Below are 102,851 nucleotides of genomic sequence, written 5' to 3'. Positions count from 1 at the left end.
TTGATGAATTCTGCTACCGCTTCAACCGCCGCGCCTGGGCTGACCAGGGCTTCGACAGACTATTATTGGCATGTGCCAATGCTGAAACGGTTACCTATGCTGAGCTAAGGCAATAGCCACATATTGTTATGAGACGTCGCCTCGCCGGGGCGTCGGTCACGATCTGCATTTTCGGCCCTTACGCTGTGTGACAGGCCAAAAAAAGGAGTATCATCATGAAAAGCACCCGGAGGAGTTTCCTCAAGGGCGTCGGTGCGGGAGTTCTCTGCCTCTCATTGGGGCAGCTGGGCTTCGACCTGGGCGAGGCCCAGGCTTACGCCGTTAAACTCAAAATAGAAGGCGCCAAGGAAGTTATCAGCGTCTGTCCGTTCTGCTCGGTATGCTGCCAGGTCATTGCCTATGTGCGTGACGGCAAGCTTGTTTCGACAGAGGGCGACCCTGATTTTCCCGTCAACGAGGGCGCACTCTGCGCCAAGGGCGCGGCACTCTTCAGCATGTACACCAATGATCACCGCCTGAAAAAGCCGCTTTACCGCGCGCCCAACAGCGATCACTGGGTGGAAAAGGACTGGGACTGGACCCTTGCCCAGATTGCACGCCGGGTAAAAGACACCCGCGACAAAGACTTTATTCTCAAGAATGCCAAGGGGCAGACGGTTAACCGTCTTGATTCCATCTTCTGGATGGGAACCTCGCACGCCTCCAACGAGGAATGTGCCGTCATTCACCAAGCGATACGCGGCCTGGGTGTTGTCCATATGGACCACCAGGCACGGGTCTGACACAGCCCCACTGTTGCGGCTCTGGCAGAGTCGTTCGGACGCGGTGCAATGACGAACCACTGGATCGATATCAAGAATAGCGATGCAGTGCTTATTATCGGCAGCAATGCCGCTGAACATCATCCTGTCGCCTTCAAGTGGGTTATGCGGGCCAAGGACAACGGGGCCGTGCTCATGCACGTTGACCCCAAGTTCTCGCGCACGTCTGCCCGGTGCGACTTCCATGTGCCCTTGCGCTCGGGAACGGACATTCCCTTCCTTGGCGGTATGGTCAACTACATTCTGGAAAATAAGCTGTACTTTAAGGATTACGTTGAAAAGTACACCCACGCCGGCTTTATAGTTGGCAAGGACTTTGCTTTCAACGATGGTCTTTTCAGCGGCTATGATCCTGCCACCCGCACCTACGACAAAAAGACGTGGGCGCTGGAAATGGATGCCGACGGCAAGCCTGTAGTCGATCCTACCTTCCAGAACGAACGCTGCGTCATCAACCTGATGCGCCAGCACTATTCCCGCTACACGCTCAAAAATGTTTCTGACATCACGGGCGTTTCGCAGGAGAATCTGCTCAAGGTCTACAAGGCATTCTGCGCCACTGGCGGACCCGACAAGGCCGGTACAATCATGTACGCTCTGGGCTGGACTCAGCACACCGTGGGCGTGCAGAACATCCGCCTTTCCTCGCTGATCCAGCTTTTGCTGGGCAACATTGGCGTGGCTGGCGGCGGCATCAACGCCCTGCGCGGCGAGCCCAATGTGCAGGGCTCCACCGACCATGCCCTGCTGTACAACAACCTGCCCGGCTATCACGGAACCCCCAGGGCTCCGTGGCAGGCGCTGGCCGACTACAACAAGGCCAATACGCCGGTGAGCAAACTGCCCAACAGCGCCAACTGGTGGGGCAACAGGCCCAAGTATATTGCCAGTTTGCTCAAGGGCTGGTTTGGCGACGAAGCCACGCCTGAAAACGACTTCTGCTATGGCCTGCTGGCCAAGCTGGAGCCAAATGAAGACTGTTCGTACATGTTTGCCATGGACAAGGTGTATCAGGGCAAGATGCGCGGTGGTTTCATCTTTGGCGTGAACCCCATGAACAGCTTCCCCAATACCAACAAGATGCGTGCCGCTCTGGACAAGCTGGATTGGCTTGTGTGTTCCGAACTGCATAATTCGGAAACCACAGACAACTGGAAGCGTCCCGGCGTGGACCCCAAGGCCTGCAAAACAGAAGTGTTCTTGCTGCCCTCGGCCCACCGCATTGAAAAAGAAGGTACCATCAGCAACAGCGGCCGCTGGTTGCAGTGGTTTGACCAGGGCGTCAAACCCGGCGGTGAAGCCCGTAACTTTGCCGATATCGTGGTGCCCCTGTTTAACAATATCCGTGAACTCTACAAGGCCGAAGGCGGCGTGTTGCCCGAGCCCATCCTCAAGATGAACTGGCCGGACAAGTATGATGCTTCCGACTGGGCCCGCCGTATCAACGGTTTCTTCTGGGCCGATGCCAAGGTGGGCGACAAGCAGTACAAGCGCGGCCAGCTCGTGCCCGCCTTTGCGGCGCTGAAGGACGACGGCACAACCTCGTCGCTCAACTGGATATACACCGGCAGCTGGACTGAAGAAGACGGCAACAAGTCCAAACGCCGCAACACCAGCCAAACGCCCATGCAGGCCAACATTGGCCTGTTCCCCAACTGGTCGTGGTGCTGGCCGGTAAACCGCCGCATTCTGTACAACCGCGCCTCTGTGGATGTGAACGGCAAGCCCTTCAATCCCAAGCGTGCTGTTATTGAATGGGACGGCTCCAAGTGGGTGGGCGACGTGCCCGACGGCCCCTGGCCGCCCATGGCCAACGAGGGCGGCAAGCTGCCCTTTATCATGGTAAAGGACGGCCATTCGCAGTTCTTTGCCGCTGGCCCCGCCGATGGTCCTTTCCCCGAGCACTACGAGCCTGCGGAAACGCCTCTGGCGAGCCATCCGTTCTCCAAACAGCTGAGCAGCCCGGTGTACAAGTTCCATACCTCTGATATGGACAAGATTGCCGCACCGGCTGACCCCAACTACCCCTATGTGCTGACCACCTACAGCCTCACCGAACACTGGTGCGGCGGCGGTGAAACGCGCAATGTGCCCAACCTGCTTGAAACCGAACCGCAGCTCTATGTAGAAATGAGCCCGGAACTGGCCAAGGAAAAGGGCATCAAGAACGGCGACGGTGTCCTTCTTGAAAGCATTCGCGGCACATGCGAGGCCATCGCCATGGTGACGGTGCGCATTCGTCCCTTTACGGTTATGGGCAGAACAATCCACCTGGTGGGTATGCCCTTTGCCTTTGGCTGGACAACGCCCAAGTGCGGCGACTCCACCAACAGGCTGACCGTTGGGGCCTATGACCCCAACACCACCATTCCTGAATCCAAGGCCTGCTGCGTCAATCTGCGCAAGGCTGATAAGCTGACCGAAATAGGCTAACACGCCGGGCGCACTCCTACGTGGAGTGCGCCCGTCAAGGAGCATTGCTATGCCGAAGACTTTTTTGATCGACACCACACGGTGCACGGCATGCCGGGGCTGCCAGTTGGCCTGTAAGGAATGGCATGACCTGCCTGCCAATGAAACCAAGCAGCGCGGCACACATCAGAATCCGCCGGATCTGAACCCCAACAATCTTAAAATTGTTCGTTTTCGCGAGCGCATGAAACCCGATGGCACGGTTGTGTGGAACTTCTTTCCCGACCAGTGCCGCCATTGCATCACGCCCATCTGCAAGGATGTGGCCGACATGGCAGTGCCAGGGGCCATCATCAAGGACGCCAAAACCGGTATGGTTATCGCCACCGAAAAAAGCGCCCAGCTGAGCCCGCAAGATGCGCAGGCCGTCATTGACGCCTGCCCCTACAACATCCCCCGTCTTGATCCCAAGACCAAGCGTCTGACCAAGTGCGACATGTGCATTGACCGCGTGACCGCAGGCATGCTGCCCATCTGCGTCAAAACATGCCCCACCGGAACCATGGCCTTTGGTGAAAGGGAAGAAATTCTGCCCATGGCCAAAAAGCGGCTTGAAATCGTCAAAAAAACCTTCCCCAAGGCTTTTTTGGCAGATGTTAAGGACGTGAGCGTCATTTACCTGCTGGCAGAAGAAAAAGAACACTACTACGAACACGCGGCCTTCATGTAAGGTTGGCGTGCAAGGCTCCCGCAGTTTTTTAGGCTGCGGGAGCCGGAAAATGCAGAGCGGGGGCTTGGCAAATCTTTCGCTTTGGTTCACCATTTGGGCAAGATCGGCAAGATCGCATACTCTGTGTGCGAAGCATACATTGTTGGTGTGGCCCACGGTTTTTTGCATCACCTGGATAGGGCGTGTTGGGCCTGGGTGCTTGTGCGGCTGCGCGTGCTGACGCGTTAAGCTGCCGGGGTGCTTTGAAACATTTTTCATGGCCGAACAGCTCTGGAGAGCGGCTGGGGCATACCCCTGGCATATGGAGTATTAATGGCTGCTACAAGGCAAACCGTTGCCCAAACTCTTGAAGAAGTAATTGCATGGCGTCCTGTGCTTGCGCCGGTGCTGCGTTCCTTTGAACCGCTGTTTTCCGCACAGGAAGAGCTGGTTGGCGTACTGGCTGAAAACCTCAAGGAGCAGGCAGCGGCGCTGCCGCAAGGCCAGACCGATCGTATGGATCAGGGGGTATCGCTGCTGGCGGGGGCCACGTTTGCTGGTTTTTCTCCGGCGGTGCGTACAAGCGCAGAAAAGCTGCTGCCCCTGCTGAGTCGTATGGACGCTGTTGTTCCGCACAAAGACGCGCTTGCAGACTTTTTCTTGAAATCTGACGATACCGTAGCGCAACACGTTGAAGAACTAGTTGCAGCAGTTGCGTCGGGAAACAAAAAAGCCATTGAGGGCCTGGCCGAAAAAATCGAGGTGGATCCTTTGGTGCTGCATTTTGCGGCAGGGTTTGTGATTTCGCCGGTATTGCACGCGTTGACCTCACTTGTGGCATCGTCTGGCGACGAGGCCCCCTGGGAAGCGGGCGATGTGTGGCGGCAGGGCTATTGCCCCATGTGCGGCGCGCTGCCCACCATGGGCTGGATGGACAAGCCCGCCATTGATGACAAGAATGCCTTTCTTGCTGGCGGTGGCGGCAAAAAGCATCTGCATTGCGGCACATGCGGCGCAGACTGGAAGTTTCGGCGCGGTGCCTGCCCCGCATGCGGCGAGGAAGGCAGTGGAGTGATGGAACTGCTGCGCGAAAGCGGCACTGCTGCCCATGGTGAGCGGCTCGACTGGTGTACCAAGTGTAAATCATATTGCCCGGCAGTGGACTTGCGCGAGCGCGAATTTATACCAAACCTTGATGCCCTTGCCCTTGGCATGATGCATCTGGATATGGTGGCGGCTCGCAGAAAACTCAAGCCGGTCAAACCATCGTTCTGGAACATGTTTTAACCGTTGCAGCATGTGGCCCAAGGCTCTTGGGCCTGGGCAACGGTGGTAGAGCGTTTGTTGGGTATGAGTTTGGGGCCGGTTTTTAATGTATTAAATGTCCCCGGTGTGGATATCTTTAAATATTGCACATGGGTGGCATTTTAAGGTAAAACAACCGGCGTGGTGATTGGTGGTTAGGGTGGTATTGTGCCGCCTATGGCGAGTCGGGGGCCGGGCTCCTGAGCTGTACGAACCCAGTAGGAGGATTTACTGATGAAATATGTGCCCTTGTTGCTGCTTGCGTTGAGCCTGGTGTGGGTTGGCGCGGCGCAGGCGCGTGATATCAAGGAAATGTCGCAGGTCATCAAAAAGCCCATTGAGATTCCCGGTGGCACATCCGCTCGCATGAGCGTCATGTTTCCCCACACGGCTCATAAAGGCATCAACTGCATGCACTGCCACCACGAAGTGAGCGGTGACAACCGCTACGTTGCCTGTACCGAATGCCATGCCACCCCTGGCGCACGTGAACGTGACTCCATGAGCATGTTCATGGCCTTCCATTCCAAGAACGGCGACCGCTCGTGCTACGGCTGTCATTCGCAGAAGGCGCAGGAAAATCCCGCCAAATACGGTGCCAAGTTCAAGGGCTGCCGCCCCTGCCACATGGCTGCCAGTGCCCGCGAAGCCGCCAAGCAGAAGTAAGCTGAATATTTGCACGGGGTTCTGTGCCCCGGTGTTTACAACAAGGCCCCTTAAGGGGCCTTGTTGTTTTGCGTGCCCAAAATTTTTGTGCCGGAGATACACTGAACGGCAGTGCCCGGTGTCAGCGCCGGAAGCCCGATGCACCTTGCCGCACCCGGAGTGGCTGTAACCACTGTCAGTGATCTCTGCATCCCCTGGTTTTGAGTGGTTGCCATGTTATGGAGCTTCAGACGGTGTTGGTCTGTGAGCGGGAAGGGGCCGCAACACTACATCCCGGTATACCGGCAAGCCTTCTGCTGGCCCATTGGTCGCAAAAAAAGGGCGTTTTGCAACGCCCCTTGAATCGTGTCTGTGTGCTGTCTGCGAGTCGTTCAATGCGGGTTTACAGCCCCAGCTGGGAGAGCATGTCGTCGATGGCTCCCTGAGAAACCCCCGCCTTGTCAGGCCCTTTAAGCTCATTGCGTACCTGGTTGAATTCCTTAACGGCCTGACGCGCTTCGTCCTGCAATTCCTGAACATTCTTGGTAGGATCTTTTTCCGCAGCTTCGAGCAGCAGGCCCGATGAAACGTAAAGCTCCACCACCATGGCTTCTATCTGGTTAAGGGCAGAAACAACGCGTTTGATGCGTTGGCCCGTAATGTCCTGAAAGCTCAGGGTCGTCATCAGGGTAGTCAGATCTTTGCCCAGACGAAAATTGTTTGTCTCAAGCTGTATGATGCGCGCGGGGTCCTCCGCCTCATTGCGCAGGGCGCTCAGAATGCCGTCATTCTGTTCCTGAAAATCCAGTTGCCGTTCAACAATTTCCATAATGGACATTGTGGCGGCTTCTGTGTCTTTCAGCACTTCATCAAGCTGGCTTGAAGCCTCAAGAAACAAGGCGTCGGGATTTGGGGGGGGCAGTGGCTGTCCTTTGGAAGCAGCTGAAACGCGCTGAAAAATGTCTTTGAGACCTTGGCGCATTTCAGAGCTGATCTGCTTATAAACGGCGGCTTCGGGCTTTTCTTCGCTCATGCCCGTCCCCTTTGCGCTCGGCGCGGTTGAGTTGGTATGTATAAAACTGCTCTGCCGTGCAAGCACACGGCAGAGCTTGCGAGATTACTTGTTGGTCTTGAGAAACGTCTTGGCGCGCGCCGCTTCGGGCGAGTTGGGGTATTTCTTGATAAGTTCTTCCAGACGGGCCTTGGCGGCAGCTGCCTGATTGAGCTTGCTGAAGCTGATACCCTGTTTGAGGTACGCACCCGGCGCGCTGGAAGAAGTGGGGTACTTCTTGATCACAGCGTCATAGGACAGGGCCGCATCGGCAAACTGGTTGCGCTGGAAGTAGCATTCGGCCAGATAATACTGGGCTTCGGGGGCCTGGCTGTGGTCTTTGTAGTTTTTCAGAAAGTCGGTAAACGAGCGCTGGGCTTCGTCGTACTTTCTGGCATTGTAGGAGTTTACACCGGCATCAAAGAGCGCCAGCGAAATATCTTTTTTGGGGGCCTGAACCGGGGCTTCAGGCTGGGGGCTGGGCTGGCCCCAGGTGCTGGAGCTGGGATTGATGACACCCTGAGGCGGCGTGGAAACCGCACCCTGATCGCCGCCAGCAGACGCCGCCGCGTAGCCCACAGAACCCGCCGCCATGCCGCCCGCAGCAGCCTGACCGTAAGAGGGCTGCCCGTAGTTGGGCTGGCTGAAGGCGGGCGCAGCCTGCGGGGCCGCCTGGGGGGCTGCCTGGGGGGCAAGCTGTGCAAGAGGCGCAGAACCGCCGCCGCTGCTCATGGGATCGCCCAGGTTCAGGTTCAGGGCCATGCTGCGTTCAACCTGCCGCAGGGCTTCATCGTGCGCACGCACGCGGCCCACGAGCGCATGCGCACCGCCGGCATTCTGTATATCGTCAAGCTGTCCCTTGAGCGTGTTTACTTCCTGACGCAAGGTCTGGAGCTGGTTCCACGCATCGGCCTGGGCCGGTTGCATCTGGCGCAGCTGCATGTCCTGCTGCTGCACCTGCTGTTCCAGTGATACGCTGCCGTTGCCGCTGCTGGTGCTGCCACCCATGCAGCCGCCCAGGGGCAGAGCCGCACAGGCCAGAGTCAGAATGTACAAAGTACGGAGTGTGCGCATAGTACCCTCTTTCAATTTTGCACTTTTCCCAGAACTTTTTTTCGTCCGGTGAAAATATAGATGATTCCACCCACAATCGGCAAAAAAACTACCAGCACAAGCCACAGGGCGCGCTGTTGCGGGTTTTCAAACTCGTGTCCCCATATGTGCAGAATGCTCCACAAGGTGGGAATCATGGGGAACATTACCAAAAGCACATGCCACCAATGAAAAATCATGCGGTTCCTCCCTTGTCGGGGGTTGGTTTGCCGCCCTTGCCGCTGGCAGCAGCCTGGGGCTTGCGCCAGAGAATCAGGCAGGCCAGCACCGCACCCACAAATATGGCCGAATCAGCCACATTAAAGGCAGGCCAGTGCCAGTCGCCCCAATAGACATCCAAAAAGTCAACCACGGCGCGAAAGCGCACGCGGTCAACCAGATTGCCGAGCGCGCCGCCCATCACAAGGCCCAGGGCCGTAAACAGCCAGGGGTCTTCATCGGCGCTGCGCACCAGCATAATGATGGCCCACACTGCCACAATGGTGGCAACAAGAAACAGCCAGAACTGCCATTCGATGTCAGATCTGTTCAAAAAGCCGAATGCCGCGCCCCGGTTGCGGATATTGACCAGGTCAAATAGCCCGGCAATAACCGTGATGGGCCGGTGTTCGGGTATGTACTGCATGACGGCCCACTTGCTTGCCTGATCAAGAATCAGGGCAACAATGGCCGCAATGCCGAGTATGCTGTATCGCCTTGGCATTCCTGTTACGCTTCCATTGCCTTGATGACAGCGGCGCAGCGTGGGCAAAGCGTGGGATGCTCCGCATCCGTGCCAAGCTCTGTGCTGTAAATCCAGCAGCGTTCGCACTTTTCTCCGTGGGCCTTTTCCACCCCAATGGCCAGACCGGCTATTTCTTCGTCACGGTAGGCTTGCTGCGGGGCAGCTTCAAGCGGCTGCATGGCAATCTGCGAAACAATGCAGAAGGCGCGCAGATCGGTGTTCAGCCCGTCAATGCGCTGGCGCAGTTCATCGGCCACAAAGAGGGTCACGCGCGTATCGAGCGAGTGGCCGATTACGCCGTCACGGCGCATGGGCTCAATGGCCTTGGTTACCGCACCGCGCACGGCGGTGAGCACAGTCCAGTCGTCACGCTTGCCTTCTTCAAGCAGGAAGGGAGCGGAATCGACCGGTTGCAGGGCAAATACCGTGGGCTCTGTGCCGCGCAGGCCTGCGGGCAGATGGGCGTAGATTTCTTCTGCCGTAAAGGAGAGCACCGGGGCCATGTCACGCAGCAGCATGCCGAGCATGTGCCACATGGCGGTTTGAGCCGAGCGGCGTTCCGCGCTGGCTGCGCCGGATGCGTAGAGGCGGTCTTTGAGAATGTCCAGATACATGGACGAAAGATCCGTCACGCAGTAATTGTGCAGGGTGTGGTAGACCTTGTGGAAGTCAAAATCCATATAGGCCTGCTGCACACGGTCATGCACGCGGGCGGCTGCATCAAGGGCAAAGCGGTCAAGGGGCAGCAGCTCATTGAGCGGCAGCAGATCATTTTTGCCCATGCCCTCAAGGTTGCCCAGAATATAGCGGCAGGTATTGCGAATGCGGCGGTAGGCATCCACCAGTCGGCCAAGAATTTCGTCTGAAATGCGAATGTCTTCGCGGTATTCAACAGACGAAACCCACAGGCGCACGATTTCTGCACCAAACTTTTCGATCAGCTCTTGCGGCGCAATGACATTGCCAATGGATTTGGACATCTTGCGGCCTTCGCCGTCCACCACATAGCCGTGGGTGAGCACAGACTTGTAGGGTGCGCGCTGGCGCGTGCCCTCGCTGACCAGCAGCGAGCTGTGGAACCAGCCACGGTGCTGGTCTGAACCTTCCAGGTACAGGTCGGCGGGGTAGGCCAGCTCAGGGCGCTGTTCAAGCACGGCGGCAAAGCTTGTGCCAGAGTCAAACCACACGTCCAGAATATCGGTTTCGCGCTTCCAGTGGTTGCCTCCGCAGTGGGGGCAGGCAAGGCCCTGAGGCACGATTTCTGAAAGCTCGGCTTCGTACCAGTAGTCGCAGCCCGTGGGGTGCTTGGCAAACTTGTCGCAGATGTCGCGCATCCACTTGGGGTCGTTCCAGGCTTCGCCGCAGTCTTCGCACAGCAGGGCCATGATGGGCACACCCCACTGGCGCTGCCGCGAGATGCACCAGTCGGGCCGGAATTCGATCATGTTGTGGATGCGTTCGCGGCCCCAGGCCGGTATCCAGCGCACCTGTTCGTCAATGGCCTTGAGGGCGCGGCCGCGCAGGTCGTTTTTTTCCATGCTGATAAACCACTGGGTGGTGGCGCGGAAAATGACCGGCTGCTTACAGCGCCAGCAGTGCGGGTAGGAGTGCTTGATCTTGGCCTGGCGCAACAATGCGCCAACTTCTTCAAGCTTTTCGATGACCTTGGGGTTGGCTTCAAAAACATTCAGCCCCGCAAAAAATTCTACCGTGGGCAAAAAGCGGCCCGCGTCGTCCATGGGGGAATAGATTTCGAGGCCGTACTTGAGGCCAACCTCGTAGTCTTCGCGGCCATGGCCGGGGGCGGTGTGTACGCAGCCCGTGCCCGCATCAAGGGTAACGTGCTGGCCCAGAATGATGGGCGACACGCGGTCATAAAAGGGGTGCTGGGCCTTGAGGCCCTCAAGCTGGTCGCCTGTGGCGCGGCCAAGAATCTGCGGGTCGCTCCAGCCAAACTGCTCGGCGCACGAGGCCAGCAGTTCTTCGGCCAGCAGGTACTGGGCATCGCCAGCCTGCACAAGCACGTAGGTAAATTCGGGGTGCAGGCACACCGCCATGTTGTCTGGCAGGGTCCAGGGGGTGGTGGTCCAGATGACCACAAAGGCGTGGGCCGGGTCGGCTGCGGAAAAAACGTTTTTCAGGCCGTCGTCCTTGAGCGGAAAGCGCACAAAGATCGAGGGCGAAGTGTGGTCGTAGTATTCAACCTCGGCTTCGGCCAGCGCAGTGTGGCACGAGCAGCACCAGTAGATGGGCTTTTTGGAGCGCATGACGCCGCCGGTTTCCACAAAATTGGCAAGCTCGCGAGCGGTGGCAGCCTCATAGCTGGGGCGCATGCTCATGTAGGGATCTTCCCAGTTGCCAAGCACACCAAGACGACGAAAGTCCTTGCGCTGCACGTCAATCCACTTGGCGGCGTAGTCGCGGCAGAGCTTGCGCACCACATGGGCGGGCAGGGTCTTCTTTTTTTCTTTCAGTTCCTGCTCGACCTTGTGCTCGATGGGCAGGCCATGGCAGTCCCAGCCGGGAACATAGAGTGCGGCAAAGCCAGCCATGTTGCGCGATTTTACAATAATATCCTTGAGAATCTTGTTGAGCGCCGTACCCATGTGGATATGCCCGTTGGCATAGGGCGGGCCATCGTGCAGCACATAGGTTCCCTTGCTGCCAGAAGCCTCAACCATGGCCTCGTAGCTGTTGATGGTATCCCATTTTTTCAGGGTCTCCGGCTCACGCTGGGCCAGGTTTGCTTTCATGGGAAAGGCGGTCTGAGGCAGGTTCAATGTCTTCTTATAATCGCTCATGCTGGCTCCCGGCGCAGTTCAACTCAAGGACTTGGCAATAATCGCAAGGTGAAAAAATCGATCTAGTGTGGGCAAATAGCGGGGTAAAGTCAAGAACAGCAGGATGCAGTGATCCTGCTGGCGTGGGCTGACGGCGCTCAGAATATACAAAAAATGTTGGCTGGCCCATTGCTAATGGGCAGCTTCACTGTCTTCTGCCATTGCCATATACGGGCGGCCAGCACGGATTTTTTGTTTGCGCGCAGGCCTGCCCGTGACGGTCAGAAGTTTGCCGGTGTTCCCTCAAGGGCCTGAGCTAGCTCGCGCAGCGCCGAAAGACTGTCTTCGGCCTCTTGCGGTGTCATGACATGCAGCGCAAAGCCAGCATGCACGATCACATAGTCACCCACCTTGGGTTCTTCGGCCAGCAACATGACAGAAGCGGTAAGAAAGGTCTGGCTTTCGCCCACGCGCACGCGGGCCATGCCCTCGCCCTGAAGTTCTTCAATTCTGGCTGGTATGGCAAGACACATATTTGGTACCTCTTGGAAGGCAGATAATCATTGAAAGTGCGGCGGCAAGGCCGCAACCGTATCGCAGACAGTCAGCTTACCAGCGCGGCAGTTTTGACGCAAGGGCGCTTTGCCGAACGGCAGCAGTGCCGCCGGGATTATTGATGTGCCATACCCCTGTGCATTGCCTCGGCGTTCTGCATGGAGCGGAAGGCCCCGCTCTGTGGATAGTTCCGCCAGCCGCGCTTTAGTCCCACGGCAATCATGGCGGATAAAGGTCACGCCCGGCCTTAGCCTGTCTTCCTGCGCACGCGAGAGGTATTCCATTATCTGCCGCACAAAGCACTGACAGGCACAAGTTCTGGCCCCAGCGGCGCGTTCACGTCCACCATAAAGCCTCCAGTCATCGGTGGGGAATGGATGTTATTGTTTGGGTTGCAAGCCAGGGGCGGCTGCCGGGGCTACTGGTCGTAGCGCCCGGCGCGTTCCGGCTGGTCTTCTACCTCAAACACCACAAGGTGCAGTGTTCCGCCGTTGGGGTTGGGCCAGTGTATTTCGTCGCCCTCAGCCAAGCCTAGCAGGGCGCTGCCCACAGGGGCCAGTATCGATACTGTATCCTGACTGGAATCGGTTTTTCCGGGGTACACAAGTCTGAGGCGGTGCTCTGCGCCCGATGGCAACACCGCAAACCGCACTGTGGAATTCATGGTTACTACCGAGGGCGGTATCTCTTCCGGTTCCACAATGGTGGCACGGTATATCTCGTCTTCCAGTGCTTTTTGACCGACAAAGCTGTTGGCTGGCAGACCCTCCAGCAGGTTTTCCAGCCGGGCGGCATCGCGGCTGGTAAGGGTGATGGCGGGATATGGCTGCATGGTGTTCTCCTTGGTGCTGCTCGGGCTGTTGCATAAAAAAAGAGGGCGTAACCTGTACGCCCTCTTTTTTTATGTGGTTGTATGGGCGTTATCAGGGTGCAAAAAAGCGGCGAAGTTGTGCGACTTCGCGAGAGATGTTTTTTGCAAATGTAACGCTGAAAAACATTGCATTTTCCTGATATAAAATATTTTTGACGCACAAAAAAGAACAGCTTTCCTTGTTATGGAAAGCTTTGTGGCGTCATTGCCATGTGCATATGCTAAAAATAATATCGCATGTCTTGGAAGTGGGCAAGCATAAAAGTAAAATTTTACTTCTGGTCTAAACGTATCAATTACTGTGATGTTTCGTGAAGAATTTTAAGACAAAAACATATTGCTCGTAAGAATTGGGAAGGCCCCAGGGAAAAAACCTGACAACAGGACTGATCTAGTGTGAGCCATTGCGCTGCATGCAGCGTAATCGCTCACGGCGTGGGAGGCCAACCGTTTGTAATTTGTGGGCTACTGGCCGCAGCGCATAAAAAAGGGCGAAGCCTCGCGGCCTCGCCCTTTGATCTTCTGCTCTTAAGGCCTAGTGCTTGGAGCCCTTGGAGCGGTCTTTTTTGTCAGGGAACAGGACGAAGTTCCAGTACAGCACGTAAACGGGCAGCACTACAAACATCATCACATAAGCCCAGCTCTTGGTGAAGAGAAAATACTGATAAAAAGTATTGAATTCCATGAGATTCTCCTCCTAAGCGCGGCTTAGTGTTCTTCGCCCTTGAAGTCTGGGTGTTCGTACAGCACCGGCATGTTGTAAACGATGAAGCGGTAGACCGTGACGATCATGGTCACCACAAACATGGAGATGCAGATTTCCCAGATGCTGGGGAAGTAGCGCTCAGCCGAAGGCAGCGTGTAGTTGAAGGCGATCATGGAAACGTTGAAACGGTTCAGCACGATGCCCAACACGGTGTTGACGGCGCCAATGCGGCACAGGGTCAGGTTGCGGTCGCGCGCGCCCTTGGCGTAGATCAGGGCGGGCATGAGCACAAAGCCCAGCATTTCCACCATCCACCACGCGCCGTAGCCCGTGAAGAGGTAGGGAATGTTGGCCTGCACAAGCATGTCGATGAGCTTGAGCATGAAGTAGGCAAACAAAATGAACGAGGCCGCACGGGCAAAGCTGAAGGAAACATCGTTCGCTTCGCGCAGATGGGTTTTGTCCATATAGTGGTGTACGCCACGGTGGGCCAGCATGCCTTCAAAGATAACCATGGACGCGCCAGCGGCCATGGAGCTCACGAAGAAGAACATGGGCATGAAGGGCGAGTACCACAGGGGGAACACCTTGCCGGGGGCGATCAGGTAGAGCGAACCCAGCGAGGACTGGTGCAGGGTGGACAGAGTCACACCGAAGATGGTCAGGGGAATGGTACACTTGATCACGATCTTGCGGATCTTGAGCAGCCAGGGGTAGCGGCAGGACAGCCATTCCAGGGGTGCAACCGAGAATTCGATGAGCAGAACCGTAACGTAGGTAGCCACGCACAGGCCCACTTCAAAGAGAACCGAGGTCGTACCGGGGAAGAAGAACATGAAGGGCAGACGCAGCGGATGACCAAGGTCATACAGCAGGGCGACAACCACGAAACCGTAGCCCAAAAAGGCCGTGGTGATGGCCGGGCGCACGGCAGAGTGGAAGTGCTTCATGCCCATGATGTAACAGGCCACGGTGGTGAAGTAGCCGCCTGCTGCAAGGCACACGCCGCACAGAAGGTCAAAGCCGATCCACATGCCCCAGGGCATCACATCGCTGAGGTTGGTTACAGAGCCGATACCCACGGTAAAGCGGATAACGGTGATAATAAAGCCCACCGTCAGAATGATGGCAGTAATGATGTTGCCAGGAGTGGGCGTCAGGAATTCGCTGATGTTAAACAGCTTGTCCCTGGTGGGAATAACTATGCTGTGGTGTGCCATTTACTTATCCTCCCCGTGCCCTTTGCAGCACTCCGCTTCCCGAGCCTTCAAGGCATCGGTCATAGCGCGGCGGGCTGTGTCGGCAGCACCCGGACCCTGGGTTTCCTCGATCTTGCGCACGGCTGCGTCAACAGCTGCTGACAGATCGTCCTTGGTCTCCTTGATGTGTGCGTCTTTTTCCGCCTTGTACATAGCTTCGCGGCGTTTGGTCATGGCGTAGGCGCCACCAAAGAGCACAGGCCAGAAGGCCACAATCATGGGCACAGTACCCAGAGCGCCGTAGGTCAGCTCGCCCATGGGCTGGTCGCCCAGGTGCTTGTCGAGACCAAGCTGCTTGAGTTCGCTGGTGTCGCCGTGAGCGTCGTGGCCCTTGGCGGCCTTGGCGTCCTTGGCAACAGCTGGGGCTTCAATGGCAGGGGCCAGCACCATCCAGGCAGTACCACCGGCGTCTTTTTCGCCGTAAACGTAGTTTACGTACTTGCCGGGGGCTTCGTTCATGCGGGCACGGGCGATCTTGAGCAGGTCGCTGCGGCGGCCAAAGGTCAGGGCGTCCATGGGGCAGGCCTCAACGCAGCCGGGCAGCTTGCCTTCCTTGAGGCGGGGTTCGCAGAAGGTACACTTTTGCACCAACGGATCGAACGCTTCGTCGTACTGGAAGCCAGGCACGTAGAAGGGGCAGGCAACCATGCAGTACCGGCAACCCACGCACTGCGAACCTTCGTAGGTCACGCTGCCGTCGGGCTGCTTCTGGAAGCATTTGGCAAAACAGGCAGAGGCGCAGGCCGGGTCGTTGCAGTGGAAGCACTGCAACTTGCGGAACACGTCTTTGCCGTTGACGTTGTACTTGTTAACTACCGTCCACTCATAGGCCGAGGTGCGGCGGTGGGTGGAGGTAACCGAAAGGTCGGTAAAGGGCTTTTTGGGCTTGGGCAGGTGGTTCACCGCGTTGCAGGCTTCTTCGCAACGGCGGCAGCCGATGCAGCGCGTGGTGTCATGCAGAACGCCGTAGCTGTCTGCATAATAGGGGAAGGTGTGTACCCCGGCATTGGCCACCTTGGCAGTGCCCAATGCCGAAATCACGCCCGCGCTTCCCATAATGGCCAGGAATTTTCTGCGATTCATATGCGTTTCTCCGTGCAGTTAGGCGCCCTAGGGGCGGGCCTTATGACAAGTGGTGCAGTCTGTGTTCTTAGGACGACCCACGTTCATACCCTGGTGGCAACCCATGCACTGCAAGTGATAGGCAGCCTTGAGGTTGGGACGGTTGGGATTCTTGGGGTCGATGTCCTTGGTGTGGCAGCTGCCGCACTTGGGAGGCGTGGCCGAAAGCGGGCTTCTGTGGTGGCAGGTAGCGCACAGAGTTTCGGGCTTGTTGTGGAAAGCCGCAGCCAGCTTGTCTCCCTTGATGCGTTCCATCAGCGAGGCGACGTGACGACGATGCGTGAAGTTGTTCGGCTCGTACTTGTCGGCCAGAGCGTCGATGGTCACCTTGAGGGGACCCTGCATGGCAGAAAGAGGCTGAACAGTCTTCTGCGACTGCACGGTTTCAGCAGCCAGAGCTTCGTTCTGGTCGGCGGGCAGCTTGCCCTTGATGCCGAGCTGCATCTGTTCCGGCGTCATGGAAGACGTAACATTGTGGCAGGTGGCGCACCATGCCTGGTCGCGCTTGGGAGTCACGATGGCGTGGCAGCCCGCGCATTCGCGCCGTTCCTTGGTTTGCTGTTCATGACAGCTCACGCAGCTCACAGGGGTATTACCCTTGGCGCGCTTGGCAATTTTGGTGGCGTGCATGGCGCGGTCAAGCGTCACGAAGTTTCCTTCCGCCTTGCCTTCAGTTGTGTGGCAAGTGCTACAGGCCACAGGGTCGCCGGTGTGGTGACATGTTTCGCAGTTGGCAATCTTTTTCTCATGGATGAGATGATTGAAAACCGAAGGTTTCATGGCCGCGCCCTTGGGATTGGGCTTGGCGCTTACCGGAAACATGACAATGGCCGACGGCGCGCCGCTGTCTGTCGGCTCCAAAGCTGCGGCCGTGGCCGATCCAGCTCCGAGCGCCGTCAGACACGCCGCGCCCGCCAGGGCCAGAGCCGCCAGCAAAAGCAGTGATGTGCCGTTCCTCATGTGCTTGTCCTTTTGCAATCAGACATTACCCCAACGCCCGCCGCATACATTGCAGCGGGTTCCTCCGTACCCCCGATCCCTGCGGGGGCGAACACGCAGATATCGAAACGGTATCCCAGGCTGCAAGACACGTCAAGGAGGGGCCGCCGTTGTAATTGCTTCTTATGCCTTGGAAACAGTGAGCTTGGGATATTTTTCGCTAAAAAAGGAACAGGGCTGATTGTGTGCGCAGTTTGTGGAAAAAACAGGATTTTTGCCCCAAAAAGGTCCTTTTGCCCCTTGCCGGGAATTTGGGGCTAGGGGCAAACCACCTTTGAAACGAGGCTATTTGCAGCGGCAAAAGCCGATAAATGCTTGTGTGTCACTGCGATAGCCGCCTCAAGACCCTCTGCGCCAGAAAAACCGTAAATGACGGTGAGCAAAGGCCGGGGGGCTGCGTTTGCGGGCGTGTTTGCAACAATCATGGCACGTTGCGAATCGCTGCACGGGCAGCCAAAAGGCCCTGCATCGTCGGCAAGCAGGGGCATGCGGTTGAGGTCAAGCGCATCCTTGCCGATGCCCGCATAGCTTTCGCCCTCGCGGCCCAGCCGCAGTACAAGGTTGCCTTGCAGGCAGGCCAGATCATATGTGCCGAGCGAAAATCCCGTTTCAAGAGAAACAAGGTTGTTGGCGTCCACGGCTGTATTGATGTGGTAGAGCTCCTTGCCCTGCCGCAGGCGGCGGTAAAGGGCCTCGGATGAAATGCGCACCCGGCCAGGGTCGCGCCCGAATGCCTTGAAAGCCCGCCGCGAGGGGCCGATCTGGGGCAGGGCTGCCAGCTCGGTGGTCTCCAGAAGCTGCGCCAGCCGGGGTTGGGTGTGGCTGGCAAAATACTGCCAGAGCTGCGGCGCGTGGGGCAGAACAGGGGCAGACCAGAAAACGCAGCCAAGGGCCGTGGCGGGCCAGATGGCAGCAAGATCGGGGTCGATACTGACGGAGGGCAAAAGGCTTTCCACTGGGGCTCCTGCGCGGTCTTCGGGCCGCAGACGGCTTAGGGCTGGCGCACGCTCTGCCAGAAGCGTTGCGCGGCTTCCACAACCGCAAGGGGTTTGTCGGGGGGCAGCCACACGGCCTCTGGCCGTGCGCGAAACCAGGTGAGCTGCCGCTTGGCATAGGCCCGGGTGTTGTGCAGCCATTGCTGGCGGCAATCGTGCAGCGAAAGGCGGCCCTGCAAGTGGGCCAGGGCCTCGGCGCAGCCAATGCCCGACCAGCCGGGAGCGGCGGGGTCGGCATAGAGGCGCATGGCGGCGCGGGCCTCATCCAGTGCGCCGTGCTCAAGCATGAGGTCGAGGCGGCGGGCCAGCCGGGGTTCCAGCCATTCCAGCGTGGCATTGAGTGTGAGCAGCGGGCCCGCGCAGGGCGGGGTGCTCATGGAATTGCTGTGCCACCAGGTAAAGGGCCGCCCCGTGCTCTGGCAGACCTCAAGCGCCCGGATGATGCGCTGGCGGTCATTGGGATGGATTTTTGCGGCATAGGCAGGGTCGCAGGCGCGCAATTCGGCATGCAGGCGGGGCGCGCCCTCGGCCTCGACGCGGGCGGTAAGCTGTGCGGTAAGCTGCTGGTCAACGGGCGGAATCTGGGCCATGCCACGCAGCAGGGCCTGAAAATACAGCCCCGTGCCGCCCACCAGCAGGGGCGTTTTGCCACGCGCCAGAATGTCGCGCACCTGGTTTGTGGCGGCCTCTGCCCAGCGCCCGGCGCTGATCTTGTTTTCTGTGGGCAAAAATCCGTACAGGTGGTGCGGGCAACAGGCGCGTTCTTCGGGCGAGGGCTGGGCCGTGATCAGCGGAAAGTCGGCGTAAACCTGCCGCGAATCGGCGTTGACCACCTCGCCGTCAAGCACTCTGGCCATGGCAAGCGCCGCTGCCGTTTTGCCCGAGCCTGTAGGCCCGGCAAGGCAGATGACCGGCAGCGGCGCAGAAGTCGTTTCAGACATGATCACTTGACGCGGAAGCCGCCAAAAGGCGGTGCAAGGCAGGGCGTACCCTGGCGCACTTCGCCCTTGTGGTACTTGTCCATAAGGGCCGTGCGCACATTTTCGGGCACAAGGCCCTTGATGTCCGCGCCGTGGCTGGCGGCAGCCTTGACGATGGTGGAACTGATGAACAGCCACTGGTAGTCGGTCATCAAAAAAACCGTCTGAATGTGCCGCTGCAACCTGCGGTTCATGAGCGCAAGCTGGAACTCGTATTCAAAGTCCGAGGCGGCGCGCAGACCGCGCAGCAGGGCACAGGCCCCGCGCTGGGCGGCGTATTCCACAGTAAGGCCCGAAAAAGGCTCAACAATGGCGCGGGGTTCGTCTCTCAGCGCCTCGCGGGCCATTTCCACCCGTTCTTCATGGCTGAACAGGGGAAACTTGGGCGTGCTGTCGGCCACGGCCACAACAATTTTGTCAAATACTTCGCAACCACGCCGTATAAGGCTCAAATGCCCGTTGGTCAGTGGATCGAAAGTGCCGGGGTAGAGTGCTATTCTCATGGCAGTGTCCAGATGCATATGCGTGTCTGACCGAACAGGCGTTCGGCCTCTAGTGTCCATTCGGGGGGCAGGGTGAACCGCGCGTCTTTTTCAATTTCTGCCGTCACAAAGGCCCCCGGTGCAAGCCAGCGCCGTGTGGCCAGCAGCCTCAGCGTGGGGTCGGCCAGGTTTTTGCGGTAGGGCGGATCCATAAAAACAAGTGAATACGGTTCCGCCGGGGGCGTTTTGAGCACGCGCAGCACGTCTTCGCTGACGAGGCGGGCTTCGTCCTGCACTTCCAGTGCCGCAATGTTGGCCTTGAGACAGCGCACGGCCTGCGGGGCCATTTCTACCAGCAGGGCGTGCTGCGCCCCCCGGCTGATGGCCTCAAAGGCAAGGCTGCCGGTGCCGGCAAACAGGTCTAGAACCCGTGCGCTGTGCCAGTCGATACCGCGAGCGGTGAGCATGGAAAAAAGCGCCTCGCGCGTTTTGCCCATGGCGGGGCGGTAGCCCTCGCCCTCTGCGGATTTCAGGTTGCGTCCGCCAAGACGCCCGGAAATGATGCGCATAGTTTCCTACATGCGAGAAAGCAGGCGGGTGAGGGCGTAGTCCATTTTTTCCATCGCCTCCTGCAACTCTGTTTGTTCCACCCAGGGGCGGTGTTCAACATCGGCCATCTTGTCCTTGAACATGCCCCACTTGCGTTCCACCTCGCTGGTAAGAAACGACCAGTTGACGCGGGGGTGGGCCTGGGTTTCGTGCTGCACGGTTTCGGTGAGCTGCGGCCCTTCAAGCACCATTTCTTCAAGATAGGTGGCAATGAGGGGACGCTTGCCGTACCTCTGCTCGATAAGCCCGGCCAGGGTGGTTTGGGCTTTTGTTTCGCCGTGGGTCAGCACCACCTGCGCACCGTTGCCCGTAAGGGGTTTGACCCACTCAAGCAGCTGGCTTTGGCCCGCATGGCCGGAAAATCCGTTGATGGTGAAAATGCGGGCGGAAACTTCGATATCTTCGCCAAAAAGAGTGATTTTTTTGGCTTTTTCCACCAGTTTTCGGCCCGGCGTGCCCACGCCCTGATAGCCCACAAAAACAATGCTTGCGCCGGGTTTCCAGATGTTATGGCGCAGATGGTGGCGCACACGGCCAGCGTTGCACATGCCGCTGGCCGAAATGACAATGGCAGGCCCCTTGTAATCGTTGATGGCCTGCGATTCGGCGGCAGAAAGCGTGTAACGCAGATTGGGCAGCGAAAATGGGTCGTCGCCGCCGTTGAGCATCTTGAGCGCCTCGTCGTCAAAAAGCTCTCGGTTGCGCTCAAAAACCTCGGTGGCGCGGATAGCCAGGGGGCTGTCCACAAATACGGGCATGTCTGCGGGCAGCTTGCCCTGCTTGGCAATCATGTGCAGGCAGTAGAGCACCTCTTGTGTGCGCTCCACGGCAAAGGCGGGAATGATGACCTTTTCACCCTTGCCGTAGCTGTAGGCAATGGCCTCGCCCAGTTCGTCCACGCTGAGGTTTTCGTCCTTGTGGTCACGGTCGCCGTAGGTGGATTCCATGAACACATAGTCGGCCTTGGGCGGTGTTTCGGGGCTGCGCACGATAAGCGACTGCGGGCGGCCAATGTCGCCCGAAAAGATCAGGCTGGTGGTCTTGCCGTCTTCGTCCGCCTCAAGGCGCAGCGAGCCGGAACCCAGAATATGCCCCGCGTCAAAGTATGTCACGCGGATGCCGGGGGCGGGCTCGAAAGTTTTGTGGTAATCAACGGTCTGAAAGAGCGCCACGGCTTTTTGTGCGTCTTCTACCGTGTACAGGGCCGTGGGAGGATTTTTGATGCCCCGGCGCTGGTATTTGCGGGCTTCCCACAGGGCTTCCATTTCCTGAATGTGGGCGCTGTCCTGCAACATGAGGTCGAGCAGCTCGCTGGTGGCCTTGGTGCAGAATATGGGGCCGCCAAAGCCCTCTTTGACGATCTTGGGCAGCAGGCCAGAGTGGTCGATGTGGGCGTGCGTAACAAGAATGAAATCAATGGCGGGGGCCTTGTAGAGCTCTGTTTCGCGGTTGCGGGCTTCAATGGCCTTGTTGCCCTGATGCATGCCGCAATCAATGCAGAATCGCTTGCCCGCTGCTTCAACCATATAGCAAGAACCAGTCACGGTTTGCGCCGCGCCCAGAAATTGTACTTTCATCTGATCCTCCGGTGAGGGTTGGCGGCCAGCAGGGCCGCATGCTTCTTGCCCGGCTGTGTTACAGAACGGAAAAGACGCAAGAAGACTTTTTTTCATAGCCGCAAGCGCGGGCCAGCGTCAAGCAAGGGCTCGGCGGCGTGGCCTGCGCATTGCCTTTGCCCGTAGCCCCACATATACTGAAACTTGGGGCCACGCCGCGCGCGTTGCGCAACGGGCCTTCCCCCATACTTCAGGAACAAGGAGCATTCATGCCTGAAATGCAACAGAACATGATTGACGATCTCGCTTCCGTCACAACCGAATCCTGGCGCACCTTCCGCATCATGGCCGAAATGGTTGAAGCGCTCGATTCACTCAACGCGCTCAAGGTCAAGTGCATATCCCTGTTTGGTACTGCCCGGTGCAAACCGGATTCTGTCGAATATAAAGACGCAGAAAAAATTGCGCGCCTGCTGGTAGAAGCCGGTTTTGGCGTTATCAGCGGCGGCGGCCCAGGTATTATGGAGGCCGCCAACAAGGGCGCGTATGGGGCTGGCGGCGTTTCCGTCGGTCTGCACATACAGCTGCCGCACGAGCAGGGGTGCAATAAATATGTAAAAACCCGCTGCAACTTCCGCTATTTTTTCATCCGCAAGTTTATGTTTGTCAAATACGCCATGGCCTATGTGGTCATGCCCGGTGGCATGGGAACTATTGACGAACTTTCCGAGGCCTTTGTGCTGGCGCAGACAGGCCGCACGCGGCCCTTCCCCATCATTCTGTACGACTCCAGCTACTGGAGCGGCCTGCTTGAATGGATGCGTAAAACCATGGCAGCCAGAGGCTTTATAAAAGAAGCCGAAATCGACAAGCTCATTACGGTGTGCGACACGCCCGAAGAAGTGGTCAACCATCTGTGCAAGGTCATAGTTATTTAGCCGCTGGCGCAAATACCGGCAGCGTTGCCGCGCGGGCCTTTTCTCCCGCTGGGCCGCTTACGCCGCCCCCGCCGGGGCATTCCTGGCAGGGGCTCATGCGCATGGCCCTGGAAGAGGCCCGCGCCAGCGGCGCGGCGGGGGAGGTTCCTGTGGGCGCGGTGGTGGTTGGCCCCGATGGCCGCATTCTCGCCTGCTGCGGCAATGCCCCCGTGCGCGGCAACGACCCCACCGCCCATGCCGAGGTGCTGGCCCTGCGCGCGGCGGGTGCGGCCCTTGGCAACTACCGGCTCAACGGGTGCGTGCTTGTGGTTACGCTTGAGCCCTGCGCCATGTGCGCCGCAGCCCTTATCCATGCGCGGGTAGCCGGGCTTGTGTACGGCGCGGCAGATGCCCTGGCCGGCGCGGTAGTTTCGCGCGCAGAATATTTTGATGCCCAGTGTGCCAATCATCGGGTGTGGCACATGGGCGGCGTGCTGGCCGAGCCGTGCGCGGCCCTGCTGCACGATTTTTTTGCCCAAAGGCGGGATTAGCAGGCCCGTTGCGGCAACAGCCCTCCCAACAGTCACATACAGCCACAGGACAGATATGCTTGAACTTACGGTATTTCTGAGCGGCGCGCTGGTTATGGTTCTTGAAATGGTCGGCGCACGGGTGCTTGCCCCGCATGTGGGAACCTCTGCCGTGGTGTGGACAAGCCTTATCGGCGTGGTGCTGGCCTGTCTGGCCGTGGGGGCCTGGGCCGGGGGGCGGCTGGCGGATAAAAATCTTTCACGCCGGGGGCTGGCCTTTGCCCTTGCCGGGGCAGGGCTTGGCAGCGGGCTTACCGCCTTTTGCCACGAGGCCATCGGCCAGTGGGTAACTGCTGCCGTGGGCAACCTGTACGCGGCGGCGGTGCTGGCGGCTATGTGCATATTTGCCGTGCCCGCCTTTTTTTTCGGCATGATCACGCCCTACACCATACGCTTGCGCATCGAGAGCGTTGATTCCTCCGGGGCCACGGTGGGCAGGCTTTACGCTCTTTCTACTGCTGGCAGTATTGTGGGAACATTTCTGGGCGGTTTTATCCTTATTTCGTATTGGGGCAGCACCATCATTTTGTGGGGGGTAGCGGCCTGCATGCTGGGGCTTTCGCTCTGTCACGGCGGGGGCAGGCTGCCGCTGCGGGCAGCGTTGCTGGGCCTGTGCGTGTTTATGGCCGTTCTGGCGGCACAGTATGGGCGCTGGCAGGATGGCCGCGCCCTGAGCCATCTGGTCGAAAGCCCGTACAACAGCATACGCGTGTATGAAGGTGTGGACTGGGCGCAAAACGGCAGGGCCGTGCGGCTGATAGCCACCGATCCGGGATACAGCCAGTCGGGCATGTATCTGGATGCGCCTGATGAGCTGTATTTTCGTTACACCCAGTTTTACGCCCTGGGGCCGCATTTTGTGCCGGAGGCAAACCGGGTGCTCATGCTGGGCGGCGGCGGGTATTCCGTGCCCAAGTGGCTGCTTTCTGAAAAATCACCGCTGTCAAAACCCGCAGAAGCGCGTGTGACCGTTGTGGAGCTGGACCCGGCCATGACAGATACCGCGCGGCGCTGGTTTGGCTTGCGCGATGATGCGCGCCTGAGCGTGCGCCACGAGGATGCCAGGGCTTTTTTGAACCGGCAGCGCGACCAGTATGATCTGGTTTTTGTGGATGTGTTCAACTCCCACTACGCTGTTCCCTTCCAGATGGGCACACGCGAGGCTGCGGCGGCACTGCGCCGGGCCGTGGCCCCCGGCGGTGTCATGCTCATGAATGTGATTTCTGCGGTGGAAGGCCCGGATGGCCGCTTGTTTCAGGGTATTTTCAACGCACTTGAGCAGTCGTTTGCAGAGGTACAGGTTTATTGCGCTGGCGGGGAAACGCCAGACAAGCTGCAAAACCTTATGGTGGCGGCTTTTCCTGAGCGGCGGGGCGCAGCGGGTGTTGGCACTGCCCCGGCCGAGGCGGGCCCCGATGCGGCAGAAGGCGCAGTGAGCCTTTCTGCCATGCTTGCGAGCCGGTATACGGGCAAGCAGCCCTTCACAACCCCGGCCCTCACCGATGATTTTGCTCCCGTAGAGCGCTACACGCTGGTGCTGTTGCGGCAGTAGGGCATGCGGGCAGGGCTCTTGCAGCCCTCGGCGGAAAAGGCTATTTATTGAAAGGAAGCATGCGAGGAGGCCGCATATGGAACAAGGTGTAGTTCTCCCAATGGGTATTGACAGGTCTTTGTTGGGATCTTTGGGACGTAAAATGCTGGGGGGCAGCAGGTTGACCATATCTGAAAACCTCATGGCTCTTTCTGCGTCTGCATCTATTGCCGCCAATTTCTATGGCCCTGGGCCAGACACCATGGTTGTTAAGCCCATGGAGCTGCCAGAAAGCGTCAAGGGAATACTGGTCGAATTTGCAGGCTAGCCCGCATCGCCGTGCTGGATATTGCCCGTTGCTGCTGTAAAAAATGTGTTTTTGGGCCTTGGTTGCGTGCGTCTAATTTCGCCTATCTGGGGGGCTTTTTTGAACGAAACTATCGATGATCTTACAGTACAATTTGAAGAAAACGGCCAGGTCATTGTTAACGAGCTGGACAAAGTTGTGCTGAGTAAGGGCGCATGGACCACGATTCTTTTTCGCTACCAGCAGTGGCAGCCTGAAAAAGACACCTTTGGGCCAGACATGTATGTGATACGCCGTTACAAAAAGGCAGGGGGCGAGTACCGCCAGCAGTCAAAATTCAATATTTCCAGCGCCGATCAGGCCCGCAAGATTGTTGACGCGCTGAGTTCCTGGATCAACTAGATATTTTGGGCCGGGCTGTTGCAGCCTGTGATGTCAGAATATTTTGCCACAAGGCCGGTTGCTTGCAAAAGTGCCGGCTTTTTTTGCGTCTGTGGCCTGCCGCAGTGCTTGGTCGGCAATCGGCGGCAGGGCTGGGCGGGGCCTGGGCAGGGCCGATTAGGGGCATCTGCCATGTGCTGTGCTGGCTGTCATGGAAAAACTCATGCAAACGGCATTTGGGGGCTAGAAAAGTGGGAAGCGCCCTGGTTTGTCAGGGCGCTTCGCGCAGGAGGAGGGAAGGGGGAGCGCCGATGTGGCAGCACCGACGCGTGTGCAGCTGTGGCTGCGTGGGGCAAGGAGCGGCGTATTTTAGCGGCAGGACCGCTACCATTGCTTATGGGAAAACATACAGGTGGAGGCGTTAGTATTGCGTTAGGGTTTATCGGCAATGTGGAGTAGCGGGGCAGGCATCTGCCTGTTTGCGCCCGGTTCTTACTGCAAAAAAGTATTATGGTCGGTTTTGCGCATAATCGGGCAGCCGTATGCGTTCAATGCCAGTGCCGTGTTGCGGGTATTTCATATCCAAGGAATATAGTATTATCAATTTCTCTGCCGCACTGGATTGCAAAACAGCCCTTTTTGCAAAAACCACTGTGGGCCGTGGGGTTAATGCGCCAGGGAGGAGAGCACATTGTGGTTTTTTGCTTGAAATAAATAATATGTGTTGACAATAAAAATGCCCCAAACTATGTTCGGGCAATCACTGATTGGGTATAGTAAATTTTTTTGCAGAGGCTTTACATGGGTAAGGCTCCAATGCGGAAAGTCTACCTCCCGTTATCTCTGGAGTCTTTATGGCTACTTCTATCTACGTCGGCAATCTTCCCTGGTCCGCCACTCAGGAAGGCGTTGAATCCCTGTTCAGCCCCTACGGCGAAGTTCTTTCCGTGAAGCTCGTTTCCGACCGCGAAACCGGCCGCGCCCGTGGCTTTGGCTTTGTGGAAATGGAAGACGGCGATGCCATCAACGCCATTGCCGCTCTTGACGGCAAGGAATTTGAAGGCCGCGCCCTTCGCATCAACAAGGCTGAGCCCAAAAAGCCCGCCCCCCGTCGCTGGTAAGCCGACCAAATTCGTTTGTTCAAAAGGCCGCGAGAAATCGCGGCCTTTTTGCGTGCTGCGTCAGCAACGCGCCGAAAAACAGAAGCAGGCTGCGGCTTAGCCGCGCCGTGGATCGACAGTTTTTAATGTTTTTCATCCAGCGGCCAGGCCAGCAGCGCGAGCAGTGTGATGTACAGCAGGCATTGCCCTAGCATGTTTTCCATAACGTCCTCCTGCGGGCTTTAGGTTCTGCCCACAAAAACACGGTATGAAAAAGCGCATAAAATGGGTGTTAAACTTTGTGGCTGGATATAAAAACTGTATTAAATCTGCCGGGAAGGGCTGCCGGGAAGGGAGAGTCGCTTGACTTTGTTCAACTGATGTTGAATTGTCATTCAATGGAAACGAAAAAGGCTACAAAGATATTTGAGGCTCTCATGTCAGAGGAGCGGCTTGGCATCTTTAAACTGCTGGTCAAGCACGCGCCCGAAGGTCTGGTGGCCGGCGAACTTTCGCGGCTGACGGGCATTCCCAAGAGCAATCTGTCGTTTCATCTCAAGGCCATTGCCAGCAGCGGGCTGGTAAGCATGCAGCGCGAGGGGCGCAATACCCGTTACCGCGCAGGCATACCCCTGATGCTTGAGGTAATCGCCTATCTGACCGCCGAATGCTGCTCTGGCAGCCCGGATTATTGCAGGCAATGCCACACATGCCCAACAAGAGAGAGGCAAGCATGAACAGTCTTTTTTTGTGTACCGGTAATTCGTGCCGTTCCATCATTGCCGAGGCGCTGTTCCGATCCATGGCCCCGGCGGGGGCCTCCGCGCAGAGCGCTGGCAGCAAGCCTGCGGGCCATGTACACCCGCGCGCTTTGGCCGCGCTGGCCGAAGCGGGAATTTCTACCCAGGGGCTTGCGAGCAAATCGTGGGATACTCTGCCGCAAAAGCCCACGGTGGTCATAACCCTGTGCGCCAGTGCTGCGGGCGAGGCCTGCCCTGTGTATTTTGGCAATGTGGTGCGCAGTCACTGGGGCATGCCGGACCCGGCGGGCGTGCAGGGCGACGAGGCAACAATCCGGGCGGCTTTTGCCGAAACGCTGGCCGTGCTGCGCAGGCGCATAACAGCACTTGTGCAGCAGTTGGAGGCCAACCCGGCCATTGATGCAAAGACTTTGCAGGGTATTCTTGACGATATTGCCGTTCAATAAGGAGCGCAAATCATGTGTCAGTCACCATTGCAGCGGCTTTCGTTTCTCGACAGGTTCCTGACCCTGTGGATTTTTCTGGCCATGTTTGCGGGCGTGGGCCTTGGCTGGGCCATGCCGGGCGTGAAACATGTGATCAACTTTTTTCAGGTGGGCACGACCAATATTCCCATTGCCATTGGCCTGATACTCATGATGTATCCGCCGCTGGCAAAGGTGAAGTACGAGCAGCTTGGCCGGGTGTTTCGCAATAAAAAGGTACTGGTGCTTTCGCTGGTGCAAAACTGGGTGATCGGGCCTGTGCTCATGTTTTTGCTGGCCATTGCCTTTCTTTCTGGCAACAACAGCTACATGGTGGGCCTGATACTGATCGGCCTTGCCCGTTGTATCGCCATGGTTATTGTGTGGAACGACCTTGCCGGGGGCGACAGGGAGTATTGCGCGGGGCTGGTGGCCTTTAACGCCATATTTCAGGTGCTGTTTTTTTCCGTTTATGCCTATGCGTTCATTACGGTGCTGCCGGGCTGGCTTGGGCTGTCGGGTGCGGTGGTCGATGTGAGCATGGGGCAGATCGCAGAGAGCGTGTTCATCTATCTTGGCATACCCTTTATCGGGGGCGTTGTTTCCCGTATTTACGGTCTCAAGGTCAAGGGGCTGGACTGGTATGAAAATGTTTTTATTCCCCGTATCAGCTCCTGGACGCTGCGGGCCCTGCTGTTCACCATTGTTGTAATGTTCTCGCTCAAGGGTGAGTACATAGTACAGCTGCCCATGGATGTGGTGAAGGTGGCCATTCCCCTGCTGATATATTTTCTTATCATGTTTCTGTTTTCGTTCTACCTTTCGTGGCGGGCAGGGGCGAACTACGAGCAGTCGGCCACATTGTCGTTTACTGCGGCCTCCAATAATTTTGAGCTGGCCATCGCCGTGGCCATTGCCGTGTTTGGTCTCAATTCGGGCGAGGCCTTTGTGGCTGTTATTGGCCCGTTGGTAGAAGTGCCGGTGCTGATCGCTCTTGTGAATGTGGCCCTGTATATTCGCCGCAAGTATTTTGACGGGCGCGAAGCGGCCTGAAGCGCAGTCAGGGGGAGTAAACTGAAAATTGGCGATGGCAGAGCATTGCGCTTGTTTGCAAATGAAGAGGCCGTCCATTTTGGGCGGCCTTCGTTATGCAGGACAATCAGCTGTGGTCATGGTTTGGTGCTCTTGGGCAGGCTGAAAATAATGGTAATACCCTTGGGGAGAGGCTCTGGCGGCGGAAGCCGTACACCGCTTCTCTGGGTTCGCACGATGGCATTCAGGGCAGAGTTGTCAAAATACCTGTTTCCAGAACTTTTTATGAGCTTGTATGATACAATTTCTCCGTCTGGAGAAATATCAATATCTACTGTGCAAGCCATAGGCTCATCCAGCGGTGATGAAAATGCCCAATACTGGCGTACAGCCTCCCTAAAACGATGAATATAATCTTCCATTGGCGACATTTTTTTTATTTCTGCAATGGAAGCTGATTTTTTGGGTGCAGATATTGCGGGAGGCGTAGAATTGCCTGCGCACGAACACATGAATATTAGAGTTAAATAAATGAGAAATAATAGTTTGTTGCAATTAGATGTGCGCATTTGGATTTTTCCATAAACCAGGCTTGCAAAGGTGTTTGCGGCAAGAGAACACAAATTTTTTTCTTGGAAAATAGCGACCTCTTCTGCTTTTTTCGATTGCCCTCATCAATATCATATCATAGTGGGTTACTCAGTATCGTCCTGACATCCCATGAAAATAATTCTAGCCATGCAGTCCTTGCAGCGCAAGTGTGTGTGCAAATAAAATACCAAGTAAGTAGGTATTAAATGATATGCATCCATTTTTGTTGACATAAGTGGTGCAGTCGGCACGCACCTATGGTAGTAATCAAAAGATACTGTCTTGCTATGTTATCAGCCCGCCATGGCAGTGGCTGCGCGTAGTGGGGAAACCTTTTGATGGCACACTGCTATAGACTGGGGTTAATTGCATGAAAAAATTGCTTATTCTTGGTGCTGGCGCTGGCGGAACCATGATCGCCACGAAGATGAGAAAGCTCTTGAGCGAAAGAGAATGGGAAATAACGATTATTGATCGTGACCCTGTCCACCACTATCAGCCCGGTTGGCTTCTGGTTCCTTTCGGCGTGGATACCCCGCAGGGCTGCGTTCGCCCCAAAAAGGATTTTATCAGCCGTGGTGTCAACTTTGTGCTTGATACGATTACCGCAGTTGATCCTGTGCAGCGCAAGGTTGTGTGCAAAAACAGCACGCACACCTACGACTGGATTGTTGTTGCCTCTGGCGCACGCATCGCGCCCGACGAAGTGCCCGGCCTGCTGGACGACTGGGGCGGTAAAATTCACAATTTCTACACGCACGATGGTGCAGCGGCCCTGTATGGCAAGATGAAGAATTTCAAAAAGGGCAGACTGGTGCTGCACATTTGCGAAACTCCCATCAAGTGCCCGGTTGCGCCTTTGGAATTTGTGTATATGGCCGACTGGTATCTGCAAAAAATGGGCGTGCGCGACAACGTGGAGATTGAACTTGTCACGCCCCTCACCGGCGCATTTACCAAACCCGTGGCCAACAATATTCTTGGTGCGCTTTGCGAGAAAAAGGGCATCAAGGTTACTACAAACTGGACCGTGGACAGCGTTGAAGCCGACCGCGCCGTGATCAGCTCTGTAACGGGCGACGAAATTCCCTATGACCTGCTGGTGTCGATTCCTCCGAACCTTGGGCAGGAATTTCTTATCGAATCAGATGTTTCTGACGTGACCGGTTTTATCGACACAGACAAGGAACTGCTGAAGTCGAAAAAGTTTGAAAACATGTACATTATCGGCGACGCAACGAACGTTCCGGCTTCAAAAGCCGGCTCGGTCGCGCACTTTGAAGCCGACGTGATCGCCCAGAACCTGCTGTCAGACATTGAAGGCACCGACAACTATTACAGGTTTGACGGGCATACAAACTGCTTTATCGTTACGGGTTTTGAAAAGGCCTCACTGATCGACTTCAGCTATGCTGTCGAACCCCTGCCGGGCATGTTCCCGCTGCCTGGTGTCGGCCCCTTCGAACTGCTGGGCGAAAGCCACATCAACTACTGGGGCAAACTCATGTTCAAATGGGTGTACTACAACCTTATGCTCAAGGGTCACGAGCTTCCGTTTGAGCCCAATATGTATCTTGCAGGCAAAGACACCTCCTTGCTGAGAAGCAAGTAGGCCGGAGGCAGCATATGACACCTGAAGATAAAATTCTTGAGCGGCTTGAGGCTATTGAAGACAGGCTCAGCGATCTTCAAGCGAGCAAAGAAAACAGCCGCATGCTCATCGAACAGCTGACGCCCATTGGCAACCATGCCTTTCGTCTTGCCATTGAAGAAATGGAAACGCTCAATGGCCGGGTTACCCTCGACGACATTCTGGACCTGTGCAGAAAAGGCCTGCTGACCGTTCCCAAGATCACATGGCTGCTCGATCAGCTGGAAAACGCCACCGACCTGTGGCAGATACTGCACCCCGCCGTTGCGCCGACGTTTCCGCACATTATTGAAAAAATGGGCGAGTGGGAAAGGGACGGCGTGTTTGCAAAAATGTCTGCTGTCAAAAACGCTGGCGGAACCATGCTGGGCTCCATGAGCCCAGAGGACATTGCAAAAACTGGTGAAGGCCTGGCCTTTTTGATCAGCCAGTTGCAGCGCCTTGCCGACCCCGACCTGCAAGCCAGGATCACAAAATTGATCGGCATGCTGGGCGAGATCGACACTGCCAACGTGAAGCCCACGGGCGTTTTTGGCCTTGTGGGAGCCCTTGGCAGCGCCGAAGGCAAACAGACCCTGGGCCTGCTTGCCGAACTGATCAAGGTGGCTGGAAAGTACGCGGGGCAGAACGCGGGTAACTAACCGCTAGCCTTTCATAAACACGCCAGACATGAGCGTGGGGTTACAAACGCAAAGCCCGCCGAAGTTGTGCAACTTCGGCGGGCTTTGTCTGAGCAATTCTTGGTGGCCCCACAAGCAACTGTCTTGATGTTCATATAAGTGAGACAAAATAGTTTGACGCTCATTTTTTATAATTTTTGATCATCAAACTATTTTGCTTTGCACAGAAGAGCATCAAAAGGCTTGCTTTCCTTCCGCCAAGTTAAGAATTTCGGGGAAACAGTAAGTTGCAGCACGTCTTCCACTGGCGGGGCTAAGAACTTTCAGAATGTTGTTTTCTGCCAGAATATTCAAAATGCGGCGTGCCGTAGTTGACCTTACCCCACTGCGTACACCACTTGTAATTTATTGGTTTCCAAGGAAAATCTTTTTTCTTTGCCCTGAAAGCGATATTTGAGCCACCACCACTTGCGCCCGCTGGAGGCAACTTTAAGGCACAGGCCTCCTCCGTCTAAGAAATTGGCGGTCTTAGAGGTCGGTTTTATGGCGCGGATTGCGGTGTCGGTGAGGGGCATGGGGGCAATACCTCCAGGGCGTCTTGCTGTTGCCCCTAAAGTTGCCCCCAAAATTGAGGCTGTCAACGAACCTAGATGGACCTAAAAGAAGCGTAGTTTGCCACAAAACGCAAAGCCCGCCGAAGTTGTGCAACTTCGGCGGGCTTTGTCTGAGCAATTCTTGGTGGGCCCACCAGGACTTGAACCTGGGACGGGCCGGTTATGAGCCGGAGGCTCTACCAACTGAGCTATAGGCCCCAAGGAGGGGAAATATAGCTGCAAGGCTGGTTTTGGTCAAGTGTGTGTGGTGGGTGGCTTTTGGTGTGCAGTATTGGCACATCGCAGACCCGCCGCTGCTACATGGCGTTGCCCGCTTCCAGCAGGGATATCTGATCGTCCATGGCCTTTTTCAGCGGGGCGGGCAGGCCCATGATGTCCACATTCAAAAAGCCCCGCACAATGGTGGCGGCGGCTTCGTCTTCATCCAGACCGCGCGCCATGAGGTATTCAATTTCCTCTTGCGCGATCTTGCCCACGGCTGCCTCGTGCGAAAGCTCCACGCCGTCCTGGTTGCTGTCGAGCTCCGGAATGGCGTGCATGCGTCCACCGCCGAGAATAAGCCCCTTGCATTCAAGGTGGCCCTTGGCGGGCGCGGCAGAAGCGCCGATAAAGCCCCGGTTGATGACCGTGCCGCCGGTGGTGACCACGCGCGAGATGATTTCGCCGCGCGTTTCGGGGGCAGCAAGATCAATGCGGTTGCCGCAGTCCACATACGAGCCGGTGGGGGCCACGATAACCGAGTTGAAGCGGGCCACGGCTCCTGCACCGGCCAGGGTCATGGTGGGGTACATTTGCAGGTCGCCCACGGGCTTGAGCAGGATGTAGTTGTTCTGAAACTCGCCCCCGGCTTCAACAATACCGGCAGAGCGGGGCCGCACCGTTGTGCTGTCGCCCCAGTTGTGGATCATGGTAAAGGTGAGCTTGCCCCCTTTTTCCACATAATATTCTGTTACGCCCAGATGAGCGGCATCGTTGGCATTGTGGGCGGTGGCGCAGCCGCCGAGAATGTGCAGCTCTGCGCCTTCTTCAACCACCACAATGTTGTGGATGCTCTGGCCCGCGCCATGCCCCTTGATAAACATGCACGACTGCACGGGCTGGGCGATTTTTACGCCCTTGCGCGCCCGCACAAAGTAGCCGCCGTTGCAGTGCTCTTGTGCCATGCGCGTGAATTCGTCCTTTTCGGGATTCAGCAGCTTCCAGAAATACTGGGGCAGGCCGTCGAATTTTTTCAGCGCGGTGCGGATGTCCATGAGGTCGAGGCCCTCGTGGCGCGTTTCGCAGTGTACGCCAGCGTGGTTGAGCTGCATGAACGCGCCGCTCGACGAATTGTCGTTCACGTCGATGCCCGCCAGCACCAGGCGTTCCTGATCCTCGCGGGGCAGGGCGGCAAGGTTTTCGATGGGCGCGGCGTTTTCGCCGCCGTTAAACTGAAAGCGGGAGAGATTTACAGAGCTCATTTAAGGGGCGCCTCCGCAATTTTGCCAAGCATGTCGCCGGTAAGGCAGCGCAGACATTCCTGATAGCCGTGGGTGGCAATGTGGTCGAGAATTTCACGGGGCCGCGCCTCGCAGCACAGTTTGCCCTGATACATGACCTGCCCCCGGTGGGCGTTGACGTATTCAAGAATATGGCCGGTGTGGGTGATGATAAGACCGCTGGTGGAGCGCACCTTTTCGCGCTGCGCCAGCGTGGCGCAACATCGTTCGGGCATGCCGTCGAGCAGAAAACGCACGGTTTTGCCCACAAGTGCCATATTTTCAAGATCCACGCCCGATTCCGGCTCGTCAAAGAGCAGCAGGTCGGGCTTTTGGGCCATGAGTTGCAGCAGTTCGGAGCGCTTGATCTCGCCGCCAGAAAAGCCCGCGTTCACATCGCGATCAAGAAAATGGTCAAAATGTACCTTGCGGGCCATGCCCTTAACATCCAGCTCGCGGCCACGCCCGCACAGTTCCACCAGCTTGCCCGTGGGCAGGCCGTGGATGGTGGGCGGGCGCTGAAACGACATGCCGATGCCAAGACGCGCGCGCTCGTACATGGGCGCGTTGGTGATGTCCGTACCCTTGTAGATGATCTGGCCCTGTGTGACCTCGTACCCCGCAAAGCCCATGAGGGTCATGAGCAGGGTAGTTTTGCCGGAGCCGTTGGGGCCAAAGAGAATGAATGTTTCGCCAGGGCGAACATGCAGGTCAATGCCCTTGAGCACGGGCGTACCCTTGACCGAAACATGCAGATCACGGATATCAAGCATCTTCTTCTCCGGTTTCGCCCAGATACTCCAGCACGTCGTAATGCACATGATCCAGAAGGTGGGTCAGTTTGGAAACGCATTCTTCGCCCACGGCGCTGCCAAGCAGCGTAACAATGAAGGCCGCGCGTTTGGAATTGACCAGCGCCTGATAGCCGGGATCGGCGGAATACGGAATGGCCTGGATGGAGTCGCTGAACTCCTGAAGCTTGGCCTCGTCGAGATATTTGATGGGCTGGGGTTCGTTGTCGAGGTAGGCTATGCCGTCCCGCAGTTCCAGCATGATCGGTTTGCCACGCAGATAAGCGATGCACACTTCCATGGTAATCCCCTTGGTTTTGTGATGCCGCATAGTGGCAAACTTGCCCCAAGCTGTCCAGAGATGCGGTACAATCTGTTGCGTACCTAAAACAGCGCCTTATGGGTAACAATGGGCTGTTGGGCCGCAATTTGCGGATGTTTTGGGGCATTTTTGCCCCTGTGCGGCAGTTGCGCAAAAAATAACAGGTGCGTCTGCCCTGCGCAAAAAAAGGCAGCGGTGATGGTTCCGCTGCCTTGGGGCTTTGTTCTGCCATGGCTTGTGGGGGGTGAATGGCTCAGGCCAGCCCAAACCTCAACCCCGCATAGCCCACCACGCGGTGCGTGTCGCCCGATGCCGTGGCCGAGGTATCGTACATGCACAGCTCTGCCCACGGTTCGCCCAGCGCATGGGCGGCAAACAGTGCCAGCGCCATGGGGGCCGCGCCGCACATGGTAATTTTGTGCCGTTCCACCACGGCAAGCAGGCCCTCCGGGTCGCAGGCCAAAGCCTGCGAAAGGCCCAGGGCGTCCTTGTGCATGGTGGATTCCTGGTTGTCAAAGTGGTTCATGTCAGAGCTTACGATAATGCCCACCCTGTCCCCCAGTTTTTCGCACTGGCGCACGGCGTCTGCCAGGGCCAGCCCGGCCTGGAGCAGGGTTTTGTGGTGCGTGGTTCCCACGCATACGGGCGTTATGCTGCGCGTGGCCCCCTCCTTGCCCTGCTGCGGCGGCAGGCATTGCAAAAAGGGCAGCAGCACTTCAATGGAGTGCTCGTCGAGGTGTGACTGCATGTCGGGCACATAGCCGCCCTTATCGCACAGGGCGGCGGCCATGGCCACATCCACATTCATGCCGCCCAGCGGTGTACGCCACATGCCCTGGGGCCAAACCCCAAGGGGAGCCCCCCTGCCAGTATGGTTGGGGCAGAGGATCACGAGCCTTTCGGGCAGGCTGGCCCCGGCGGAAGTTCCGTTCCAGGGGCTTGCCAGCGTTGCGCCCAGCACCTTGCCGCAGTAGGCATAGCCCGCGTGCGGCAGCATGAGGCCGCACAGCCGGGCAGAAGGATTGTGGCTGGGATCAAGGGGCGCGGTTGCAGAATAGCTTTTGCCAGCCGCAAGAAGTGACCTCACTTCCGCTTGCAGCGCGTCGGGCGCGGCAGGATAAAAGCGCCCGGCAACGACAGGCATACGTTCGGGCATGGGTACTCCCTGCGGGTGTGTCAGTTCAGCCCACCCAGCAAAGCATAATGGGTTTCCATGTACTCCTGAAGCCCCTCACGGCTGCCCTCGCGGCCAATGCCGCTGAATTTCACGCCGCCAAAGGGTGTTTCTGCCGCAGCAAGGCCCGCATCGTTAAAGCCCGCCATGCCGTACTGAAGCTTGTTGAAAAGCCGCCATGTGCGGGGCATGTCGCGCGTACACACGTAGGAGGCAAGGCCAAATTCCGTGCGGTTGGCAAGTTCCACGGCCTGATCTTCGGTAGCAAAGGGCATGATGGCGGCCACGGGGCCAAATATCTCCTCGCGGAAAATGCGCATCTCTGGTGTAAGGCCCAGCAGCAGGGTGGGTTCGTAAAAATTGCCGCCCAGGCTGTGGGGCTTGCCGCCAATCAGCAGTTGCGCGCCCTTGGCCACCGCGTCCTTGACCATGGCATCGGTATGGGCCACGGCATCTGCATTGATGAGCGGGCCCATGTCCGTTTCCGGCTTGAGGCCGTCGCCCACGCGCAGGGCCGTGATGTGGTCGAGCAGATTGGTGGTGAATGCCTCCACCACGCTGTTCTGCACCAGAAAACGGTTGGCGCAGATACAGGTTTGCCCGGCATTGCGGAATTTGCAGCCCATGGCCATGGTTACGGCCTTGTCCATGTCGGCATCGTCAAATACCAGGAAGGGGGCGTTGCCGCCCAGCTCCATGGAAAGGCGCTTGAGCGTTGCGCCGCACTGGGTTGCCAGTTGCAGACCCACGGCAGTGGAGCCGGTAAAGCTCAGCTTGCGCACCAGAGGGTTGGACGTGATTTCGTTGCCAATGCGGCTTGCGCTGCCGGTAACAACGTTGAACACGCCAGCGGGTATGCCCACCCGCATGGCCAGTTCGGCCATGGCCAGTGCGCTGTAGGGCGTGGCGCTGGCGGGCTTGACCACCATGGTGCAGCCTGCTGCAAGGGCGGGGGCCACCTTGCGCGGAATCATGGACATGGGGAAGTTCCACGGCGTAATGGCCGCAGCAACGCCCACGGGGGCATGGCGGGTAATGGCCTGCACCCCGTGCCGGTACACGGGGGTGACGTCGCCGCTGTAGCGGCGGGCTTCCTCCGCAAACCAGGGAAAGTACGAGGCTCCCTGCATGATCTCTGCCCTGGCTTCTGCCAGGGGTTTGCCTTCCTCAAGGGTGAGCAGGCGGGCCAGGTCTTCAATATTGTCGGCAATGGCGCGTTCCCAGGCGTGCAGCAGCGCGCCGCGTTCCATGGGCGTGCGTGCGCTCCAGGTGGCAAAGGCGGCCTGGGCTGCCGCGATGGCCTCGCGGGTTTCGGCCTCGCCGCAGTTGGGCACTGTGCCAAGCAGCTTGCCGTTGGCGGGGTTGACCACCTCGATAACGCCTTTGTCTGCCGCATCGCGCCAGCGCCCGTTGATGAGGCACTGGGTGCGGAACAGATCCTGATCGTGCAGAATACGGTACATAACAACTCCTGGTCATGAACCCCGCAGGGCCTAGAACAGCTGCTGGCCGTCAATCCAGTGGTGCTTGACCCTGCCGCGCAGGGTCTGGCCGAGAAATGGCGTGTTGCAGCTTTTGGAGTAAAGGGTTTCCCGGCTGGGAATCCACGTTTCATCGGGGTCAAAGAGGAAGAAATCTGCCGGGTCGCCGGGGGCAAAACCGTTGCGCGGCAGATTGAATATTTCTGCCGGGCGGTGGCTCCACAGGCGGTGCATGTCAGCCTCGGTAAGCACGCCTTCGGCCACCAGCCCCCAGGTGAGGCTCAGGGCAAGATCCAGCCCGGTAAAGCCGCACATGGCATCGTCGAGCGTGCCTTCCTTTTCGTGGTCGGCGTGGGGGGCGTGGTCTGTGGCGAGAATGTCAATGATGCCGTCCTTGACGGCGCGGCGCAGGGCTTCGCGGTCGGCTGCCGTGCGCAGGGGCGGGCTTACCTTGGCCTGGGTGTTGTAGCCCTCAAGGGCGGTTTCATCCAGCAGCAGATAGTGGGGGCAGGTTTCGGCTGTTACCTTGATGCCGCGCGCCTTGCCCCAGGCAATGCAGTCTACGGTGAGCGCAGCGGAAACGTGGGCGATATGCACGGGAATACCAAGGTATTCGGCCAGCATGATGTCGCGCATGGCCTGATTGGCCTCACCGGCGGCGGGCTGTCCCTTTACGCCAAGCAAACCGCTGGTCACGCCCTCGTGCATGCGCCAGCCCTTTGCCAGGTGCGGGTCTTCGCAGTGGTCGATGAGCACAAGGCCAAGGTCGGCCCCGTATTCCATGATGCGGCGCACAAGCTCGGCATTCTCCAGCGGGCGGCCATCGTTGGATATGGCCACGCAGCCAGCTTCCTTGAGCTCTGCGAGGGGGGCCATTTCTTCGCCCTTGAGGCCCACGGTGGCGGCGGCTATGGGGCACAGGCGCGGCCCTTGCGGGTGGCTCTTGCGGGCGCTCTCAAGCATGGCCCGCGTGATGCTGGCCGTGTCGTTGACGGGCCTGGTGTTGGCCATGCACATGATATTGCCAAAGCCGCCGCGTGCCGCAGCCTCAAGGCCAGAGGCGATGTCTTCCTTGTATTCAAAGCCGGGTTCGCGCAGATGCACGTGGGCATCGGTGCAGCTGGGCATGAGCATAAGGCCCTGCGCGTCAAAAACGGCGCGGCTGTCGTAGCTGTGATGGCCTGCGGGGGTCATGGTGACAATCTTGCCGTGCCGCACAAGCAGGTCAACGGGGGCATCAAGGTGGCGGGTGTTCTTAATCAAAAGGCTCATGCGCGTACTCCGTCATTGCGTGTGGCCAGCAGATAGAGCACGGCCATGCGCGTGGCGACACCGGCGGCCACCTGGTTGAGCACCAGGCTGGCGGGGGCGTCTGCTATTTCATTGGAAATTTCAAGCCCACGGTTCATAGGGCCGGGGTGCAGTACCTTGGCTTCGGGCGCGGCCAGGGCCATCTGGCGTGTGCCAAGGCAGAAACGGCGCGAATATTCGGCCAGGTCGGGCAGCAGGCCCGCCTGCTGGCGCTCAAGCTGCAAGCGCAGGCACATGACACCGTCCACATCGCGCACGGCCTTGTCCAGATCGGTATAAATCTCTACAGGCCAGTGGTCTACCCCGGCGGGCAGCAGGGTGCGCGGCGCGCACAGGCGAATCTTGACCCCAAGCATGGTGAGCAGATGCATGTTTGAGCGGGCCACACGGCTGTGGGCAATGTCGCCCAGAATAAGCAGGGTGCGTCCTTCAAAGCGGTTTTCCCATGCCTGCCGCAGGCTGTAGCAGTCGAGCAGGGCCTGGGTGGGGTGGGCGTGCCAGCCATCGCCGCCGTTGACAATGCCGCAGGGCAGCAGCTCTGCAAGAAAGCGCGCCGCGCCGCTGCTGGGGTGGCGGATGACAATCACATCCGGCCCCATGGCCTGCAAGGTGAGCCCCGTATCCTTGAGGGTCTCGCCCTTGTTGAGGCTTGAGCCGGACTTGGCCAGCGAATAGGTGTCGGCAGAAAGCCGCTTGCCCGCCACGTCAAAGGATGTCTTGGTGCGGGTGCTGTTTTCTACAAAAAACAGCACCACTGTCTTGCCCTTGAGCGTGGGCACCTTCTTGACGGGGCGGCTGTTGATTTCCTGAAAGCTGGCGGCCAGATCCAGCAGGTGCATGGTGTCCTGCGCACTCAGCTGCGTGACATCCAGCAGGTCTTTGTGGGGCCAGTGGTAGCGATTGTCGGTATTCATGACGGTACGTGGTAAAAAGGTAAAAAAAATCCCCGTTGCCATACAACGGGGAAAATTGGAAACACGCCTGCAAATGCAAAAAAAATTAGGAAGGCCGGGGGCGCTATGCTTGCCCTGCCATAGAAAACTGCGCATGCGGGCGTTGTACTTCATAAGTACAAAATGTAGGCGCGCTTTGGCGCTTTGTAAAGCAAAAAGTCGGTTGACGCTTGCAGGGGCATTGTCTAGTTGTAGGGCGAGCTGTGCTGTGTTTTTGTGGCTTTTCACCGCGCGGCCCCAAGCAGAATCAGTGAGGAGAAATACATGCTTTTGTCTCTTGTAGCCTATATTTGTTGCGGCGCTGTGGCCGGTGTGCTTGCCGGGCTTTTGGGAGTTGGCGGCGGTATTGTTCTGGTTCCCATGATGGTGGCCATCTTTCCCACCGTGGGTGTGCCTGCCATCTATGTGCAGCAGATGGCGCTGGGCACGTCGCTTGCAAGCATCATGATAACTTCCATTTCCAGCGCCCGCGCCCACAACGCGCGCGGAGCCGTACACTGGGATATTTTTAAGGCCATCACCCCCGGCATTCTGCTGGGTACGTTTTTTGGCGGGCTTGTGGCCACCCACATGCCCACCATGTTTCTGAAAATTTTCTTCATCTGTTTTATACTTGTGGTGTCTGCGCAGATGCTCTCCAACTACCGGCCCCCGGCCAGCCGCGACCTGCCCGGCAAGATGGGAACCGCAGGCGTGGGCGGCATTATCGGCCTGATTTCGAGTTTTGTGGGTATTGGCGGCGGTACGCTTTCCGTGCCCTTCATGACCTTTTGCAACGTGCCCCTGCACCATGCCGTGGGAACCTCGGCAGCCATTGGTTTTCCCATTGCCGTTGCGGGCACGCTGGGCTTTGTTGTGGGCGGCTGGGGCAGGCCCGATCTGCCCGCCATGTCGCTGGGTTTTGTGAACCTGTGGGCCCTGGTGGGCATTGCCACGGCCAGCTTTATCACGGCGCCCCTAGGAGCAAAGCTTTCGCATTCGCTGCCAGCCGCCAAGCTCAAAAAAGGTTTTGCCTGTTTTTTGATCCTTGTGGCCTTGAAGATGATCTGGGGCCTGTTGTAGCATAGACGCATGAAGCTGCACTCGTACAACAAGGCACTGGCCGAATCGGTGCTATGGAACCTGCTCTGGCTCACGCTGGGGTCGGTGCTCATGGCCATATGCATTCAAAGCGTGGCCGCGCCCCATGGCTTCCTTTCCGGGGGAGTCATGGGCGTGGCCCTGCTTGTGGGATACTGGACAGACACGCTGACGCCGCTGGTGTGGTATTCCGTATTGTGCGTGCCTGTGTACGTGCTGGGCTGGTTTTGCGTGGGCAAGCGCTTTTTGCTCTATACTGCCTACGGAACCCTGTGTACCACGCTGTGCAGTTTTTTTGTTACCTTTACCATTCCCATTGAAAGCGAAGTCTACGCCACCGTGGTGGGCGGGGTGCTGCACGGCGCAGCCTGCGGCATAATGCTGCGCACCATGGGCAGCAGCGGCGGTACGGATGTGGTGGCCGTGCTGCTCAAAGAGCGCTGGAGCGTGCCCATCGGCCAGTTCAACTTTATGTTCAACTGCCTGCTGTTTCTTACGGCGGCCTCGCGCATGCACCTTGATCTGATTGTGGCCTCCATGCTGATGATGTTCATTTCGGCCCACACGCTGGAATATGTGCTGGGCCTGTTCAACCGCCGCAAGCTTGTGATGATCATTTCTGACCACGGCGAGGAAATCAGCGAGGCCATTCTGGTGACAGAGCGCTTTGGCGCAACGCTTGTGCGCGGCAAGGGGGCTTATTCCGGCTCTGACCGCGAGATTTTGCTTACCGTTACCAACAATGTGGCACTCAAGCGGCTGGAAAACCTGGTTTTCAGCATTGATCCGCGTGCCCTGTTTATTGTGGAAAATACCTTCTACGTCTCTGGCGGGCAGTTTACCCGCAGCAGTCGTTGACGGGGAGGCCCCATGAACCCGGAAGATACGGAATCTCCTGCCACGGCACACGCTGTCGGTGATGCGTCAGACAGTCTGCTTGCCATCAGGGCCAAAAGTATCCTGACGCTGGCTGGCGAGGGCCCGGCCCGTGCCGCCCGCCTTTTTGCCCCGCTGAAAAAGATCGACAACGGCGTGCTGCTGGTGCGCGACGGTCTTGTAGAGGACGTGCAGCCCTGGTCGCAGGCACGCCTGCCCGCCGGTGCGCTGGTGCGCGATGTGGGGCCTGTGTGTCTGGCCCCGGCCTGCGTTAACGCACACACCCACCTTGAGCTTGCGCATCTTGAAGAAAAAACGCTGTGGGGGCGGGGCTTTACCGCATGGCTGCAAAGCCTTGTGCCTCTGCTAGGCGCTGCCCCGCAGGCCGAAGCCATTGAAAACGCCTGCGCATCCCTGGCCCTGTTTGGCACGCTGTATGTGGGCAATATCACGGGTTCGTTGCCCGGAGGCACTGCTTTGGCCGATGCCGCCTGCAACGAGGCAGGGCTTACTGCCAGCCATTTTTGCGAATGGTTTGGCCACGGTGCGCCCTTTGCCGATGGCGAGCGCCCCTGGCCCCCCCGGTGCAGGCAGGCGCTGAATGATGATCCCTTTTTGATGGCCCGCTGTGCGCCGGGCGGGCATGCCCTGTATTCCACGGGGCCAGAAATCCTGGCCGCAGCGCGGCAGGATTGCGCCCGCATGGGACGCGTGTTTTCCTTTCATCTTGCTGAATCACCAGAAGAAACGCAGATGCTGACCACCGGCGACGGGCCTTTGCGCGCTTTTTACGACAAGGTGGTATTGCCGCCGGGCTGGACAGCCCCCGGCCTGCGGCCCCTGGCTTATGCCGTCAAGCTGGGGCTGCTTGGCCCCGGCACGCTGGCTGTACACGGTGTGCAGCTGGACGCGCAGGAAGTGGAGGTGCTGGCGGCCAGTGGTGCTGCCCTGTGCCTTTGCCCCCGCTCAAACCGTAATCTGGGCGTGGGCTTTGCCCCCGTGCGCGAAATGATGGAAAGCGGCGCGCTGCTCTGCCTGGGAACAGACGGCCTTACCTCCAACCGCGACCTTGATGTGCGCAAGGAGGCCGTGTGGCTGCGCGAAACCATGGACGTGCCGCCGGAAGCCCTGGTGCGCATGCTGACCGTGAACGGCGCGGCGGCTCTCAATGTGCTGGGCTGCGGCGCGGGGCGCCTTGAAAAAGGCGGGCCTGCGGATTTTTGCGTGCTGCCCGAAACCCTTACCTACTAGGCGGCTGCACCGGGCGGGCCACCTCAGGTCTCTAACTGTTGCCAGCCTTTATGCTGCGCGCATAAAGTCCTTGTCAGGGTAATTTGTTGCTGGCAGTATTCGCCCAGCAGACTGACGCTGATCCGGCTTTTTTTACCGCCAGCCTGCCGGTGATCCGCCTTGGGGATTTTGCGGTTTACCGGATTTTGGAACGCCGACCGCGTGTACAACTGCAAGCGGCCCTGCCGCTTTTTCTTAACCTGCGCCAAGAAGGACAACATGACAGAGGAAGTTTTGGATTGGAAGGAAGCCATCGCCAGGGTGCTCAACAAGCGTGACATGTATGTCAAGCTGCTGGCAAAGTTCATCGAAACAGAGCGCGATACCCCTTCAAAGGTGGCTCAGGCCCTGATGAACGGCAAGGCTGACGAAGCCCGCGACCTGGTACACAGCACCAAGGGAGCCGCCGCCAACCTTGGGGCCAAGGCGCTGGCCGCCGCCGCTCTTGAGCTTGAAATGGCTATCAAGGCCGGTGCCGACACTGGCCGCGCCATGAATCACTTCAGTGCCGCCCACATGGATACGCTTGTGACCATGCACGCATTTATGACGCAGTAGCGCAGGCTTTGCCGAATATTCAAGGCCCCTCACGGTGTGTTCCGCGAGGGGCCTTTTGCATGATTTGGGCAGGCGGGTTATCCCCCTGATGCCTCAAGCACAAAGCGGCGCACGTTGCGCATTTCTTCGCGCAGTGCGGCATAGTCAAAGCGGGTAAATCGTCCCTCGTGGTACAGCACCTCGCCGCCCACCATGGTCATGCGGGTTTCCATGCCCGTGGCCGCGTACACGATGTGCGAAACCTCGTTGTACATGGGCTGCATGTTGGGCTCTGTGAGGTCAAGGGCAATGCAGTCGGCAGCCATGCCGGGGGCCAGAAATCCCAGGCGGGTATCGTGCATGGCGGCAGCACCGCCAAGGGTGGCCATGTCCAGCACCTGACCGGCGGGCAGCAGGGTGGGATCAAGGCCGGTGAGCTTGTGCAGCAGGGCCGCGCGGCCCATTTCAGAAAACATGTTCAGCCTGTTGTTGCTGGCTGCGCCATCCGTACCCAGGCCCACGCGCATGCCGCGCGCCAGCATGGCCGCCACCGGGGCCGCGCCAGAGGCCAGCTTCATGTTGGAGGAGGGGTTGTGGGCCACCACGGCCTTTTGGCGGGCGAGCAGATCAAGCTCGTCCGAGGTCACATCCACCACATGGGCCAGCGTGCAGGGCACATCAAACAGGCCAAGGCTGCGGCAGTATTCCGTGGGCCGCTTGCCCTGGGCCGAAAGGCATATCTGTGTTTCGGAAGGGGTTTCGGCCAGGTGGATGTGCAGGGGCAGGGCCAGCTCTTGCGCAAGATCGCGGCAGGCTGTGAGAATTTCGGGGGTGGTGGTGTAGACGCTGTGCGGGTTTACGGCCACGCGCAGGCGCTCGTGGCTGCGGTATTTTTCTGCCAGGGCGCGGGTGGCGTTGAGGGCTGCATCCGGGCCGGGAAAGGCCGCAGAAGGAAAGGCAAAAACAGCCTCGCCGCCAAGGCAGCGCAGGCCGGCAGTTTCGGCGGCCTCGAACACTGCGGCCTCAAAAAGATACATATCCACGCAGGATGTGGTTCCTGTGCGCAGCATTTCTGCATAGCCCATAAGGCTGCCCAGCCGCACCAGTTCGGGTGTCAGCTTTTGCTCCACAGGAAAAATCCGCTGGTTCAGCCAGTCCATGAGGGGCATGTCGTCGGCCAGCCCGCGCAAAAAGGTCATGGCGGCGTGGGTGTGGGCATTGATCAGGCCCGGCAGAACGAGCTTGTCCTCAAGATGCAGGGTTTCGCTGGCCTGCCATTTTTGCAGCAGCTCGTCTGTGGGGCCTATATCTGCAATCAGGCCTTTGTCGATGGCCAGAGAGGCTTTTTCGATAATGCGTCGCTGTTCGTCCTGGGTGACAATACAGGCGGCGTGGAGCAGTGTGTCGCAGTGGCGCATGCGTTTCTCCGCTGGGTGGTTGCGTGATAATGCGTGTGTTGACGCTGGTTTTTGAATCTAGCTCTCAGCCCGTTGCTTGGCAAGCGGGGCAGCGCCATGGCCGCTGCCAGCGGGCCGGAAGCCGGAAATGCTTGCAAGATAGCGCCGCAGCGTATATAGAAATTGGCTGCATCGCGCGAAAATGAGGCGCGGGCAACGTTTTGCCCGTTGTGAACGCGGGCGTTTTTTTAAAGCTATACCCACACCCTATGGAGGTGCGTTTTGTTTGAATCCTTAGCTTATGCCATGGGCACTCCCCAGGCCGGGGCCGCTCCCGCCAGCGGACAGGAAATGCTGATGCAGTTTCTGCCCCTCATCGTCATGTTCGTTATCTTCTGGTTCCTGCTTATCCGTCCCCAGCAGAAGCGGGCCAAGGCCCACAAGCAGATGCTGGCCGAACTGAAGCGCGGCGACCACGTTATGACTTCCAGCGGCATTATTGGCCGTATTCTGGAAATCGACGACGAACAGGTGCTGCTTGAGAGCGGTGAATCCAAGCTGCGCGTTTCGCGCGGTGCTGTTGGCGGCGTTGTTCCCGTCAAGGGCAGCAAGGACGCCAAGGAAGAAAAGAAGTAGGTCGCCCCTGGCGACATGCGCCTGCCATTGCCGTGGCGGGCGCAGTGCATGGCCCGTGAGCTGAACCGGCTGTTGCCAGATCGGCTCTTGGGCTTTTGCCTCTTGATGTGCCCGGATTTCGGGCCTAAGAAGTTTCCGGCTTTGTCTGTAGCCGTGCTCTGCCCTCTTGGGGGCAGCAGCACGGTTGCGGCAAAGCTTAATCTGTTGTGTGGAAGGTGAACGATGGGTCTGCTCTGGCGCTTGTCCATAGCCATCATGGTTTTTGTGTTGTCCCTTGTTTACGCGCTCCCCAGCGTTCCCTATCTGGGAACAGCCCTCGAGCGCGTCTTGCCGTCGAGCAAAATTAATCTCGGCCTTGACCTCAAGGGCGGCATCCATCTGACGCTCGGTGTTGACGTGGCCAAGGCCGTGAGCAACTCTCTGGCCCTGGTTGGGCAGGATCTGCGCCGCGTTGCCGAGGACGAAAAGATTGTGGTGCTGCGCCCCCGCGTGGTGGGTGGCACTGCACTTGAATTCGTGCTGCCGCGCGCGGAAAACGAACCCCAGCTGCGTGAACTTCTGGCCAGGCAGTTTCCGCAGCTGAGCGTGGGCGAACCCCAGGCAGGTGAAGCCGGACAGCTGCGCTACGTGGCCCGCTTTACCCCGGTAGAAGTCAAGCGCATCGAAGACCTTTCGCTCGATCAGGCCCTGCGTACCATCCGCAACCGCATTGACCAGTTTGGTGTTGCCGAGCCCGATATCCGCAAGCAGTCGGACAACCGTATCCAGATACAGCTGCCGGGTATTTCTGACCCGCGCCGCGCCGTGCAGGTTATCGGCCAGACCGCCCACCTTGAATTTCATCTGGTGCGCGAAGACGTTGACCCCGGCAAGGCCGTGCTGCCCCCCGGTGTGATCGTGCTGCCCATGCTGGAGAAAAACCCCGGCCAGCAGCAGAAAGAAACGCTGATCGCGCTGGAAAAGGACGCCATGCTCACCGGCGAGGACGTTTCTGACGCGCGCCCCGCCTTTGACCAGATGAACCAGTCTTACGTAACCCTGAATTTCAACGCCCGTGGCGCACGCATTTTTGAACGTGTGACCAGCGAAAGCGTGGGCCGCCGTATGGCCATTGTGCTTGACGGCAAGGTGTATTCCGCGCCTTCCATCCGCGAGCGCATCGGCGGTGGCCGGGCCAGCATTTCTGGCAGCTTTACCACTGCCGAGGCCCAGGATCTGGCCATCGTGCTGCGCGCTGGTTCGCTGCCCGCGCCTGTTTCGGTGCTTGAAGAACGCACCGTTGGCCCCTCCCTGGGGCAGGAATCCATTGACAGCGGCGTGCGTGCGGCCATGGTGGGCGCTGTGTGCGTTGTTGTATTTATGGCATTCTACTATGGCATGAGCGGCCTCATTGCCGACGTCATGCTGTGCTTTACCATGCTCATCGTCATGGCGGGCATGGCAGCCTTTGGCGCAACGCTTACCCTGCCGGGTATTGCCGGTATCGTGCTGACCATCGGTATGGCGGTGGACGCCAACGTGCTCATCTACGAACGCATACGCGAAGAAATACGGCTGGGGCTCACCCCTCTGGCTGCGGTGAAGGCGGGCTTTGACCGGGCGGCCATTTCCATTACCGACTCAAACCTGACAACAATCATCGCCACCGTGATTCTGTACCAGTTTGGTACCGGCCCCATCCGAGGGTTTGCAGTGACGCTCTCTCTGGGCATCATTGCCTCCATGTTTACGGCCATCTTTGTTTCGCGGGCCATCTTTGAGGAGTGGGCGCGCCACTGCGGCCCCAAGGGCATCAGCATATAGCGTGCCGGGAGGCAACTATGGGTTTCGCATTTATCAAACACGGTACCAATATTGATTTTATTGGCAAGCGCTACTGGGCTTACGGTATTTCTGTGGCCTTGGTTTTGCTTGGGCTTGCTTCGATGTTGATGGGGCAGGGCCTTAAAATGGGCATCGACTTTGCGGGCGGCGTTATCGCACAGGTTCAGTTTGTGCAGCCGGTGAAGGACGAGGCCCTCAAGAAAAGTCTCGATGTTCCGGCTTTGCCGGGCATCACCACCCAGCGTTTTGGCGATGGCGACCGGGATTATCTGCTGCGTTTTTCGCAGTCAGAAAATGCCAATGCCAGCCAGTTGCGCACTGCGCTAATTGACACCCTGGCCAGTGCCTTTCCTGACAACAAGGCTGAAATTCAGCGTCTTGAGGTTGTGGGCCCCAAGGTTGGCGCAGATTTGACCAACAAGGCGCTTGCGGCACTGTATTATTCGGTATTGCTCATCGCCGTGTACATCTCTGGCCGGTTCGAGCAGCGCTGGATGGCTGGCGCGATCATGGCCGCAGCTCTTTGGGGTGGTATGTACCTTGCCGGGCTTACCGGGCTTGGCATGGGCTGGCTGGTGCTGCTTTCGCTTGGCATTACGCTGGTGGTCTGCTTTCTCCTCAAGCTTAACTTTGCGCTTGGGGCGATTGTTGGCCTGCTGCACGACGTCAGTATCACGCTGGGGCTTTTGTCTCTGATGGGGGTCGAGATAGACCTCAACGTCATGGCGGCCCTGCTGACGCTGGTGGGCTACTCGCTCAACGATACCATCATCGTGTACGACCGGCTGCGTGAAAACCTCAGGGCTGGGGCACAGCACAGCATGGCAAGCCTGATTAACTTTAGTGTCAATCAGACGCTTTCACGTACCATTTTAACCAGCGGTACAACCCTGCTTGCCACGCTTTCACTCTTTGTACTTGGCGGCGGCGTTATTCATGATTTTGCGCTGACCATGCTCATTGGCGTTTTTGTGGGTACGGCATCGTCCATCTATGTGTCGTCTGCCATTTTGCTGGCATTGGGCGATGTTGGCTTCTATACGCATCGCGCTCAGGAAAGTGTAAAGTATGAACGCCCCGGCGAAAACGGCGTGGTGTAATTTGCATCTTGAGACCGCGCATGGCGTGGTCTGAAATATGGAGAGCTCCCCGGAATTTTTTTCGGGGAGCTCTGTTGTTTGGCGGGCAAAACAACCGCCACGTTGCAGGCGGCCGCAATGTAAAAAAGGCATGCCCAGGGCATGCCTTTTTGCTGCATCGACCGATAAGAAAATAAGCAGGAGCAGTCTTATTCCTCGTGAAATTCCTGTTTGATGACCGCCTCGGCCTTGATACGGTCGAGCAGTTCTGCAAAGGTGGCTTTGACATGCTCGCGAATGTCGCCAGCCACAACCAGAAGCAGCAGATCATCCCCAGGTTTGAGCAGCCCTTCTTGTGCCTGCGCAACAATGGCAAAAATGCCGGGCTGTTTTTCCATTTCGCGGCAGATCGCGTCCATTTTTGCCGTGTCGTGCGAAACCCTCACCGAGGTAACCGGGGCATGGTCAGCACGTGACCAGCTGCGTACAACACCGTTGTGTACCAGCATCATGCCCACATTATCGGCGAAGCCGGGACGGGCTTTGAGTTCCTGAAGAGTTTTGTTAACATCCATAAAAACCGCCTTGGTTTTATTGGCTCGATCAACGCCTTTCGTTTCAGGCTACAGCATAGCAGCCTTTGCATAAAGGAATTTTTCATGGCGCATTTATCGCAGTTACTATCACGCCTGCCGAGCAACATTGATGTGCGCATGAGCACCATGGGGCATGTGGTGTGGGTGAGCTGGCACGATAAACTCGCGCCCGCCGTGGGCCAGACGCTGCTGAACTACGGTGGCATGCTGGTGGGTGAGGAAGAAGAGCAATCCATCTGGTTTTTCTTTACCGACGATGTTTTTTTGGCTCTGGCGCGTCTGATGGTGTGGGGCAACTTTAACGAATTGCCTGTTGCCATTGAGCTTTTTCCTGGGCGCTTGCAGTTTGGCCGCAAGCGTGAGGTTAATCTGCTGCTGGACGGCGCATTGCAGGCCCAGCAGATTGTGGTGACAGACAGCCTGGAAATATGGGTTCACCCCAAAAGCCGCGAGGGAAAAAAGGGTCTGCCGGGCATCACCTTTGAGCGCCGTTCTGGGCGACAGGGCATGGCCAGCGTTGAATGGGCTTCCATGACGGTAGATGTGCGCATGCCCTATGCCTCGACCCAGTCGTGGTTTGCGGTGCTGCATCCCCTGGGAAGCCCGCTGGACAAGGCATTTCAGACCGGCTGGACAGCCATGTTCAAGCGGCTCGAAGCCCTGCTGCAAAAACACAAGATCAAATCCATCGTGGACAATACGTTCATGATGATTTCCATTGATAACCTCATGATGTTGCGCACCTTCATGCGCGACTATCTGCACAGCATCGACAAGAACAATAAGGAAAATTCGGGCCACTGGCCCTGCGTGAGTGTTGTTGCCGACCGCAATAACCTGAATTTCAATGCAGATCTGCCCAAAAAGATTGGCTTGCAGTGGGATAATCTCATGCCGGATTTTCCCTACCTGAGCTATCGCAATGCCTATCTGCTGGGCGAGGGCTTTACGGTACGTGATCTGCGTTTTACCGGCGAACAGATGGCCATGGACAGCTGGTGCAACGTGATGCTGGACGAGAACAGTCTCAGCGGGCGTTCGCTCAATCTGCTCATGCCCAGCCGCCTCACCACGCCAACCGCATCTGGCGTTGGCTGCGTGTATTGCGGCATCCACAGCCACGAATCTGCCGATTGTCCCACGCGTCTGGGCGCTACGTCCGGGGCAGACGTGTGGGAAAACCTGGGCAAGCTCGATCTCGACGCCATCAACGAAGGTTTTCGCGCCATCGAACTGGCCCTGACGGAGAAGGGCGCGGGCGGGTACGCTGCGGTGCTGGCTGGCGAGGACGATGCCGCCGTGGTGCTGCGCGCTGTACTTGAGATCAACGCCGCCTGCCAGTTGCGCAATGTTCCCCGGCACTGGCTGTACCGCATGCGCGAGCCCGAACCGGGCGAAATGGAGCCCACCCGCGACGACAGCCCCGCGTGGGATCTGCTGGACAAGCTCATAACCACTGCGCCGTCAGACCTGAGCTCGCTTGAAAAAAAGATCACGCAGGCCATTACGCGCCATCAGCGCGACCCCCGCCTGCATATGGTGTTGGCCTTTACCTACATTGAGCGCAATGATTACGCCCGCGCAGAGGCCTCATTCCGCAACGCAGCCCTACTGACGCCTTCGCCTGCGCTACAGGCCTGGAACGAGTTTTTTCTCGCACGCCTTGCCGAAGAACAGGGCCTGCTGAGTCAGGCTATCGAGCAGTACACCCAGATATGGCGCGTCATGCCCCACTGGCGTGAAGTAAAGTACCGCGAGATTGTCTGTCAGGTTAAGATGGGTTTTTGCGAGCCTATTCTGGACCAGCTGATCAAGCTTATCCGCGAGGAGCCCACGTATTTCAACCGCGTGCTTATTGATCCATCGCTGGAGCGCGGGCGTCTGCTGATACTGTCTGCGCTCTATGACCTGTGGAATGAGGCCAAACAATGCGCCGATGCAGACCGGGCGCGGGTTGTCGAAATCAGCAAGCGCCTCGATGCATGGTTTGCGCCAGAGCACCCAGTGCAACTGCAACTGGGCATGAAGGTGCGCGATCTTGAGGCACAGGCCAGCATCAACAACTACCTTGCCTTTCTCAACATCGTGGAAGTGCGGCCCGGTATTGAAAAGGAAATGGAAGAATGCATCGCCCGCGAGGTAGAAGACCTGCGCAACAGGTACAAGTATTACCTTGATATCTTGCAGGAAATTCGTGACGAAGCCTCCTGGTTTCCCTTTCCCGCCGCGCTGCGCGAGTTCAGCCAGGAATTCAACGAGAGCGCGGGCATCATCAACCGCGCGTTTTCGTGCAACTTTAAGGAAGCAGAATCTTTCAAAAAAGCGCAGGGCGAAACGCCGCACCTTGCCGAGTTGCTGCGCAGTCTACGCAAGCGCTTGCAGTTTTTGCGCATGGTGCGCGATGGTACGCTTTTTGGCCTCACCCTGCTCAAAACTTTTATGTGGATAGAAGCCGTGGGCCTGCTGCTCTGCTTTATCGCCGTACCCATGGTGTATTTTTGGGGCGAGGCGGTGCATCTGGGCTGGCTCAAGGATATTTTGGGATCCGAACCCTGGTCCATCCAAAAGATTCTCATATTGATTGTGACCATGGTGTCGCTGGGCACATCGGCCCTGCGCACCACCCTGGTTTTTGAACGCAAGCGCGAAAAACTGCTTGAAGAAGCGCGGCAACAGCGAGAGCAGGCCCAGCAGACCCGCCTTGACCGTATCCGCAACCAGAGACGTCTGGAGGCAGAGCGGGCAAGGAAGAACCAGCGGGAAGAGGCCGAACAGGCCAACAGAAAATAGGAATATCGGGCAGACCTCTTGCTTAATTTATCAATAATGGTTATTAATAAATCAAGTCAAAAGGAGGAAGCCATGACAAGCCTGAAGGATTTTTCTCTTTACAATATAGACTGGAACCTCTCCCCCGAACACGCAGTCACCATGTATCTGGAATGGGGCAACAATGACTGGCATTCTGAGTATCCGCCGGTGCGCTCCAAGGACGATGTGTCCCACTACTTTGTGGTGGACAGCTGGCAGGAACCGCCGGTCATACGCCTGGTAAGGCGCAACTCTGAACGGGCGGATGATCTGATTACCGTTCCCCTGCCGCAGGGACTGGAAGAAGACTACCGCAAGGTACACGGGGTGTGGCGGGGCATAAGCGAGCCCACGCCAGAGGTAAAGTCCTGGCTCAAGAGAGAGCTTGGGCAGGATTAATCCCCCAGGCAGCCCCGTAAAGCCAGCCCTGCACACAAGGTGCGCAATGTTTAAAGGCCCGCGAAAGCGGGCCTTTTGAGTGCGTAAGTGGTGCGGATGCCGGATTAGCGGGCTCCAAAACCGGGGATACGAAAACGCTCCTCGAGCCAGCGCAGCAAAAAGGTGGCCAGGGTAACCATGGCAAGATAGTACGCCCCAACGGCTATAAAGACCTCGGTGAAGCGAAATGTATCGGAAGCCACCACCTTGCCTTCACCCATCAGCTCCATGCAGGTAACCAGATAGGCCAGCGAGCTGTACTTGATGAGATAGATTATCTCGTTGCCGCAGCCTGGCAGGGCACGGCGTGCCGCCTGTGGTACGATGATCCAGGCCACGGTCTGCCACTGGCTGAAACCTAGGGCCTGAGCCGCGCGCACCTGTCCCTGCCTGATGGAAAGCAGGGCTCCGCGCACATATTCTGACTGATAGGCGGCCGTACACAGGGTAAAGCTGGTAAGTGCCGCACCAAAGGGCGAAAAGAAAATGCCAAGCTTGGGCAGGGCGTAGTAGATCATCATAAGCTGCACGGCCAGGGGCACGCCCCGTATGAGCGAGGTATAGCCGTTGCCGAGGCGGCGCAGCCACAGGGGGCCAAAGGCGCGGGCGCAGCCAAGCAGCACGCCGCCCACAAAGCCAAGGGTTCCTGCGGGCACAATAAGCGCCAGCGAAACCAGCAGCCCCTTGTTGAGCGCTGGCAAAAGCTGGCTGCTGAAAAAGGCCGTATCCAGCACTTAGGCCCCCATCTCCAGCAACCGCTGGCAAAAGTCGCGGGTGCGCGTGTTGGAGCCTTCGGCCAGCAGATCGGCGGGCGAACCCTGTTCGATAAGTTTGCCGTGCTCCATAAAAACAATTTCAGTGGCAAGGGCTCTGGCAAAATCCATCTGGTGTGTGGCCATAACCATGGTCATGCCGCCGCTGGCAAGATCGCGGATAACGGCCAGCACTTCGCCCACCAGTTCGGGATCAAGGGCCGAGGTCGGTTCGTCGAGCAGGATGACCTTGGGATCCATGGCCAGGGCGCGTGCCATGGCCACACGCTGCTTCTGGCCGCCAGAAAGCTGGGCGGGGTACAGTGTGGCACGACGGGCCAGGCCAACGCGGGCCAGTTCTTCCTGGGCACGCTTGCGCGCATCGCTGGCAGACATGCCGCGCACCTTGCGCAGGGCAATGGCCACGTTTTCTTCGGCGGTAAGGTGGTCAAACAGATTGAAATCCTGAAAGATCATGCCCACCTGAGCACGAAAGGCGCACAGGGCTGCCTTGTCTGCCCGGTTGAGCAGCTTGCCTTCGAGGTAGATCTCGCCAGAATCTGGGGGGATAAGGCAGTTGATGCTCTGAAGCAGGGTGCTTTTGCCCGCACCAGAAGGCCCGATGAGAACTTTAAGCTCTCCCCGGTTCACCGTAAGGCTGCAATTGTCCAGAATGGGCTTGCCGCCCAGCATTTTGGAAATGCCTTTAACCTGCAATACCGCTTGTTGGTCAACGCTCATGCTTATCCCATACCCATGCCTTCCATGCCGATTCCAGAGGAATAGCCGGGCACATGGACTTTTTGTTCCAGGCAGCGCAACAGTCTGAGCACCGCCAGCGTCAGCACAAAATACAGCACGCCCGCCGTGGCGTACAGGGCCAGATGCTCGTGGGTTCTGGCCGCCACAAACGAAGTGCGGGCCATTATATCCTGCGTGCCGAGCACAAAGCAGATGGCCGAATCTTTAAGCAGAATGGAAAATTCGTTGGCCCAGCCGGGTATGGAAAGACGCAGTGCCTGCGGCAAAATGATGGTGCAGATGCCGGTGCTTTCGCGCATGCCAAGGGCGCGCGCGGCATTGAGCTGACCGTGGGGCAGGCTTTCTATGGCGCCCCGAAAAATTTGCGACTGGTAGGCCGTGCTGGTGCTGCCAAGAACAATGCAGCAGATAAAAAACGGGTCGAGGGTGATGCCAAGGCTGATAAACAGGCCGTAGCAAAGAAACAGCAGTACCAGAATGGGCACACCCCGGAAAAACCACACATACAACGCCACAAGACGCCGCAGCCAGGGCCCGCCGTAAACCTGGGCCACAGCCATGGGCACGCCCAGCAGCAGCCCCATGGTCAGCGACAGGGTGACGTTACCCACCGTAACCAGACCGCCAGACAGAATGGAGGGCAGGGCGTTGTATACCACAAGCAGTGAATTCATGAATGGTGAGGCCTTTTCCGCGCAAGCGCGAACCGTCCGGTTTCAGGCGGTTCGCGCTTGACGTGTGGGCGCGTGCGCGTCCGTTATTTGCTGAGGTATTTCTTCTGCAGTTCTTTCCAGTAAGGATCGGCAATAAGCTTCTTATAGCCTTCGTTTACCAGCTTTTGCAGTTCTTTGTCTTCTTTGCGCATGGCAACGCCGAACTGGTCGGGTTCGCCATGAGTGCCGGCCTTTTTGACAGCGCGGCCATTTTCAATGGCGTTGTTGGCGGGCAGTTCGTCCATCAGGGCAGCCTGAATGCGGCCGTTCAGCAGGTCTTCCACGGCCAGGGGCGAGGATTCGTAAAAGCGCAGTTCAAAAGGATACTTCTTTTCTTCCTGCTCTTTCTTGATGTCGTTGGCTTCAGATGTGCCGCGCTGCACGCCGAGCTGGATTTTTTTGCTCAGAATGTCGGCGGGGGTCAGCTTGGAGTCGGCAGGCACAACAAACACGCGCGAGACGGTCCAGTAGGGGTTGGAGAACTGCACAACCTTGGCGCGCTCGGCAGTGATGCTCATGCCGGAATCAACCATGTCGATCTGCTTGGCGAGCAGGGCGGGAATGATGCCGTCCCACGCCATGGGCTTGTGAACAACTTCAAATCCCATGGTTTTGGCTATCCAGTTCATGGAATCAACGTCAAAACCGGCGGGCTGCCCGGTCTTTTCGTCAACATAGGCGAAGGGAGGATAGTCGGGATCGATGCCGTTGACATAGGCCTTTTTGGCAAATGCGGGTACGGCAGCCAGCACGGTGGCCAGCAGGGCGCAGACGAAAAGCTTCTTCATGTTCAATTTCCCCCTCGGAAATGACAGGACGGACATGCGGCCATGCAATCGCCCGTTGGCGACTGTTGCGCATCCCTGCACGGCGGGCACTTGTGCCGACACCGCGCGGCCACTGAAAACAAGGTCTTTCTGTAACAGAAGGAAGCTTGTGGCGCAAGGGCGCAGGGCGGCAGGCCCCGCAGAGCGTGGGCAGAGGGCAATCGGGCACGTGCCCCTTTGCCGACCGCACGGGCTTAGCCGGGGCATCAAACCCAGGGTAACGGTGGAATTCTTGTGCTTTGTCAAGAAAGAGCATAACATTATGAAGTTGAAGTTGGAGCATCTTTTACAACGGCGCGGCCTGCCGCGCACAAACGTAGTGTCGGCCCTATCGGCACAGCGCCTCCTCGCATGAAACAATCTCCCTTTTGGGTCAGGGCGCTTTTGGCTTGCGGCCTTTCCCCGCAAAAATCCATGCTGTGTTTCTTTGACCTCATGGCCATTCTTGGAACGGCCATTGCGGTTTTTTTAGTGCGCGCCGCCTTTGGCAATGTGGAGCCTGCCCTGTACCAGTGGGCGCTGCCACTGCTTTTTATGGGGCCGGTCATGGCTGCCGGACTTGGCCTTTATCAGAGCATAAGCCTGCCCCCGCACCGTGAGCTCAAGGCCCTGTTTCAGCTCACCAGCCTCATGTACGGCATTATTCTGGCTGTGCTGTTTCTTTCCAAAACCGGCGATGCGTACTCGCGCATTGTGATTGCGGGCAGTTGGGCTGCCACGGTTTTTGTGCTGCCCATTACGCGCAGTCTGTGCCGCCGTCTTTTTGTGCGTCAGCGCTGGTGGGGCCGCCCCCTGATCATCTTTGACACCGGCAACGCCGGGCGCGATTTTTGGCGCTATCTCAAGCGCAGGCCAGAGCGCGGCTTGCGCCCCATCTCCATGTTTGCCCTGCCTACAACGGTTGAGTCTGTGCGCGAGCTTTTTGCCAAGGCCTCGCAGTCAAACCCCAAGGCCATGGCCATGATTCTGCAAAAGGCAGATCAGGGGCAAAGCCTCGATTATGTTACAGAAGCCAGCAGATTTTTTGAGCGTATCCTTATTGTGCCTTCGTTTAACGACGGCTTTCGCGCCCATTGGCTGACCCCCCGCGACCTTGGTTCTGCCGTGGGGCTGCAAGTGCGGCAAAACCTGCGCGACAAGCGCCGGTTGCGGGTCAAACGCTTTATGGATGTGCTGCTCTGCGCCATGGGCGGTGTTGTTCTGCTGCCTCTGGGCCTGCTGCTGGCACTGGCCATCCGCCTGGACAGCCGTGGCCCCGTTTTTTACCGCCAGCGGCGTATTGGCCGGGGAGGGCGCGAGATTCGGATTTTCAAGTTTCGCACCATGATGGAAAATGCTGACGAAGTGCTCAAAAAGGTGCTTGAGGACAACCCCGAATTGCGGGCAGAGTGGATAAAGGACCACAAGCTCAAGAATGATCCGCGTGTTACCCGCGTGGGGCGTTTTTTGCGCAAGGTGAGTCTGGATGAGCTGCCGCAGCTGCTTAACGTTGTTATCGGCGACATGAGCCTTGTGGGCCCGCGCCCCATTGTGGCGAAAGAAATTGAAAAATATGGCCCGGTTTACGAAGAATACGGCCTGGTTCGGCCAGGCATAACCGGGCTGTGGCAGATTTCTGGCCGCAACAATACCACCTATGCCGAGCGCGTGGCCTTTGACCACTATTATATCAACAACTGGTCTGTCTGGATGGATCTGTGGATTCTGGCCAAGACGATTCCCGTGGTCATAACGGGTTACGGCGCTTACTGACGGGCCAGGCCTGATTGGCGTGGGCCCGATTGCGCCCCCCCAACCCCGGCGGGCTATGCGCCCCTGCGCGGTATGCGCACAAGGGGGAGCCCGCAGCGCGGGTGACGCGGCAATAAAGACACAAAAAGACCTGCTGGTTTGCCTGATGCATTCAGGAAAACCAGCAGGTCTTTTTCGTTTCGCATAGCCCCGCAAGGGGAACTGGCGCAGCTTGTTGGTTGTGGTTAGCGGGCAACAGCGGCGCTGGCCGCCTCCACTTCTTTATAAAACTCCCGCCGAAAGCGCTCTTCGGAAAAATTCTCCGCATGGCTGCGCAATGCGTGCAGATCAAAAGAGGCTTCGCGGTTTTCAAAATCGACAATGGCGGCCTCAACGGCTTCAACGGTCTGCTCGTTAAAGAACAGCCCTGTGACCCCATCGACAACTGTTTCCGTAGCGCCGCCCCTGGCGTATGCCAGAACGGGCACTCCCGTTGCCATGGCCTCCAGAGGCACAATGCCAAAGTCTTCTTCGCCGGGAAAAATCAGGGCCTTGCTGCGGGCAAGCACAGCCTGAGCTTCCTGATCGTTCAGGCGGCCAAGAAAACGGATGGTCGGGCCTGCAATTTTTTTGAGATTTTCCATCTCTTCGCCTTCGCCAATGACAACCAGAGGGCGCGACAGGCGCGTGCAGGCTTCCACAGCCAGATCTACCCTTTTATACCCGGTCAGGCGGCCAAGGCAGATATAGTGCTCGCCCTGTTGCTGAGCGCGCAGATGGTGGGCGGTCAGGTCTACCGGCGGATGCACCACAGCCGCCTCGCGCCGCCAGTGCTTGCGGATACGGCGGGCAACCGTGCGCGAATTGGCCACAAAATGGTCTACCCTGAAAGAGCTGGCCAGATCCCACCGCCGCAGCCCCGGCAGCAGCAGGCGCATGCCACACTGGGTGATGTGGCCGGCATTTTCGAGATATTCTGCCCAGCTGTCCCACAGGTAGCGCATGGGTGAGTGGCAGTAGCATATGTGGGGCGTGGTCGCCCGCGTGATAACGCCCTTGGCGGGGCCGGATTCGCTGGAAATGACCAGGTCATAGCCGGTGAGATCAAGCTGCTCAAGGGCAAGGGGCATCAGGGGCAGATAGCGCGCGTAATGCTTTTTGCTGCCGGGCAGCCGGTTGATAAATGTTGTCTGTATGTTGTGCGAAGTAATGACCTCGGAGAGCCGGGCACGGTCCACCACGTGGGTGAACAGGTCGGCCTGGGGGTACATGCGGCAAAGGGCTTCGAGCACTTTTTCGCCACCAGCCATGGTCACCAGCCAGTAGTGGACTATTGCCACACGCATGCAATGCCCCCTAGCTCTTGGGCCTGTCGCCAATGGCAGCAGTAATCAGGGCTTCGGCGGCCAGCTTGCCGTCCACATAGGCGCGGGCTTCCATCTTGCACAGCTTGAGCTTCATGCGCAGATTGCTGCATTCAAGTTCAAGCCTGTCGCCGGGTACTACCTGCTTGCGAAATTTGACGCCGTCGAGGCCGGTGAACAAAAAGAGCTTGTCGTCAATGCTCTCCATGCCAGAAACAGCCAAAAGGCCGCCAGTCTGCGCCAGAGCTTCAAGAATGAGCACGCCGGGCATTATGGGCGCGCCGGGAAAGTGCCCCTGAAAGAATGGCTCGTTGAAAGTAACGTTTTTATAGGCCCGAATGTGCGAGCCAGGAACGCACTCCACCACCCGGTCTACCAGCAAAAAGGGATAGCGGTGGGGCAGCAGGCGCAAGATGCGCTGTATGTCCATGCTCATGTTCTGGGGGGTAGTATCCTGCATGGGGCCTCCTGAATATTGTGTGCTTTGCCGCTCAAAGCGGCATAAAAAAAGGCCTCTCGGCCCTTCCGGGTTGAGAGGCCTGATAATTTACCGGCAGAGGGCTTTATTTCTTGCCGCCCTTGTCGTTGGCTTTTTCTTTGTAGATCTTGTTCACTTCGGACAGCACGTCCTGGGTCAGATCCATGGACTGGTCGGCGTACAGCACGCCACCGGCGGTCACGTCCACCACAAAGTTAAAGCCCTTGGCGCGGGCAACTTCGTAGGTTGCGCTGAAGACGAGGGTAACCATGTCTTGGCGAAGCTTGACTTCTTCCTGCTCAACCTTGCGCAGAAAGTTGCGGGTCTTCTGATCCAGGTCCTGCTTGGAACGGATGAAGTCCAGCTTTTTTTCTTCGCTGGCCTTGGGGTTCTTGAGAGCTTCGGCCTTTTTCTTCAGGGCTTCGCCCTGCTTTTCAAGCTCGTTGCGTTCGTTGCCGAACTTGTTTTCCATTGTTGTTTTGGCGGCCTGCGCGGGTACGCTCTGTGTCGCCACGGTCTGCATGTCAACAACACCGATCTTGGCTGCGGGCACGGCGCCGCCGTCAGCAGCATAGACTTGTCCGGCAAGCAACAAGCCAACCGCAACAGCCGTCATCAAAACCTTGCGCATGAAAGTTCTCCTTCCCCAATGCTGATTTGTTATGTCGTCCTTGCGGAACTGGGATGACCCGCGCGCCGTAAGAGAAGATGCCTCTGCTGCCTGCAACTATGAACTACATTTTGCAAAACAGCCATAACTATCTGCGGTGTACGAATAAACAGTTATTTGCTATGATACAGCCCAAAAACACGTAGTTGAAATTACTTGCCTCACATAGCACCAGCGCCCTCTTGCGTCAAGGAATTCTGGACTGTCCGCCGCTTGAGAAGCCTGTCCTTGTAAGCAAGAATGCCTTCGGCCAGCCCTTCGGCCAGAGTCATGCGGTACTTGGGCAAAAGCAGTCGGGCTGCTTCATCCTTATTGGTGCAATAGCCGATTTCAACCAGTACGGCAGGCATTTGCGCGCCAAGTAAAACGAGGAAGGGCGCAGACTTGATGCCGTTGTCCTTTGTTTCAAACTGTCGCCGCTTAAAACGGAACTGCGCAAGGCGCTGAATGTCCTGTGCCAGATGGCGTGATTCGTCCACCCGTGCGTTGAGCATGACATCGGCCAGCATCTTTTGCATGTCGCCGAGTTTGTGTTCGCCGTCGGCGTTTTCAAGTGTTGCCAGCCGGGCTGCTTCGGGATTGCTGGCAATGTCGAGGTAATATGTTTCAAAGCCCTGCACAGAGGCGTCGTCGTTGGCATTGACGTGGATGGAAACAAAGAGGTCTGCCCCGGCGGCGTTGGCCATGGCCGTGCGATCGCGCAGGGAAACGGATTTGTCGGCTGTGCGGCTGTAGACCACATCGAGCCCGTTGGCCTCAAGCAAACGTCCAAGTGTCAGGGCCACATCCAGCGATATGGCGCGTTCAAGCACATTATTGTGGTTGGCTCCGGGGTCACGCCCGCCGTGACCGGCGTCGATAAAGACCGTACGCACGGTCAGGCCAAGCTGGCGGGCCATGTCGCGTACCAGGCGCGGTGAAGGGGCCTCGGCTGGCGAGGCATTGCCGGTAACCGCAGGCTGGGCCTGTACTTCTGGCTGCGCCTGTGTTTCGGGCTGGGCCTGGGCAAAACCACCCTTGCCGTTGCTGACAGGCGGCAGCAGTGTTGTGCCGCTGGCAACGCGCAGGATGATGCGGCAGGGGTTTGATTCGGTACGGGTGTCAAAGCGGCGGGCATCCTGAAAATTGAAGTTGAGCAGAGTTTCGCCGCTCTTGCCGTTGCTGACGCTCATGCCCTTGAACAGGCTGCCGCGTATGTTCACACCCTTGCGCACATCTTTTTCAACAGTGGCATTTTCCAGTGCCAGCTGAAGAGAAGCCTGACCGATCCTGTTTTTGGTATTGCCATCAGAGCCGTTAAGTTTGGCGGAGAAGCGCGCGGGCGCGCTCAGTTCGAGCACAATTTCCACACAGTTCTTGCTCAGCGAGCTCCACGAAAGAGCCTGTACCACGGGCTTTGCAGGTATCTGCGCTGCGTTGGCAGCCTTGTCGCCAGTGGCTGTGGCGGCTGCCGCCTGATTGGCTGCCGGAGCGGCTGGCGGGCCTGCAATTCGGCTGCGCATGGCCTGCGCCTCTGCTGTTTTGTCGCCACCAGAATAGAGCGCCATGATGGCATCAAGCAGTTCCAGTGCCTCGCCAGTCTGATTGAGGTGGTCGGCATCAATGGCGGCTGCCCGCAGCAGGGCATCGTCGGCCAGGGCGCTCTTGGGGAATTCCTGAGCCAGCTTGAGGTACAGGTCGCGCGCCTGCCGGTATTCGTCTGCAAGATGCGAACAGTCGGAGAGGGCCTCCTGGCTTGAGGCCGCGCGGAACAGCGCACCGGGCGAGATGGCCCAGTCTTTGCGGCTCATGTAAATGCGCAGAAATTCAGCCGTGAGTTCTTCCCAGGGTTGCCGCCAGCACGAGCGAACCTTGTCTGCCCGCAGGGCATCCATTTTTGTCTTTGCATCGCGGTAGCGTGGCAGCAGCTCTGCCTGTGGCAATGGCTGTTGCGCGCCTGCCCTGGCAATCTGGCCTGCGGCCGTGTCGGTGTTGGCTGTGGCCTGTGCCCCGGTTGCCGAGGGCGAAGATGACGCGGCAGCTCTTGCTGGCGTGGATTCGTCCTTGGGTTCCTTGCCGTCTGTGCTGGAAACCTGTCGTGCTTCTGGGGCAGTGCGGCCGTTGGCGGCAGCCTGAAGGGTTTTTTCAAGGGCAAGCGCTTCTGAAAGCATGTCCCCCTTGGGGTACTGGGTTTTGATGCGTTCAAGCAGAGCCAGAGCGCCCTTGTCGTCCTTGAGCCACGCAGCCCGAAGCTTTGCAGCCCTAAACAGGGCATCGTCGGCCAGTCGGCTGTCTGCATGGCGTTGAGCCACGGCTTCGTAACATTCTATGGCCTTTTTGGCATCACCCTTGGCAAACGAACGGCGCGCAAGCTCCTCGAGACTTTCAGCCGCGCGGAAGAGGGCAGCGGGCCGGTTGGGCCAGCCTGGGTCGGCATCATAGATGGCGCGGAATTCTGCCGCCAGGTTTTCCCAGGGTTCGCGCTGGCCAGAGCGTTTTTCATCCTGCCGCAGCGTGTCTATGCTGGCTTTGGCAAGATCATAGCGCTTGCCCGTAGGGGGCAGCGATGTGTAGCCGGAATCGTAAAAGCACACCACCATGAGGCACAGGGCAGCAAGAAAGGCCAGAGGCGGGGCCAATCTGCGCATATTGTTGCTGCCAACTTTTTCGGAAGCCTTGGGCTGGGGGGATTTTCCGGCCACGGTATTTCCTTTTGCCTACGGTGTCGATTTTTTGACATCAGCTCTGCTGACTGTGAATGTTAAGCATAATGCGTGCCATGCAGATGATTGGACTGGCAGACGCTTGCGTCCGTGATTTGTGGCCAGCAAACGTACAGCGCGCCGGATGCACAACAACTGTGCTTCCGGCGCGCCGAATATTAACCGCCAGGGCGGCTTGAGATCAGGGGCTAGAAGAACTGGCCCATGCTGAATTCTATGCGGCCGGATTCACGTTCCTTGTCATAGTCCTGCACCAGCGGAATACCGTAGGCGATGCGCAGATCACCCATGGGCGAACGCCAGCGCAGTTCAAGGCCGGTGGAGCACACAATGTACTTGTTGAGGTCGTTGCCCATGGTCTTGGCGTCGATGTTGTAACCGGCATCGAAGAAGGGAACCAGGGCAAGGCCAAGATCCTTCTGGAATGTCCAGATATATTCAACGTTGGCAACGCCCATGCGGTCACCGCCGATCTGGTCGCCACCGTACTTGTAGTCGCGGGGCGAAAGGTCAGAGAAGGAGTAACCACGGATCGTATCCATGCCGCCCACCCAGAAGCGCTCAAACACGGGCACCTTGGAATCGGTGTTCTGGAATACGCCGCCCAACCGACCACGCACGTGGAAGGTGTTTTGCGGGTTTAATGACCAGAATCCCTGCCAGTCGGCCACAGTCTTGATAAAGTTGTCTGTACCGCCAAGGCCGCCGCCGCCGTATTCAGCCCACAGACGGGAAATCGTACCCTTGGTGGGGCGTTCCTTGGAGTCTGTGGTGTCGCGCAGAATACGTCCCGAAATGGCGCTCGTCCAGTTAACGCCCTTGTAGTCGCGGATATAGGGCGATGCGTTGTCGTCCACATCGTAGAGGGTGTAGCGTTCAAGGCGATAACCGCCGCCCACGCTGGTGTATTCACCAATGGGGTACGAAAGGCGGATGGTGTCACCCACGGTATCCTTGGTGAAGTTGTCCCAGTAATCGTGGGTGTAGTACAGGTCGTTGCCGACGGAGAGTTCGGTATCGTACAGGCGGGGGTTGGTAAAGGACAGCACGCCCGATGTACGACGCCAGGAGAAGAAGCCCTGCAACTGCAACCAGTAGCCACGGCCAAAGAGGTTGCGTTCCATTATGGAGGCGGTGACGCCCACGGAATAGTACGACGAGTAGCCAATGCCGCCCATAATGGCGCCGGTATTGGCCTCTTTGACCTTAACCTTAAGGTCTACTTCGTCTTCCCTTTCGGTGGGAATCAGTTCCATATCGACGGCAGAGAAGAAACGCAGGCGGTTAAGGCGTTCGTTGGAGCGGCGCAGCTTGGCACCCTCGTACATGTCGCCGTCGCCCAGGCGCATTTCGCGCAGGATAACGTTGTCGCGGGTCTTGGTATTGCCCTCGACCGAGAGGCGGCGGATAAAGACCTTTTGCTTCTTGGTGATAACGTAGCCCACGTCCACCTGGTCGCTGCCGTCATCGGCCTTCACGACCTTGGTATCCACTTCGGCAAAGGCATAGCCGTAATCGGAGTAGTAGTCGGTCAGACGCTTGGAGTCTTCCTGCATGACGGTAAGCGAAAAGTACTTTTCAGACTTCTTCCAGTCGTCCATCTGGACAACTTCAATCATCTTGTCTTCGCTGTCGATAACATCACCGGCAAAGACCACGTCACGCACGGTGTAGCGCGGGCCTTCATGCACGTTAAAGGTGATGTAGATACCGTCATCGCGGTAATCAACGGTGGGCGCGGCCACCTGAATGTCAACATAGCCTTCGTTGAGACCAAAGGCGGCAATGGCGTTGGTGTCGCGTTCAAGGTATTCGTCCTTGAGCACGCCCGTGCCTGTCAGCCACGAGAAAATGCCACGGGGCTTGAGAGCCATGTATTTGTCAAGGTCGCCACGGTTCAGCTTGGAAATGCCCTCGATCTTGACGTCCTTGATGTAGAGCTTGTTGCCTTCCTTGACGTTGAGCACCAGTACCGCACCGCGACCGCCCTGACGGTCTTCAAGCCGGTAGGTGACCTTGGCAAGGTAGAAACCTTCTTTGTGGTACAGTTCGCTGATCTTTTGCAGGTCGTCCGAAAGCACCTGTTCGTTCAGCACGCTGCCGCTCTTTGTGCCCATGGCTGCCAGCACGTCGTCCTTGCTGACCTTGTCCGAACCTTCAACAATGATGTTGTCGATGCGGGGCTTTTCCACCACGGTAAAGACAAGCACGTTGCCCTCAAGGGTGGCCTGCACGTCGCTGAAGTAGCCCATATCCCAGATACGCTTGACTTCTTCGTTGATGGCAGTGGCATCGGGGCTGTCACCCTTGCGGATGGTAAGACGCATGAGCACGGTATCAGGATCAAGCACCTTCATGCCGCGCACCTGCACATCGGCCAAACCGCCGTGTGCAGAGGTGGGGGCTCCCATGGGAACCAGCGTGGCTGGGCCGTCCGCTTTCTTGGGGGCGGTCTCAGCGGCGGTGGCGGGGTTGGCAACTTCTGCGGCGCGTTTGGCCAGTGCGGCGGTACATTCGCTCAGGGCAGTGAGCGAATTGCGCTCAAAGCCTGCGGGTACTGCGTCTCCGCTGAAGACAGGCACAATGCGCGTGTCCATGGAGAAGCCCTGACCGAGCTGGTTGAATTTGCCATAAATGACCATGCGGGCTCCAGCCTTGCGGCCAAGCTCGCGGGCGGTAGCCAGGTCGATGGATTCACCGCTGGTGCGCTGCAACAGGCGCGCAGTTTCCATGGGTACTGCGCGCATGCCGTTGTTCTTCAGCTGATCGGCGATCATCTGCGGCAGATCTTGTGAGGCGTTGGGCAGTTCTGGCCCGGCGTTCACCTGAAAGGGCAAAACAAGCACAAGGGGGCCTTCCGCCGCCATGGCTCCACCCGAAAGCGCCAGGGTGGCGCAGGCCAGCAGGGCAAGGCTCAGAGCTTTGCACAGCACGTTATTCAAAATTCTTCTCATACAAGGTCCCCGCTTTCAGTTCCAGGGTTCTGCCCATACCTGCGGCCAGCTCTCGGTTGTGCGTAACCACTACGAGGGTCATGCCCAATTCTCGGTTGAGTTCGTTCATCAGTGCGCCCACCTGCGCTCCGGTAACTTCATCCAGGTTGCCGGTGGGCTCGTCAGCCAGCAGAACGCGCGGTCGCATAAAAACCGCGCGTGCAATGGCCACCCGTTGGCGTTCTCCGCCCGATAGAGTGGCAATTTTGCTGTCCATACGCGCCGAAAGGCCCACGCGATCAAGCATTTCTCGCGCACGGGGCATTACAGAGCGTTGGCTCGCACCGCCGATTATAGCCGGCATGGCCACGTTTTCCAGAGCAGAAAATTCTGGCAGCAGATGATGAAATTGAAAAACGAAGCCCAGAGTCTTGTTGCGGAAGGCCGCCTTCTGGTCTGCGCTCATGAGCGCCATGTTGCGCCCTTCAAAACATATCTCGCCCGAACTTGGAGTATCAAGAGCACCCATAAGATGCAAGAGGGTACTCTTGCCGGAACCGGACTGTCCGACTATGGCGAGCATCTCGCCTTCTTCCACAACCATGCTGATATTTTTGATAATCTCGATATCTTCACTGGCTGTGGCAAATTTTTTGCCCACATTTGAAAAAGTGTAGAGTGCTGACATGGCTATTCGTAGCGCAGGGCTTCTGCCGGTTGCAGGCGAGATGCCTGACGTGCCGGGTAAAGGGTGGCCAGAAAGCACAGCAGCATGGCGCTAGCCCCGATGATAAGCACATCGGAAAGGCTGATGATAATGGGCAGATGATCCAGCGTGTAGACGTTTTCGGGCAGTTTGATGAACTGGTAGCGCTTGAGCAGCCAGCCGAGCGAAAGCCCCAGTGCGTAGCCAAGCAGCGTGCCGATTACGCCGATGATAGTTCCCTGAAACATGAATATGCGCCGTATCATGCCACTGGTGGCACCCATGGACATTATAATGGCAATGTCGCGTGTTTTTTCCATAACCAGCATGACCAGTGTTGTGACAATAGAAAACGAACCTATCAGCACCACCATGGCCAGCAAAATGAACATGCCTATCTTTTCGAGCTTGAGCGCAGCAAAAAGGTTGGCGTTCATTTCCATCCACGAGCGTACATAAAAGGGCGAGCCAAGCTCTGTAGAAACCAGGGCCGAAGTTTTGTCGGCCTTATAAACATCGTCTACCGTCAGCTCCACACCCGAGAGATAATTTTCTGGCAGGCCCAGCACATCGCGCGCTGCGCCAAGGGTTACAAAGCCCAGTGAAGAATCGTATTCGAACATGCCGGTCTTGAAAATGCCCACCACTTCAAAGGGGCGCACACGCGGCGCGTAGCCCGAAGTGGTTTTTTGCCCGGAGGGCGAAAGCAGATTTACCCGGCTGCCCATGCCAAGGCCCAGGCGCTTTGCCAGTTCCTCGCCGATGATGAGGCCAGGGGTTCCCTCGCGTTCAAGGTCTGCGGCAGAGCCAGCACGCATTTGGCGCAGCATGGAGAGCACCGCCGGGGCAGATTGCGGATCAATACCCCGCAGCACCACGCCCTTAACGCCGCCGCCCGCCGAGAGCATGACCTCGGTGTAGATAAAGGGTGTGGCCCCGGTCACCCCTTTGACAGAGCGCACGCGGTCTAGCAGATCGCTACGGCTCTCAAAGGCAGAGGGGATGTAGGACATGACAATGGCGTGGGCATTGGCCCCCAAAATTTTGTCGCGCATGTCGGTGGTGAGGCCGTTGTAGACGCCAAGCACCACTACCAGCGCGCCAACGCCAATAGCCACGCCCAGAATGGACATGATGGATATGATGTAAATGAATGTCTGCTTTCGCCTCGAAAAGAGGTAGCGCAGGGCAACAAATAGTTCGAATGACATTTGCCGCATATTGTCCCACCTTGCCCTGATATTCAAGAAATATTTTAGATATTGCGGCATTTGTCTAAGCCCGGCCCCCGGGCCGCCCTGCAAGGTGGCTGCGCGGCTGACAAAGCTGGTGAGCATGGGCCTGTGGGTACACCGTTGGCTGTTCGTGCCATGGGGGCGCGGGCGCCATGGCGCATTTGCAACGTCCCCCGGCAGCTACTCGGTCGCGAGAGTCTGCCGGGGGACGCATTTTGACAGGGGTCGGGCCAGGAAAGCCTCGGTGCGGCTGCCTCTCTATGTCTAGCCGCGCTTCATGGCCTCGATAAGTTCACTGAGCCGGCGCGCCTGCTGGGCAAGGTCGGCCACAGCCTTGGTGGCCTCGCCCATGGCCTGGGCCGTTTGTCCCGACATGGCATTTACCTGCACAATGGAGTGGTTGATTTCTTCACTGGCCGCAGACTGTTCCTCACTGGCGGTGGCAATGGCGCTTACCTGGTCGGCGGTGGCCTCCACATTGCTCACAATATCCCGCAGGGCTGCACCAGACTGGCTTGCGAACTCAGTTGCCGTGTTAACCTCAACCAGGGCATTATCCATGGCGGCAACGCTCTGCGCGGCGCTTTGCTGTATGGCCCCAATGGCGTTGCCCACATCATTGGTGGAGGCCATGGTCTTTTCTGCCAGCTTGCGCACTTCGTCTGCCACCACGGCAAAGCCACGCCCTGCATCGCCCGCCCGGGCGGCCTCGATGGCGGCATTGAGGGCCAGCAGATTGGTCTGGTCGGCAATGTCCGAGATGACGTTCATGATCTGGGTGATGGCCTGCGCGTGCTGGTTCAGCTTGGTCATGTCTTCCTTGAGAGCCAGCGAAACGGTTTGCACCTGCCCGATGCTTCTGAGAGCGCTTTCAACAATGCCTGCGCCACTTTCCGCATTGGCGCGTGTCTCTGCTGAAACAGCGGATGCCGACGATGCATTGCGGGCCACTTCCTGCACGGTGGCGTTCATTTCATTCATGGCCGTGGCTGCCTCAGAAAGGCGCTGGGCCGATTGGGCCGCAATCTGGTCCGACTGGGAAATCTGAGACGCCAGCTGGCTGGAGGCAGTTGAAATGATGGCTACCACTTCTTCCAGCTGACCAGCCGCCGCCAGCATGCCCTCGCGCTTGGCGGTTTCGGCCTTGTGGGCTGCCTCCTCTGCGCGGGCGGTGGCAAGCTTGGCCTCTTCTGTGGCCTGCTGGGCATCTCTGGCTTTTTGCTCGCTCTCCTGCAGCAGATTCTTGATATTGCTGATCATATTCTCCATGCCAGTGGCAAGGATGCTGAATTCATCGTGGCGCTTGGTGGCCGCGATCAGCAGAGCCTTTTCGTTGGCATTTGCCTCAAGGCGGCCTTCTGCCACGGCCTCTGCCATGCCAGAGATGCCCTTGAGCAGCCGCGCAATGGCACGCGCGGCAAGAATGATGATCAGGCCCACCACAAGGGCGCTTGCCAGGGTGAGCAACATGGAGTTGCGCAGCATTGCACGTGTGTCCGCGTCTACTTCTTCCCGGTCAACCTCAAGGCAAAGAACCCAGCCTTCATCGGGCATGGCCCTGTAAAAGACGGTTTTGTTGCGGCCGTCGTCGCCGACAAAGCGAATCATTCCTTCAGGCTTGCTGAGAACTTCGGCCATGTGTGGCTTTTTGCTGTCGTCGCGCCCAAAGGCCTTGGGGTCGCGGTGCAGCATGACAATACCCTTGGTGTCGTATGCGTAGATGCCGCCCCTTGAGCCAAAATCTATCTGACTTGTGGTTGTCTTGGCCATTTCCTCGTTATCTACGCCCGACCACACGATGCCCTCAGGTTTGCCGTCAACCATGATGGGCAGGCCCATGATAGTAGCAATCTTGCCCGTGGTTTTGCTGACAACGCCAACGATGGTTTTTTGGCCCTTCATGCCGCGCTGGTAATACACGCGGTCGGTAAAACTTACGCCAACAGATTTGCTGGGGTGTTTTTCGCCCGAAAGATGGTGGGCAATGGCTATTCAGTCTGCGTTCGCCACACCGCAAAATTCAAATTGGGAATTGAGGGTCACAAAGCTGTTTAATGCGGCATCGGCATCGGCGTACAGTGTACGCGTCATGACCTCAGGCATTTTGGTGTTGACCGCATCCAGGTAGAGTCGAACCCGGTTGTCGGCGGCTACCATGGAGAGAGATTCTTCCATAACTTGCAGCATGGCGTGCAGGCCGATGGACTGGCAACGTAACAGGGCCCTTGCGTCGTTAATGATCTGCTCGCGCAACGTGTCTTCGGACATCTTGTAACCCACGCCAGCCACAAGCAGCAGGCCTGCAATTGCCGGAGTCAGAATAGACAGCAGCATTTTGCTCAGCAGCCCCATTTTCATAACAGCCTCCTTGCCGTACCAATGTGCAAACAAAAACAGAGTACAAGCGTATGGAAAATTTTATCTGTTTTTACTGATTCTTGCTACGTTATCGGCAATCGTGGATAATAGTATATACCTGTTGCCGGTGTTTTTAATAATTGTAGATATTTTTATTGGATATCGCAAAGCAATTCTTGCTGAACGAAGCTTTCAAGCAGCAGAAAAAGTACTGCTGATCAAGCAGCAAGGCTATTTGTAGGGGGGGGAAATATTTAACAGTGAATTAGTATCTTACCCAAACTTACGCATTCTTTTCGATAAGTGCAGCATGATACCCCGCAAATTGTTTTCTGTAAATATGCAATGAAATTGTTTTCGCGGCAGAAGCAGCGCAGCAATAACAGGGTATAATCATCGCCTTTGCGTCAATACATGTGTACTTTCAGTCGCATTTGTGTGCCCAGGCATTTTTGCAAAAAAAGAAGCGCCGCCCAGAGGCAGCGCTTTGTGTGCAAATTGTTGCATTGCAAACAGCCAGTAAGGCTTTGTTGCAGATATGATCTACATTTCGGGCCGCAGCAAGGGGAAGAGTATTACCTCGCGTATGGAGGCGCAGTCGGTAAGCAGCATCACCAGGCGGTCAATGCCCACGCCCTGCCCCGCAGCGGGGGGCATGCCGTATTCGAGGGCGCGCAGATAGTCCTGATCCATGCTGTGGGCCTCGTCATCACCAGCCTCGCGTTCGCGTACCTGGTCTTCAAAGCGCAGGCGCTGGTCAACAGGGTCGTTGAGTTCTGAAAAGGCGTTGGATATTTCGCGCCCGGTGATAAACAGCTCAAAGCGGTCGGTCAGTTCCGGGTGTTCGTCGTTACGGCGCGAGAGCGGCGAAATTTCCGTGGGATAGTGGTAGATGAAGTGGGGCTGAATAAGCTTGCCTTCCACATCCAGATCAAACAGCTTGGCGTGCAGCTTTTGCAGGCTCTCGCTGTCGGCGGCCTTTTCACCGCGCGAGCGGATATAGGCCTTGACCTTGCCGTAGTCGTTATAAAATTCTGGCGAATGTCCGCCGATCTGCGTGAGCGAATCGTAAAAGCTGAGGCGCGTCCACTTGCCGGGCGTGAGATCAATCATTTCACCCTGATAGGGCACAACTGTTGTGCCGCAGGCGGTCTTGGCCAAATGGGCAAACAGCTGTTCCGTCAGGTCCATGAGGTCTTGAAACGTGGCGTAGGCCCAGTAAAATTCACACATGGTGAATTCCGGGTTATGGCGCGTGTCGATGCCCTCGTTGCGGAAGTTGCGGTTGAGCTCAAAAACCTTTTCAAAGCCGCCCACCAACAGGCGCTTGAGGTACAGCTCTGGCGCAATGCGCAAAAACAGGGGCAGATCAAGGGCGTTGTGGTGCGTTTTGAAGGGCTTGGCCGCTGCGCCGCCCGCGAGGGGCTGCATCATGGGAGTTTCTACTTCCATGAAGCCATGGTCTTCCATAAAACGGCGAAACTCGCGCACAATGAGGCTGCGTTTAAAGAAAATTTCGCGCGCGCGGGGTGTGACGATAAGGTCAACATAGCGCTGGCGGTAGCGCGTTTCCATGTCGGTAAGCCCGTGGTATTTTTCGGGCAGGGGGCGCATTGAGCGCGTGATGAGCTTGATTTTGCAGCAGGCAATGGTCAGTTCGCCCGTCTTGGTGCGGAACAGGTGGCCGGAAACGCCCACGATATCGCCGATATCAAGCTTTTTTACCACCATGTAGCCCGCTTCGTCCATGTGCTCGCGTGAGGCGTAGCACTGGATGCGGCCACTCTGGTCCATGATGTGGAAAAAGGCCACCTTGCCGAAAGAACGCAAGGAAACTATACGGCCCGCGATGGCAAAAACGTCTTCCTGGCTGTCCAGGGCTTCGCCTTCAAGAGCGCCAAACTTGTTCAGCACCCAGGCAACGTCGTGCTCTTTGCGGAAGTCGTTGGGAAAAAGCGGAACGCCCGCGTCCAACAGGTCGCACGATTTGACAACGCGGTTTTTGACAACTTCGTTGAGGCCTTCGCGCGCGGCGAAACTTTCCAGCATGGGCATAAAATAACCCGCATGCTGTGACTTTGTACCCAACTTGACGGCAGGCTTGCTGTTTTTCTTTTCCCTATTATCCACTTAACGACTCCTGAATGGCCCATACCTGAAAGGAGCGTTACGGTATGCCATTCGCGCATAGGCGTCAAGATTGCTTCGCACGCTACAGGCAGGGGGCCTTGCGGTAGATGGAGCGCTCACCGGCGCGGCATGGTGAGGCCGCACGGTGTCACTGTTGCTGCAATTTGGCCGCTGGGGCGCAATATCCGCGCAAATTCTGCCCCTGATCCCCCTTGAAGTTTTACCCTGTTTGCGTGTATAAAAACCTTTTACACGAAACAACCGCCGCCGGTATTCTGCTGGTGGCTTTTTCAAGGACAGTGTCATGCAAAAATTTACAGCCTCCTTCCTGGGGCGCGACTGCCCCGGCGTGGTGGCCTCTGTAAGCCGAATTCTTGAGGAATCTGGCTGCAACATCGAGGAAGTGACCCAGACAATCCTTTCTGGCGAATTCGCGGCCATATTTGTTGTTGCCGCACCTGAAACCGACGCTGAAAATCTGCGTGCCAAGCTGAGCGCAGGTCTTGAAGCCTCAAAGGTTGACCTCTCCGTTCTCGTGCGGCCTGCCATCAAGGGGCAGTGGGGAACAGACCTGCACTGCGAACCCTTTGTGGTTACAGCAGACGGCCCGGACAAGCCAGGCCTTATTGCAGCCATGAGCCGCGTGTTTGCGCGCCACGGTGTCAATATCGAGAGCCTCAAGGCTATTTTGGGCGAGGGCGGCACCAACCGCGCGCTGTTTGTTTTTGAGGTGATGGTTCCCAACAGCGTTGACATGGGCCGCCTGCGCCGCGAGCTTGATTGCGAAGGCCAAAAGCGCGATCTGCGCGTGAGCGCCCAGCACCGCGATATTTTTGAGGCCGTACACCGGGTAAGTTCCTTCTAGAACCAGGGCCGTACACACAAACGCCGGGAAACCCCCGCCTTCCGGGCGGTGCAGCCTCATGGCTGCTCATTGCCCGAAAATACAGGAAGACCTCCATGCTTTCAGAACGCGAAGTTATCAGCACGTTGAACATGCTCCGCAACGAGCATCTTGATGTGCGCACAGTCACCCTTGGCGTGAGCCTGTTTGACTGCGTAAGCCACGACCTTGAGCTTTTTACCGCCAACGTAAAGGCCAAACTGAACCGCTATGCCTCGCAGCTTGTACGGGTGTGCAACGAAGTGGGTGACAAGTACGGCATCCCGGTGGTGAACAAGCGCATCAGCGTTAGCCCCATTGCCGTGGTGGCCGCTCCCTTTGGCCCCGATGGCATGGTGCGCGTGTGCAAGGCCCTTGACGAAGCCGCCAAGGAAGCTGGCGTTGATTTTCTGGGCGGTTTTTCTGCCCTGGTTGAAAAAGGCTTTGCCAGCGGCGACCGCGCCCTTATTGAAGCCTTGCCCCAGGCTCTGGCCGAAACCGACCGTATCTGCTCATCCATCAACGTGGCCTCGTCGCGCAGCGGCATCAACATGGATGCCGTGGCCCTCATGGGGCAGCAGATTCTCAAGGTGGCCGATGCCACAGCTGATCGCGGCGGCCTTGGCTGCGCCAAACTGGTGGTTTTTGCCAACATTCCGCAGGACGTTCCCTTCATGGCTGGTGCCTACCTTGGCGTTGGCGAGCCCGATGTGGTCATCAACGTGGGCGTTTCCGGCCCCGGTGTGGTCAAGAAGGCCCTGGACCGTGCCCGTGAGGCCGGTCACAACGGCAAGGGCGGCCCGCTCACCCTGCTGGACATGGCCGAAGTGATCAAGCGCACCGCCTACAAGGTTACCCGCGTGGGCGAAATGATCGGTACGGAAGTTGCCACCCGTCTGGGCCTGCCCTTTGGCGTGGCCGACCTTTCGCTGGCTCCCACCCCTGCGGTTGGCGACTCTGTGGGCGAAATTTTCCAGAGCATGGGCCTTTCCAGCATCGGCGCACCCGGCACAACCGCCGTTTTGGCCATGCTGAACGATGCGGTCAAAAAGGGTGGAGCCTTTGCTTCTTCTTCTGTGGGCGGGCTTTCGGGCGCATTTATTCCTGTTTCGGAAGATTCCAGCATCGAGGCTGCCGCCACCTCTGGCCTGCTGAGCCTTGAAAAGCTCGAAGCCATGACCAGCGTGTGTTCCGTGGGTCTTGACATGATTGCCATCCCCGGTGACACGCCTGCCTCGACCATTTCGGGCATCATTGCCGACGAAATGGCCATTGGCGTCATCAACACCAAGACCACGGCCGTGCGTCTTATTCCCGTGCCCGGCAAGGGCGTGGGCGAAGAAGTTTCGTTTGGCGGCCTGTTGGGCAAGGCGGCCATCATGGCCGTGCCCAAGGGGGACGCTTCCGACTTCATCGGCCTTGGCGGGCGCATTCCTGCCCCCATCCACAGCCTCAAAAACTAAGCCTGATTTCAGCATGTTGCGGCGCGAAATCCACAGGGTTTCGCGCCGTTTTTTTGTGTCTGCCATGCCGCCTATGCGGCTTTTTTTATTGCCAGCGATGGGGTATGACAAGGGCTGAATTTTATATAAGGAGCCGCAATGCCCCAATATTTTGCCTACGGAACCACGGAGACCGGCTATCTTGCCCGCAAGGACAAGCGCCTTGCCAGCGTGATGGAGCGCATTGGCCCCATCAGGCGCGAGGTGCGGCCAGACCTTTTTGACGCCCTCATGCACGCCATTGTGGGCCAGCAGATCGCCACCAAGGCCCAGCAGACAGTGTGGGGCAGGCTGGTACAGGCCCTTGGGCAGGTTACGCCAGCCACTGTGGACGGCATGGATGCCGAGCCGTTGCAGCGGCTGGGGCTTTCCTTTCGCAAGGTGGGGTACATGAAGGGGGCGGCCCGCAAGGCACTGCTGGGCGAGCTGGACGTGGAAGCCCTGCGGCACATGGACGATGCCAGCGTGAGCGCTGCCCTGTGCAGGCTTGATGGCGTTGGTGTGTGGACAGCAGAGATGCTCATGCTTTTTTCGCTCCAGCGGCCAGATGTGCTCAGTTTTGGCGATCTGGCCATCCACCGGGGGCTGCGCATGGTCTACCGCCATAAAAAGGTCAGCCGCGACCGTTTTGAGGTATACCGCCGCCGTTTCAGCCCGTATTGCTCGGTAGCCAGCCTGTACCTTTGGGCCGTGGCAGGTGGAGCCCTGCCGGAGCTTGCCGACCCCGCAGCCTGAACCGTTGAACTGAATTCCCCGCAAAAAGGTCCAGTAGTTCATTTTTTATAATATGCTGAAATAATGATTTATTTAATTATTTAATATCGATAGTTAGAAATGGCAAATCTTACTGAAAGAAGTTGTGCTCGGTATGACGCTGGAATTACATGGTAAGAATTCCTAGTATCTTTCTATTAAAGACTTGTGAAAATAAGGATAATTGATATATAGGAGTTTGAATGTGTGCCGATAGGGATAAAGAATCAGCACAGCACGCAGAGCTTGCTGGGTTTGTCGATTTTTTCACAAGGGGTAATGGTCTCTGGAACAGCCGTGCGTTGACGCCGCACAAAAGGGGTAGTGATGAAAATTGGTTTGCTTGCCAGGATGGGCCTTTCCATCCTGACTCCTGCAATTGTCGGGCTCATGCTTGTGGCTGGGGTTTGCTACAAGATGTCCGAAGAAATGCTGCGGGAGCAGATTGCCACCGACATGGGCGCACTGCTCGAATGCCAGAGCATCGGCCTGGAGGCTGTGTTTAACGGCCTTGAACAAGGCCTTAAAACCATGACCGAAAACCAGCGTATTCGTGATCAGGTGCTGGCCTACACAGAAGGCAGGCCTGGCGTATTTGAAGGGCCGCTGTTCAGCCGGGCCGACCGGGCCCTCGAGTCCTTTGTAACCAGCAATGACACCGTCTATTACGCGGGCATAATTGCGGTGAACGGCAAGGTTCTTGGGCACCGTGTAAAAAATCAGCAGGGCCCGAGCAAATTTGTGGAAAGCGATTTTTCTGACCGCGAATATTTTCAAAAAAGCAAAACAGGCCAGCCCTGCGTTGTGGGCATCAAGAGTGCCTCCACCGGCGAATTTGCCACGGTGATTGCAATGCCGCTGCTTCTGAACAACCAGACCATTGCGGTGCTGGCAGCAGGTATCGACAACAACATTCTTGCCCAAACTACCACCAACAAGATCAAGGTTGGCCAAAAGGGCCTGGTCTATGTGTATGACATGAAGGGGCATGTAATACTGCACCCCGACAAGGCTGCCCTTGGCCGTGACGACAGCCAGCTGCCTCATGTGGCGCAACTGCTCAGGCAAAAGAATGGCCGCACCCGTTTTGATGACAGCAAGGGTGAAAGCAAGGGGCTGTATTATAAAGAGTTGCCCCACGAAGGCTGGATCATTTGCGTTGAATTTGACCGGGGCGAAATTTTTAAGCCCATCAGCGATCTGCTGGCCAATGCCAGCCTGCTCACCCTTGTTTGCGCCCTTATTGTGGGAACCATGATCTTTATTTCCGCTCGGGGTATTGTGCGCATGCTGGGCGGCATTTCCGGCGTGGCCGAGGCTGTTGCCGGTGGCCGTCTGACAACCAATGACAAGGAACGCTCCCTGTTTGACTCCGCTGAAAAGCGCGGCGACGAATTCAGCACCCTGGCGGCTGGCATGCGGCGTATGGTTGAGAGCATTCGCCACCTGTTGAGCGAGAGCGAGCACAAAACAGAGGCTGCCCAGCACGCAACAGAAAAAGCGGAAAAAGCCACCGCCAAAGCGGAAGAAGCCGCCCGTCAGGCCGAAAGTGCCAAGCGTGAAGGCATGCTTGCTGCCGCTGGGCAGCTGGAAGAAGTGGTGAGCGTCATTTCTGCTGCGTCTACCGAGCTTGCGGCGCAGATAGATCAGTCGGACAAAAGTGCCGTGGAATCGTCGCAGCGGCTGGCCGAGGCCGCTACGGCCATGAATGAAATGAACGCCACCGTGCAGGAAGTTGCCCGCAACGCTTCCTCGGCATCTGCCGTTACGGCAGAAACCCGCGCCAATGCAGAGAGTGGCGCGGGCATTGTGGAAAAATCGCTGCAAAGTATCGGTCAGGTACACAAGGTTTCGCTGGCGCTCAAAAACGATATGTCCACGCTCAACCAGCACGCTCAGGCCATCACCCAGATCATGAACGTCATTTCGGATATCGCCGACCAGACCAATCTGCTGGCGCTCAACGCAGCCATCGAGGCCGCCCGCGCGGGCGATGCCGGGCGCGGCTTTGCCGTGGTGGCCGACGAGGTACGCAAACTGGCTGAAAAAACAATGGCTTCCACCAACGATGTGGGCAATGCCATTGCCGCCATCCAGGGCAGCGCCGGGCAGAGCGTGCAGGCCATGGAAAAGGCCCTCACCGAGGTGGAGACAGCCACCGACCTGGCCCAGCAGTCTGGCGATGCCTTGCAACAGATTGTGAGCAAGGTCGAAGCCTCTGCCGATCAGGTGCGCGCCATTGCCACGGCCAGCGAGCAGCAGTCGGCAACCAGCGAAGAGATCAACCAGTCCATCGTGTGCGTCAACGAAATGTCTGGTCAGACAGCCCAGGCCATGGGCGAGGCCTCGCGCGCAGTGAGCGAGCTGGCCCGCCAGGCAGAGCGCATGAGTGAGCTGATTGCGGAGATGAAGCGGGGCTAACCCGCAACTGCAAAAAAAATTCAAGCTCCCCGGAATATTCGCATTCCGGGGAGCTTGTTTTTATCTGGCAGGGTACGTCGCCCCCGGTTTTTCTAGTGGGCAGCAGGGGCAATAAAGTATTGCCACAACAGGGTCACCAGCAACAGGCTGAGCGAAACAGTCAAAAAGCGGCGCACAGCGGCGGGCCCAATGCGTATGGCCATGCGGCTGCCAAGCCAGTTGCCGAGGCAACAGGCGGCGGCCATGGGCAGGGCCAGGCTCCACACCACAACGCCATTCATGATAAAAACGACCGCCCCCGCAAAGTTTGAGGCCAGGTTAAGCACCTTTGAGGTGGCCGAAGCTTCCATAAGCCCCATGCGCAAAATCCAGTGAAAGGCCAGAATAAGAAAACTGCCCGTGCCGGGGCCAAAAAAGCCATCGTAGCCGCCCATTATCAGGCAGACAAAGGCAACAGGAATCCAGAACCGGGGGCCCGAATGCGGCAGGGGGGCCTGTTTACGTTCTTTTTTGGGCAGCAGGGTGGCGCACATGCCAATGGGCAGCAGCGCCACCAGCACCTTGCCTAGAACCGCCGCGTCAAGCAGCAGTGCCAGGCGCGAGCCCGCCCACGAGCCCACCAGCGAAAAAACAATGCCAGCCAGAGCCACGCGCCACAAAACAAGGTTGCTGCGGGCAAAGTTGCCAAGGGCCACACAGGTTCCAAGGCAGGCGCTGACCTTGTTGATGCCCAGTGACTGGTGCGGCGGTACGCCGCTGAGCAGCAGGGCAGGCATGGTAACAAGACCGCCGCCGCCAGCAATGGAATCTATAAATCCTCCGCCAAAAGCAGCCGCAAGGCCTATGGCGTAAGTGAGCAGACTGAAATCGAGGGCCACGGCACTACCACTCCTTAAAGATAACCCAGGCTGCAAGCACTATAAGTGCAAAGCCCACCAGGTGGTTCCATTTTAACGGTTCGTGCAGCCATAAAGTCGAAAAACCCATGAAGACGGTCAGCGAAATGACCTCCTGAATGGTTTTCAGCTCTGCGGCTGAATAGTAGCCGTAGCCTATCCTGTTGGCAGGAACCTGTAAAACATACTCAAAAAAAGCGATGGCCCAGCTTGTAATGATCACTATGGGCAAGGCGGTGCTTCTGTAGCGCAGGTGTCCATACCACGCAAATGTCATGAAAAGATTGGAGCAAAACAATAAGCCTACAGTGCTTACGGGAACAGGAATCTGCATGATATAATCCGTGGGCGGTCGCAAGGGCGGGGCTTGGCAGGCCGAAAAAGGTTGCACAGGAGCACATCCATTTATCTGCTGCGGGCTGGCACGTCAATATTCCGGGAATGGCCGTAGGCGGTGGTTTGCGCAGTACTCGCCGCTGGGCTATGCTGCGGCTGCGGCGTCAACACGCACCGCAGTCACCATGGAGGATCACCATATGGCGGCACGCTCTCAGCGCGCTAAGAATGCTGACAACGGAAACATGTCTTCGGCGGAAACTGTGACACATGGGCATGCCGGCGCGGCAGAATCCACGCCCGACAGGGTTACATGGTCGCTGTTTCTCAAGGCGGCGCTGCTGGTTACGGCCATATGGGCAGCTTCGGCCCTTGTGCTGTATTTGACGGTTCAGGATTTCAGCAAGTCGGGCACGTTTGGCGATTCGTTCGGGGTACTGAACACGCTGTTTTCCGGCCTCGCATTTGCGGGCATTATCGTGACCATCAAGATGCAGAACGACGAAATGCGCGAGCAGCGCAAGGAACTGCAAAAACAGAAAAAAGCCGCCCAGGTATACCATAGGGAACGTATGTTTCTGATGCTGATGGACGAATTCAAGAAGTCACGTGAACACCGGTTCAGCATTGCAGATGTGCGTCTTGTGCTGCGCGAATGCCTGTGTGATGTGGCTGTCCTCAATGCGCGCAGTGCCGAAGTGGGGCAGGCACTGGTCAGGGAAGTGGAGGGTCTGCTTGCTGGTATGGCGGGTGAAACGCCCCTGCTGCCTGTTTTTGGGCGGCGTATACACAGGCACGAACGTTGCGAGGTCTTTATCAAAACGTTTCGGCAGGCGGCAGAAAGCGCCAGAAAAATAGACCCGGCCAACAAGACGGAATATTACGATATTGTCTGCAACAGCATGTCGGATGCCGAGGAAGCCCTGCTGTTCATGTGCGCGGTGGCACGCGGCGGCGCGCAGGCGCTGGGCGATCCGCAGGTTGCAAAGCTGCGCGAAAGCTACGACGAGATACGCGACAGGCTCTAGCCCCAAGGCCTGGCGGCAGTGTCTGGCCGCGATACTGATGGGCATGATACTTCTGGCCGCACTGGTTCTGGCAGATATAGTTCTGCAACATAAAAACCCCTGAACTGCTTCAGGGGTTTTTCCGTCGCTCCGTGCCGCCGTGCCTGGTTGCCAGTGGCAAACCATGGCGGCAGCGGCGCGTGGCTTCCCTCATGGAATGATTTTCCGGCCACCGACACCTGCCAGGGGCCGGAAAATCATGTGGGGAGGGGAGTATGTACAGGCTGCTGTCTGGCCGGGCCAAACCTAGGCAGCCATGGTGTCGAAAAGTTCTTTGGCGTTGATGTTGGTGGGGTTGGCACCCAGCACCGCTTCAAGGTGCTGCCGGGCTTCTTCGGCGCGGCCAAGGTAGATCAGGCAGCCAGCCAGGGTTACGCGCACTGCTTCGGCTTCAACGCCTGCCTTCAGGGTATCTTCCAGATAGGGCAGGGCGTTTTCAACGCAGCCGATCTGGTAAGATTCGCGAACAAGGCAGTTCAGGGCCACAATGTTTTCCCTGGATTTCTTCAGGGCAAGGGCAAAGTGGTCAAAGGCAAGCTGGTGTTCGCCCTGTTCCATGTACACAAGGCCGATGCCGCACAGGGCCTTGTCGGTTTCTTCCACAGCGGCGGCCTTCTGGTAGAGCACCAGCGCCTTGTCCAGGTCGGAGCGCTGCACGGCTACGGTGGCAAGACCCAGGAAGGGAGCCGCGCTCTGCGAATTGCTGCTGGCAGCCTTGCGGTAGTATTCTTCGGCCTTGTCAAAGTCACCCATGAAAAGGTAGCACTCGCCCAATTCCTTATTGATTTCGTAATCCAGTTGATTGCTCATGGTATCCTCCCCAACTGAGGCTGGTTTGTGGTCGAGCGCTGTATGCGCCACTGACTTGCCTCTTTATATGCACTGAGTGTGCCAATAGGAAAAGAGTGCAATAAATTCAGCCTGGTGATTTGGCACATTGCAAAATCTGCGCGGCTCCTTGGCCTTGGGGGCTGCCCAAAGCGCCAAAGCCTTGGCAGACAGGGCCAGCCTGGAGGAAGGAATTGCCCGGCAGGCAATTCTTGCCGGGGAGTGCGGGGCGAAGGCCACGGTGCGAGCGGTAAAAAAAGGCCGCGCCGCTCGTGCGGCCCGGCCCGGAATGCGGTGAGGCAGAAAGTGTCAGGCAGAAAGTGTCAGGCGGTGCGCAGGCTTTGCGCTCCACCGTGTACATTGATGTGGTGCAGCATAACGCCCAGCACCCCTTCGATATCCAGATGCGATGTGTCGATGATCAGCGAATCCTGGGCGGGACGCAAGGGGGCCACCGCACGGTTACGGTCAAGGGCGTCGCGCTGGCGTATCTGCTCGGTGAGCGTTGCAAGCTCGGCGTGCTGGCCGCGTGCCTCAAGGTCGTGCAGGCGGCGCATGGCGCGCACCTCTGGGGCTGCATCGAGAAAGAACTTGAAGCGCGCCTCGGGAAAGACCACTGTGCCCATATCGCGCCCCTCGGCCACCAGGGGAGATTTTTCGCCAATGGCCCTCTGCGTGGCGCGCAGAATTTCGCGTACCACGGGCACAGTGGCTATGCGGGCGGCCAGCATGCCCACGGCCTCGGTGCGCACCTCGCCCCGCACGGCCTCGCCGTTGCAAAACAGGGTGGATTGCTGACCAAGGCCCGAAAGGGTGAATGTCCACTGCGCGCAGCGGGTGCGCAGATCTTCCTCTGGCAGGTTTTCTGCCCCTGCGCCCAGCTTGAGCGCCATGCAGCGAAACATGGCCCCGGTATCGAGGTAGGAAAGCCCCAGGCCTTCGGCCACGCGCCGTGCAAGGGTGGTTTTGCCCACGCCTGCGGGGCCGTCCAGGGTTACTACGGGCAATCTGGCGCTCATGCTTTTACTCCGCCCTGTGCGGGCTTTGCCCCCAGTATTTCTGCCATGGCAGAAAGAAAGGCCTTGTTTTCCTGCTGGTTGCCAATGCTTACGCGCAACAGGTCGGGCAGGCTGTAGCTTTTGAGGGGGCGAATGATAATACCCCCGGCAAGCAGGGCCTCAAAGCAATCGGCAGCGTTTGCCGCGCCCTCTGGCATGCCGAACATCAAAAAGTTTGCCTGGCTTGGCCATACGGTGCAGCCCAGGGCAGTCAGACCGTCAAAAAGTTCCTTGCGGCCAGTACGCACGGCTTGCTGGGTTGCGTCGTAGAAGGTAGTGTCTTCCAGCGCGGCCATGGCTGCTTCTTCTGCCAGAATGTTGACAGAAAAGGGCAGTCGGGCCCGCCAGAGATAGTCAGCTAGGTGGTCGGGCAAAATGCCATAGCCCACACGCATGCCCGCAAGCCCAAAACTTTTGGAAAAGGTCCGCATAAAGGCCGTATTGGGCGGCATGATGCCCGCCGCCAGCATGGATGACGCTTTTTCATCATCGGCAAAATCCACATAGGCTTCGTCCACCACCAGCAGGCAGTCGGGGGCCTTTTGGGCCAGATCGCGTGCCAGCGCTTCCACCGCAGCACGGGGCGGGCAGTATCCAGAGGGATTGTCGGGTGTTGTCACAAAAACAATGCGCGTATTGGCATCCACCAGATCAAGAAGGGCGGCAAAGTCAAACGAAAAATCCTTTTCAAGGGGCTGCCGACGAATCTCTATGCCGCAAATGCGCCCCTGAATGGGGTATATGCTGAAACAGGGGTTGAAACACACAATGTTGTGCGTGCCGGGCACTGCCAGAATGCGGATGAGCAGATCAATGATTTCGTCCGAGCCGTTGCCGATGACCACGCGGTGTTCGTCCACTCCGTGCCGCTTGCCCAGGGCCCTTGCCAGCCGGGGGTTGCCCCCCTGCGGATAACGAAAAGCCCCCGCCGCATGGCGCACAACGGCCTCGCGGGCCAGAGGCGGCATGCCCAGCGGATTTTCGTTGCTGGCCATTTTGATGACCTGGGGCAGGTTGTACTTATCCTGGATTTCGGCAATGGAAAGGCCCGGAACATAGGCTTTGAGGGCCATTATTTCCTGGCGCACACTGATCTCGGACATGGTTTCTCCACCAGTATCGCCCGGCGGGCGAAGCTTCAGGGCAGCGCTTGAGCGCAATATGGCATGGTTGTTTACACTAATATGTTTCAGCCAACAAGCCGCTGCATGGCAACGGCTTGTTGGCTGAAAAGTAATAAAAAACAGATTGTTGCGCGACAATGCGCTGCCGGGCTATTCCTCGGGTTCCGAGGGGCGCACCGTCAGTACGGGCATGTCGGCGTTCTTGACGATCTTTTCTGCCACAGAGCCAAACAGAATGCGGTCGATGCCCTTGCGGCCATGCGTGCCCATAACGATAAGCTCGGCCTTTTCTTCGCGCGCGCGGTTGAGAATTTCTTCTGCCGCGTAGCCAATGAGCACCTGGCCCTTGGCTTCTACGCCCACAAAGTTTTCGGCAACAAACGATTCCATGGATTTTTCTGCGCCGGTGACAATTTCGCCCACAAAGTTTTCAATGGTATTGGGCGGTACATGAAAGCCCACATACTGGCTCAGGGAGGGGGCGGTGTACACAACAAGCACGCTGGCGTTGAGGCCCTTGGCGAGAAGCACCGCATATTCGGCAACTTCCTTGCTGTGTTCGGAAAGGTCTACCGCGCAAAGAATCTTCTTGATTTCCTTCATGGCAAACTCCTGTTCCCCTCGATGGCAGATTGATAAACGGACTGGCTGAATAGGGGGGCTGACAGAGGGGGGGTAATTATGGTGTTGCAGCCTTATCCTTTGCCTTCACCTAGATTAAATGGTAGTTTTTTTCATCACAATAGACAAGACATTTTGCCTAACGCCGCAACGGGGCAGGAAAATTTTTCCTTGTGACCGGGCCTGGGCTGTGAAAAATCAGTCTGTTACGGCGGCGTGCAGTTGTGGCAGGTTTTTTGCACATTTTCTGCAACGGCAGTACGCCAACCCTGGAGGCGACATGAAAGTTACCAACGACCAACTTGAGGCGCTGTTACGTCAGCAGAGCCAATCCTCAAGTACATCCCGCGCGCAGACAGCGCAGGGGGGTGGTTTTGAGGCGGCTTTGACCGAACAGTTGGGCCTTGAAAACGCCGTCGCAACTTCTGCGTTTCCTACATCCGCAACGGGGCAGGCCTCGCAAGCCTCAATGATCAGCCAGATGCTGCTGGGCACCACCCAGACAGAACCGGCAGATATTGACGAAGACGTTATCCAAAGCGCCTTCTCCCAGGCCTCTGGCACGCTGGATATGTGGGATTCATACGTTAATGCCCTGGGCTCGTCGGGGCAGGGTGGATCATTGCGCGAAGCCTATTCTCTTTTGCAGGGCATAGATGGGCAGGTTTCCGCACTCAAGACCAACACTGCCGCCGTGCGCGGTCAGAATGCGGGTCTTGATTCACTGGTCAACGAGCTTGACGTAATGACCGCGACGGAAAAGTTCAAGTTTAACAGGGGCGACTACACCAGCTAGATGCCCTAAAAAAACCGCCGCGAGATCAGGGTTTCGCGGCGGTTTTGGTTTTAACGGCAAGGCCGTCTGCTTTTTGGAGCAGGCGGCCTTTGGATTCTATGGCGCTGCGCCACTGAGCAACGCCCCCGTAACCTGTGGCTGCGGGGGCGTTGTGGCGCCAAGCCTGGCAGTTGGCCGCGCCGGATTGCGTGTGATTACTTGTTGCCAGCGGTGGCGGGCTGGGCGGCAGCGTCGGGGGTGCCAGACATGGCAGCCATGCCGGGGCAGCCGCCGTTGCCCATCATGCCGTGGCCCATGCCCCGGCCCATACCGTGTCCCATGCCGTGGCCTGCCATAAAGGGAATACCCTTGTCAGACATCTGCTTGAGCATGTCGGCCCTGGCGGCATACAGCTTGGCGTCGATGTCGCGCAGATCTTTCTGGGCGGCCTTGACGCGGGCATCGTCGGGCTTGACGCCAGCGGCTGCAAGGTTGTTCAGCTCGGCCATCTTGAGGTGGTGCTGCTGAAGGGTGGGCTGCATTTTTTCTGCAAAATTCTGGTGAATCTGCTGCATGGCGGTCATCTGCTCATTGGTCATTCCCATACCTTGGCCCATGCCTTGGCCCATGCCGGGTCCCATACCCATGCCCATGCCTTGTCCCATGCCCTGGCCCATGTTGGCGGGGCCGTGTCCATCGTGCTGCGCAGCGGCAGAAACGCCCGCAAGGCCAAGAAAGATTGCAAGGGTAAGAGCCGCGCCAGAGGTAACGATCTTCGAAGTCTTCATGATGTGTGTCCTTATATGTTGTGGATGGATTTGATTGTTGTTGCGCCAGCCTGCTCAGGCAGGGGCGTATCAGCAGCCGGAGCCGTAACCGTGGGGGCCGCGTGAGCCCGTATGCTGCCCGCCACACCAGTTGGAGCCCGTTTGTGCTTCTGCCCCGGTGGCAGCCGAAGCCGTTACGGCAAAAGCCAGGGCCAGAGCAAATGAAGCAAGGATCAGGGTAAGTTTAAGAGTGCTCATATATTCTCCTCTACATGTGCCATCTGCTGCTTATGTGTTCAGATGGCCTTTTTCAGCTTCTCGTATTCCTCCAGCGAAATTTCACCAGAGGCCAGGCGTCTTTTGAGAATGGAAAGCGAATCTGCACTGTCCATATTTCTTTTTTGCTGTGGCAGCATTCTGCTGATAAAAACCGCTGCCAGAGAAACGACCAGAATCATGAATACAAGGTGTGTCATGCCGCTTCCCCATCCCATTACGCTTCCGATATCGCAGCCATACATATCAGTTTCCTATAAATGACGTTGCGCCGTCAGTTGTTGTTTGTTTTTGCTGATGGTTGCTGCGTTTATTCAGCGCCATTTGCAACTGTATAGGCAAAGGGTGTGCCAAGTGCTGCAATTTTTTGTAATATACGAAAATTATTGGATTATTTTACTTGATGATGCGCGGGGCATGCGTAAGACATGCAGTGGATTGTCCATTTTTTACTCATACGGGTATTTTGCTGTCCCATTTTTACCAGGGGGCTTGCGCAGTGAGTAAAAAATACATAACTAGTAAGCTGCGCCGTTGAGGAACCTGCCATGAATTTTACCCGCTCATCATTTTTTCGCCGCCTGTCGCGCCGTCTTTCGAGGCGTTTGTCGGGCATGGGCCTTTCGCCCTGGATGCTGCTTGGCGCGGCCCTTATTCTTGGGCTTACGCTGGCCGGGCTTTCTGTGCGCAGCAACCAGCGTGAACGGGCTTTCATGATCCATAATCTTACCGACAGGGCCGAAGCGCTCATTTGGGCGCTGGAGGCCGGAACCAGAACCGGGCTGCGCCTCAGCCCCGGCGCGGTGCTTGGGCTGCGTCCCCTGCTGTCTGAAACAGCCCGTCAGCCCGGTATTCTCTATATGGCCGTTACCGATACCAGCGGAGCCATACTGGCCCAGAGTGGCGATAATCTGCCGCCCGGCCTGCCGCCCGACGTCGCGCGTGAACAGTCCAGAGATTTGTCCAGAGATTTGGCCCGCGACTCTGCCGGGGCTTCCATTGTTGTGCAGCAACACGAGATCCCGCCGCTGTCCATGGTTACAGACCGGCCCATGTGGCGGGTTCGCAACCGCGATGGGCAAGAGGTTTTTGAAGTGTTTCGGGCCTTTGCTCCTCTGAGCAGATCCCACGGGCAGCACATGGGCCACGGCCCGCACGGCATGGGCGCTATGGCTGGAATGATGGGAGGCATGGGCGGCGGTATGATGGGCATGATGGGCGGCCCGGACGAGCCGGACCCTCGCGATGCCTTTCCCGATGGCCCGCCCCCCAGAGGCCCCCTTGCTGGCCGCCCTGGGCCGGAAGCCCCGCGTCAGGTGGTGGGGGTTGCCCTTGTTGGCTTTGACGCGCGCCCCTTTGAGGATGCCCTGGCGCAGGATGCCCGCACAAATCTGCTTTCTGCCGCACTGGCGGCGGCTTTGGGGCTGGCGGGCTTTGTATCCCTGTTCTGGATGCACAATTCCCGGCGCTGGCGGCGCATTTTGCGCGATCAGCAGGCCATGGCCGCAGAAGTTGTGGCCAGCCTGCCGCTTGGGCTTGTGATCAGCGATCCCGCCGGGCGTATTGCCATGATCAACGATACGGCGCTGGGCATGTTTGGCAAGCAGCGTCACGAGGTATCCACTGCCGATGCCGCCGCAGGCAAAGCCAAGGAAGCACAGCCAGACAGCGCCGGGCATGCCCGCGCATCGGCATCCTCCGGGGCCAGCCCACTGGGTGATTTGCCGGGTCTGGAATGGGCCAGCCTTGCAAAAAAACTGGCAGGTGGAGCGCGTATTCTGGAGCAGGAAACAACACTCTCTGTTGCCGGGGCCAGACCGCTGGTGGTCAGTATTGGCGGTGCGGCCATGCGCAATGAGGACGGCGTGCTGCTTGGTAATGTTTTTGTGCTGCGTGATATCACAGAGATGAAGCGCCTACAGGCCGATGCCCAGCGCAATGACCGGCTGGCCGCCCTTGGGCATCTGGCTGCGGGTGTTGCCCACGAAATCCGTAATCCTCTGAGCACCATCAAGGGGGTTGCCCTGTACATTGCCCGCCGTATGCCCCTTGGCGGGCGGGAGGAAGAAGCCGCTCAGCGCATGATCGACGAGGTGGAGCGTCTCGACAGGGTGGTTTCCGAGTTGCTCGATTTTGCGCGCCCCGGTTCGTTTGAAACCGTGCAGGCAGACCTGGGCGAGATCATTGGACGCGCCCTGCGCCTTGCCGAGGCAGATATCAAGGCCAAGGGCATAGCCGTGGTGCAGGAGATGGAGCCAGATTTCCCCGTGGTCAAGATCAGCCCGGAGCGGCTCACCCAGGCGCTGCTGAATCTTTTTCTCAACGCCGTTCAGGCCATGGAGCGCGGCGGTACGTTGCGCGTATCGGCACGTACCCTGCCCAACGCCCTGTTCAGCATAACCGTGGCCGACACGGGGCCGGGCATACCGGCAGAGATTCAGGCCTCCATATTTACGCCCTATTTCACCACAAAGCCTTCTGGAACGGGCCTTGGGCTCGCCATAGTTTACCAGATTGCCGAGGGCCACGGCGGGCGGGTGAGCGTGGGCAATGCCCCAGGGCAGGGCGCAGAATTCACTCTTACCTTGCCGCAGGATGGCGGCAGGTAGGCTTCTTGCCCGCCAGTTATTGCCTGTATCTGCACCAACAGCCTGATATAGCAGATTTTTTGAGGATAGAATCATGACTGCAAATACCGCCATACAGTTGCTGGTGGTGGATGATGACCGAAACCACCGCGAGATGCTGCGTGCCCTGCTCGAAGAATGGGGATACACGCCCACAGGGGCCGCCAGCGGCGAGGAAGCTCTTGAGCTTTGCCGTCAGCGCCCCTTTGATCTTCTTCTCATGGATGTGCGCATGGGGGGCATGAGCGGCATTGAGGCCACAAGGGCCATCAAGGCTTATAATCCCGCCATCCCCATTCTTATCATGACCGCCTACTCGGATGTTTCAAGCGCTGTGGAGGCGCTGAAGGCCGGAGCATACGACTACCTCACCAAGCCTCTGGCTTTTGACGCCCTCAAGCTTGCGCTTGAGCGTGCGCTCGACCACGCCAGTCTGCGGCATGAGGTGCGCACCTTGCGGCACGAGCTGGCGCAGGGCATGGACGCCCGCAATGTCATAGGGCAAAGCCCGGCCATGCGGCAGGTGCTGGAGCTTGTTTCGGCCATTGCGCCCTCTGAGGCAACCGTGCTTGTTACGGGAGAATCCGGCACGGGAAAGGAGGTGGTTGCCAGGCTTATCCACGCCAACAGCAACCGCCGAACCGGCCCCTATGTGGCGGTAAACTGTGCGGCTCTTACCGAAACGCTGCTGGAATCGGAACTGTTCGGGCACGAAAAGGGCGCGTTTACCGGGGCGGAAAGGCGCCGCGAGGGGCGTTTTCTCGCCGCAGACAAGGGCACAATTTTTTTGGATGAAATTGGCGAGATCCCCCTTTCCATGCAGGTTAAGCTGCTGCGTGTCATTCAGGAGCGTGAGTTGCAGCGGGTGGGTGGCGACCAGACCGTGCGGGTGGACGTGCGCATTCTTGCGGCCACCAACAAGGATCTGGCCCGCGAGGTGGAGGAGGGACGTTTTCGGCAAGACCTCTACTACCGGCTCAATGTGGTGGCCTTGCAGCTGCCGCCCCTGCGCGACCGGGGGGAGGATATCCCGCTGCTTGCCATGCATTTTATGAGGATTTTTGCCGAGTGCAACGGAAAGACGGTCAAGGGTTTTACGCCCACGGCCATGGATCGCCTGCTGAAACATCCGTGGCCGGGCAATGTGCGTGAGCTGGAAAATGCCGTGGAGCGGGCTGTGGTTTTGCTGGTGGGGGAGTATATCAGCGAGCGCGAGCTGCCGCCAACCATTGGCGGGCAGGAGGCGGATGGTGTGGCAACGGCGCGGCTGGACTTTGCCAACATGACGCTGGAGGAGATTGAGCGGCTGGCGGTTATGGATACTCTGGCCCAGGTGGGGGGCAACAAGAGTGAGGCGGCGCGGCGGTTGGGCATCAACCGCAAGACTTTGCTGGCAAAGCTGGGTGACGGAAAGTAGTGGTATGTTTGGCGTGGGTGGCGGCGGGGAAAGGCAATAAGGCAGGCTAGGGCTTTGTGACGCGGGCAGAGCCTGTCAGCCGCATTTACACAAAACCGACTTTTCCGCCCTGAATGCGTCAGCGCCGGAATTTTGATGCTCACGTACTTGAGTACGCTGCGCTCAAAATCCCGGCGCTTCCTTTTCAGGCCGAAAAACGCGTATTTTGCAAATTCGTCTAACACCAGCCATCGCCTTCGCTTCGCTGCGGCGAGTTTAAGGAAGGTGACTTCACAACCCGCTTTTGATGACGGGCGGTGAAAGGCAGGAAGGCAGAAGTAGAAAGGCAGACACACAAGAAAGACGAGGGAAGCAAAAAGCAGGAAGCGTGTGCGTTGTGTGGTGCGGGCCGGTGCAAAGATTTTTTGTCGTAAATAAAGTGAACTGCGGTAGCTGGCTGAAACGGACTTTATTCAAAGCGGAAGCGTGCTCTGGCATTTACGCGTCGCGGAGGGAGATCACCTGAATGAGCGTAGCGAGTGAGGGAAGCTCCCGCAGCGCAAGACGCGTGCCCTCGCAAGGTTGCGGAAATTGAAAACGCTCTTGGGGGGTGCTTCGGGGGGGATGCAAGGGGGGCCGCGAAGGGGGCGCAGCCCCATAACCGGCCCCACCTTGCCGCGCGCCGCGCAGGCGTCCCAAACTTCGCCGGACGGCGAAACCCCGCGCCCGCAGGGCAGAAAAATCAAAGGATCACTACCGTACCACGCTAAAAGAGCCGCTAAAATAGCCCTCGCGCCGCGCAGGCTCATAAACGCAAAAATCCCCGGCCACATTGCAACGTAGCCGGGGATGGTCGAAATCTGTCAGCAGTTAGCGCTTGCGCGTTTCACTTGAAAGACTGTCCACATAGAGCCAGAACAGCGTGCCCATTTGCAGCGGCTTGGGCTGTCCATCGGGCCCCTTGAGCGGATCACCGGGAATACTGGCCATGCAGCACCACCAGCCGGGCTGGTTGAGCACAAAGGAAAATTCGCCCTTGTTGTTGGTGCGTGCGGCGATGTCTTCGTGCCACGAGGTCGGCACTGTGCGTTTTTCTGTATTGATGCGGGCCATGCGCACAGAGGCGGCGGCAAGGGGCTTGCCGTCCATGAGCACTGTTCCTGAAAACATGGCAGGTGCGGTAAGGCCAAAGGGGCGGGAGAGGGGCACGATTTCAAAGCGCTGCCCCACGGGCAGGCTCCAGCCGCGCTCAACGCCGTAAACGGGCAGTGTGGTTTTTACGTAGTGCTGCAAATAGCGCCCGTGAGCTGCGTCCCACCAGGGGCGGCCCTCGATGATAAACTGATAGAGCCCCGGCTTGGTGAGGGCCACGTTGGCTCCCCAGGCTTTTTGGTTCAGGTAGCGGATTTCTTCCAGGTCACCCAAAAGGTCGCGCCGTTCTGGCTGGGCTACGCCGTCCTTGACGGGGGTTGTGCTGTCGTAGCGTAGCACGGCGAACATTTGCGGCATATCCATAACCAGCCCTTCGTACTGAAAGGGGCGCAGCATGGTTATAAGAACGTCAAGTTCTTCGTTTATCTGTGGTTCGGCAGGGGCCTGCGCGGCAGATTGTGCCGCAGACTGGGCCGCAGATTGTGCCGCAGTTTGGGGCTGGTCTGCTTTGGCAGATGCCTCGGCCTGCGCAGCTTCGCCATTGGTGCCAGACTTGCCTTCTGCTCCGGCCTGTTCCGGCTGTTTGGCGGCAATGTCGGCTGGGTTTTTGGCATCCTGCGGGCGTTTTTCGTCCTTTTTTTCCTCTTTTTTGGCCGGGGCATCAGCCTTTTGGCGAGGGGCGGGGGCTTCAACGCTGGGTTGACTGGGTACAAGCAGGGTTACCTGCGCCTGCGCACTGGCGGCAAAAAGCAGGCAGGATAAAAATGCCCATAGCGCTGCTACAGCTGCATTATTGTGCTGAAAAAACCCCAGATGACAGGCTCGGTGTGCGCTGGGCATGAATACTCCTGGCTGCGCCTGCATCCCGTGGAATGGGCGGGAAAATCCTGTTTTTGTACAGCGAACGTACAGGCGCGTGTGTATGTGTCCTGTGTATAGCTCAAGAGCATGGGCTTGTCATGTGGTGCTTGTGTCATAGAGCCGCTAAAATTGTGATTTTTACCGTCAATTTGGAGTGTTGCGCGGTGTTCTGGCGACAAATACTGCATCCACCCGCGTGACGCCGCCCGCAAGCAGGGCCTTGGTGGCTGCGGCCATGGTGCTGCCCGTTGTCATCACGTCGTCCACCAGCCATACGTGCAGGCCGCTGGCCTCCGTCGAGGCGTTAAAGCTGTGTTGCACGTTGCTGCGCCTGGCCCTGGCACCAAGGCGCGCCTGTTCCTTGCCGGGAACCGGGCGCGAGAGCAGCTGTGTTGCCAGGGGCACACCAGTGTAGTTGTGCAGAATTTTTGCCAGCTCATGCGCCTGATTGTATCCCCTGTGCCGCAGATGGTCTGGGTGCTGCGGCACGGCGGTTATCACGTCCGGCCAGGGCAGGCAGGACACGGATTCCAGCATGAAGCCACCAAGCAGGGGGGCGAGGTACAAATGGCCGTCAAATTTGAGCCGCAGCAGAATGTGCCGCAGTGATTCGCGATAAAGACCGTGAAAAGCCACGGCGCTCCAGGGCGGGGGATTTTGCAGGCAGGCGCCGCACACAACATTGCCTTCGTCCGGGTTGGCAGGGGGCAGCCCGCAGCGGGGGCAGCGCGGCCCGGTGTAAGGGGTGAGCAGGGCTGTGCAATCGGGGCAGAGCGGAGCGTGTGCAAGTGTGTCTGCAAGAGACATGGGGCGAGGATGCGTGAGGTGTTGCCCGCCCTGCGCGGGCGCTGATGGCCAGTGCGGCAGCGTGGGCGAAAAAGGGCGCAGGCAGTGTACACAGCGGTTTTGCGCCAGCCCAAGCCGGTGTTGGAGGCGTGTCAGGCCTGCGGCCATGGCTGTGGCCAGACCAGAAATTATGCCGGATTTCTGCTGTGAAGGCGGTTTTGCCTTGCCGGTGGGCCGCACAGTCTTGCACGAGGAAGGCAAGCGCGCAGGGTCAGGAATTTGCACTTTCAGGGGCAAGTGTTGAAGTCAGCGGCTGTGGCAGTTCGTAGATAGCAGAATTTGCGGCATTTTCCTGGGCATTTTCTGTGGCGAGCCTGTGGCCCCAGTCATGCCCCCAGGCGTGCAGGGCCGCCATGACAGCAGGGCGCTCGTGCAGATCCTTGAGAGATTCCAGCCCGCGCAGCAGGCGCGTTTCGCGCATGCCAGCATCCAGCGGCGCCAGAAAGTATTTGAGTGAAAGCAGCGAGCCCGAAAACAGAAGGTTGCCGCGCCGTCTGCCAGCGGTCATGGCCACAAGCACGGGCTTGGCGCGCGAGAGCGGCAGGGGCACGCGATCTTCGCCCCCCCGCTTGGCCCAGAAGCGCTGCGTTCTGTCGATTAGCGCCTTGAAGTGCGCGGGCAGAAAGTAAAAATAAATGGGGGAAGAAATCATGATCAGTTGTGCTTCGGCCATGAGCTGAAAAACTTCTTCGGCCTGATCCATTACAGGGCACTGGCCGTTCTGGCCGGGAAGGGGATGCCCGGCCAGAACGCAGTTGTGCGGCGGTCTGAAGCAGGCCCCGCAGCCCGTACAGGGCGAAAAAGCATAATCACGCAGGGCAACAGTGCGCAGGTCTGCACCCGCTTCGGCCATGCCTTTTGCAAAAAGGTCGGCCACAGAATCGGACACGCCGCCCGCATGGGGGCTGCACTGAAGCACAAGAATTTTGCTCATAGAGTGAATTCACCGCAAAAAGGGTTGCTTTTTTTCTCGTCGCCAATGGTGGTGGAAGGACCGTGCCCAGGATACACAACGGTGTCTTCCGGCAGGGCAAAGAGCACCTGTGACACTGACCGCAGCAGGCCCTCGTGGTCGCCACCGGGAAAATCGGTGCGGCCAATGGAGCGGTAAAACAGCGCGTCGCCTGTAAAAACCAGATTTTCTGCCGGGAAAAACAGCGAAACGCCGCCAGGGGTATGCCCTGGGGTGGCCAAAACCTCGCAGGCCATACCGCCAAAACTGGTGTTGCCCATGGCAATGGGCTGGGCCGTGTAGGGGGTTACCGAGGGGAATCCCCACAGGCCGCCCTGGGCGGATTCGGTGTCTGCAAGGCAGTCGTCGTCGGCGCTGATATAAACGGGAGCTCCTGTTGCTTGCTGTAGCTCGGCCACGCCGTAAACGTGGTCAAAATGCCGGTGGGTGATGCAGATGGCCGCCAGGGTGAGCCCGTGCGTGGTCAGGTATTCGAGCATGGGTTCCGGTTCGCCGCCCACGTCCACGGCAATAGCCTGTTTGCCGCTGTGGAGAAGGTAGCTGTTGGTCTGCAAGGGGCCGAGGGGAAAGGTGGCAACAGGCATAAAAATTCCTTTGGTTTGTCGATATCAGGCGCGCAATGTGTGATTGCATGCACAAATTACGACTTTGGATAGTCTATCGTGGATGGTTTTTACAGGCAAGTATGTGACAGGGCTGTAACGCCGCTGCGGCAAATTTTTTTTGCCCTTCCTCAAGACCGATAGCCGGACAGAGGGGCAAAATCAAGCCGCAGTACCGCGACGCCCGTGGCAAGCGCGCGGGCGGTGCAAAAGGCGGGTAGGTAGTCTTGAAATTTTCTAGACAACCGGCGCGTGCCACACTACAATTTAAAGATGCAAAAAAACAGCCCGCCGCTCGATCTCGCGCGTGAAGACCTTATGGAAATGGAAGGCCTGTTGTGTGAACAACTGTCTTCATTTTTGTCCTTTTCGGGACACGCCCTGTATTTTCCCACCAGCCCCGCGTCTGCCGAACCCCAGCTCTTGACGCGTGAGCGCCGGCTGCTGCTGCCGCTGCTGCGGGAAAATCGTTTGCTGGGCGTATTTATGCTGCATGGGGTAAGGGCGCGCGAAGCGCGGCCCTTGCTGCCTTTTTTGCCCGCCATTGTTGCCCTGGGGCTGGAAAATCTTGCCAGGGCCAAGGCCATGCGCACCGATGCGGTGACAGGCCTTGCCACAGAGCAGGCCCTTTTTGCCCACATGGAAGACGCCGCAGAGAGGCTGCGGGCCTACCTTGAGGAGCCCGGCGCGGAAGAAAGCGGCCCCGCCCCCCTGCACTGGCTGTGCATGGGCCTTGTGCTGCTGCGGCTTGCCAACGGCGATTCGGTGGTGCAGAGCGGCGGTCATGCCTTTGCGGAGAGGTATCTCAAGGCTCTTGCCGATGCCTGCCGCGAGGCCCTGCCCTCGGATGTGCTGGCAGCCCGTGTGGGACGCTGGGAAATTGCCCTGCTTTTTCCCGCCAGCGGGCGCGGCGCATGCCACAAGCTGGCCAGGGCCGCCCTTACGCGCATGGAAGCGGTGCGCATGCCCTATCCCGTAATGACCAAGGTTGTGCGTCCACGTCTGTGTGCCGGGCATGCCCTGTACCCGCAGGACATGCAGGGTACGGAACTGCGCATTGCCATGCACGATCAGGCGCGCATGTGCATGAACCGCGCGCGGCTGGCCGCCGACGTGGCTGGGCAGGAGGCAGATGGAGCCGATGCCGTGGAAAGCCGCATCATGCCCTTTGCGCGCATATTGCAAGAGGGCGGCATGGTGCTGGAATCTCTGCCGCTGGGCCGTTTGCGGCTGAGCCTTGGGCGTCAGGCCAAGGCACGGGAGGGTATGCGCTTTGCCCTGTGGGGCCGGGCCGAGAGCGGGGCTGCGCGCTACAAGGGCGAGCTGGTGCTGCTGCACGCGCGCGATACGGATTCTGTGGCCGAGGTCATGCACCTTGAGGATGTAACCTGTCAGCCCGAAGTGGGCGACAGGCTTACCCTGCTTGGTGAAACCCCGGTGTTGAGTCCTGACCTTGACGAACACGAATTTTCTGGCGGTCTCAGGCCCGCAGCGGCCACCGCACGGTCAAAAAGCGATGGGGCCACCGCTGCTGACGGGGCAGCGCCACAGCCCCAATGCGCGGGGGGGCTGTGCGGCCACGGTGATTTTTTGAACCGTTTTGGCGTGGAGGCCGAAAGACGCAGCCGTTTTGCCCTGTGCCTGCTGCGGCTTGAGCCATGCGCTGCCGACCCGGCCTTGCTGGATGGGGCCCATGAGGTCACCAGTCTGCAAGGGCTTGTGGAAACAGCGTTGGGTATCTGGCGTGCGGCGCTTGAAAAGGCGCAGGCCGAGCATGTGGAAGGCGGGACAGGGCAGGCGCTGCCGCAGGCCGTGGGCCAACCCCTTGCTGGCCGCTACGGCAGCAACAGCCTGGTGTTTTTTCACCCCGATGTGGACGCCCACACGCTTGTTTCCCTGTACCAGCAGGTGTGCAACGAGCTGATCAGCCGTGGGTTTCAGGCTGCCGCAGGTCTGGCGGGCTATCCCTTTTTGCAGTTCAGCCGGGCAGAGATGCCCGAATGCGCCCTCAAGGCTCTGGAGTACGCTCTTTTGCTGCCAGATCCCAAGGTGGGCGTGTGCAATTCGCTGGCACTCAACATCAGCGCCGACCGTCGCTACAGCCTTGGTGATGTTTTTGGCGCTGTTGAGGAATACAAGCTCGCCCTGCTGGCCGACGAGGCCAACGCCATGGCCTGGAATTCTCTGGGCGTGTGCATGGCGGCACTGGGGCGGCAGCACGAAGCCCGGCGGCATTTTATGGAAGCCCTGCGCCACGGGCCGGATACCGCCCTGGCCCAGCAGATTTACTACAATCTGGGTACTGTCTGCCAGAGCTTGGGCGAAAGGCGGGCCGCCGCGCAGTACTATCGCCAGTGCGTAAAAATTTCGCCAGATCACCAGTTTGCCCACATCCGGCTGGGGCAGCTGTGCGAACTGGGCGGCAGAAGGGCCGAAGCCCGGCGGTTTTATGAAAAGGCCGCCGCTCTTGAGGACGCGCGCCCCGGCGCGCCCAGCCTGGCCCGCAGGCATCTGGCCCGGGTGGCAGTGCGCCAGCGCAAGGGCAGCGAGGCCCGCGAGCTGCTGCACGAGGCCCTGGTGCGTAATCCGCAGGATGCAGCCTCCATGCTTATGCTGGCCAATATCTATCTGGACAGCAACGAAGACCCCGCCATGGCCGAGCTGCTGGCCCGCAAAAGCGCCGGTCTGCATGACAGGCCAGAGGCGTGGCAGGCCCTTGCCCGCGCCCTGCGCAAGCTTGGGCGGGAAGAAGAAGCCCGCGTGGCCGAGGCCAAGGCCGTACTTTCATAGACACAGACTGTTTTTGCCTGCTTGCAAGGTTTTAAAACTGCCCCCCGTGGGCGGTTTTTTGCGGCCAGATTTTCTGTCACAACGCAAGCAGGGCCCCCTGTCACCAGATGGCCCTGCTTTTTTACTGTAGTACGGATTGCCTGAAGCTACACGTCAAAGAGCATTTCCAGGTCTTCACGCGTAAGCGACTTCCAGGTGTCCTGGCCGGGAATAATGGCCTCGGCCACGCCGCGCTTGGCTTCCTGCAACTTGAGTATCTTTTCTTCCACCGTATTCTGGCAGATGAGCTTGTACGAAAATACCTGCCGCGTCTGGCCGATGCGGTGGGTACGGTCGGTGGCCTGACTTTCCACTGCCGGGTTCCACCACGGGTCGTAGTGGATAACGTAGTCTGCCGAGGTAAGGTTGAGGCCCGTGCCACCCGCCTTGAGCGAGATAAGGAAGATGGGAATTTCCGGGGTATTGTTGAATTTGTCCACCTGATCGAAGCGGTCCTTGCTCGCGCCGTCGAGGTAGCAGAAGGGAATCTGCGAAAATTCCAGCCACTGCTTGATGATTTGCAGCATCTGCACAAACTGCGAGAACACCAGCACCTTGTGGCCGCCTTCCACGATTTCCATGATCATATCTTTGAAGGCATCGAACTTGCCCGAAGGCAGGTTGTTGGAAAAGCCCGGCATGTCGAGTTTGAGCAGGCGCGGGTGGCAGCAGATCTGGCGCAGCTTGAGCAGGGCATCGAGAATGGACATCTGGCTTTTGGCAAGGCCTTTTTCGTCCACATCGGCCAGCACCTGGGCGCGCAGCTTGCGTGCCAGGGCTGCGTACAGTTCTGCCTGTGCGTCTTCGAGGGCGCAGCAGGTAACGCTTTCCACCTTGGGCGGCAGATCCTTGGCCACCTCGGCCTTGGTACGGCGCAGAATAAAGGGCCGCACGCGGGTGCGCAGATAGTCGAGCGTTTCGGCGTCGCCGTCCTTGATGGGTTTGACGATGCCACGCTGAAAGGCGTGCTGCGAACCCAGAAAGCCCGGCATGAGGAACTCGAACAGCGACCACAGCTCGAACAGGTTGTTTTCAATGGGCGTGCCCGAAAGGCACAGGCGCATGCGGGCATTGATGCGGCGCACGGCGCGGGCTGTGATGGTATTGGGGTTCTTGATGTTCTGGGCTTCGTCAAGAATAACGGTATTGAACTCGTACTTCTCCATTTCTTCCAGATCGCGCCGCAAAAGCGCGTAGGTGGTGATGATAAGATCAGAGCTGGAGATATGCTTGAACATGCCCTCGCGGCGCGTACCGTAGATGGTGAGCCGCTTGAGGCCGGGGACAAACTTTTCCGCTTCGCGCTCCCAGTTGGGCAGCACAGAGGTGGGAACCACGATAAGGTTTGGCCCGTCGTGGTGTACGTCAATCATGTGCTGGATAAAGGCCAGCGTCTGCACGGTTTTGCCAAGGCCCATTTCGTCGGCGAGAATACCGCCAAAGCCGTATTCTGACAGGAAGTTGAGGTACGAGAGCCCCTGCACCTGATAGCTGCGCAGATTGGCATTGAGCGCCTTGGGCGGCGTAATGGGCCGCACCTCGCGGAACGAGCGGATTTTTTCGCGCAGATTGTTCCAGAACGAGTCCGTAGCCGCGCCGGGCAGATCTTCAAGCAGGCTGTCGAGCACCGGGGCTTCAAACTGCTTGAACTTTTGCTGCGGGGGCTTTGAGGGGTCGAGCCCCAGGGCCGTGAGCTTGTGCGAGAGCTTTTCAAGCCAGGCTTCGGGCAGGCTGGTGTACGAGCCGTCTTTTAGCTGCACATAGCGCTTGCCACGGGTCCAGGCCTTCCAAATTTTTTCCAGAGGCAGGCTTTGGCCCTCGTATTCCACGTTGATGTCGAGCGAAAACCACTTTTCCTTCTCGTTGCTGACCACCTCGGCTGTAATGTTGGAAGAAGCCGTGCGCACCTTGTAGCGCGAGAGGGCTTTTTCGCCATAGACGCGGTAGTTTTCGATCAGCTTGGGGTACGAGTCGAGCAGAAAGGCGATGGCTTCTTCTGGCTCAAGGAACCACAGCTTGCTGGAACGGGCCTGAAAATCCATGCCGCTCAGCTCGTTCATCAGCTGGGCTTCTTCGTCCTGGTGGCGGCGCACCAGATAGGTCTGCCCTTCAAATGTGTAGCTGCCGGTCTGAAAGTCGGGGTTGGGCCCGTTGAGCGTAAATTCGCCGTGGCGCGTTTCGTAGATATTGTCGATTTCCAGCGTCAGCAGGCTGCCTTCCTCATCGAGGAACAGCTTGGGATTATAGGTGGCAGGCTGGAACACCGGCTCCATGAGCTTGAGAAACTGCTGTGGTTCGTAAAGCTCGGAGGCGGGCAGGCGCGTCCACACGCGGTCGAGAAATTCAGAGATTTCTTCGTGCGGCACAACGGGGCGTTCGTAAATGAGGTTGCGCACCAGCGAGGGGTACAGGCCCGTCTGCACCGGGTAAAAATTGTGCTGATAGCAGACCCACAGGGGCATTTGCCCGTGAAAGGTGATGGGCGCGTCTTCGGGAGACGTGCTTTCGGGCTGGTTGCGGTCGCCGGGGTTGGTGCGGCCTGCGCGTATGGGCAGGGGGGGGCGGCCCTCGCGCTTGAGCAGCACCTCAAAGCGAAAGCCCGAATCGTCAAGGATGGGTTTGAGCTTGAGGGCAAAGGGCGTGCTTTCGATACGGCAGGGTTTGTCCGTATCCTTCCACAGCAGATAATATTCTTTGCGCACAGACCAGAAAAACCACGAGGTCAGACCTTGCGGAATTTCAACCCGGTGGCCGTAATAATCGAGGTGCTGGCCTATCTGGCGGGCAACATGCGGCAATTGCGGCGAAAATTCGCACCAGTCGGGGTTCTGGATGATCTGCTCAAGCGTTACCTCGTTGTGTACGCTTGAAAGGCCCGACTTGTTCTGCCTGCCACGGAAAAAGGAAACCAGCAGTCGGCCCTGTTCCGGCTCAAAGCGAAATATGAGATAATGGCGGCCTGGTTCGGGCTCCATATCGGTGGAAAAAAAATTGCGGAAGCTCTGTTTCCAGTCTGTGCTTGGGGGCGGGGTTTCTTCCGGGTCTCCCTGTTCCTTGCGCAGTTCTTCCACCAGGCGTAAAGCGAGAGCGGCCACATGGCGGCAAATGCCTGTGAACGCGTCCGAGCAGTTGCACTGGTGGCGAGTGCTGCGGTCCGTGATGGTGAGGCTCAGGCTTGGCGTGTAGACCTGTAGGTCATCGCCCTGGATAACGCCTTGCACGTCCCAGGTCTCGCCCTCCTGAATATTTATTTTTTGCACCTCACCTTCGGACAGGATATAGTAGGCTGCGTCGCGAATGTATTCCGGCACGCTATCGTGCAGAAAAGCTTGGCACATTTCGCGCACAACGCTCTGTTCAGATCGACTCATGGGTTCCCCAAAATACTCCGCTGAAATTTCTGGAAAATTCCAGAAACGGAGAGATGTTATGACGTTTGCGATAAATAGCACAGGTAGGGGGGCGAAAGCAATATGAACCGTGACTTTTATGAAAAAAATAAATTTTGAGCGCTCAATCAATATGTTGGACTCAATATCATACTGCCGCGACAGGGTTTTTTACGCAAAAAAAGTGAATTTTTTTTGCTTTATTTTGTCGCTGTGTCTCTTTTTTGGGGGGGCAACTGCCCTGCATGCCGCTGTGCCCGGTGATCTGCCCGAAGAATCGGGCGGGGTTTCGCCCCAAAATACACCACCCCAGGCCGGCCCACCGGCAGAGGGTGGCAGCATCTTTTTTGGTACCATTGGCGAGGCCTCAAACCTCATTCCCTACCTTACCTCCGATTCTGCCTCGCATGAGGTGGCCGAGCTTTTGTATGTTGCGCCCCTGCGCTACAACAAGGATTTGCAGCCAGAGCCCTGGGCGGCTGAATCGTGGAGCATGGAGGACGAGGGCAAGCGCATGCGCTTTACCCTGCGCAAGGGCATCCTGTGGGAAGACGGGCAAGAACTTACGGCAGAAGACGTGGCCTTTACCTGCAAGCTGGCGGCAGACCCGGCCACCGGCAGCCCCTATGCCGAAGATTTTTTGCGCATCAAGGAGCTGCGCGTCATCGACCGCTACACCTTTGAAGTGCAGTACGAGCAGTTTTTTGCGCGCGCGGTTTCTACCTGGATGAACCCCATTTTGCCCAAGCACATTCTGGAGGGGCAGAATATCCGCACCACGCCCTTTGCCCGCAAGCCCCTGGGGGCAGGGCCGTACCGCCTCAAATCGTGGGAGCCGGGCAGCCGCATGGTGCTTACGGCCTCGCCCACATATTTTGCAGGCAAGCCGCACATAGACGAAGTGGTGTACAGAATCATACCCGACAACGCCACCATGTTTATGGAAACACGCGCGGGCAGGCTGGATGTGATGGATCTTTCACCCTTGCAATATCTGCGGCAAACCTCTGGCCCAGAGTGGCAGAACAGGTTTCACAAGTTCAGGTATCTGGCCTCGGTGTATATTTTTCTTGGCTTCAACCTTGAGCATCCGTTTTTTAAGGATGTGCGCGTGCGGCGTGCCATTTCCATGGCAATAGACCGCGAGGGCATCATCAACGGCGTGCTGCTGGGGCAGGGGGTTCCGGCTTTTGGGCCGTTCAAGCCCGGTTCGTGGCCGTACCACACCGGCCTCAAGCCCATGGCACAGAATATTGCCGCCGCCCGCGCCCTGCTGGCAGAGGCTGGTTTTGCCGACCACAACGGCGATGGCATGCTTGACCGCGACGGCCTGCCCCTGGCCTTTACCATTTTGACCAACCAGGGCAACGAGCAGCGCATCCTCACGGCCACGGTCATGCAGTCGCAGCTCAAGGCCATCGGCATAGACGTGCGCATACGCACGGTGGAGTGGGCGGCCTTTATCCGCGAATTTGTCAACAAGGGGCGCTTTGATGCCGTGCTGCTGGGCTGGACAATTCCGCAAGACCCCGACCTCTATTCGGTGTGGCATTCGTCGCAGACCTTTGAGGGCGGCCTGAATTTTACGCACTATCGCAACCCCGAAGTGGACAAGCTGCTTGAAGAGGCCCAGTCAACGCCAGACCAGAAAAAAAGGGCCGCGCTGTATTATCGGATTCAGGAAATTTTTGAGGCCGACCAGCCGTACTGTTTTCTGTTTGTGCCCTATGCCCTGCCGGTGGTGCAGCGGCGTTTTCAGGGTATAGAACCGGCGCTGGCGGGCATTATGTATAATTTTGAAAAATGGTGGATTCCCAAAGAGTTGCAGAAGTCACAAATGCAGCCATAACTATGTTTGTCCAGTTCTGACCGGTAATAACCTGCTCAACCGCGTTGCGGGCCAAAGGCCCAGGAACAGAACGCGCACCACTCCCTTGCCCCCAGCTGGCGGCTGCCGGGCGGTGTGTGCGCGGCTGTTTGCGTGCCATTGGCCGCTGTGCGGCGTTGACAAGGCCGCTCTTGTCGGAACATAGTTGCAGAAGTGGTGAAAAGATTATTTTACGCTGTGGGTGGATGTTACGCATGATTCGTATTCAGGAAATTCTCGATAAGGTTTCGGCAGGCAATCCCAACGCCGATCTGGAGCTGATCCAGCGGGCGTATGTGTTTGCGGCCACAGCCCATGCGGGTCAAACCCGCCTTTCGGGCGAGCCTTACCTTTCCCACCCCTTGGCGGTGGCCAGCATACTTGCCGAGATGGGTTTTGACGAACCCACCATATCTGCCGGTCTGCTGCACGATACCGTGGAAGACACCAAGGCCACCATTGAAGAGCTGGACGAAAATTTTGGCGAAGAAGTGGCCGACATTGTGGACGGCGTCACCAAGATCAGCCAGATCACCTTTGAAAACAAGGAAGAAGCCCAGGCAGAGAACATCCGCAAAATGATTCTGGCCATGAGCCACGACATGCGGGTTCTCATGGTCAAGCTGGCCGACCGCCTGCACAACATGCGCACCCTTGATTTTCAGAAAAGCCACAAGCAGAAGCGCATCGCCCAGGAAACCATGGACATCTACGCACCCCTGGCCAACCGGCTGGGCCTGTACGTGATGAAGCGCGACCTGGAAGACCTGAGCTTCAAATACATGCGCCCCGACATCTACAACCAGATCGAGCACTGGCTGGACAACCATCAGGTTGTGGAAAAGCAGATCATCGGCAAGGTTGTGGGGCTGATTCAGGATCTGCTGGAATCAAACGGCATAGAAGGCCAGGTTTACGGGCGTATCAAGCACAAGCACAGCATCTACAAAAAGATGCAGGCCCAGTCCATGACTCTGGACGAGATGCACGACATCATGGCCTTTCGTGTGCTGGTAAAGGATATCAAGGACTGTTACGCCGCGCTTGGTCTTGTGCATTCGCAGTGGCGGCCCGTACACGGGCGCTTTAAAGACTATATTTCCATGCCCAAGACCAACGGCTACCAGAGCCTGCACACCACGGTTATCGGGCCGGAAGGCGAGCGTATTGAAATTCAGATACGCACCGAAGACATGCACCGGCAGGCCGAGCACGGCGTGGCCGCGCACTGGCTGTACAAGGAAAAGGGCCGCGTCAACAGCAAGGATCTTGAGCAGTTTGCCTGGCTGCGCGAAATTTTTGAGCGCCAGAGTG

General features: G+C 58.0%; 91 protein-coding genes, 1 tRNA gene and 1 pseudogene (1 of these 93 running past the window's edge). 37 read left to right on the top strand and 56 right to left on the bottom strand.

Annotated features, from left to right (window positions below):
• The 5 genes and pseudogenes from ACE3NW_RS03655 to ACE3NW_RS03635 form a co-directional block, all read left to right on the top strand.
• Positions 1 to 116 (top strand): annotated as a pseudogene (locus ACE3NW_RS03655) (IS1595 family transposase); the annotation flags it as partial.
• A gap of 99 nt (positions 117 to 215) precedes the next feature.
• On the top strand, positions 216 to 3,254 hold the full coding sequence (fdnG, locus tag ACE3NW_RS03650; protein WP_374280465.1) for a formate dehydrogenase-N subunit alpha: 3,039 nt from the start codon (positions 216 to 218) through the stop codon (positions 3,252 to 3,254).
• A 49-nt stretch (positions 3,255 to 3,303) separates the two neighbouring features.
• Positions 3,304 to 3,963 (top strand): 4Fe-4S dicluster domain-containing protein, encoded by a 660-nt coding sequence (locus ACE3NW_RS03645; protein ID WP_374280463.1) that lies wholly within the window; start codon positions 3,304 to 3,306, stop codon positions 3,961 to 3,963.
• A gap of 312 nt (positions 3,964 to 4,275) precedes the next feature.
• The gene (locus tag ACE3NW_RS03640) at positions 4,276 to 5,229 is read left to right on the top strand and encodes a formate dehydrogenase accessory protein FdhE (protein ID WP_374280461.1); all 954 of its coding nucleotides are present in this window, start codon (positions 4,276 to 4,278) and stop codon (positions 5,227 to 5,229) included.
• A gap of 252 nt (positions 5,230 to 5,481) precedes the next feature.
• A complete protein-coding gene (locus tag ACE3NW_RS03635; RefSeq protein ID WP_374280458.1) occupies positions 5,482 to 5,913 on the top strand; it encodes a cytochrome c3 family protein in 432 nt (143 codons plus the stop codon).
• Between the two features lie 382 nt (positions 5,914 to 6,295).
• Here the strand turns inward: ACE3NW_RS03635 and ACE3NW_RS03630 are convergent, their stop codons facing one another.
• The 16 genes from ACE3NW_RS03630 to ACE3NW_RS03555 form a co-directional block, all read right to left on the bottom strand.
• Positions 6,296 to 6,925, bottom strand: a complete 630-nt coding sequence (locus tag ACE3NW_RS03630; protein ID WP_374280456.1) for a protein phosphatase CheZ — start codon at positions 6,923 to 6,925, stop codon at positions 6,296 to 6,298.
• Positions 6,926 to 7,009: 84 nt separating this feature from the next.
• On the bottom strand, positions 7,010 to 8,017 hold the full coding sequence (gene ybgF, locus ACE3NW_RS03625; protein ID WP_374280454.1) for a tol-pal system protein YbgF: 1,008 nt from the start codon (positions 8,015 to 8,017) through the stop codon (positions 7,010 to 7,012).
• Between the two features lie 11 nt (positions 8,018 to 8,028).
• A complete protein-coding gene (locus tag ACE3NW_RS03620; RefSeq protein ID WP_374280452.1) occupies positions 8,029 to 8,235 on the bottom strand; it encodes a PLD nuclease N-terminal domain-containing protein in 207 nt (68 codons plus the stop codon).
• Positions 8,232 to 8,759, bottom strand: a complete 528-nt coding sequence (gene lspA, locus ACE3NW_RS03615) for a signal peptidase II (RefSeq protein ID WP_374280450.1) — start codon at positions 8,757 to 8,759, stop codon at positions 8,232 to 8,234. The genes ACE3NW_RS03620 and lspA overlap by 4 nt, the downstream gene beginning before the upstream one ends.
• Positions 8,760 to 8,764: 5 nt before the next feature.
• Positions 8,765 to 11,581, bottom strand: a complete 2,817-nt coding sequence (gene ileS, locus ACE3NW_RS03610; protein ID WP_374280447.1) for an isoleucine--tRNA ligase — start codon at positions 11,579 to 11,581, stop codon at positions 8,765 to 8,767.
• Between the two features lie 260 nt (positions 11,582 to 11,841).
• A complete protein-coding gene (locus ACE3NW_RS03605; protein ID WP_374280445.1) occupies positions 11,842 to 12,093 on the bottom strand; it encodes a HypC/HybG/HupF family hydrogenase formation chaperone in 252 nt (83 codons plus the stop codon).
• A 440-nt stretch (positions 12,094 to 12,533) separates the two neighbouring features.
• Positions 12,534 to 12,947 (bottom strand): nucleoside diphosphate kinase regulator, encoded by a 414-nt coding sequence (gene rnk / locus ACE3NW_RS03600; RefSeq protein WP_374280443.1) that lies wholly within the window; start codon positions 12,945 to 12,947, stop codon positions 12,534 to 12,536.
• 574 nt (positions 12,948 to 13,521) lie between these two features.
• On the bottom strand, positions 13,522 to 13,671 hold the full coding sequence (hmcD, locus tag ACE3NW_RS03595; RefSeq protein ID WP_291330748.1) for a sulfate respiration complex protein HmcD: 150 nt from the start codon (positions 13,669 to 13,671) through the stop codon (positions 13,522 to 13,524).
• 23 nt (positions 13,672 to 13,694) lie between these two features.
• Positions 13,695 to 14,912, bottom strand: a complete 1,218-nt coding sequence (hmcC, locus tag ACE3NW_RS03590; RefSeq protein WP_374280440.1) for a sulfate respiration complex protein HmcC — start codon at positions 14,910 to 14,912, stop codon at positions 13,695 to 13,697.
• On the bottom strand, positions 14,913 to 16,034 hold the full coding sequence (locus ACE3NW_RS03585) for a 4Fe-4S dicluster domain-containing protein (RefSeq protein WP_374280438.1): 1,122 nt from the start codon (positions 16,032 to 16,034) through the stop codon (positions 14,913 to 14,915).
• 27 nt (positions 16,035 to 16,061) lie between these two features.
• Entirely contained in the window at positions 16,062 to 17,033 is a 972-nt protein-coding gene (locus tag ACE3NW_RS03580; protein WP_374280436.1) for a nine-heme cytochrome c, read from the bottom strand.
• 296 nt (positions 17,034 to 17,329) lie between these two features.
• A complete protein-coding gene (locus ACE3NW_RS03575; RefSeq protein WP_374280434.1) occupies positions 17,330 to 18,028 on the bottom strand; it encodes a B3/4 domain-containing protein in 699 nt (232 codons plus the stop codon).
• Between the two features lie 35 nt (positions 18,029 to 18,063).
• Positions 18,064 to 19,008 carry a tRNA (adenosine(37)-N6)-dimethylallyltransferase MiaA gene (gene miaA, locus ACE3NW_RS03570; protein ID WP_374280431.1) on the bottom strand — a complete coding sequence of 315 codons (945 nt, stop codon included), beginning with the start codon at positions 19,006 to 19,008 and terminating at the stop codon, positions 18,064 to 18,066.
• Between the two features lie 2 nt (positions 19,009 to 19,010).
• Positions 19,011 to 19,568 carry a pantetheine-phosphate adenylyltransferase gene (gene coaD, locus ACE3NW_RS03565; protein WP_374280429.1) on the bottom strand — a complete coding sequence of 186 codons (558 nt, stop codon included), beginning with the start codon at positions 19,566 to 19,568 and terminating at the stop codon, positions 19,011 to 19,013.
• Positions 19,547 to 20,098 (bottom strand): 16S rRNA (guanine(966)-N(2))-methyltransferase RsmD, encoded by a 552-nt coding sequence (rsmD, locus tag ACE3NW_RS03560; RefSeq protein WP_374280427.1) that lies wholly within the window; start codon positions 20,096 to 20,098, stop codon positions 19,547 to 19,549. Before rsmD ends, coaD begins: the two co-directional genes overlap by 22 nt.
• Before the next feature lie 6 nt (positions 20,099 to 20,104).
• Positions 20,105 to 21,715 (bottom strand): MBL fold metallo-hydrolase RNA specificity domain-containing protein, encoded by a 1,611-nt coding sequence (locus ACE3NW_RS03555; protein ID WP_374280425.1) that lies wholly within the window; start codon positions 21,713 to 21,715, stop codon positions 20,105 to 20,107.
• 248 nt (positions 21,716 to 21,963) lie between these two features.
• Here ACE3NW_RS03555 and ACE3NW_RS03550 point away from each other — a divergent pair, with 248 nt between their 5' ends.
• The 9 genes from ACE3NW_RS03550 (at position 21,964) to arsB (ending at position 28,798) form a co-directional block, all read left to right on the top strand.
• Positions 21,964 to 22,632 carry a TIGR00730 family Rossman fold protein gene (locus ACE3NW_RS03550; RefSeq protein WP_374280423.1) on the top strand — a complete coding sequence of 223 codons (669 nt, stop codon included), beginning with the start codon at positions 21,964 to 21,966 and terminating at the stop codon, positions 22,630 to 22,632.
• Positions 22,611 to 23,162 (top strand): nucleoside deaminase, encoded by a 552-nt coding sequence (locus ACE3NW_RS03545; RefSeq protein WP_374280421.1) that lies wholly within the window; start codon positions 22,611 to 22,613, stop codon positions 23,160 to 23,162. Before ACE3NW_RS03550 ends, ACE3NW_RS03545 begins: the two co-directional genes overlap by 22 nt.
• Before the next feature lie 55 nt (positions 23,163 to 23,217).
• Positions 23,218 to 24,753, top strand: a complete 1,536-nt coding sequence (locus ACE3NW_RS03540; protein ID WP_374280419.1) for a fused MFS/spermidine synthase — start codon at positions 23,218 to 23,220, stop codon at positions 24,751 to 24,753.
• A 181-nt stretch (positions 24,754 to 24,934) separates the two neighbouring features.
• Positions 24,935 to 25,060, top strand: coding sequence for a hypothetical protein (locus tag ACE3NW_RS03535; protein WP_374280417.1), 126 nt, complete (start codon positions 24,935 to 24,937; stop codon positions 25,058 to 25,060).
• Positions 25,061 to 25,159: 99 nt separating this feature from the next.
• Entirely contained in the window at positions 25,160 to 25,441 is a 282-nt protein-coding gene (locus ACE3NW_RS03530; RefSeq protein WP_374280415.1) for a hypothetical protein, read from the top strand.
• 833 nt (positions 25,442 to 26,274) lie between these two features.
• Entirely contained in the window at positions 26,275 to 26,541 is a 267-nt protein-coding gene (locus ACE3NW_RS03525; protein ID WP_374280413.1) for an RNA recognition motif domain-containing protein, read from the top strand.
• 416 nt (positions 26,542 to 26,957) lie between these two features.
• Positions 26,958 to 27,257, top strand: a complete 300-nt coding sequence (locus ACE3NW_RS03520; protein ID WP_374280411.1) for an ArsR/SmtB family transcription factor — start codon at positions 26,958 to 26,960, stop codon at positions 27,255 to 27,257.
• A complete protein-coding gene (locus ACE3NW_RS03515; protein WP_374280409.1) occupies positions 27,254 to 27,727 on the top strand; it encodes an arsenate reductase ArsC in 474 nt (157 codons plus the stop codon). Before ACE3NW_RS03520 ends, ACE3NW_RS03515 begins: the two co-directional genes overlap by 4 nt.
• A gap of 12 nt (positions 27,728 to 27,739) precedes the next feature.
• On the top strand, positions 27,740 to 28,798 hold the full coding sequence (arsB, locus tag ACE3NW_RS03510; protein ID WP_374280407.1) for an ACR3 family arsenite efflux transporter: 1,059 nt from the start codon (positions 27,740 to 27,742) through the stop codon (positions 28,796 to 28,798).
• A gap of 116 nt (positions 28,799 to 28,914) precedes the next feature.
• Here the strand turns inward: arsB and ACE3NW_RS03505 are convergent, their stop codons facing one another.
• Positions 28,915 to 29,346 carry an energy transducer TonB gene (locus tag ACE3NW_RS03505; protein WP_374280404.1) on the bottom strand — a complete coding sequence of 144 codons (432 nt, stop codon included), beginning with the start codon at positions 29,344 to 29,346 and terminating at the stop codon, positions 28,915 to 28,917.
• A 392-nt stretch (positions 29,347 to 29,738) separates the two neighbouring features.
• Here ACE3NW_RS03505 and ACE3NW_RS03500 point away from each other — a divergent pair, with 392 nt between their 5' ends.
• Both ACE3NW_RS03500 and ACE3NW_RS03495 read left to right on the top strand, forming a co-directional pair.
• The gene (locus tag ACE3NW_RS03500; RefSeq protein ID WP_374280402.1) at positions 29,739 to 30,980 is read left to right on the top strand and encodes an NAD(P)/FAD-dependent oxidoreductase; all 1,242 of its coding nucleotides are present in this window, start codon (positions 29,739 to 29,741) and stop codon (positions 30,978 to 30,980) included.
• Between the two features lie 14 nt (positions 30,981 to 30,994).
• Complete coding sequence (locus tag ACE3NW_RS03495) at positions 30,995 to 31,660, top strand: DUF1641 domain-containing protein (RefSeq protein WP_374280400.1); 666 nt, start codon at positions 30,995 to 30,997, stop codon at positions 31,658 to 31,660.
• Positions 31,661 to 32,016: 356 nt separating this feature from the next.
• On the opposite strand, the gene ACE3NW_RS03490 is transcribed toward ACE3NW_RS03495, so the two are convergent.
• From ACE3NW_RS03490 to ACE3NW_RS03450, 9 genes are all read right to left on the bottom strand, one after another.
• Positions 32,017 to 32,214 (bottom strand): Arm DNA-binding domain-containing protein, encoded by a 198-nt coding sequence (locus ACE3NW_RS03490; protein ID WP_374280398.1) that lies wholly within the window; start codon positions 32,212 to 32,214, stop codon positions 32,017 to 32,019.
• Between the two features lie 161 nt (positions 32,215 to 32,375).
• Positions 32,376 to 32,451: transfer RNA gene (locus ACE3NW_RS03485), tRNA-Ile, on the bottom strand.
• Between the two features lie 98 nt (positions 32,452 to 32,549).
• The gene (locus tag ACE3NW_RS03480) at positions 32,550 to 33,713 is read right to left on the bottom strand and encodes a SufD family Fe-S cluster assembly protein (RefSeq protein WP_374280396.1); all 1,164 of its coding nucleotides are present in this window, start codon (positions 33,711 to 33,713) and stop codon (positions 32,550 to 32,552) included.
• Positions 33,710 to 34,504 (bottom strand): ABC transporter ATP-binding protein, encoded by a 795-nt coding sequence (locus tag ACE3NW_RS03475; protein ID WP_374280394.1) that lies wholly within the window; start codon positions 34,502 to 34,504, stop codon positions 33,710 to 33,712. Before ACE3NW_RS03475 ends, ACE3NW_RS03480 begins: the two co-directional genes overlap by 4 nt.
• The gene (locus tag ACE3NW_RS03470) at positions 34,497 to 34,823 is read right to left on the bottom strand and encodes a hypothetical protein (protein ID WP_374280392.1); all 327 of its coding nucleotides are present in this window, start codon (positions 34,821 to 34,823) and stop codon (positions 34,497 to 34,499) included. Before ACE3NW_RS03470 ends, ACE3NW_RS03475 begins: the two co-directional genes overlap by 8 nt.
• Before the next feature lie 274 nt (positions 34,824 to 35,097).
• Complete coding sequence (gene amrB / locus ACE3NW_RS03465; protein WP_374280390.1) at positions 35,098 to 36,000, bottom strand: AmmeMemoRadiSam system protein B; 903 nt, start codon at positions 35,998 to 36,000, stop codon at positions 35,098 to 35,100.
• Between the two features lie 20 nt (positions 36,001 to 36,020).
• Positions 36,021 to 37,481 (bottom strand): NAD-dependent succinate-semialdehyde dehydrogenase, encoded by a 1,461-nt coding sequence (locus ACE3NW_RS03460; protein WP_374280388.1) that lies wholly within the window; start codon positions 37,479 to 37,481, stop codon positions 36,021 to 36,023.
• 30 nt (positions 37,482 to 37,511) lie between these two features.
• A complete protein-coding gene (locus ACE3NW_RS03455; protein WP_374280386.1) occupies positions 37,512 to 38,771 on the bottom strand; it encodes a dihydroorotase in 1,260 nt (419 codons plus the stop codon).
• The gene (locus tag ACE3NW_RS03450; protein WP_374280384.1) at positions 38,768 to 39,724 is read right to left on the bottom strand and encodes an aspartate carbamoyltransferase catalytic subunit; all 957 of its coding nucleotides are present in this window, start codon (positions 39,722 to 39,724) and stop codon (positions 38,768 to 38,770) included. Before ACE3NW_RS03450 ends, ACE3NW_RS03455 begins: the two co-directional genes overlap by 4 nt.
• Before the next feature lie 303 nt (positions 39,725 to 40,027).
• On the opposite strand from ACE3NW_RS03450, the gene ACE3NW_RS03445 reads away from it, so the two are divergent.
• From ACE3NW_RS03445 to ACE3NW_RS03430, 4 genes are all read left to right on the top strand, one after another.
• On the top strand, positions 40,028 to 40,825 hold the full coding sequence (locus tag ACE3NW_RS03445) for a sulfite exporter TauE/SafE family protein (protein ID WP_374280382.1): 798 nt from the start codon (positions 40,028 to 40,030) through the stop codon (positions 40,823 to 40,825).
• Between the two features lie 9 nt (positions 40,826 to 40,834).
• On the top strand, positions 40,835 to 41,701 hold the full coding sequence (locus tag ACE3NW_RS03440) for a YitT family protein (RefSeq protein ID WP_374280380.1): 867 nt from the start codon (positions 40,835 to 40,837) through the stop codon (positions 41,699 to 41,701).
• A 12-nt stretch (positions 41,702 to 41,713) separates the two neighbouring features.
• Positions 41,714 to 42,970: an amidohydrolase family protein gene (locus ACE3NW_RS03435; protein WP_374280378.1), complete on the top strand. Its 1,257-nt coding sequence runs from the start codon at positions 41,714 to 41,716 to the stop codon at positions 42,968 to 42,970.
• 258 nt (positions 42,971 to 43,228) lie between these two features.
• Positions 43,229 to 43,567, top strand: a complete 339-nt coding sequence (locus tag ACE3NW_RS03430; protein ID WP_374280375.1) for an Hpt domain-containing protein — start codon at positions 43,229 to 43,231, stop codon at positions 43,565 to 43,567.
• Between the two features lie 77 nt (positions 43,568 to 43,644).
• Here the strand turns inward: ACE3NW_RS03430 and ACE3NW_RS03425 are convergent, their stop codons facing one another.
• Positions 43,645 to 44,964 carry an amidohydrolase family protein gene (locus tag ACE3NW_RS03425; protein ID WP_374280372.1) on the bottom strand — a complete coding sequence of 440 codons (1,320 nt, stop codon included), beginning with the start codon at positions 44,962 to 44,964 and terminating at the stop codon, positions 43,645 to 43,647.
• A 261-nt stretch (positions 44,965 to 45,225) separates the two neighbouring features.
• On the opposite strand from ACE3NW_RS03425, the gene yajC reads away from it, so the two are divergent.
• From yajC to secF, 3 genes are all read left to right on the top strand, one after another.
• Complete coding sequence (gene yajC / locus ACE3NW_RS03420) at positions 45,226 to 45,579, top strand: preprotein translocase subunit YajC (RefSeq protein WP_374280370.1); 354 nt, start codon at positions 45,226 to 45,228, stop codon at positions 45,577 to 45,579.
• Positions 45,580 to 45,801: 222 nt separating this feature from the next.
• Entirely contained in the window at positions 45,802 to 47,382 is a 1,581-nt protein-coding gene (gene secD, locus ACE3NW_RS03415; RefSeq protein WP_374280368.1) for a protein translocase subunit SecD, read from the top strand.
• A gap of 17 nt (positions 47,383 to 47,399) precedes the next feature.
• Positions 47,400 to 48,503, top strand: coding sequence for a protein translocase subunit SecF (gene secF / locus ACE3NW_RS03410; protein ID WP_374280366.1), 1,104 nt, complete (start codon positions 47,400 to 47,402; stop codon positions 48,501 to 48,503).
• Positions 48,504 to 48,691: 188 nt separating this feature from the next.
• Here the strand turns inward: secF and ACE3NW_RS03405 are convergent, their stop codons facing one another.
• Positions 48,692 to 49,057, bottom strand: coding sequence for a molybdenum cofactor biosynthesis protein MoaE (locus ACE3NW_RS03405; RefSeq protein ID WP_374280364.1), 366 nt, complete (start codon positions 49,055 to 49,057; stop codon positions 48,692 to 48,694).
• 84 nt (positions 49,058 to 49,141) lie between these two features.
• Between ACE3NW_RS03405 and ACE3NW_RS03400 the strand changes: the two genes are divergently transcribed.
• Both ACE3NW_RS03400 and ACE3NW_RS03395 read left to right on the top strand, forming a co-directional pair.
• Positions 49,142 to 51,868 (top strand): tetratricopeptide repeat protein, encoded by a 2,727-nt coding sequence (locus tag ACE3NW_RS03400; protein ID WP_374280362.1) that lies wholly within the window; start codon positions 49,142 to 49,144, stop codon positions 51,866 to 51,868.
• Positions 51,869 to 51,940: 72 nt separating this feature from the next.
• Positions 51,941 to 52,288: a DVU0772 family protein gene (locus ACE3NW_RS03395; protein ID WP_374280360.1), complete on the top strand. Its 348-nt coding sequence runs from the start codon at positions 51,941 to 51,943 to the stop codon at positions 52,286 to 52,288.
• 104 nt (positions 52,289 to 52,392) lie between these two features.
• On the opposite strand, the gene ACE3NW_RS03390 is transcribed toward ACE3NW_RS03395, so the two are convergent.
• From ACE3NW_RS03390 to ACE3NW_RS03375, 4 genes are all read right to left on the bottom strand, one after another.
• On the bottom strand, positions 52,393 to 53,061 hold the full coding sequence (locus tag ACE3NW_RS03390) for an amino acid ABC transporter permease (RefSeq protein ID WP_374280357.1): 669 nt from the start codon (positions 53,059 to 53,061) through the stop codon (positions 52,393 to 52,395).
• Positions 53,062 to 53,820 carry an amino acid ABC transporter ATP-binding protein gene (locus ACE3NW_RS03385; RefSeq protein ID WP_374280355.1) on the bottom strand — a complete coding sequence of 253 codons (759 nt, stop codon included), beginning with the start codon at positions 53,818 to 53,820 and terminating at the stop codon, positions 53,062 to 53,064.
• Between the two features lie 2 nt (positions 53,821 to 53,822).
• Positions 53,823 to 54,515, bottom strand: coding sequence for an amino acid ABC transporter permease (locus tag ACE3NW_RS03380; protein ID WP_374280353.1), 693 nt, complete (start codon positions 54,513 to 54,515; stop codon positions 53,823 to 53,825).
• 83 nt (positions 54,516 to 54,598) lie between these two features.
• Positions 54,599 to 55,342, bottom strand: a complete 744-nt coding sequence (locus ACE3NW_RS03375; protein ID WP_374280351.1) for an ABC transporter substrate-binding protein — start codon at positions 55,340 to 55,342, stop codon at positions 54,599 to 54,601.
• A gap of 453 nt (positions 55,343 to 55,795) precedes the next feature.
• On the opposite strand from ACE3NW_RS03375, the gene wbaP reads away from it, so the two are divergent.
• Positions 55,796 to 57,133, top strand: a complete 1,338-nt coding sequence (gene wbaP, locus ACE3NW_RS03370) for an undecaprenyl-phosphate galactose phosphotransferase WbaP (RefSeq protein WP_374280349.1) — start codon at positions 55,796 to 55,798, stop codon at positions 57,131 to 57,133.
• 224 nt (positions 57,134 to 57,357) lie between these two features.
• On the opposite strand, the gene ACE3NW_RS03365 is transcribed toward wbaP, so the two are convergent.
• The 10 genes from ACE3NW_RS03365 to lysS form a co-directional block, all read right to left on the bottom strand.
• Positions 57,358 to 58,458: a glycosyltransferase gene (locus ACE3NW_RS03365; protein ID WP_374280347.1), complete on the bottom strand. Its 1,101-nt coding sequence runs from the start codon at positions 58,456 to 58,458 to the stop codon at positions 57,358 to 57,360.
• Positions 58,459 to 58,468: 10 nt separating this feature from the next.
• Positions 58,469 to 58,936: a 3-hydroxyacyl-ACP dehydratase FabZ gene (gene fabZ / locus ACE3NW_RS03360; protein WP_374280345.1), complete on the bottom strand. Its 468-nt coding sequence runs from the start codon at positions 58,934 to 58,936 to the stop codon at positions 58,469 to 58,471.
• A 103-nt stretch (positions 58,937 to 59,039) separates the two neighbouring features.
• Positions 59,040 to 59,585, bottom strand: coding sequence for an OmpH family outer membrane protein (locus tag ACE3NW_RS03355; RefSeq protein ID WP_374280344.1), 546 nt, complete (start codon positions 59,583 to 59,585; stop codon positions 59,040 to 59,042).
• 200 nt (positions 59,586 to 59,785) lie between these two features.
• Positions 59,786 to 62,305: an N-acetylmuramoyl-L-alanine amidase gene (locus ACE3NW_RS03350; RefSeq protein WP_374280343.1), complete on the bottom strand. Its 2,520-nt coding sequence runs from the start codon at positions 62,303 to 62,305 to the stop codon at positions 59,786 to 59,788.
• 209 nt (positions 62,306 to 62,514) lie between these two features.
• Positions 62,515 to 65,280, bottom strand: coding sequence for an outer membrane protein assembly factor BamA (gene bamA, locus ACE3NW_RS03345; protein WP_374280342.1), 2,766 nt, complete (start codon positions 65,278 to 65,280; stop codon positions 62,515 to 62,517).
• Positions 65,261 to 65,947, bottom strand: coding sequence for an ABC transporter ATP-binding protein (locus tag ACE3NW_RS03340; RefSeq protein ID WP_374280340.1), 687 nt, complete (start codon positions 65,945 to 65,947; stop codon positions 65,261 to 65,263). Before ACE3NW_RS03340 ends, bamA begins: the two co-directional genes overlap by 20 nt.
• Positions 65,948 to 65,949: 2 nt before the next feature.
• On the bottom strand, positions 65,950 to 67,176 hold the full coding sequence (locus ACE3NW_RS03335; RefSeq protein ID WP_374280339.1) for a lipoprotein-releasing ABC transporter permease subunit: 1,227 nt from the start codon (positions 67,174 to 67,176) through the stop codon (positions 65,950 to 65,952).
• A gap of 288 nt (positions 67,177 to 67,464) precedes the next feature.
• On the bottom strand, positions 67,465 to 69,186 hold the full coding sequence (locus tag ACE3NW_RS03330) for a methyl-accepting chemotaxis protein (RefSeq protein WP_374280477.1): 1,722 nt from the start codon (positions 69,184 to 69,186) through the stop codon (positions 67,465 to 67,467).
• Between the two features lie 6 nt (positions 69,187 to 69,192).
• Positions 69,193 to 69,558, bottom strand: a complete 366-nt coding sequence (locus tag ACE3NW_RS03325; protein WP_374280337.1) for a hypothetical protein — start codon at positions 69,556 to 69,558, stop codon at positions 69,193 to 69,195.
• Between the two features lie 543 nt (positions 69,559 to 70,101).
• The gene (gene lysS / locus ACE3NW_RS03320) at positions 70,102 to 71,607 is read right to left on the bottom strand and encodes a lysine--tRNA ligase (protein WP_374280475.1); all 1,506 of its coding nucleotides are present in this window, start codon (positions 71,605 to 71,607) and stop codon (positions 70,102 to 70,104) included.
• 385 nt (positions 71,608 to 71,992) lie between these two features.
• On the opposite strand from lysS, the gene ACE3NW_RS03315 reads away from it, so the two are divergent.
• From ACE3NW_RS03315 to ACE3NW_RS03300, 4 genes are all read left to right on the top strand, one after another.
• Positions 71,993 to 72,553 carry a glycine cleavage system protein R gene (locus tag ACE3NW_RS03315; protein ID WP_374280335.1) on the top strand — a complete coding sequence of 187 codons (561 nt, stop codon included), beginning with the start codon at positions 71,993 to 71,995 and terminating at the stop codon, positions 72,551 to 72,553.
• A gap of 95 nt (positions 72,554 to 72,648) precedes the next feature.
• A complete protein-coding gene (locus ACE3NW_RS03310) occupies positions 72,649 to 74,034 on the top strand; it encodes a PFL family protein (RefSeq protein ID WP_374280333.1) in 1,386 nt (461 codons plus the stop codon).
• Between the two features lie 138 nt (positions 74,035 to 74,172).
• On the top strand, positions 74,173 to 74,808 hold the full coding sequence (locus ACE3NW_RS03305; protein ID WP_374280331.1) for a DNA-3-methyladenine glycosylase: 636 nt from the start codon (positions 74,173 to 74,175) through the stop codon (positions 74,806 to 74,808).
• A gap of 345 nt (positions 74,809 to 75,153) precedes the next feature.
• The gene (locus ACE3NW_RS03300; protein ID WP_374280329.1) at positions 75,154 to 77,247 is read left to right on the top strand and encodes a methyl-accepting chemotaxis protein; all 2,094 of its coding nucleotides are present in this window, start codon (positions 75,154 to 75,156) and stop codon (positions 77,245 to 77,247) included.
• Positions 77,248 to 77,339: 92 nt separating this feature from the next.
• Here ACE3NW_RS03300 and ACE3NW_RS03295 read toward each other — a convergent pair whose 3' ends face one another.
• Both ACE3NW_RS03295 and ACE3NW_RS03290 read right to left on the bottom strand, forming a co-directional pair.
• Positions 77,340 to 78,125 carry a sulfite exporter TauE/SafE family protein gene (locus tag ACE3NW_RS03295; RefSeq protein ID WP_374280327.1) on the bottom strand — a complete coding sequence of 262 codons (786 nt, stop codon included), beginning with the start codon at positions 78,123 to 78,125 and terminating at the stop codon, positions 77,340 to 77,342.
• Between the two features lie 4 nt (positions 78,126 to 78,129).
• Positions 78,130 to 78,477 carry a DMT family protein gene (locus ACE3NW_RS03290; protein WP_374280325.1) on the bottom strand — a complete coding sequence of 116 codons (348 nt, stop codon included), beginning with the start codon at positions 78,475 to 78,477 and terminating at the stop codon, positions 78,130 to 78,132.
• Between the two features lie 202 nt (positions 78,478 to 78,679).
• Between ACE3NW_RS03290 and ACE3NW_RS03285 the strand changes: the two genes are divergently transcribed.
• Entirely contained in the window at positions 78,680 to 79,507 is an 828-nt protein-coding gene (locus ACE3NW_RS03285) for a hypothetical protein (RefSeq protein ID WP_374280323.1), read from the top strand.
• A 285-nt stretch (positions 79,508 to 79,792) separates the two neighbouring features.
• Here ACE3NW_RS03285 and ACE3NW_RS03280 read toward each other — a convergent pair whose 3' ends face one another.
• From ACE3NW_RS03280 to ACE3NW_RS03265, 4 genes are all read right to left on the bottom strand, one after another.
• Positions 79,793 to 80,356 carry a tetratricopeptide repeat protein gene (locus ACE3NW_RS03280; RefSeq protein ID WP_374280321.1) on the bottom strand — a complete coding sequence of 188 codons (564 nt, stop codon included), beginning with the start codon at positions 80,354 to 80,356 and terminating at the stop codon, positions 79,793 to 79,795.
• A gap of 341 nt (positions 80,357 to 80,697) precedes the next feature.
• Positions 80,698 to 81,393, bottom strand: coding sequence for a (d)CMP kinase (gene cmk, locus ACE3NW_RS03275; RefSeq protein WP_374280319.1), 696 nt, complete (start codon positions 81,391 to 81,393; stop codon positions 80,698 to 80,700).
• A complete protein-coding gene (gene hisC / locus ACE3NW_RS03270; RefSeq protein WP_374280317.1) occupies positions 81,390 to 82,535 on the bottom strand; it encodes a histidinol-phosphate transaminase in 1,146 nt (381 codons plus the stop codon). The genes cmk and hisC overlap by 4 nt, the downstream gene beginning before the upstream one ends.
• Positions 82,536 to 82,706: 171 nt before the next feature.
• A complete protein-coding gene (locus ACE3NW_RS03265) occupies positions 82,707 to 83,159 on the bottom strand; it encodes a universal stress protein (RefSeq protein WP_374280315.1) in 453 nt (150 codons plus the stop codon).
• 298 nt (positions 83,160 to 83,457) lie between these two features.
• On the opposite strand from ACE3NW_RS03265, the gene ACE3NW_RS03260 reads away from it, so the two are divergent.
• Positions 83,458 to 83,973, top strand: coding sequence for a hypothetical protein (locus ACE3NW_RS03260; protein ID WP_374280313.1), 516 nt, complete (start codon positions 83,458 to 83,460; stop codon positions 83,971 to 83,973).
• Positions 83,974 to 84,167: 194 nt separating this feature from the next.
• Here the strand turns inward: ACE3NW_RS03260 and ACE3NW_RS03255 are convergent, their stop codons facing one another.
• The 3 genes from ACE3NW_RS03255 to ACE3NW_RS03245 all read right to left on the bottom strand — a co-directional run bounded on the left by ACE3NW_RS03255 (position 84,168) and on the right by ACE3NW_RS03245 (position 85,195).
• A complete protein-coding gene (locus ACE3NW_RS03255) occupies positions 84,168 to 84,740 on the bottom strand; it encodes a periplasmic heavy metal sensor (RefSeq protein ID WP_374280311.1) in 573 nt (190 codons plus the stop codon).
• Between the two features lie 69 nt (positions 84,741 to 84,809).
• Complete coding sequence (locus ACE3NW_RS03250) at positions 84,810 to 84,977, bottom strand: hypothetical protein (RefSeq protein ID WP_374280309.1); 168 nt, start codon at positions 84,975 to 84,977, stop codon at positions 84,810 to 84,812.
• A gap of 38 nt (positions 84,978 to 85,015) precedes the next feature.
• On the bottom strand, positions 85,016 to 85,195 hold the full coding sequence (locus ACE3NW_RS03245) for an SHOCT domain-containing protein (protein ID WP_374280307.1): 180 nt from the start codon (positions 85,193 to 85,195) through the stop codon (positions 85,016 to 85,018).
• A 348-nt stretch (positions 85,196 to 85,543) separates the two neighbouring features.
• On the opposite strand from ACE3NW_RS03245, the gene ACE3NW_RS03240 reads away from it, so the two are divergent.
• Both ACE3NW_RS03240 and ACE3NW_RS03235 read left to right on the top strand, forming a co-directional pair.
• Positions 85,544 to 87,604: a nitrogen regulation protein NR(II) gene (locus ACE3NW_RS03240; protein WP_374280305.1), complete on the top strand. Its 2,061-nt coding sequence runs from the start codon at positions 85,544 to 85,546 to the stop codon at positions 87,602 to 87,604.
• Positions 87,605 to 87,677: 73 nt separating this feature from the next.
• Positions 87,678 to 89,039, top strand: a complete 1,362-nt coding sequence (locus tag ACE3NW_RS03235; protein ID WP_374280303.1) for a sigma-54-dependent transcriptional regulator — start codon at positions 87,678 to 87,680, stop codon at positions 89,037 to 89,039.
• An 849-nt stretch (positions 89,040 to 89,888) separates the two neighbouring features.
• On the opposite strand, the gene ACE3NW_RS03230 is transcribed toward ACE3NW_RS03235, so the two are convergent.
• From ACE3NW_RS03230 to ACE3NW_RS03215, 4 genes are all read right to left on the bottom strand, one after another.
• Positions 89,889 to 91,010, bottom strand: a complete 1,122-nt coding sequence (locus ACE3NW_RS03230; RefSeq protein ID WP_374280301.1) for a DUF4198 domain-containing protein — start codon at positions 91,008 to 91,010, stop codon at positions 89,889 to 89,891.
• 165 nt (positions 91,011 to 91,175) lie between these two features.
• Positions 91,176 to 91,838, bottom strand: a complete 663-nt coding sequence (locus ACE3NW_RS03225) for a ComF family protein (RefSeq protein WP_374280299.1) — start codon at positions 91,836 to 91,838, stop codon at positions 91,176 to 91,178.
• Positions 91,839 to 92,088: 250 nt separating this feature from the next.
• On the bottom strand, positions 92,089 to 92,811 hold the full coding sequence (locus tag ACE3NW_RS03220; RefSeq protein WP_374280297.1) for a flavodoxin family protein: 723 nt from the start codon (positions 92,809 to 92,811) through the stop codon (positions 92,089 to 92,091).
• Complete coding sequence (locus tag ACE3NW_RS03215; protein ID WP_374280295.1) at positions 92,808 to 93,434, bottom strand: MBL fold metallo-hydrolase; 627 nt, start codon at positions 93,432 to 93,434, stop codon at positions 92,808 to 92,810. Before ACE3NW_RS03215 ends, ACE3NW_RS03220 begins: the two co-directional genes overlap by 4 nt.
• A 291-nt stretch (positions 93,435 to 93,725) precedes the next feature.
• Between ACE3NW_RS03215 and ACE3NW_RS03210 the strand changes: the two genes are divergently transcribed.
• On the top strand, positions 93,726 to 96,242 hold the full coding sequence (locus ACE3NW_RS03210) for a tetratricopeptide repeat protein (RefSeq protein WP_374280293.1): 2,517 nt from the start codon (positions 93,726 to 93,728) through the stop codon (positions 96,240 to 96,242).
• Positions 96,243 to 96,388: 146 nt separating this feature from the next.
• Here the strand turns inward: ACE3NW_RS03210 and ACE3NW_RS03205 are convergent, their stop codons facing one another.
• Entirely contained in the window at positions 96,389 to 99,652 is a 3,264-nt protein-coding gene (locus ACE3NW_RS03205; RefSeq protein ID WP_374280291.1) for an SNF2-related protein, read from the bottom strand.
• Between the two features lie 283 nt (positions 99,653 to 99,935).
• On the opposite strand from ACE3NW_RS03205, the gene ACE3NW_RS03200 reads away from it, so the two are divergent.
• Both ACE3NW_RS03200 and ACE3NW_RS03195 read left to right on the top strand, forming a co-directional pair.
• Entirely contained in the window at positions 99,936 to 101,519 is a 1,584-nt protein-coding gene (locus tag ACE3NW_RS03200; protein WP_374280473.1) for a peptide-binding protein, read from the top strand.
• A 233-nt stretch (positions 101,520 to 101,752) separates the two neighbouring features.
• Positions 101,753 to 102,851: the 5' portion of a bifunctional (p)ppGpp synthetase/guanosine-3',5'-bis(diphosphate) 3'-pyrophosphohydrolase gene (locus ACE3NW_RS03195; RefSeq protein ID WP_374280289.1), read on the top strand. Its footprint extends 1,067 nt past the window's final position; 1,099 of the gene's 2,166 nt are visible here — the first part of the coding sequence; the start codon lies at positions 101,753 to 101,755; its stop codon lies beyond the right edge, outside the window.

Origin of the sequence: Desulfovibrio sp., assembly GCF_041907885.1 — a bacterium.
GTDB lineage: Bacteria > Desulfobacterota > Desulfovibrionia > Desulfovibrionales > Desulfovibrionaceae > Desulfovibrio.
Note: the sequence above shows the minus strand (reverse complement) of the source record. Positions and strands in the feature narration are given on the sequence as shown.

Coding starts and splice junctions, on each gene's coding strand:
- ACE3NW_RS03645 (WP_374280463.1), top strand. CDS start 3,304: ATGCCGAAGACTTTTTTGATCGACACCACACGGTGCACGGCATGCCGG.
- ACE3NW_RS03640 (WP_374280461.1), top strand. CDS start 4,276: ATGGCTGCTACAAGGCAAACCGTTGCCCAAACTCTTGAAGAAGTAATT.
- ACE3NW_RS03635 (WP_374280458.1), top strand. CDS start 5,482: ATGAAATATGTGCCCTTGTTGCTGCTTGCGTTGAGCCTGGTGTGGGTT.
- ACE3NW_RS03630 (WP_374280456.1), bottom strand. CDS start 6,925: ATGAGCGAAGAAAAGCCCGAAGCCGCCGTTTATAAGCAGATCAGCTCT.
- ybgF (WP_374280454.1), bottom strand. CDS start 8,017: ATGCGCACACTCCGTACTTTGTACATTCTGACTCTGGCCTGTGCGGCT.
- ACE3NW_RS03620 (WP_374280452.1), bottom strand. CDS start 8,235: ATGATTTTTCATTGGTGGCATGTGCTTTTGGTAATGTTCCCCATGATT.
- lspA (WP_374280450.1), bottom strand. CDS start 8,759: ATGCCAAGGCGATACAGCATACTCGGCATTGCGGCCATTGTTGCCCTG.
- ileS (WP_374280447.1), bottom strand. CDS start 11,581: ATGAGCGATTATAAGAAGACATTGAACCTGCCTCAGACCGCCTTTCCC.
- ACE3NW_RS03605 (WP_374280445.1), bottom strand. CDS start 12,093: ATGTGTCTTGCCATACCAGCCAGAATTGAAGAACTTCAGGGCGAGGGC.
- rnk (WP_374280443.1), bottom strand. CDS start 12,947: ATGCAGCCATATCCCGCCATCACCCTTACCAGCCGCGATGCCGCCCGG.
- hmcD (WP_291330748.1), bottom strand. CDS start 13,671: ATGGAATTCAATACTTTTTATCAGTATTTTCTCTTCACCAAGAGCTGG.
- hmcC (WP_374280440.1), bottom strand. CDS start 14,912: ATGGCACACCACAGCATAGTTATTCCCACCAGGGACAAGCTGTTTAAC.
- ACE3NW_RS03585 (WP_374280438.1), bottom strand. CDS start 16,034: ATGAATCGCAGAAAATTCCTGGCCATTATGGGAAGCGCGGGCGTGATT.
- ACE3NW_RS03580 (WP_374280436.1), bottom strand. CDS start 17,033: ATGAGGAACGGCACATCACTGCTTTTGCTGGCGGCTCTGGCCCTGGCG.
- miaA (WP_374280431.1), bottom strand. CDS start 19,008: ATGTCTGAAACGACTTCTGCGCCGCTGCCGGTCATCTGCCTTGCCGGG.
- coaD (WP_374280429.1), bottom strand. CDS start 19,568: ATGCATCTGGACACTGCCATGAGAATAGCACTCTACCCCGGCACTTTC.
- rsmD (WP_374280427.1), bottom strand. CDS start 20,098: ATGCGCATCATTTCCGGGCGTCTTGGCGGACGCAACCTGAAATCCGCA.
- ACE3NW_RS03555 (WP_374280425.1), bottom strand. CDS start 21,715: ATGAAAGTACAATTTCTGGGCGCGGCGCAAACCGTGACTGGTTCTTGC.
- ACE3NW_RS03550 (WP_374280423.1), top strand. CDS start 21,964: ATGCCTGAAATGCAACAGAACATGATTGACGATCTCGCTTCCGTCACA.
- ACE3NW_RS03540 (WP_374280419.1), top strand. CDS start 23,218: ATGCTTGAACTTACGGTATTTCTGAGCGGCGCGCTGGTTATGGTTCTT.
- ACE3NW_RS03535 (WP_374280417.1), top strand. CDS start 24,935: ATGGCTCTTTCTGCGTCTGCATCTATTGCCGCCAATTTCTATGGCCCT.
- ACE3NW_RS03525 (WP_374280413.1), top strand. CDS start 26,275: ATGGCTACTTCTATCTACGTCGGCAATCTTCCCTGGTCCGCCACTCAG.
- ACE3NW_RS03520 (WP_374280411.1), top strand. CDS start 26,958: ATGTCAGAGGAGCGGCTTGGCATCTTTAAACTGCTGGTCAAGCACGCG.
- ACE3NW_RS03515 (WP_374280409.1), top strand. CDS start 27,254: ATGAACAGTCTTTTTTTGTGTACCGGTAATTCGTGCCGTTCCATCATT.
- arsB (WP_374280407.1), top strand. CDS start 27,740: ATGTGTCAGTCACCATTGCAGCGGCTTTCGTTTCTCGACAGGTTCCTG.
- ACE3NW_RS03505 (WP_374280404.1), bottom strand. CDS start 29,346: ATGCGCACATCTAATTGCAACAAACTATTATTTCTCATTTATTTAACT.
- ACE3NW_RS03500 (WP_374280402.1), top strand. CDS start 29,739: ATGAAAAAATTGCTTATTCTTGGTGCTGGCGCTGGCGGAACCATGATC.
- ACE3NW_RS03495 (WP_374280400.1), top strand. CDS start 30,995: ATGACACCTGAAGATAAAATTCTTGAGCGGCTTGAGGCTATTGAAGAC.
- ACE3NW_RS03490 (WP_374280398.1), bottom strand. CDS start 32,214: ATGCCCCTCACCGACACCGCAATCCGCGCCATAAAACCGACCTCTAAG.
- ACE3NW_RS03480 (WP_374280396.1), bottom strand. CDS start 33,713: ATGAGCTCTGTAAATCTCTCCCGCTTTCAGTTTAACGGCGGCGAAAAC.
- ACE3NW_RS03475 (WP_374280394.1), bottom strand. CDS start 34,504: ATGCTTGATATCCGTGATCTGCATGTTTCGGTCAAGGGTACGCCCGTG.
- ACE3NW_RS03470 (WP_374280392.1), bottom strand. CDS start 34,823: ATGGAAGTGTGCATCGCTTATCTGCGTGGCAAACCGATCATGCTGGAA.
- amrB (WP_374280390.1), bottom strand. CDS start 36,000: ATGCCCGAACGTATGCCTGTCGTTGCCGGGCGCTTTTATCCTGCCGCG.
- ACE3NW_RS03460 (WP_374280388.1), bottom strand. CDS start 37,481: ATGTACCGTATTCTGCACGATCAGGATCTGTTCCGCACCCAGTGCCTC.
- ACE3NW_RS03455 (WP_374280386.1), bottom strand. CDS start 38,771: ATGAGCCTTTTGATTAAGAACACCCGCCACCTTGATGCCCCCGTTGAC.
- ACE3NW_RS03450 (WP_374280384.1), bottom strand. CDS start 39,724: ATGAATACCGACAATCGCTACCACTGGCCCCACAAAGACCTGCTGGAT.
- ACE3NW_RS03445 (WP_374280382.1), top strand. CDS start 40,028: ATGCTTTTGTCTCTTGTAGCCTATATTTGTTGCGGCGCTGTGGCCGGT.
- ACE3NW_RS03440 (WP_374280380.1), top strand. CDS start 40,835: ATGAAGCTGCACTCGTACAACAAGGCACTGGCCGAATCGGTGCTATGG.
- ACE3NW_RS03435 (WP_374280378.1), top strand. CDS start 41,714: ATGAACCCGGAAGATACGGAATCTCCTGCCACGGCACACGCTGTCGGT.
- ACE3NW_RS03430 (WP_374280375.1), top strand. CDS start 43,229: ATGACAGAGGAAGTTTTGGATTGGAAGGAAGCCATCGCCAGGGTGCTC.
- ACE3NW_RS03425 (WP_374280372.1), bottom strand. CDS start 44,964: ATGCGCCACTGCGACACACTGCTCCACGCCGCCTGTATTGTCACCCAG.
- secD (WP_374280368.1), top strand. CDS start 45,802: ATGGGTCTGCTCTGGCGCTTGTCCATAGCCATCATGGTTTTTGTGTTG.
- secF (WP_374280366.1), top strand. CDS start 47,400: ATGGGTTTCGCATTTATCAAACACGGTACCAATATTGATTTTATTGGC.
- ACE3NW_RS03405 (WP_374280364.1), bottom strand. CDS start 49,057: ATGGATGTTAACAAAACTCTTCAGGAACTCAAAGCCCGTCCCGGCTTC.
- ACE3NW_RS03400 (WP_374280362.1), top strand. CDS start 49,142: ATGGCGCATTTATCGCAGTTACTATCACGCCTGCCGAGCAACATTGAT.
- ACE3NW_RS03395 (WP_374280360.1), top strand. CDS start 51,941: ATGACAAGCCTGAAGGATTTTTCTCTTTACAATATAGACTGGAACCTC.
- ACE3NW_RS03385 (WP_374280355.1), bottom strand. CDS start 53,820: ATGAGCGTTGACCAACAAGCGGTATTGCAGGTTAAAGGCATTTCCAAA.
- ACE3NW_RS03380 (WP_374280353.1), bottom strand. CDS start 54,515: ATGAATTCACTGCTTGTGGTATACAACGCCCTGCCCTCCATTCTGTCT.
- ACE3NW_RS03375 (WP_374280351.1), bottom strand. CDS start 55,342: ATGAAGAAGCTTTTCGTCTGCGCCCTGCTGGCCACCGTGCTGGCTGCC.
- wbaP (WP_374280349.1), top strand. CDS start 55,796: ATGCTGTGTTTCTTTGACCTCATGGCCATTCTTGGAACGGCCATTGCG.
- ACE3NW_RS03365 (WP_374280347.1), bottom strand. CDS start 58,458: ATGCGTGTGGCAATAGTCCACTACTGGCTGGTGACCATGGCTGGTGGC.
- fabZ (WP_374280345.1), bottom strand. CDS start 58,936: ATGCAGGATACTACCCCCCAGAACATGAGCATGGACATACAGCGCATC.
- ACE3NW_RS03355 (WP_374280344.1), bottom strand. CDS start 59,585: ATGCGCAAGGTTTTGATGACGGCTGTTGCGGTTGGCTTGTTGCTTGCC.
- bamA (WP_374280342.1), bottom strand. CDS start 65,280: ATGAGAAGAATTTTGAATAACGTGCTGTGCAAAGCTCTGAGCCTTGCC.
- ACE3NW_RS03340 (WP_374280340.1), bottom strand. CDS start 65,947: ATGTCAGCACTCTACACTTTTTCAAATGTGGGCAAAAAATTTGCCACA.
- ACE3NW_RS03335 (WP_374280339.1), bottom strand. CDS start 67,176: ATGTCATTCGAACTATTTGTTGCCCTGCGCTACCTCTTTTCGAGGCGA.
- ACE3NW_RS03325 (WP_374280337.1), bottom strand. CDS start 69,558: ATGAAAATGGGGCTGCTGAGCAAAATGCTGCTGTCTATTCTGACTCCG.
- lysS (WP_374280475.1), bottom strand. CDS start 71,607: ATGCTGGAAAGTTTCGCCGCGCGCGAAGGCCTCAACGAAGTTGTCAAA.
- ACE3NW_RS03315 (WP_374280335.1), top strand. CDS start 71,993: ATGCAAAAATTTACAGCCTCCTTCCTGGGGCGCGACTGCCCCGGCGTG.
- ACE3NW_RS03310 (WP_374280333.1), top strand. CDS start 72,649: ATGCTTTCAGAACGCGAAGTTATCAGCACGTTGAACATGCTCCGCAAC.
- ACE3NW_RS03305 (WP_374280331.1), top strand. CDS start 74,173: ATGCCCCAATATTTTGCCTACGGAACCACGGAGACCGGCTATCTTGCC.
- ACE3NW_RS03300 (WP_374280329.1), top strand. CDS start 75,154: ATGAAAATTGGTTTGCTTGCCAGGATGGGCCTTTCCATCCTGACTCCT.
- ACE3NW_RS03290 (WP_374280325.1), bottom strand. CDS start 78,477: ATGCAGATTCCTGTTCCCGTAAGCACTGTAGGCTTATTGTTTTGCTCC.
- ACE3NW_RS03285 (WP_374280323.1), top strand. CDS start 78,680: ATGGCGGCACGCTCTCAGCGCGCTAAGAATGCTGACAACGGAAACATG.
- ACE3NW_RS03280 (WP_374280321.1), bottom strand. CDS start 80,356: ATGAGCAATCAACTGGATTACGAAATCAATAAGGAATTGGGCGAGTGC.
- cmk (WP_374280319.1), bottom strand. CDS start 81,393: ATGAGCGCCAGATTGCCCGTAGTAACCCTGGACGGCCCCGCAGGCGTG.
- hisC (WP_374280317.1), bottom strand. CDS start 82,535: ATGTCCGAGATCAGTGTGCGCCAGGAAATAATGGCCCTCAAAGCCTAT.
- ACE3NW_RS03265 (WP_374280315.1), bottom strand. CDS start 83,159: ATGAAGGAAATCAAGAAGATTCTTTGCGCGGTAGACCTTTCCGAACAC.
- ACE3NW_RS03260 (WP_374280313.1), top strand. CDS start 83,458: ATGAAAGTTACCAACGACCAACTTGAGGCGCTGTTACGTCAGCAGAGC.
- ACE3NW_RS03255 (WP_374280311.1), bottom strand. CDS start 84,740: ATGAAGACTTCGAAGATCGTTACCTCTGGCGCGGCTCTTACCCTTGCA.
- ACE3NW_RS03250 (WP_374280309.1), bottom strand. CDS start 84,977: ATGAGCACTCTTAAACTTACCCTGATCCTTGCTTCATTTGCTCTGGCC.
- ACE3NW_RS03245 (WP_374280307.1), bottom strand. CDS start 85,195: ATGACACACCTTGTATTCATGATTCTGGTCGTTTCTCTGGCAGCGGTT.
- ACE3NW_RS03240 (WP_374280305.1), top strand. CDS start 85,544: ATGAATTTTACCCGCTCATCATTTTTTCGCCGCCTGTCGCGCCGTCTT.
- ACE3NW_RS03235 (WP_374280303.1), top strand. CDS start 87,678: ATGACTGCAAATACCGCCATACAGTTGCTGGTGGTGGATGATGACCGA.
- ACE3NW_RS03230 (WP_374280301.1), bottom strand. CDS start 91,010: ATGCCCAGCGCACACCGAGCCTGTCATCTGGGGTTTTTTCAGCACAAT.
- ACE3NW_RS03225 (WP_374280299.1), bottom strand. CDS start 91,838: ATGTCTCTTGCAGACACACTTGCACACGCTCCGCTCTGCCCCGATTGC.
- ACE3NW_RS03220 (WP_374280297.1), bottom strand. CDS start 92,811: ATGAGCAAAATTCTTGTGCTTCAGTGCAGCCCCCATGCGGGCGGCGTG.
- ACE3NW_RS03215 (WP_374280295.1), bottom strand. CDS start 93,434: ATGCCTGTTGCCACCTTTCCCCTCGGCCCCTTGCAGACCAACAGCTAC.
- ACE3NW_RS03210 (WP_374280293.1), top strand. CDS start 93,726: ATGCAAAAAAACAGCCCGCCGCTCGATCTCGCGCGTGAAGACCTTATG.
- ACE3NW_RS03205 (WP_374280291.1), bottom strand. CDS start 99,652: ATGAGTCGATCTGAACAGAGCGTTGTGCGCGAAATGTGCCAAGCTTTT.